General features: G+C 69.3%; 110 protein-coding genes and 5 pseudogenes (2 of these 115 cut by a window edge). 29 read left to right on the forward strand and 86 right to left on the reverse strand.

All coding sequences use genetic code 11. The annotated features are described in order from the left end of the window. Positions 1-179, reverse strand: a pseudogene (locus tag AC0L6Y_RS10340) (glycerophosphodiester phosphodiesterase family protein); it reaches 845 nt to the left of the window's first position. A 1-nt stretch (position 180) separates the two neighbouring features. Here AC0L6Y_RS10340 and AC0L6Y_RS10345 point away from each other — a divergent pair. Continuing rightward, positions 181-801, forward strand: a complete 621-nt coding sequence (locus AC0L6Y_RS10345) for a hypothetical protein (protein WP_473551960.1) — start codon at positions 181-183, stop codon at positions 799-801. Positions 802-863: 62 nt separating this feature from the next. Beyond that, positions 864-1658 (forward strand): Bax inhibitor-1/YccA family protein, encoded by a 795-nt coding sequence (locus AC0L6Y_RS10350; protein WP_473551963.1) that lies wholly within the window; start codon positions 864-866, stop codon positions 1656-1658. 154 nt (positions 1659-1812) lie between these two features. Here AC0L6Y_RS10350 and guaA read toward each other — a convergent pair whose 3' ends face one another. From guaA to guaB, 9 genes are all read right to left on the reverse strand, one after another. After that, positions 1813-3414, reverse strand: coding sequence for a glutamine-hydrolyzing GMP synthase (guaA, locus tag AC0L6Y_RS10355; RefSeq protein WP_473551965.1), 1602 nt, complete (start codon positions 3412-3414; stop codon positions 1813-1815). Next, the gene (locus tag AC0L6Y_RS10360) at positions 3411-3848 is read right to left on the reverse strand and encodes a DUF3817 domain-containing protein (RefSeq protein WP_473551968.1); all 438 of its coding nucleotides are present in this window, start codon (positions 3846-3848) and stop codon (positions 3411-3413) included. The genes guaA and AC0L6Y_RS10360 overlap by 4 nt, the downstream gene beginning before the upstream one ends. A gap of 4 nt (positions 3849-3852) precedes the next feature. Next, positions 3853-4623 (reverse strand): SURF1 family protein, encoded by a 771-nt coding sequence (locus tag AC0L6Y_RS10365; RefSeq protein ID WP_473551970.1) that lies wholly within the window; start codon positions 4621-4623, stop codon positions 3853-3855. Further along, entirely contained in the window at positions 4620-6056 is a 1437-nt protein-coding gene (locus tag AC0L6Y_RS10370; RefSeq protein ID WP_473551973.1) for a cation:proton antiporter, read from the reverse strand. Before AC0L6Y_RS10370 ends, AC0L6Y_RS10365 begins: the two co-directional genes overlap by 4 nt. A gap of 3 nt (positions 6057-6059) precedes the next feature. Next, on the reverse strand, positions 6060-6608 hold the full coding sequence (locus tag AC0L6Y_RS10375; RefSeq protein WP_473551976.1) for a cation:proton antiporter regulatory subunit: 549 nt from the start codon (positions 6606-6608) through the stop codon (positions 6060-6062). 32 nt (positions 6609-6640) lie between these two features. Next, a complete protein-coding gene (locus AC0L6Y_RS10380; RefSeq protein WP_473551980.1) occupies positions 6641-8365 on the reverse strand; it encodes a glycerol-3-phosphate dehydrogenase/oxidase in 1725 nt (574 codons plus the stop codon). 32 nt (positions 8366-8397) lie between these two features. Next, the gene (locus tag AC0L6Y_RS10385) at positions 8398-9519 is read right to left on the reverse strand and encodes a GuaB3 family IMP dehydrogenase-related protein (RefSeq protein ID WP_473551982.1); all 1122 of its coding nucleotides are present in this window, start codon (positions 9517-9519) and stop codon (positions 8398-8400) included. Then, complete coding sequence (locus tag AC0L6Y_RS10390) at positions 9516-10583, reverse strand: hypothetical protein (RefSeq protein WP_473551987.1); 1068 nt, start codon at positions 10581-10583, stop codon at positions 9516-9518. Before AC0L6Y_RS10390 ends, AC0L6Y_RS10385 begins: the two co-directional genes overlap by 4 nt. A gap of 159 nt (positions 10584-10742) precedes the next feature. After that, positions 10743-12245 (reverse strand): IMP dehydrogenase, encoded by a 1503-nt coding sequence (gene guaB, locus AC0L6Y_RS10395; protein ID WP_473551992.1) that lies wholly within the window; start codon positions 12243-12245, stop codon positions 10743-10745. A 250-nt stretch (positions 12246-12495) separates the two neighbouring features. Between guaB and AC0L6Y_RS10400 the strand changes: the two genes are divergently transcribed. Genes AC0L6Y_RS10400 through AC0L6Y_RS10415 form a run of 4 tightly spaced genes read left to right on the forward strand, consistent with a single transcriptional unit; the run spans position 12496 to position 16491 of the window. Beyond that, complete coding sequence (locus tag AC0L6Y_RS10400; protein WP_473558454.1) at positions 12496-13776, forward strand: branched-chain amino acid ABC transporter permease; 1281 nt, start codon at positions 12496-12498, stop codon at positions 13774-13776. A gap of 9 nt (positions 13777-13785) precedes the next feature. Continuing rightward, the gene (locus AC0L6Y_RS10405; protein WP_473551997.1) at positions 13786-14766 is read left to right on the forward strand and encodes a branched-chain amino acid ABC transporter permease; all 981 of its coding nucleotides are present in this window, start codon (positions 13786-13788) and stop codon (positions 14764-14766) included. Then, complete coding sequence (locus tag AC0L6Y_RS10410; RefSeq protein WP_473552004.1) at positions 14756-15739, forward strand: ABC transporter ATP-binding protein; 984 nt, start codon at positions 14756-14758, stop codon at positions 15737-15739. Before AC0L6Y_RS10405 ends, AC0L6Y_RS10410 begins: the two co-directional genes overlap by 11 nt. An 8-nt stretch (positions 15740-15747) precedes the next feature. Continuing rightward, positions 15748-16491: an ABC transporter ATP-binding protein gene (locus AC0L6Y_RS10415; protein ID WP_473552009.1), complete on the forward strand. Its 744-nt coding sequence runs from the start codon at positions 15748-15750 to the stop codon at positions 16489-16491. 538 nt (positions 16492-17029) lie between these two features. On the opposite strand, the gene AC0L6Y_RS10420 is transcribed toward AC0L6Y_RS10415, so the two are convergent. The 5 genes from AC0L6Y_RS10420 to groES form a co-directional block, all read right to left on the reverse strand. Continuing rightward, a complete protein-coding gene (locus AC0L6Y_RS10420; RefSeq protein ID WP_473552013.1) occupies positions 17030-17317 on the reverse strand; it encodes a GIY-YIG nuclease family protein in 288 nt (95 codons plus the stop codon). Between the two features lie 591 nt (positions 17318-17908). Next, a complete protein-coding gene (locus AC0L6Y_RS10425; protein WP_473552019.1) occupies positions 17909-19174 on the reverse strand; it encodes an ABC transporter substrate-binding protein in 1266 nt (421 codons plus the stop codon). Between the two features lie 151 nt (positions 19175-19325). Next, positions 19326-20582, reverse strand: a complete 1257-nt coding sequence (locus tag AC0L6Y_RS10430) for an ABC transporter substrate-binding protein (RefSeq protein ID WP_473552025.1) — start codon at positions 20580-20582, stop codon at positions 19326-19328. A 40-nt stretch (positions 20583-20622) separates the two neighbouring features. Continuing rightward, positions 20623-21558, reverse strand: coding sequence for an EamA family transporter RarD (rarD, locus tag AC0L6Y_RS10435; RefSeq protein ID WP_473552030.1), 936 nt, complete (start codon positions 21556-21558; stop codon positions 20623-20625). 79 nt (positions 21559-21637) lie between these two features. Continuing rightward, entirely contained in the window at positions 21638-21934 is a 297-nt protein-coding gene (gene groES / locus AC0L6Y_RS10440) for a co-chaperone GroES (protein WP_473552034.1), read from the reverse strand. A gap of 129 nt (positions 21935-22063) precedes the next feature. On the opposite strand from groES, the gene AC0L6Y_RS10445 reads away from it, so the two are divergent. Further along, the gene (locus tag AC0L6Y_RS10445) at positions 22064-23239 is read left to right on the forward strand and encodes a THUMP-like domain-containing protein (protein WP_473552039.1); all 1176 of its coding nucleotides are present in this window, start codon (positions 22064-22066) and stop codon (positions 23237-23239) included. A gap of 62 nt (positions 23240-23301) precedes the next feature. Here AC0L6Y_RS10445 and AC0L6Y_RS10450 read toward each other — a convergent pair whose 3' ends face one another. From AC0L6Y_RS10450 to glmS, 8 genes are all read right to left on the reverse strand, one after another. Then, positions 23302-23613 carry a hypothetical protein gene (locus AC0L6Y_RS10450; RefSeq protein ID WP_473552043.1) on the reverse strand — a complete coding sequence of 104 codons (312 nt, stop codon included), beginning with the start codon at positions 23611-23613 and terminating at the stop codon, positions 23302-23304. Positions 23614-23720: 107 nt separating this feature from the next. Then, positions 23721-24773, reverse strand: a complete 1053-nt coding sequence (gene tsaD / locus AC0L6Y_RS10455; RefSeq protein ID WP_473552050.1) for a tRNA (adenosine(37)-N6)-threonylcarbamoyltransferase complex transferase subunit TsaD — start codon at positions 24771-24773, stop codon at positions 23721-23723. Next, positions 24770-25243, reverse strand: a complete 474-nt coding sequence (gene rimI, locus AC0L6Y_RS10460) for a ribosomal protein S18-alanine N-acetyltransferase (RefSeq protein WP_473552055.1) — start codon at positions 25241-25243, stop codon at positions 24770-24772. Before rimI ends, tsaD begins: the two co-directional genes overlap by 4 nt. Then, a complete protein-coding gene (gene tsaB / locus AC0L6Y_RS10465) occupies positions 25240-25884 on the reverse strand; it encodes a tRNA (adenosine(37)-N6)-threonylcarbamoyltransferase complex dimerization subunit type 1 TsaB (RefSeq protein ID WP_473552061.1) in 645 nt (214 codons plus the stop codon). Before tsaB ends, rimI begins: the two co-directional genes overlap by 4 nt. A gap of 9 nt (positions 25885-25893) precedes the next feature. Further along, positions 25894-26412 (reverse strand): tRNA (adenosine(37)-N6)-threonylcarbamoyltransferase complex ATPase subunit type 1 TsaE, encoded by a 519-nt coding sequence (gene tsaE / locus AC0L6Y_RS10470; RefSeq protein WP_473552067.1) that lies wholly within the window; start codon positions 26410-26412, stop codon positions 25894-25896. Continuing rightward, positions 26405-27523: an alanine racemase gene (gene alr, locus AC0L6Y_RS10475; protein ID WP_473552073.1), complete on the reverse strand. Its 1119-nt coding sequence runs from the start codon at positions 27521-27523 to the stop codon at positions 26405-26407. The genes tsaE and alr overlap by 8 nt, the downstream gene beginning before the upstream one ends. Then, positions 27520-27891 carry a holo-ACP synthase gene (locus tag AC0L6Y_RS10480; protein WP_473552078.1) on the reverse strand — a complete coding sequence of 124 codons (372 nt, stop codon included), beginning with the start codon at positions 27889-27891 and terminating at the stop codon, positions 27520-27522. Before AC0L6Y_RS10480 ends, alr begins: the two co-directional genes overlap by 4 nt. A gap of 10 nt (positions 27892-27901) precedes the next feature. After that, positions 27902-29752, reverse strand: a complete 1851-nt coding sequence (gene glmS / locus AC0L6Y_RS10485; protein WP_473552080.1) for a glutamine--fructose-6-phosphate transaminase (isomerizing) — start codon at positions 29750-29752, stop codon at positions 27902-27904. Positions 29753-29795: 43 nt separating this feature from the next. On the opposite strand from glmS, the gene coaA reads away from it, so the two are divergent. Beyond that, entirely contained in the window at positions 29796-30743 is a 948-nt protein-coding gene (gene coaA, locus AC0L6Y_RS10490) for a type I pantothenate kinase (protein WP_473552084.1), read from the forward strand. Positions 30744-30767: 24 nt separating this feature from the next. Here the strand turns inward: coaA and AC0L6Y_RS10495 are convergent, their stop codons facing one another. Further along, positions 30768-31118, reverse strand: coding sequence for a MerR family transcriptional regulator (locus AC0L6Y_RS10495; RefSeq protein WP_473552087.1), 351 nt, complete (start codon positions 31116-31118; stop codon positions 30768-30770). Positions 31119-31178: 60 nt separating this feature from the next. Between AC0L6Y_RS10495 and AC0L6Y_RS10500 the strand changes: the two genes are divergently transcribed. After that, a complete protein-coding gene (locus tag AC0L6Y_RS10500) occupies positions 31179-31739 on the forward strand; it encodes an RBBP9/YdeN family alpha/beta hydrolase (protein WP_473552091.1) in 561 nt (186 codons plus the stop codon). A 45-nt stretch (positions 31740-31784) separates the two neighbouring features. Here the strand turns inward: AC0L6Y_RS10500 and AC0L6Y_RS10505 are convergent, their stop codons facing one another. From AC0L6Y_RS10505 to AC0L6Y_RS10765, 53 genes and pseudogenes are all read right to left on the reverse strand, one after another. Beyond that, positions 31785-32225: a nitroreductase family deazaflavin-dependent oxidoreductase gene (locus AC0L6Y_RS10505; RefSeq protein ID WP_473552092.1), complete on the reverse strand. Its 441-nt coding sequence runs from the start codon at positions 32223-32225 to the stop codon at positions 31785-31787. A 28-nt stretch (positions 32226-32253) separates the two neighbouring features. Next, positions 32254-33627, reverse strand: a complete 1374-nt coding sequence (gene glmM, locus AC0L6Y_RS10510) for a phosphoglucosamine mutase (protein WP_473552095.1) — start codon at positions 33625-33627, stop codon at positions 32254-32256. A 21-nt stretch (positions 33628-33648) separates the two neighbouring features. Beyond that, positions 33649-34137: a 30S ribosomal protein S9 gene (rpsI, locus tag AC0L6Y_RS10515; protein WP_473552096.1), complete on the reverse strand. Its 489-nt coding sequence runs from the start codon at positions 34135-34137 to the stop codon at positions 33649-33651. Positions 34138-34171: 34 nt separating this feature from the next. Then, on the reverse strand, positions 34172-34618 hold the full coding sequence (rplM, locus tag AC0L6Y_RS10520) for a 50S ribosomal protein L13 (RefSeq protein ID WP_473552098.1): 447 nt from the start codon (positions 34616-34618) through the stop codon (positions 34172-34174). 165 nt (positions 34619-34783) lie between these two features. After that, positions 34784-35677, reverse strand: a complete 894-nt coding sequence (gene truA, locus AC0L6Y_RS10525; protein WP_473552101.1) for a tRNA pseudouridine(38-40) synthase TruA — start codon at positions 35675-35677, stop codon at positions 34784-34786. Between the two features lie 52 nt (positions 35678-35729). Further along, positions 35730-36749 carry a GNAT family N-acetyltransferase gene (locus AC0L6Y_RS10530; protein WP_473552105.1) on the reverse strand — a complete coding sequence of 340 codons (1020 nt, stop codon included), beginning with the start codon at positions 36747-36749 and terminating at the stop codon, positions 35730-35732. Positions 36750-36837: 88 nt separating this feature from the next. Further along, the gene (gene rplQ, locus AC0L6Y_RS10535) at positions 36838-37329 is read right to left on the reverse strand and encodes a 50S ribosomal protein L17 (protein WP_473552107.1); all 492 of its coding nucleotides are present in this window, start codon (positions 37327-37329) and stop codon (positions 36838-36840) included. A 48-nt stretch (positions 37330-37377) separates the two neighbouring features. Beyond that, on the reverse strand, positions 37378-38370 hold the full coding sequence (locus tag AC0L6Y_RS10540; RefSeq protein WP_473552109.1) for a DNA-directed RNA polymerase subunit alpha: 993 nt from the start codon (positions 38368-38370) through the stop codon (positions 37378-37380). Positions 38371-38555: 185 nt separating this feature from the next. Then, positions 38556-38955 (reverse strand): annotated as a pseudogene (gene rpsK / locus AC0L6Y_RS10545) (30S ribosomal protein S11). Next, positions 38955-39335 carry a 30S ribosomal protein S13 gene (gene rpsM, locus AC0L6Y_RS10550; RefSeq protein WP_294178336.1) on the reverse strand — a complete coding sequence of 127 codons (381 nt, stop codon included), beginning with the start codon at positions 39333-39335 and terminating at the stop codon, positions 38955-38957. Before rpsM ends, rpsK begins: the two are co-directional and overlap by 1 nt. A 130-nt stretch (positions 39336-39465) precedes the next feature. Beyond that, positions 39466-39582, reverse strand: coding sequence for a 50S ribosomal protein L36 (rpmJ, locus tag AC0L6Y_RS10555; RefSeq protein WP_055821300.1), 117 nt, complete (start codon positions 39580-39582; stop codon positions 39466-39468). 66 nt (positions 39583-39648) lie between these two features. Then, a complete protein-coding gene (gene infA / locus AC0L6Y_RS10560) occupies positions 39649-39870 on the reverse strand; it encodes a translation initiation factor IF-1 (protein WP_066056559.1) in 222 nt (73 codons plus the stop codon). A gap of 155 nt (positions 39871-40025) precedes the next feature. After that, positions 40026-40610, reverse strand: a complete 585-nt coding sequence (locus AC0L6Y_RS10565) for an adenylate kinase (RefSeq protein ID WP_473552112.1) — start codon at positions 40608-40610, stop codon at positions 40026-40028. Further along, positions 40607-41929: a preprotein translocase subunit SecY gene (gene secY, locus AC0L6Y_RS10570; protein WP_473552115.1), complete on the reverse strand. Its 1323-nt coding sequence runs from the start codon at positions 41927-41929 to the stop codon at positions 40607-40609. The genes AC0L6Y_RS10565 and secY overlap by 4 nt, the downstream gene beginning before the upstream one ends. An 86-nt stretch (positions 41930-42015) precedes the next feature. Then, on the reverse strand, positions 42016-42792 hold the full coding sequence (gene rplO / locus AC0L6Y_RS10575; RefSeq protein ID WP_473552118.1) for a 50S ribosomal protein L15: 777 nt from the start codon (positions 42790-42792) through the stop codon (positions 42016-42018). Beyond that, positions 42792-42977 carry a 50S ribosomal protein L30 gene (rpmD, locus tag AC0L6Y_RS10580; protein WP_271119459.1) on the reverse strand — a complete coding sequence of 62 codons (186 nt, stop codon included), beginning with the start codon at positions 42975-42977 and terminating at the stop codon, positions 42792-42794. The genes rplO and rpmD overlap by 1 nt, the downstream gene beginning before the upstream one ends. After that, positions 42977-43660: a 30S ribosomal protein S5 gene (gene rpsE, locus AC0L6Y_RS10585; RefSeq protein ID WP_473558460.1), complete on the reverse strand. Its 684-nt coding sequence runs from the start codon at positions 43658-43660 to the stop codon at positions 42977-42979. Before rpsE ends, rpmD begins: the two co-directional genes overlap by 1 nt. A 32-nt stretch (positions 43661-43692) precedes the next feature. Then, a complete protein-coding gene (gene rplR / locus AC0L6Y_RS10590) occupies positions 43693-44067 on the reverse strand; it encodes a 50S ribosomal protein L18 (RefSeq protein WP_294178426.1) in 375 nt (124 codons plus the stop codon). Between the two features lie 2 nt (positions 44068-44069). Further along, the gene (rplF, locus tag AC0L6Y_RS10595) at positions 44070-44606 is read right to left on the reverse strand and encodes a 50S ribosomal protein L6 (protein ID WP_473552121.1); all 537 of its coding nucleotides are present in this window, start codon (positions 44604-44606) and stop codon (positions 44070-44072) included. 6 nt (positions 44607-44612) lie between these two features. After that, positions 44613-45011: a 30S ribosomal protein S8 gene (gene rpsH, locus AC0L6Y_RS10600; RefSeq protein WP_473552124.1), complete on the reverse strand. Its 399-nt coding sequence runs from the start codon at positions 45009-45011 to the stop codon at positions 44613-44615. A 109-nt stretch (positions 45012-45120) separates the two neighbouring features. Beyond that, entirely contained in the window at positions 45121-45705 is a 585-nt protein-coding gene (gene rplE, locus AC0L6Y_RS10605) for a 50S ribosomal protein L5 (protein ID WP_473552125.1), read from the reverse strand. Continuing rightward, positions 45705-46067, reverse strand: coding sequence for a 50S ribosomal protein L24 (gene rplX, locus AC0L6Y_RS10610; RefSeq protein WP_294178356.1), 363 nt, complete (start codon positions 46065-46067; stop codon positions 45705-45707). Before rplX ends, rplE begins: the two co-directional genes overlap by 1 nt. 2 nt (positions 46068-46069) lie before the next feature. Further along, complete coding sequence (gene rplN, locus AC0L6Y_RS10615; protein WP_473552129.1) at positions 46070-46438, reverse strand: 50S ribosomal protein L14; 369 nt, start codon at positions 46436-46438, stop codon at positions 46070-46072. 3 nt (positions 46439-46441) lie between these two features. After that, the gene (rpsQ, locus tag AC0L6Y_RS10620) at positions 46442-46759 is read right to left on the reverse strand and encodes a 30S ribosomal protein S17 (protein WP_294178360.1); all 318 of its coding nucleotides are present in this window, start codon (positions 46757-46759) and stop codon (positions 46442-46444) included. Next, on the reverse strand, positions 46759-47094 hold the full coding sequence (gene rpmC, locus AC0L6Y_RS10625) for a 50S ribosomal protein L29 (RefSeq protein ID WP_473552132.1): 336 nt from the start codon (positions 47092-47094) through the stop codon (positions 46759-46761). The genes rpsQ and rpmC overlap by 1 nt, the downstream gene beginning before the upstream one ends. After that, entirely contained in the window at positions 47094-47513 is a 420-nt protein-coding gene (rplP, locus tag AC0L6Y_RS10630) for a 50S ribosomal protein L16 (protein ID WP_294178362.1), read from the reverse strand. The genes rpmC and rplP overlap by 1 nt, the downstream gene beginning before the upstream one ends. Positions 47514-47515: 2 nt before the next feature. Beyond that, positions 47516-48277 carry a 30S ribosomal protein S3 gene (gene rpsC / locus AC0L6Y_RS10635; protein WP_294178363.1) on the reverse strand — a complete coding sequence of 254 codons (762 nt, stop codon included), beginning with the start codon at positions 48275-48277 and terminating at the stop codon, positions 47516-47518. Then, positions 48277-48675, reverse strand: a complete 399-nt coding sequence (gene rplV / locus AC0L6Y_RS10640) for a 50S ribosomal protein L22 (RefSeq protein WP_473552135.1) — start codon at positions 48673-48675, stop codon at positions 48277-48279. Before rplV ends, rpsC begins: the two co-directional genes overlap by 1 nt. Beyond that, positions 48675-48956: a 30S ribosomal protein S19 gene (rpsS, locus tag AC0L6Y_RS10645; protein WP_294178366.1), complete on the reverse strand. Its 282-nt coding sequence runs from the start codon at positions 48954-48956 to the stop codon at positions 48675-48677. The genes rplV and rpsS overlap by 1 nt, the downstream gene beginning before the upstream one ends. Positions 48957-48968: 12 nt before the next feature. Beyond that, positions 48969-49808, reverse strand: a complete 840-nt coding sequence (gene rplB / locus AC0L6Y_RS10650; protein WP_473552137.1) for a 50S ribosomal protein L2 — start codon at positions 49806-49808, stop codon at positions 48969-48971. Between the two features lie 17 nt (positions 49809-49825). Then, a complete protein-coding gene (gene rplW, locus AC0L6Y_RS10655; RefSeq protein WP_294178368.1) occupies positions 49826-50125 on the reverse strand; it encodes a 50S ribosomal protein L23 in 300 nt (99 codons plus the stop codon). Next, positions 50122-50775, reverse strand: a complete 654-nt coding sequence (rplD, locus tag AC0L6Y_RS10660) for a 50S ribosomal protein L4 (RefSeq protein ID WP_473552140.1) — start codon at positions 50773-50775, stop codon at positions 50122-50124. The genes rplW and rplD overlap by 4 nt, the downstream gene beginning before the upstream one ends. A gap of 5 nt (positions 50776-50780) precedes the next feature. Further along, complete coding sequence (gene rplC / locus AC0L6Y_RS10665) at positions 50781-51431, reverse strand: 50S ribosomal protein L3 (protein WP_473552143.1); 651 nt, start codon at positions 51429-51431, stop codon at positions 50781-50783. 36 nt (positions 51432-51467) lie between these two features. Next, a complete protein-coding gene (rpsJ, locus tag AC0L6Y_RS10670) occupies positions 51468-51776 on the reverse strand; it encodes a 30S ribosomal protein S10 (RefSeq protein ID WP_294178374.1) in 309 nt (102 codons plus the stop codon). A gap of 694 nt (positions 51777-52470) precedes the next feature. Continuing rightward, on the reverse strand, positions 52471-52686 hold the full coding sequence (locus AC0L6Y_RS10675) for an antitoxin (protein ID WP_473552145.1): 216 nt from the start codon (positions 52684-52686) through the stop codon (positions 52471-52473). A 157-nt stretch (positions 52687-52843) separates the two neighbouring features. Further along, positions 52844-54037, reverse strand: a complete 1194-nt coding sequence (gene tuf, locus AC0L6Y_RS10680; RefSeq protein ID WP_473552148.1) for an elongation factor Tu — start codon at positions 54035-54037, stop codon at positions 52844-52846. Positions 54038-54144: 107 nt separating this feature from the next. Beyond that, the gene (gene fusA, locus AC0L6Y_RS10685) at positions 54145-56259 is read right to left on the reverse strand and encodes an elongation factor G (RefSeq protein ID WP_473552150.1); all 2115 of its coding nucleotides are present in this window, start codon (positions 56257-56259) and stop codon (positions 54145-54147) included. A gap of 114 nt (positions 56260-56373) precedes the next feature. Beyond that, positions 56374-56844, reverse strand: a complete 471-nt coding sequence (gene rpsG / locus AC0L6Y_RS10690; RefSeq protein ID WP_294178381.1) for a 30S ribosomal protein S7 — start codon at positions 56842-56844, stop codon at positions 56374-56376. After that, positions 56844-57218 carry a 30S ribosomal protein S12 gene (rpsL, locus tag AC0L6Y_RS10695; protein ID WP_141145283.1) on the reverse strand — a complete coding sequence of 125 codons (375 nt, stop codon included), beginning with the start codon at positions 57216-57218 and terminating at the stop codon, positions 56844-56846. Before rpsL ends, rpsG begins: the two co-directional genes overlap by 1 nt. A gap of 313 nt (positions 57219-57531) precedes the next feature. Then, a complete protein-coding gene (locus AC0L6Y_RS10700; protein ID WP_473552152.1) occupies positions 57532-58245 on the reverse strand; it encodes a hypothetical protein in 714 nt (237 codons plus the stop codon). After that, positions 58242-58982 carry a hypothetical protein gene (locus tag AC0L6Y_RS10705; RefSeq protein WP_473552154.1) on the reverse strand — a complete coding sequence of 247 codons (741 nt, stop codon included), beginning with the start codon at positions 58980-58982 and terminating at the stop codon, positions 58242-58244. Before AC0L6Y_RS10705 ends, AC0L6Y_RS10700 begins: the two co-directional genes overlap by 4 nt. After that, positions 58979-60022 carry a type IV pilus assembly protein PilM gene (gene pilM, locus AC0L6Y_RS10710; protein WP_473552156.1) on the reverse strand — a complete coding sequence of 348 codons (1044 nt, stop codon included), beginning with the start codon at positions 60020-60022 and terminating at the stop codon, positions 58979-58981. Before pilM ends, AC0L6Y_RS10705 begins: the two co-directional genes overlap by 4 nt. Before the next feature lie 25 nt (positions 60023-60047). Next, complete coding sequence (locus AC0L6Y_RS10715) at positions 60048-60869, reverse strand: prepilin peptidase (RefSeq protein WP_473552157.1); 822 nt, start codon at positions 60867-60869, stop codon at positions 60048-60050. Next, complete coding sequence (locus tag AC0L6Y_RS10720) at positions 60866-62632, reverse strand: bactofilin family protein (protein ID WP_473552158.1); 1767 nt, start codon at positions 62630-62632, stop codon at positions 60866-60868. The genes AC0L6Y_RS10715 and AC0L6Y_RS10720 overlap by 4 nt, the downstream gene beginning before the upstream one ends. Next, positions 62623-63192: a PulJ/GspJ family protein gene (locus AC0L6Y_RS10725; protein ID WP_473552161.1), complete on the reverse strand. Its 570-nt coding sequence runs from the start codon at positions 63190-63192 to the stop codon at positions 62623-62625. Before AC0L6Y_RS10725 ends, AC0L6Y_RS10720 begins: the two co-directional genes overlap by 10 nt. Further along, a complete protein-coding gene (locus tag AC0L6Y_RS10730) occupies positions 63189-63620 on the reverse strand; it encodes a type IV pilus modification PilV family protein (protein ID WP_473552164.1) in 432 nt (143 codons plus the stop codon). The genes AC0L6Y_RS10725 and AC0L6Y_RS10730 overlap by 4 nt, the downstream gene beginning before the upstream one ends. 84 nt (positions 63621-63704) lie before the next feature. Next, positions 63705-64136 (reverse strand): type IV pilin protein, encoded by a 432-nt coding sequence (locus AC0L6Y_RS10735; protein WP_473552165.1) that lies wholly within the window; start codon positions 64134-64136, stop codon positions 63705-63707. Positions 64137-64287: 151 nt separating this feature from the next. Beyond that, on the reverse strand, positions 64288-65520 hold the full coding sequence (locus AC0L6Y_RS10740) for a type II secretion system F family protein (RefSeq protein WP_473552167.1): 1233 nt from the start codon (positions 65518-65520) through the stop codon (positions 64288-64290). A gap of 16 nt (positions 65521-65536) precedes the next feature. Then, positions 65537-67339, reverse strand: coding sequence for a type IV pilus twitching motility protein PilT (locus AC0L6Y_RS10745; RefSeq protein WP_473552169.1), 1803 nt, complete (start codon positions 67337-67339; stop codon positions 65537-65539). Between the two features lie 32 nt (positions 67340-67371). Continuing rightward, a pseudogene (locus AC0L6Y_RS10750) lies at positions 67372-69037 on the reverse strand (GspE/PulE family protein). 131 nt (positions 69038-69168) lie between these two features. Next, the gene (locus tag AC0L6Y_RS10755; RefSeq protein WP_473552172.1) at positions 69169-69582 is read right to left on the reverse strand and encodes a hypothetical protein; all 414 of its coding nucleotides are present in this window, start codon (positions 69580-69582) and stop codon (positions 69169-69171) included. Then, complete coding sequence (locus AC0L6Y_RS10760) at positions 69554-70375, reverse strand: hypothetical protein (RefSeq protein ID WP_473552175.1); 822 nt, start codon at positions 70373-70375, stop codon at positions 69554-69556. Before AC0L6Y_RS10760 ends, AC0L6Y_RS10755 begins: the two co-directional genes overlap by 29 nt. Before the next feature lie 77 nt (positions 70376-70452). Then, on the reverse strand, positions 70453-70803 hold the full coding sequence (locus AC0L6Y_RS10765) for a hypothetical protein (RefSeq protein ID WP_473552178.1): 351 nt from the start codon (positions 70801-70803) through the stop codon (positions 70453-70455). A gap of 214 nt (positions 70804-71017) precedes the next feature. On the opposite strand from AC0L6Y_RS10765, the gene AC0L6Y_RS10770 reads away from it, so the two are divergent. Then, positions 71018-71680: a response regulator transcription factor gene (locus AC0L6Y_RS10770; protein WP_473552181.1), complete on the forward strand. Its 663-nt coding sequence runs from the start codon at positions 71018-71020 to the stop codon at positions 71678-71680. Next, a complete protein-coding gene (locus AC0L6Y_RS10775) occupies positions 71677-73875 on the forward strand; it encodes a sensor histidine kinase (protein WP_473552184.1) in 2199 nt (732 codons plus the stop codon). The genes AC0L6Y_RS10770 and AC0L6Y_RS10775 overlap by 4 nt, the downstream gene beginning before the upstream one ends. A gap of 10 nt (positions 73876-73885) precedes the next feature. On the opposite strand, the pseudogene AC0L6Y_RS10780 reads toward AC0L6Y_RS10775, so the two are convergent. Further along, positions 73886-77759 (reverse strand): annotated as a pseudogene (locus tag AC0L6Y_RS10780) (DNA-directed RNA polymerase subunit beta'). 49 nt (positions 77760-77808) lie between these two features. Then, positions 77809-81303: a DNA-directed RNA polymerase subunit beta gene (gene rpoB / locus AC0L6Y_RS10785; protein WP_473552186.1), complete on the reverse strand. Its 3495-nt coding sequence runs from the start codon at positions 81301-81303 to the stop codon at positions 77809-77811. 280 nt (positions 81304-81583) lie between these two features. Between rpoB and AC0L6Y_RS10790 the strand changes: the two genes are divergently transcribed. The 4 genes from AC0L6Y_RS10790 to AC0L6Y_RS10805 are packed head-to-tail and all read left to right on the forward strand — an operon-like array spanning position 81584 to position 84674. Beyond that, a complete protein-coding gene (locus AC0L6Y_RS10790; RefSeq protein ID WP_473552189.1) occupies positions 81584-82414 on the forward strand; it encodes a spermidine synthase in 831 nt (276 codons plus the stop codon). Positions 82415-82439: 25 nt separating this feature from the next. Continuing rightward, complete coding sequence (locus tag AC0L6Y_RS10795; protein ID WP_473552192.1) at positions 82440-83594, forward strand: PQQ-dependent sugar dehydrogenase; 1155 nt, start codon at positions 82440-82442, stop codon at positions 83592-83594. A 2-nt stretch (positions 83595-83596) separates the two neighbouring features. After that, on the forward strand, positions 83597-84052 hold the full coding sequence (locus AC0L6Y_RS10800; RefSeq protein WP_473552194.1) for a SprT-like domain-containing protein: 456 nt from the start codon (positions 83597-83599) through the stop codon (positions 84050-84052). 34 nt (positions 84053-84086) lie between these two features. Further along, positions 84087-84674, forward strand: coding sequence for a CGNR zinc finger domain-containing protein (locus tag AC0L6Y_RS10805; protein ID WP_473552196.1), 588 nt, complete (start codon positions 84087-84089; stop codon positions 84672-84674). 12 nt (positions 84675-84686) lie between these two features. Here AC0L6Y_RS10805 and AC0L6Y_RS10810 read toward each other — a convergent pair whose 3' ends face one another. Next, positions 84687-84992, reverse strand: coding sequence for a DUF427 domain-containing protein (locus AC0L6Y_RS10810; protein WP_473552197.1), 306 nt, complete (start codon positions 84990-84992; stop codon positions 84687-84689). 85 nt (positions 84993-85077) lie between these two features. Beyond that, complete coding sequence (locus AC0L6Y_RS10815) at positions 85078-85584, reverse strand: 2-phosphosulfolactate phosphatase (protein WP_473552199.1); 507 nt, start codon at positions 85582-85584, stop codon at positions 85078-85080. 55 nt (positions 85585-85639) lie between these two features. Here AC0L6Y_RS10815 and AC0L6Y_RS10820 point away from each other — a divergent pair, with 55 nt between their 5' ends. Then, complete coding sequence (locus AC0L6Y_RS10820) at positions 85640-86104, forward strand: hypothetical protein (RefSeq protein ID WP_473552202.1); 465 nt, start codon at positions 85640-85642, stop codon at positions 86102-86104. Positions 86105-86300: 196 nt separating this feature from the next. Further along, a complete protein-coding gene (locus tag AC0L6Y_RS10825; RefSeq protein ID WP_473558463.1) occupies positions 86301-87821 on the forward strand; it encodes a DEAD/DEAH box helicase in 1521 nt (506 codons plus the stop codon). A gap of 82 nt (positions 87822-87903) precedes the next feature. Here AC0L6Y_RS10825 and AC0L6Y_RS10830 read toward each other — a convergent pair whose 3' ends face one another. Further along, positions 87904-96270, reverse strand: a complete 8367-nt coding sequence (locus AC0L6Y_RS10830; protein WP_473552204.1) for a DUF5979 domain-containing protein — start codon at positions 96268-96270, stop codon at positions 87904-87906. A 170-nt stretch (positions 96271-96440) separates the two neighbouring features. Continuing rightward, entirely contained in the window at positions 96441-97013 is a 573-nt protein-coding gene (locus tag AC0L6Y_RS10835; protein ID WP_473552206.1) for an NUDIX hydrolase family protein, read from the reverse strand. A gap of 23 nt (positions 97014-97036) precedes the next feature. Here AC0L6Y_RS10835 and AC0L6Y_RS10840 point away from each other — a divergent pair, with 23 nt between their 5' ends. The 8 genes and pseudogenes from AC0L6Y_RS10840 to AC0L6Y_RS10875 all read left to right on the forward strand — a co-directional run bounded on the left by AC0L6Y_RS10840 (position 97037) and on the right by AC0L6Y_RS10875 (position 106579). Next, positions 97037-97666, forward strand: coding sequence for an alpha/beta hydrolase (locus AC0L6Y_RS10840; protein ID WP_473552208.1), 630 nt, complete (start codon positions 97037-97039; stop codon positions 97664-97666). 25 nt (positions 97667-97691) lie between these two features. After that, positions 97692-102522 (forward strand): annotated as a pseudogene (locus AC0L6Y_RS10845) (DNA glycosylase AlkZ-like family protein). Positions 102523-102560: 38 nt separating this feature from the next. Continuing rightward, positions 102561-103148 (forward strand): thermonuclease family protein, encoded by a 588-nt coding sequence (locus AC0L6Y_RS10850; RefSeq protein ID WP_473552210.1) that lies wholly within the window; start codon positions 102561-102563, stop codon positions 103146-103148. 67 nt (positions 103149-103215) lie between these two features. After that, positions 103216-103890 carry a hypothetical protein gene (locus tag AC0L6Y_RS10855; RefSeq protein WP_473552211.1) on the forward strand — a complete coding sequence of 225 codons (675 nt, stop codon included), beginning with the start codon at positions 103216-103218 and terminating at the stop codon, positions 103888-103890. 35 nt (positions 103891-103925) lie between these two features. Continuing rightward, positions 103926-104738 (forward strand): DNA-formamidopyrimidine glycosylase family protein, encoded by an 813-nt coding sequence (locus tag AC0L6Y_RS10860; RefSeq protein WP_473552213.1) that lies wholly within the window; start codon positions 103926-103928, stop codon positions 104736-104738. Between the two features lie 230 nt (positions 104739-104968). Next, positions 104969-105214, forward strand: coding sequence for a hypothetical protein (locus tag AC0L6Y_RS10865; protein WP_473552216.1), 246 nt, complete (start codon positions 104969-104971; stop codon positions 105212-105214). A gap of 478 nt (positions 105215-105692) precedes the next feature. Beyond that, positions 105693-105962 (forward strand): hypothetical protein, encoded by a 270-nt coding sequence (locus AC0L6Y_RS10870; RefSeq protein ID WP_473552218.1) that lies wholly within the window; start codon positions 105693-105695, stop codon positions 105960-105962. Between the two features lie 155 nt (positions 105963-106117). After that, positions 106118-106579 (forward strand): nitroreductase/quinone reductase family protein, encoded by a 462-nt coding sequence (locus tag AC0L6Y_RS10875; protein WP_473552219.1) that lies wholly within the window; start codon positions 106118-106120, stop codon positions 106577-106579. On the opposite strand, the gene AC0L6Y_RS10880 is transcribed toward AC0L6Y_RS10875, so the two are convergent. After that, the gene (locus tag AC0L6Y_RS10880) at positions 106580-106999 is read right to left on the reverse strand and encodes a pyridoxamine 5'-phosphate oxidase family protein (protein WP_473552222.1); all 420 of its coding nucleotides are present in this window, start codon (positions 106997-106999) and stop codon (positions 106580-106582) included. 65 nt (positions 107000-107064) lie between these two features. Here AC0L6Y_RS10880 and AC0L6Y_RS10885 point away from each other — a divergent pair, with 65 nt between their 5' ends. Next, positions 107065-107817 carry an SGNH/GDSL hydrolase family protein gene (locus AC0L6Y_RS10885; protein WP_473552223.1) on the forward strand — a complete coding sequence of 251 codons (753 nt, stop codon included), beginning with the start codon at positions 107065-107067 and terminating at the stop codon, positions 107815-107817. 17 nt (positions 107818-107834) lie between these two features. On the opposite strand, the gene AC0L6Y_RS10890 is transcribed toward AC0L6Y_RS10885, so the two are convergent. Further along, on the reverse strand, positions 107835-108413 hold the full coding sequence (locus tag AC0L6Y_RS10890; protein ID WP_473552225.1) for a TetR/AcrR family transcriptional regulator: 579 nt from the start codon (positions 108411-108413) through the stop codon (positions 107835-107837). A gap of 90 nt (positions 108414-108503) precedes the next feature. On the opposite strand from AC0L6Y_RS10890, the gene AC0L6Y_RS10895 reads away from it, so the two are divergent. The 3 genes from AC0L6Y_RS10895 (at position 108504) to AC0L6Y_RS10905 (ending at position 111207) form a co-directional block, all read left to right on the forward strand. Continuing rightward, positions 108504-109304 (forward strand): sugar phosphate isomerase/epimerase family protein, encoded by an 801-nt coding sequence (locus AC0L6Y_RS10895; RefSeq protein WP_473552228.1) that lies wholly within the window; start codon positions 108504-108506, stop codon positions 109302-109304. After that, positions 109304-110440: a Gfo/Idh/MocA family protein gene (locus AC0L6Y_RS10900; RefSeq protein WP_473552230.1), complete on the forward strand. Its 1137-nt coding sequence runs from the start codon at positions 109304-109306 to the stop codon at positions 110438-110440. Before AC0L6Y_RS10895 ends, AC0L6Y_RS10900 begins: the two co-directional genes overlap by 1 nt. A gap of 140 nt (positions 110441-110580) precedes the next feature. Further along, positions 110581-111207 (forward strand): pentapeptide repeat-containing protein, encoded by a 627-nt coding sequence (locus AC0L6Y_RS10905; protein ID WP_473552233.1) that lies wholly within the window; start codon positions 110581-110583, stop codon positions 111205-111207. Between the two features lie 30 nt (positions 111208-111237). Here the strand turns inward: AC0L6Y_RS10905 and AC0L6Y_RS10910 are convergent, their stop codons facing one another. Further along, on the reverse strand, positions 111238-111672 hold the 3' portion of the coding sequence (locus AC0L6Y_RS10910) for an IlvD/Edd family dehydratase (protein ID WP_473552235.1). 1284 nt of this gene lie beyond the right edge of the window; the window shows 435 of its 1719 coding nt (coding positions 1285-1719); its start codon lies beyond the right edge, outside the window — the gene reads right to left on this strand; it ends in the stop codon at positions 111238-111240.

The raw sequence follows: 111672 nt of genomic DNA on the forward strand, positions 1-111672 counted from the left end.
CGGATCACGAGCACGCCGTCGCGGGAGCTCACGATGTCGGGCTCGACCGCATCCGCGCCGAGCGCGATCGCGAGCTCGTAGGCCGCGCGGGAGTGCTCGGGACGGTAGCCGCTCGCGCCGCGGTGCCCGATCACGAGGGGCTCGGTGGAGGTCACGGTGCCACGATAGTGTGGCCGCATCATGGCTCCCCGCGACCGCGCCCCCTCATTGGAACGCCGGTCGCCGTGGCGGGAGCCCGCCTCCCTCATTCCGCTGCGCTGGGGCTGGTATCGCGAGCGCCTCGCGCTCGGAACGGCGCTGATCGTCTCGGGCGGCATCGCCATCGCCGGATCGAACACCTGGTCGCTGTGGCTGCTCGGCCTCGGCACGACCGCCTACCTGGTCGGATGGAGCATTCTGCCGTCCGCGGGCTGGCGGCGCGTCGTCGTGCTGTTCCCGGCGACGCTCGCCGCCTGGCTGCTGCTCACCGGGCCGCGCTTCATCGGCGTGCTCGTCGTGCCCTACCTGGCGTGGCTGCTGGTGCGTCACCGACCGCCGCGCAGCTACGCGACGGTGCTGTTCGTGATCGCCACCTCCGTGATGATCGTGCGCATCGTCACCAGCCGCTCGGTGTTCACCGAGTACGAGTACATGACAGTCGCCCTCGGCTCCGGCCTCGCGGTCATGGCCCTCTCCGCGTGGGCGGCCCGCGCGCTGCACGCGGCGGGCGCCGCCAGACCGCTGCCCGCGAGGGTTCGCGCCGAGCGGGGCGCCGCTCCGCCTGCGGCGAAAAGTCAGCATCGCGAGCGCGAGACTTCCTAGACTAGGAGCGGCGACGCAGCCGCGTCGCTTCGCCCCCGAATTATCGAGGACACACAGACACCATGGCCGAGTTCGCCTACCGCAACATGCCCACCAATCCGCAGGCTGCTGCCGCGTCGGCCGCCGTCATTCCGACCGCGGCCCAGCTGAACCAGCAGTTCACCCAGCCGACCGCCACGCCGGACCAGATGGATCGGATGAGCTACGAGGACACGATCGCCAAGATCGTGGGCGCCTTCGCCGTGCTCCTGGTCGGCGCAGCCGTCGGCTGGTTCGTGCCCGCGCTCTGGATTCCCGCCGCCGTCGTCGGCCTCGTGCTCGGCCTCGTCAACGCCTTCAAGAAGCAGCCCTCCCCCGCGCTGATCCTCATCTACTCGGGAGTTCAGGGCGTCTTCGTCGGAGGCATCTCGGCCTTCTACGCGAGCCTCTGGGACGGCATCATCCCGAGCGCCGTGCTCGGCACCCTCGGCGTCGTCGCCGTCACCCTGGCCCTCTTCGCCAGCGGCAAGGTGCGCGCCTCGAAGCGTGCGACGAAGATCTTCCTCGTCGCGATGGTCGGCTACCTCGCCTTCTCGCTCATCAACGTCGGCCTCATGGTGTTCGGCGTCACCGACTCGATGTTCGGCGCGCGCGACTTCACGATCCTCGGCATCCCGCTCGGCGTGATCCTCGGCATCTTCGTCGTCATCATGGCCGCGTACTCGCTCGTGCTCGACTTCGACTTCATCAAGCGCGGCATCGACTCGGGCGCCCCGCGCGTCTACGGCTGGACCGGCGCCTTCGGCATCATCGCCACGGTCGTCTGGCTCTACCTCGAGATGCTGCGACTGCTCAGCTACTTCATGCCGCGCAACTAGCGCGTCAACGCGAAAGCGGCCCGAGCCTGGAAAGGCTCGGGCCGCTTTTCGTTCACGGCTCAGCGGGACAGCTTCGGGTCACCCTGTGCGCCGAGCCCCGGGACGGGGCTCGGGGAGCAGCCCGCGACGGCCAGAAATGGCCGTCGCCCACGGGCTACTCCCACTCGATGGTTCCCGGCGGCTTCGACGTGACGTCGAGCACGACCCGGTTCACCCCGTCGACCTCGTTGGTGATGCGGTTCGAGACGCGCGCCAGCACGTCGTAGGGCAGACGCGTCCAGTCGGCGGTCATCGCGTCCTCCGAGCTGACCGGGCGCAGCACGATCGGGTGGCCGTAGGTGCGGCCGTCGCCCTGCACGCCGACGCTGCGCACATCGGCGAGCAGCACCACCGGGCACTGCCAGATCTCGGCGTCGAGGCCGGCCGCGGTGAGCTCCTGGCGCACGATCGCGTCCGCCGCGCGCAGCAGTTCGAGCCGGTCGAAGGTGACCTCGCCGACGATGCGGATGCCGAGCCCGGGCCCGGGGAACGGGTGGCGCCCGACGATCGCCTCGGGAAGCCCCAGCTCGCGGCCGATCGCGCGCACCTCGTCCTTGAACAGGGTGCGCAGCGGCTCGACGAGCTCGAACTGCAGGTCCTCGGGAAGCCCGCCCACGTTGTGGTGGCTCTTGATGTTGGCCGTGCCCGTGCCGCCGCCCGACTCGACGACGTCGGGGTAGAGCGTGCCCTGCACGAGGAACTTGATCGGGTCGCCCTCCGCGGCGAACTCGGCGACGAGCTCCGCCTGCGCGGCCTCGAAGGTGCGGATGAACTCGCGCCCGATGATCTTGCGCTTCGTCTCGGGGTCGCTGACGCCCGCCAGCGCGGTGAGGAACTGGTCCGCCGCATCCACCGTGACCAGGCGGATGCCGGTCGCCTCGACGTAGTCCTTCTCCACCTGCTCGCGCTCACCCTGGCGCAGCAGGCCGTGGTCGACGAAGACGCAGACCAGCTGGTCGCCGACCGCCTCGTGCACGAGCGCCGCGGCCACGGCCGAGTCGACGCCGCCGGAGAGCCCGCAGATCACCCGACCCGAGCCGACCTGGGCCTGGATGCGCGCCACCTGCTCGGCGATCACGTTGTCGGCGTTCCACTCGGGGGCGATCCCGGCGGCACGGTGCAGGAAGTTCTCCAGCACCTGCTGGCCGAACGCCGAGTGCTTCACCTCGGGGTGCCACTGCACGCCGTAGAGCTTGCGCTCGTCGCTGCCGAAGGCCGCCACCGGGGTCGAATCGCTGGAGGCGAGCACCTCGAAGCCCTCGGGCGCCTTCACGACCGAGTCGCCGTGGCTCATCCACGCGCTCTGGGTAGGCGGCTGCTCGTTCAGGAACACGCCGCCGTCGCCGGCGAGGCGCACCTCGGTGGAGCCGTACTCGCGCGCGCCGGTCTTGGCGACCTCGCCGCCGAGCTGCTGGGCCATCACCTGGAATCCGTAGCAGATGCCCATCGTCGGAATGCCGAGCTCGAGGATCTCCGGGTCGAGGCTCGGCGAACCGGGCTCGTAGACGCTCGAGGGGCCGCCCGACAGCACGATGCCGACCGGGTTCTTCTCGCGGATCTCGGCCGCCGTGATCGTGTGCGGCACGATCTCGCTGTACACGCTCGCCTCGCGCACGCGGCGCGCGATCAGCTGCGCGTACTGGGCGCCGAAGTCGACGACCAGAACCGGGCGCGATTCGGCGTGCTCGGCGGCAGCGGCATCCGGGTTGTGCGTCACGCGGTCACCTCGACCGGGCTCGCGGCGTCCTCGACCTTGGCGATTTCAGCTTTCACGAACTTCGGCACCTCGTATTCGAACCAGAACGACAGGAAGGGGATGATTCCGCCCAGCGCGATCCACAGGAACCGGAGGAAGCTGAACCGCAGCATCCGCCAGAGCATGAAGTCGAGCGCGAGGTAGAGCACGTAGAGCCAGCCGTGCACCGACAGCAGCACGACCGAGAGGTTGATCGCGGTGAGCTGGCCCACCTGGGTGAGCGCCAGGAAGCCGAAGGGGCCGCCCAGTTCGATGTCGAGGTGGAATCCGTAGCGGAACACCATCATCAGGACGAGTCCGAGCAGGAAGAACCCGGTGATCATGGCCGAGACGCGGTACACCGCGAGGACCGTGCGGATGCGGGGAACGTCAGAGAGACTCGGTCCGGCAGGCATGGCTCTAGTCTACGGTCGCCGCCTCGACCTCTTTCTCGACCTCGTCCATCACGAGTCGGTACCAGAGGTAGAAGGCGAAGCCGGCGAAGATCAGCCACTCGAGCGCGTAGAACAGGTTCAGCAGGTTCACCGAGGCCTCGGGAAGCGGCGCGGGCGCGTCGATCAGGGCGAGCCCGTCGGGCGCGGTGTCGGAGATCAGATAACCGCCGTAGACGGTTCCGCGGTAGTCCGACCAGGCGTTGACGAAGTCGGCGATCGACACCGCCGAGCGCTCCCCCGTCTCCAGATCCTCGGTGCGCGGCGCCTCGCTCGGCAGGTAGCGCCCCTGCAGGTCGACGATCGCGTCATCGGCGGGAGCGGCGGCGCGCGCCTCCGCCTCGGTCGCCGACCAGCCGAGCGCGACCGCGAGCGAGACCGGCTCGGCGGCGTCCGGCGCCTCCACCAGCAGCCGCGCGACCGTCCAGTATCCGGTGTCGCCGTCGTGCAGGCGCGACGCGAGCACCAGGGTGTCCTCCGGCGCGAACCGGCCGCTGACGGAGACGAGCCTGCCGAGCTGCTCTCCGGTCACCGACACCGCCGGCGTCGCGAGCTCAGTCAGCGGGACCACCGTCTCGGTGTCGACCTCGTTGACGACGCTCGCCGCGAGGCTGCGCTCCAGCTGCCACCGGCCGAGGCCCGCGAACGCCGCCGCGACCGCGAGCACGAGCACGAGAGCCGCGATCCACTTCGCCTGCCGGGCGAGGCGCCAGAAGCGCGTCGAGGTGCTGTCGTTCAATATTCCGGATCCCTCTCCCGCGTCGGCACGATACCGTCGCTCTGCTCCGCGGCCCGGGCGGCGCGCGCCGCCGCCTCCTCGACCTCGTCATGCTCCTCGCGGCGCAGCCGCGCGCGGCGATCGCTCGCCGGGCTCTCGGCGACGCGGCGCTCCTCGGCCGCCGCCTCGGACACCTGCTCCGCCTCGGCGGGCTCAGCGGACTCGGCCGCCATGATCTCTTCGGCGAACGCGATGAGCGGGTCGACCGGCGCCGCGACGCCCGCGCGCGCGGCACGCCGCCGCCGGAGCACCGCCCCGAACTTCTCCGAGTTCACCGCCAGCACGGGGCCGATCACGGCCATCGAGAGCACGTAGAGCCCCGCGAACGGCGTCAGGCGCTCGTCGAGTCCCGCCGCGGCGGCGAGCGTCGCCAGGATCAGCGCGAACTCGCCGCGAGTCTGCAGCATCGCGCTGACGTTGAGCCCCTGGGCGGCCGTGAGCCCGTTGAGGCGCGCGATCAGCTGCCCCCCGGCGGTGTTGATGATGAGCGTCACGACGATCGCCGCCACCACCGGCCAGACGACCTCGCCGAAGGTCGAGGGGTCCAGCGCGAGGCCGAAGGCGAGGAAGAAGAAGGCGGCGAACACGTCGCGCAGCGGCCGCGTGAACTGCTCGATGCGCGCCCGCAGATGCGTCGAGCCGAGCACCAGCCCGATCAGGAACGCGCCGATCGCGTCCGACACCCCGAGCAGCTCGCCGATGCCGCCGAACGCGACGGCGAGGCCGAAGAACAGGATCGTGAACAGCTCGTCATCGCGCGTCTGCACGAGCCTCGCCACCAGGCGGCCGCCGAACCGGGCGAGCGAGAACATCGCCACCAGGAACGCGAACGAGATCGCCAGCTCCACGACGATCGGCCAGAGCTCCGTCTCGCCGCCGATCACGACGCCGACGATCGCCAGATAGATCGCGATGAACACGTCCTCCACGACGGCGATGCCGAGGATCACCGGCGTCTCGCGGTTCGCCAGCCGGTGCAGCTCGATCAGGAGCTTCGTGATGATCGCGCTCGACGAGACGCCGGTCATCCCGGCCACGATGAGCGCCTCGCGGGACCCCCAGCCGAGGAACAGGCCGAAGGCGAAGCCGACGCCGAAGTTGATCGCGATGCGCGTGCCGCCCGAGATCAGCAGCGCCTTCGCGTTGCCGAAGAACTCGTCGAGATCGAACTCGAGGCCGAGGCTGAACAGCAGGAAGATCAGCCCGAAGATGGCGACCAGTTCGACGTCGTCGGCGCTGAAGTCCAGCGGGAACAGCGCGAAGTTGGGGCTCGCCAGCAGCCCCACCAGCATGTAGATCGGGATCGCCGGCAGACCGATGAACTTGCCGAGCCGTCCCAGCACGTAGGCGATGAGGAACAGGACGCCGAGGACGAGGAGTTCTTCGCCGTGCATGCGCTACTCCCCGGGCGGGGAGTCCTGCACGGGGATCGCCGTCGTCGGCGTCTTCACCTTGACCTCGCCCGTGCGGTAGAACTGGAACGCCTTCGCCACCTTCTCGGGGCTTCCCGCCACCACGAGGGTGTCGCCGGGGAAGACCTTGAAGTCCTCCGCCGGCGCCGGGTTCGCCGCATCCGAGCGCACGATCGCGACCACCGTCACCCCGGGCAGTCCGCGGCTCGCCATGTTGCCCAGGGGCTGACCCGCGATGTGGTCCTCGTAGTCGACGTGGAACCAGTCGATCGACAGCCCCGGGATCTCGTCGATGCCCGAGATCGCCTCGGTGATCCGCGTGCCGCCGAGGAGCTCCGCGAGGGTGTGCGCCTCGTCCTCGTCCAGCCGCAGCGAGACCTTGTTGCCGTCATCCACCTCGTCCGCGTCCGCGAAGGCGATCAGGTCGCTGTGACCCGAGCGGTGCGTGATGACGCCGACCTTTCCGCCGTCACCGGAGATGAAGGTGTGAAGCACGCCGACACCGGGCAGTTTGACTCGACGAACGTCGACCATTCACGGCTCCTCTCGGCGCGAGTGAGGTCAGTCTAGTTGGGGCTGAATTCCGGCGCCTGACGGCGGATGCGGTCGGCCGACTCGTCGTCGGGCTGACGCTGGCTCTCCAGCTCCGCCTCGACGCGCGCGCGGTACAGCGCGACCTCGCGCTCGATGCGCGCCGCGTCCCAGCCGAGCTCCTCGCCCATCAGCCGTGCGGCGACCGGCGCCGCCGCGATTCCGCGATCCCACGACTCGATCGAGATGCGCGTGCGGCGCGCGAGCACATCGTCGAGGTGCAGCGCGCCCTCGTGGCTGGCCGCGTAGACCACCTCGGCGCCGATGTAGTCGTCGGCGCCCGGCAGCGGATCCAGCAGCTCCGGCCGCGCCCGGATCAGGTCGAGCAGCTCGTCGGTCAGCACCCCGTAGCGGTCGAGCAGATGCTCGACCCGGAACTTGTGGATGCCGAAGGCGCGCGCGATCTTGCCCCGCTTGTTCCAGGCCGCCTGGTAGCCCTCGGCCCCCAGCAGTCCGATGTTCTCGGTCACCGAGTCGGCGGTGCGGCCGTCGAGGGCCGCGACGGCCTCGTCGATCGCATCCTTCGCCATCACGCGATAGGTCGTCCACTTGCCGCCCGCGACCACGACCAGCCCTGGCACGGCGTGCGCCACGACGTGCTCGCGGCTGAGCTTGCTCGTCTCATCGCTCTCGCCCGCAAGCAGCGGGCGCAGCCCGGCGAACACGCCCTCGACGTCGTCGCGCGTGAGCGGCACCGACAGAACCTCGTTGACGTGATCCAAGATGTAGTCGATGTCGGCGGCGGTCGCCGCGGGATGCGCCTTGTCGAGCGTCCACTGGGTGTCGGTCGTGCCGATCAGCCAGTGCCGACCCCACGGGATCACGAACAGCACGCTCTTCTCGGTGCGCAGCAGCAGACCCAGCTTCGAGTGGAAGCGGTCGCGCGGCACCACCAGGTGCACGCCCTTCGACGCGCGCACCTTGAACTGTCCGCGCTCCCCGACCATCGCCTGGGTTTCGTCGGTCCACACGCCGGTCGCGTTCACGACCTGCTTGGCCATGATCTCGAAGTCCTCGCCGGTCTCCACGTCGTGCGCCTTCACGCCGACGACCCGCTGCCCGACCTTCACGAAGCCGACGACCTTCACCCGGTTGGCGACGTGCGCCCCGTAGAAGCTCGCTGTGCGCGCGAGCGTCGCCACGTAGCGCGCGTCGTCGACCTGGGCGTCGTAGTAGCTCAGCCCGCCGACGAACGCGTCATGGCGCAGGCTCGGCGCCGCCCGCAGCACCTGCCGCCGGCTGAGGTGGCGGTGATGCGGCACCCCCGGCGGGCGGAGTCCGGTGTAGCTGAAGATGTCGTACAGCAGCATCCCCGCGCCGACGTAGGCGCGCTCCAGCAGCGGCTGGGTCAGCGGGTAGAGGAACCGCACCGGCTTGACCAGATGCGGAGCGATCCGCTGCAGCAGCAGTCCGCGCTCGATGAGGGCCTCCCGCACGAGCGGGAAGTCGAGCTGCTCCAGGTAGCGGATGCCGCCGTGCACCAGCTTCGAGCTGCGGCTCGAGGTGCCCGAGGCCCAGTCGCGCGCCTCCAGCATGCCGGTGCGAAGGCCGCGCGTCACCGCGTCGAGCGCCGCCCCGGCGCCGACGATGCCGCCGCCGATCACGAGCACATCGAGCTCTTTGGCGCGCATGTTCGCGAGGGCGGCCGCCCGCTCCTCCGGTCCCAGCTTGTTCGACCGGGTGACAGAAGCAGGGCTCATGCGAACGCTCCTCGCGGTTCAGCTCCGACGGTTCAGCTCTGGCGGTACGGCGCGATGACGACCTCGACGCGCTGGAACTCCTTGAGATCCGAGTAGCCGGTCGTGGCCATGGCGCGGCGCAGCGCGCCCATCAGGTTGACGCGGCCATCCGCGGTGTCCGACGGCCCGAACAGCATCTGCTCGAGCGGGGCGACCGTGCCGACCTCGACGCGGTGACCGCGGGGCAACTCGGCGTGGTGCGCCTCGGCTCCCCAGTGCCAGCCGCCGCCCGGCGCCTCCTCGGCGCGGGCCAGGGCGGAGCCGAGCATGACGGCGTCGGCTCCCACCGAGACCGCCTTGACGATGTCGCCGCTCGAGCCGAGGCCGCCGTCGGCGATGACGTGCACGTAGCGGCCGCCCGACTCGTCGAGGTAGTCGCGGCGAGCGCCCGCCACATCGGCGACCGCGGTCGCCATCGGGGCGTGGATGCCGAGGCTCGAACGAGTGGTCGAGGCGGCGCCGCCGCCGAAGCCGACGAGCACGCCCGCGGCCCCGGTGCGCATCAGGTGGAGGGCGGCCGTGTAGGTGGCGGCGCCTCCGACGATCACCGGAACGTCGAGCTCGTAGATGAACTCCTTCAGGTTGAGCGGCTCGACCGTCTTGGAGACGTGCTCGGCGCTCACCGTGGTGCCGCGGATGACGAAGAGGTCGACGCCCGCATCCACGACGGTCTTGTAGTGCTCCTGGGTGCGCTGCGGGCTGAGCGCGCCGGCGACCGGCACGCCCGCGGTGCGGATCTCGGCCAGGCGGGCCTTGATGAGCTCGGGCTTGATCGGCTCGGCGTAGAGGCGCTGCATGGCGGCGGTCGCCTCGTGCGGAGCGAGCTTGCGGATCTGCGCGAGCACCGGCTCGGGGTCGTCGTAGCGCGTCCACAGGCCCTCGAGGTCGAGCACGCCGAGGCCGCCCAGCTTCCCGATCGCGATCGCGGTCGCGGGGCTCACCACGGAGTCCATCGGCGCCGCGAGGACGGGGATGGTGAACGTGAAGGCGTCGATCGTCCAGCTGACGCTGACGTCCTTCGGGTCACGCGTGCGGCGGCTGGGCACAATCGCGATGTCGTCAAAGGCATACGCGCGGCGGGCTCGCTTGGCCCGTCCAATCTCGATGTCGCTCACCCCCCAACCCTACCCACCCCCGTCTCGTGTGGCGGGGATGCATCCCGGGCGTGGGAGCGTGCCGCGTGCGGCACGCGGTTGGGGCGCGAGTCACGCGGTTGCGGGCTGAGGCCGGTGCGTCGGGGCACGCCGCCCGCGTCGAGCGCGCGAACGAGCCGCTCCCGGCTCATCACATCCGCCCAGACCAGCCGCACCATCGCATCGGCCTGCCGCCGCAGCCGGTCCTCGCGCAGCTTCTCCCGCCACAGCACCGCCTGCGGATCCTCGCCGCCGTTGCCCTCGCGCTGGTACTTCTGCTTGCCGTCGAACTCGCCCAGGATGCGCCGGTTCGCCCAGGCGAAGTCGGCGCGCATCACCCCCTCGGCGTCGGCGAACTCGACCTGCAGCTCGGGCGTCTCGAACCCGGCCAGGAAGATCGCGGCCCGCGCCGCCGACTCCCCGGGGCTCTCCGAGGCCCCGTCGGCGAAGTCGATCGCCCGCGCGGCGGCGCGCGTCGCCAGTCTCGGCCCGGCGGCGTCGAACTCGCGCCACAGCTCGGCGCGGGGTGCGCCGGAGCGGAGCACCGCATCCGCCGCCATCACGCCGGCGACGAAATCGCCGCGCGCGGCGAGCTGAAGCGCGGTGCGGGCGCGGGTCGTCGCGCGGACGCCGCCGACGTCTACGATCTCGGCCGTCTCGAACCCGGTGGTCACCCGCCGCACGCCGGGGTCACTGCGGCCTCCGCCGCGATACGGGCCGAGCAGCGTCACCGCCAGCGGCCAGCTGCCGAGGATCGGGAGATCCCAGACGGCCGCCGCCGAGAGCCCGGCGGCACAGAACTCGGGGCCGACCTGGGAGAGGGCCGCGCGCACGCGGGCGACGTGCTGCTCGCGCGGCGAAAGCGAGCGCCAGAGTGCGCTGTCACAGTAGATGCCGAGCCGCACACGCGTGAGAACACCCGCCGCGCAGGCGACGCGCAGCGCGCGCGGGTCACCGCCGAGTTCGCGGTAGCGGGCAACCGAAAGCAGCCCGTGCTCGTCGGCGGCGAGCGCCAGCTCGAGGGAGAGGTCGGGTGGGATTCGCATCCCACCACGCTGGCGCCGGCACCCGGGCCGCGGCGGCGACCTCGACACCTCTGGGGACGCGCGCGCCACCACTCAGCCTGCGAACGAGTTGCTCGCACCCCAACCGCGTGCCGCGCGCGGCACTCGCCGGCGTCAGGGATGCATCCCCGCCGCCAAGAGTCAGCGGGTGTAGTTGGGGGCCTCGACGGTCATCTGGATGTCGTGGGGGTGGGACTCCTTGAGCCCCGCGGGGGTGATGCGCACGAACTTGCCGAGCGACTTCAGCTCGGCGATGTTGCGCGCACCGACGTAGAACATCGACTGCCGCAGGCCGCCCACCAGCTGGTACACGGTCGCGCCGAGCGCACCGCGATACGGCACCCGCCCCTCGATGCCCTCGGGGATCAGCTGCGCATCCGACGGCACATCGGCCTGGAAGTAGCGGTCGCGCGAGTACGAGGTCTTCTTGCCGCGATCGGAGAGCGCGCCGAGCGAGCCCATGCCGCGGTAGTTCTTGAACTGCTTGCCGTTCTGGTAGACGAGGTCGCCCGGGCTCTCGTCGGTGCCCGCGAGCAGCGAGCCGAGCATCACCGTGTCGGCGCCGGCGACGAGCGCCTTCGCGATGTCGCCCGAGTACTGCAGGCCGCCGTCGGCGATCAGCGGCACGCCCGCGGCGCGCGCGGCGAGGGATGCCTCATAGACCGCCGTCACCTGCGGCACCCCGACACCCGCCACCACGCGCGTCGTGCAGATCGACCCCGGACCCACGCCCACCTTGATGGCGTCAGCGCCCGCATCCACGAGCGCCTGCGCGCCCGAACGGGTGGCGACGTTGCCGCCGATGACGTTGACCGCGGCGAACGCCGGGTCCGCCTTCAGGCGGGCGATGATCTCGAGCACGCCCTTCGAGTCGCCGTTCGCGGTGTCGACGACGATCACGTCGACTCCCGCGTCGCGCAGCGCCCCGGCGCGCTCCCACGCGTCGCCGAAGAACCCGATCGCCGCACCGACCCGCAGGCGACCCTCCTCGTCCTTCGTCGCGTTCGGGTACTTCTCGCTCTTGTCGAAGTCCTTCACCGTGATGAGGCCGCGCAGCCGCCCCGCGCCGTCGACCAGCGGGAGCTTCTCGATCTTGTGCTGGGCGAAGATCGCGATCGCGTCATCCGGGTCGATGCCCTCGGGCGCGGTGATCAGCGGCGCCGTCGTCATGACGTCGCGCACGAGCGTGTTCTTCGCCTCGAACTCGGAGACGAAGCGCATGTCGCGGTTGGTGATGATGCCGACGAGCGTTCCGTCGCCCTCGACGACGGGGAGACCGGAGACCCGGAACTGCCCGCAGAGCGCGTCCACCTCGGCGACGGTCGCATCCGGCGTCGTCGTCACCGGGTTCGTGATCATCCCGGACTCGCTGCGCTTCACCTTGTCGACGTGACGCGCCTGCTCCTCGATCGAGAGGTTGCGGTGCAGCACTCCGAGGCCGCCCTGGCGCGCCATCGCGATCGCCATGCGCGACTCGGTCACGGTGTCCATCGCGCTGGACACCAGCGGCGCGGTCACGCTGATCCGCTTGGTGAGGCGCGAGGAGGTGTCCGCCTCGCTCGGGATCACATCCGTGTGCCCGGGCAGAAGCATGACGTCGTCGTAGGTGAGTCCGACGAAGGCGAAGGGGTCGTGCTGGTCCATGTCGCTCCTGCAAGGCGTGGTTGTGGTCGCCGACTACAACACTGGAGACGGGTACATGAAGCTTAACGGCTCACCGCGCGGAGATTTCCGACACAAGTTGAGTTCGCATGGAAACACCACCGCAACATAGGCTCAGTAGCGTCAACGACGACGTTCGTGTGTGTCTGCGCTCGTCGCGCCTGCTTTTCACCCGAGAACTGGAGGTCCTGTGGCTCTCGCCGCCGACCGACCCACGCGCCATCGCGTGCGCATCGTGACAGGAGTGCTCGCGACCGCCATCGCGGCCATGGCGCTCTTCGCCGCTTCCCCGGCCTACGCCGACGAAGTCGACACCGACACCTACGACTATCGGGTGAGCGGCAACGTTCAGCTCGACGGCAATCCGCTCGAGGATGTCGAACTCACCGTCTCCGGCAACGGAATCAACACGGTGGTCGAGACGGATGCCCAGGGCCAGTGGGCCGTCGGCGTCCCCGAGCGCAACGTGACCTACACCGTCACGCTCAACGAGGACACCCTCCCCGAGGGCATCGCCGTCGTCGATGAGACCTCCGAGACCCCGAACGTGCGCGAAGCCGCCGTCGGGGCGGGCGGTCGCGTCACCGTGAACTTCTTCATCGGCGAGGGCGAGCGCAACGTCACGAGCTTCTTCGACCAACTCGTGCAGCGCCTCGTCAACGGCCTGAACTTCGGCCTGATGCTCGGCCTTGCCGCGATCGGCCTGTCGCTGGTCTTCGGCACGACCGGCATCTCGAACTTCGCGCACGCTGAGATGGTGACCTTCGGCGCCGTGATGACGCTGATGTTCTCGACGCTGTTCAACTTCCCGATCTGGCTCGCGATCCCGCTCGCCGTGGTGATGGGCGCCGCGGCCGGCTGGGGCCTCGATGCGGGTCTGTGGAGACCGCTGCGCAAGAAGGGCGTCGGCATCGTCCAGCTGATGATCGTCAGCATCGGCCTCTCGCTGACCGCCCGCTACGTGTTCCAGTTCTTCATCGGCGGCGGCACGATCCAGCTGCCCGGCGCCGACGCCGCCAAGATCCCGCTGTTCGGCGTCGTCTCGCTCAGCGTGATCGACATGGCGAGCATGGGGCTGTCGATCGTGGTCATCCTGATCTTCGCCTGGTGGCTGCTGTTCACGAAGCTCGGCAAGGCGACCCGCGCGGTGTCCGACAACCCGTCGCTGGCGGCGGCATCCGGCATCGACGTGGATCGCGTGGTCCGCGTGGTCTGGGTCGTCGCGGCAACGCTCGCCTCGCTGTCCGGCGTGCTGTGGGCGTACTTCCGCCCCGGCATCAAGTGGGACATGGGTGCGCAGATCCTGCTGCTCGTGTTCGCCGCGGTCACGCTCGGCGGTCTCGGCACGGCGTTCGGCGCCCTGATCGGCTCGATCATCGTCGGCATGCTCGTCGAGGTGTCGAGCCTGTGGATCCCGGCCGACCTGAAGTATGTCGGCGCGCTCGGCGTGCTCATCATCGTTCTGCTGTTCCGACCTCAGGGCATCCTGGGTCGCCGAGAGAGAATAGGTTAGGCGCCCGCCATGGATTGGCTGCAAATCCTCTCGAACACCGGCTCCTCGATTCTGAGTCCGGCCACCCTCGCCTACGCCCTCGCGGCGCTCGGCCTCGCGGTGCACTTCGGCTACGCGGGACTGCTCAACATGGGCATCGCGGGCTTCATGGCGATCGGCGCCTACGGCTACGCGATCTCCATCCTGACCTTCGGCTTCCCGTGGTGGGGCGGCGTGCTCGTCGGCCTGGTCGGCGCGGTGATCTTCGCGCTGATCCTCGGAATCCCGACGCTCCGTCTGCGCGGCGACTACCTCGCGATCGTGACCATCGCCGCGGCCGAGGTGCTGCGGCTGCTGTTCCTCACGACCGCGTTCGACGACGTCACCGGCTCGGCGGACGGCCTCAGCGGCTACCACTCGAGCTTCCGCGAGTCGAACCCGATCCCGCAGGGCACCTACGGCTTCGGTCCGTGGGAGTACAACGAGACCCAGTGGTGGGTGCGCATCATGGGCATCATCACGCTCGCGCTGGCGATCCTGTTGGTCTGGTCGCTCATGCGCAGCCCGTGGGGCCGCGTGATCAAGGGAATCCGTGAAGACGAGGATGCGGTGCGCGCCCTCGGCAAGAACGTCTTCTCGTACAAGATGCAGGCGCTCATCATCGGCGGCGTGATCGCGGCGGCGGGCGGCATCGTCTACGCGCTCCCCTCGGCGATCAGCCCCGGCGTGTACGTCACCTCGCTGACCTTCTTCGTGTGGACGGCGCTGCTGCTCGGCGGTGCGGCCACGGTCTTCGGTCCGGTGATCGGCGCGGTCATCTTCTGGGTCATCCAGACCCTGCTGAGCAACGTGCTGCCGGCCATGGTGCAGGCTGGCGTGCTGCCGTTCATGTCGTCGATCCAGGCTCAGACGCTCCGCTTCGTGCTGGTGGGTGTGGCCCTGATGCTCATCGTCATCTTCCGGCCCCAGGGGATCCTCGGGAACAAGAAGGAGCTGACCTTTGTCAAGTAGCGATCAGACGCCTCCCGTCGCGCGCGAGAAGACGACGGGCCTGCACACGGGCGAGATCAAGCCCGGCGTGGCCAAGGTCGACCCGGTCATCGTGATGGATGGCATCCAGCGGCGCTTCGGCGGTCTCACCGCGGTCGACGTCGACCACCTGGAGATCCCGCGCAACGCGATCACCGCCCTCATCGGGCCGAACGGTGCCGGCAAGACGACGCTGTTCAACCTGCTGACCGGCTTCGACAAGCCCGACCAGGGCGAGTGGTCGTTCGACGGCCGCTCGATCTCGGGCGTGCCCGCGTTCAAGGTCGCCCAGCGCGGCCAGGTGCGCACCTTCCAGCTGACCAAGGCGCTCGGACTGCTCACCGTGCTCGAGAACATGAAGCTCGGCGCGAAGGGCCAGAAGGGCGAGCGGTTCCTCCCGAGCCTGTTCCCGTTCCTGTGGCGCGGACAGGACGAGCAGATCGAGAAGAAGGCGGAGGTGCTGCTCAAGAAGTTCAAGCTCGACGCCAAGAGCGACGACTTCGCCGCGAGCCTCTCCGGTGGACAGCGCAAGCTGCTCGAGATGGCCCGTGCCCTGATGTCCGACCCGACGCTGGTCATGCTCGACGAGCCGATGGCCGGTGTGAACCCGGCGCTCACGCAGTCGCTGCTGGATCACATCCTCGACCTGAAGGAAGAGGGCATGACGGTGCTGTTCGTCGAGCACGACATGCACATGGTGCGTCACATCGCCGACTGGGTCGTCGTCATGGCCGAGGGCAAGGTCGTCGCCGAGGGCCCGCCGGACGCGGTGATGAAGGATCCCGCCGTGATCGACGCCTACCTGGGCGCCCACCAGGACGTCGACCTGGGCATCGTCACCGGACGCATCCCCGACCCCGAGGGCGCAGGCAAGAAGGCCGCCGAGCAGATCGAGGCCGAGTATGAGGCCGAGCTCGACGCCGAAGCCCCCGCCTCCAAGCGCAAGAAGAAGTGAGCGAGACCATGGCCACTCCTGCATCCGCAACGAAGACCGCGGTCGTCGACGTCAAGGATCTCGTCGCCGGGTACCTTCCGGGCGTCAACATCCTGAACGGCACCAACCTGGTCGCCCACCAGGGCGAGCTGATCGGCATCATCGGCCCCAACGGCGCCGGCAAGTCGACGCTGCTGAAGGCGATCTTCGGCCAGGTGAAGATCCGCAGCGGCAGCATCTCGCTCGAGGGCGACGAGATCACCGGGTTGAAGGCGAACAAGCTGGTCGCCCGCGGCGTCGGCTTCGTCCCGCAGAACAACAACGTCTTCCCGACGCTGTCGATCGAAGAGAACCTGCAGATGGGGATCTACCAGCGGCCGAAGGCGTACAACGAGCGTCTCGAGTTCGTGACGAGCATCTTCGCGGAACTCGGGTCGCGGCTCAAGCAGCGCGCCGGCTCGCTCTCCGGCGGTGAGCGCCAGATGGTGGCGATGTCGCGTGCGCTGATGATGGACCCGAAGGTGCTGCTGCTCGACGAGCCCTCCGCGGGCCTGTCGCCGGTGCGCCAGGACGAGGCGTTCATCCGCGTCTCGGAGATCAACAAGGCCGGCGTGACGACCATCATGGTCGAGCAGAACGCCCGTCGCTGCCTGCAGATCTGCGACCGCGGATACGTGCTCGACCAGGGCCGGGATGCCTACACCGGCACCGGGCGCGAGCTGCTGAACGACCCCAAGGTCATCGGCCTCTACCTCGGCACCCTCGGCACCTGACCCTCTGCGGGCTGAGTAGCGCCGCGGGCGCGTATCGAAACCCCGCGCCCCTGCGGGTTGAGTAGGCGCCATTGGCGCCGTATCGAAACCGCAAGGCGCTGCGGGTTGAGTAGCGCCCTACGGGCGCGTATCGAAACCCCTACACGCCCCACAGGTCTCGATACGTCGCTCCGCGCCTACTCGACCGCCAAGCTCGAGCGCGTTGAGTAGCGCCCCGCGGGCGCGTATCGAAACCGCAAGGCCCTGCGGGTTGAGTAGCGCCCCGCGGGCGCGTATCGAAACCCCACCCGTCTGCGGGTTGAGTAGCGCCCCGCGGGCGCGTGTCGAAACCCCAACCCCCTGCGGGTTGAGTAGCGCCCTGCGGGCGCGTATCGAAACCCAGACCGCCCCACAGGTCTCGATACGCCGCTCCGCGCCTACTCGACCGCCAAGCTCGAGCGGGTCGAGTAGCACCCTCCGGGCGCGTATCGAAACCGCAAGGCGCTGCGGGTTGAGTAGCGCCCCGCGGGCGCGTATCGAAACCCCAGCTCCCCACCCCCTACCCCCGCCCGAACACCTTCCGACTGAACCCCGGAAGATCGTCCCAGCGCGACTCGATCAGCGCCTCCCGCTTGCGTCGAGACCAGCCCTGGAGCTGCTTCTCCCGCGCGTACGCCTCGTCGATTCGGTCGAACTCCTGGACGAACACCAGCTCGACCGGCTGGCGTTTGGCGGTGTAGTCGCCCCCAGCGCCCGTCGAGTGCTGCCAGAGCCGGTGCTCGATGTTGCGCGAGCTGCCGACGTAGTAGCTGCCGTCGCCGCACCGAAGCATGTAGACGCCCATCATGAGTCGATGGTGCGGGTGGGCTGGCCGTCGGAGGCGCGGGGTGTCGCGGGGTGTGGGGAAGTCGGGTTTCGATACGTCGCTGAGCGACTACTCAACCCGCTGAGCCTTGCGGTTTCGACACGTCGCGGAGCGACTAGTCAACCCGCAGAGCCTTGCGGTTTCGACACGGCGCTGAGCGACTACTCAACCCGCAGACGGGTGGGGTTTCGATACGCGCCCAGAGGGCGCTACTCAACCCGCTGAGCCTTGCGGTTTCGATACGCGCCCAGAGGGCGCTACTCAACGCGCTGAGCCTTGCGGTTTCGATACGCGCCCTGAGGGCGCTACTCAACCCGCTCGTTCCGCTCGAGCTTGGCGGTCGAGTAGGCGCGCAGCGGCGTATCGAGACCTGTTGGGCGGTCTGGGTTTCGATACGGCGCCGGAGGCGCCTACTCAACCCGCCGGGCCTTGCGGTTTCGATACGGCGCCGGAGGCGCCTACTCAACCCGCAGGGCCTTGCGGTTTCGATACGCGCCCGGAGGGCGCTACTCAACCCGCTCGGGGGGACGGGAAAGGGCCCCGGTCCGAAGACCGGGGCCCCTCCGTTACCGCTTAGTACGCGGTGTAGGTGTTGTCGTCACCGTAGATGTAGATGCCGATCGACGCCTCGGTCGGGTCGCCGACCTCGTCGAAGGTGATCGGACCGGAGATGCCGTCGTAGTCGGCAACTCCGCCATCGAGGATGATGTCGGCGCACGCCGCGAAGGTCGTGCACTTCTCACCGTCACCCGAGCCACCGGAGACTTCCTGCAGCTTCGCCGCGATGTCGGCACCCTCGGTCGAGCCGGCCGCGAGAGCGGCGAGCGAGAGGAGGATGACGGCGTCGTACGACTCAGCCGCGTAGCTGTACTCGTCGAGCGCAGCCGAGCCCTCGGCCTCGAGGTAGGCGTCGAGTGCCGAGGTGAAGTCACCCAGGGTGTCGACGCTGAGGCCGGGCAGGGTGCCCTTGGCGCCCGCGAGGGTGCCCGCGGCGAACTCGTCACCGAAGTTGGCGAGGTTGCCGTCAACGAAGTAGAGCTTCTCCGCGGGGAAGTCGCTCACGATGTTCGGGATGATCGTGGAGACCTCGGCGAACGTGATCAGGGCGATCGCGTCGGGGTCCGCCGCGAGCACCTCCGAGATCTGCGCGTCGAAGGTCGTGTCACCCGTGTTGTAGGTCGGAGCCGCGACGACGGTACCGCCGGCGGCCTCGAAGGCCTCCGTCACGTACTTCGCGAGTCCGGTGCCGTACGAGTCGTTCAGCACGATCATGCCGAGCGTCTGGTTGCCGTCCTCGGCGATGAGGTTTCCGAGAACCTCACCCTGGAGAACGTCCGACGGAGCCGTACGGAAGTACAGGCCGTTGTCGTCGTAGGTCGAGAACGCGTCCGACGTGTTGGCCGGCGAGAACTGGATGACTCCGGCGCCCGTGACCTGGTCGATGAACTGGAGCGAGACGCCCGAGGACGCCGCACCGAGGATCGCCGAGACGTCCTCGCCGAGGAGACGCGGGATCTCGGTCTCGTAGGCCTTGTTGTCGGTGTCGCCCGAGTCGCCGTAGACGATCTCGAGGCTGAGTCCGGTGGTCTCGGCGTAGGCCTCGACCTCGGAAGCCGCGTAGGCGACGCCGGCCTCTTCGGGCGGGCCGAGGAACGCGAGGTTGCCGGTCTGCGGAAGCGCAGTACCGATCTTGAGCGTCAGGTCGCCTGCGGGGGTGGTTCCCTCGTCGGTCGTGGCGCAGCCGCTGAGCACGAGAGCGGTCGTCGCCAGAATCGCGACACCGCCGATCGACGCCTTCAGCGACCGGGAACGAATGGCGTGAGCCTTCGTGCTGGTCATGTTGCTCCTCATCGTGTACAGGACAGGGCGGTGCCGCAGGAGCAGCACTGCTGGGTTTCACGCTACGGGTCGGAGCAACAACGAACAATTCATCACTGTTACAAGCGTGTAACGCGGTCCGAATCGTTATATTCGACGATTTCCGTCGCGATCAGCCGATCTCGGTGCTCTTTCGCGTGACCGTGTTCTTCGATCCGTACTCGTAGATGCCGTACGAGCCGCGCGTCGGGTCGCCGTTCTCGTCGAGGTTGAGCACCCCGCTGAGGCCGTCGTAGTCGGCGTCCGGCTCGGTGCGAAGCACGGAGGCGCACTCCCCGAAGCTCGTGCACTTGATTCCGCCGACGCTCGCATCGATGAGCGCCCCGCGCACGGCGAGGGAGTCGTCGCTGCCCGCGGTGAGGGCGGCGAGCGCCGCGAGCACCGTGGCGTCGAACGCTTCAACCGAGTAGCGGTACTCGCTCACCTTGGGGTCTTCGCGCTTGATGAGCGCGCTGAACGCCTTGTCGCCGGGCGCGCCCTCGAGGATCGCGTTGGCGCCCTTCAGCACCCCGGAGTCGAGCGACTGCGAGTAGTCGGCCATGTTGAGGCTGGTCAGCCAGAGCTTCGAGCCGCCGAGCTTCGCCTTGGTGAGCGCCGTGATGTAGCTGCGGGTGACCTTCCCGTTGTCGGTCGTCGCCAGCACGACGGCATCCGGCTCGGCCTCCGCGACGGCTTCGACGACGTCGGCGACCTTCGAGTCGCTCGTGATGCGGATGCTGGCGACCAGTTCGCCGCCCGACTCCTCCAGCGAGGCGCCCAGCGGCGACACCAACGACTGCCCGTAGGGGCCGTTGACGTAGATGAGGGCGACCCGCTCCTGCTCGCGCTCCGGGAGCACGCGGCCGAGCACGACGCCCTGGTGGTCGTAGCTCGCGATGGTGCGGAACACCCAGTTGGCCGTGTCGTATGTCGTCAGCTGGGGCGAGGTCGCAGCGGGGGTGATGATCGGGATCCCCGCCTCCTCGGCGAGTTCGAGCAGGCGCAGCGTCAGCACGGAGGTCGACGGGCCGATGATGACATCGACATCCTTGTCGACGAGTTCGGCGAAGCTCTTCTCGAGCTTCTTCTCGCCGGCGTCGGAGGAGTCGCGGTGGATGACCTCCACCTTGGCCCCGAGCACGCCGCCCTCGTCGTTGATCTGGCGCACGGCGGCGTTGACGCCGGCGACCTGACCGTCGCCGAGGTATTCGAGGTCGCCGGAGGTCGGGAAGAGCGTGCCGATCCGCAGCACGCCGTCGCCCGACGCCGTGGCGCTCGGGGTCGGGGTGGGCGTCGGCATGGCGACGGGCTCCTCGGCGCAGGCGGAGAGCAGGCTGCCAGCGAGGACGAGCGCCGTCACGGCACCGAGTCGGGCGAGACCGCGCGGCATCCAGGCTCCTTTCGGCGATTGAAGCGACTGTACCGCGGGCTCAGAGCGGCGGCGCGGAGGCGCGGCGGCTCGCGCGCCCTGCGCGCACCATGTCGACCGAGAGGATCAGCAGCGCCACCCAGACGAGCGCGAACCCGATCCAGCGCTCCAGCGGCATCGGCTCGCCGAGGATCGCCACGCCGATCACGAACTGCAGGACGGGCGTCAGATACTGCGCCAGCCCGACCGCGACGAGCGGGAGCCGCCTTGTTCCGGCGGCGAACATGAGCAGCGGCACCGCGGTCACGATGCCCGCCGAGAGCATGGCGAGCGCCTGCCCGACGCCGTGCTGTCCGAAGGCGAGCCCGGCCGTCGAGCCGAGCACGATCAGCTGCGCGACGGCGAAGGGGGCGAGTGCGGTGGTCTCGATCGTGAGTCCGCTGAGCGCATTGACCTGCGCGCCGACGCGGCTCTTCACGTACCCGTACATGCCGAAGGAGGCGGCGAGCACGAGGGAGATCACCGGGAAGGTCCCGTAGCCGATGGCGATCACGAGCACCGCGATCGCCGACACCCCGACGGCCACCCACTGCGCGGGGCGCAGCGACTCGCGCAGCACGAACACACCCAGCAGCACCGTGACGAGCGGGTTGATGAAGTAGCCGAGGGATGCCTCGACCACCTGGTCGTTCAGCACGGCGAAGACGTAGACGAGCCAGTTGACGTAGATGAAGACCCCGGCGAGCGCCATGGCGCCGACCACACGCGGCTGCCGGACGAGTCCGAGGATGGCGCGCCAGCGCCGGAAGACGGTGATCAGCAGCAGGCAGAAGACGAACGACAGCACGATCCGGAAGCCGACGACTTCGAGCGCGCTCGCGGGAGCGAACAGCAGGAAGTACAGCGGGAAGGTGCCCCACAGCGCGTACGCGGAGATGACGTAGGCGAGCCCTGTCCCCCGGCGCCGCGCGTTCTCGGGGGCGAGGGAGGGGGGCACGAGTACCAGCGTAGGTGTCCCGGAAACGCGAAAGGCCCCGATGGCAGAGCCACGGGGCCTTTCGGCGGAAATTCGTCGCTTAGGAGACGACGACCGCGAGCACGTCGCGAGCCGACAGCACGAGGTAGTCCTCGCCGCCGTACTTCACCTCGGTGCCACCGTACTTCGAGTAGATGACCTTGTCGCCGACGGCGACGTCGAGCGGAACGCGGTTGCCGTTGTCGTCGATGCGACCCGGTCCGACTGCCACGACCTCGCCCTCCTGGGGCTTCTCCTTCGCGGTGTCGGGGATGACGAGACCCGACGCGGTGACCTGCTCGGCTTCGACCTGCTTGATGACGATGCGATCCTCGAGCGGCTTGATGGAGACCGACACGTGTGACCTCTTTCTGAAACTCATGGTTGGCACACTCCCACTGAGAGTGCCAGACCCACTATAGGGCCTGATTAGCAGTCGATCAACGCGAGTGCCAGCGGCGGGACCGTGCCCGGTAGCGTGGGACGCATGGATGCGGCCGAACTGCGCGAGGTGCTCACCCCCGAGGGGCTGCGCCTGCTGGACGAGGTCGGCCCGATCGACTCGCGGACCGACATCGTGAGCACCGTCGCTCGACTGCGCAAGGCGGGCCACCCGCCCGGCCGGGTCGCCGCCGTGCTCAGCCAGGCCAGGCTGCGCGCCAAGGCGCGCGCCAAGTTCGGCGATTTCGCAAGCCGGATGCTGTTCACCCCGGAGGGCCTCGAGCAGGCGACACGGCTGCGGGTCGCCTCGGTTCACGCGGGCCGTTTCGCGGGGGCCGGAATCGATGTCGTCGCCGACCTCGGCTGCGGCATCGGCGCCGACAGTCTCGCCCTGGCGGCCCTCGATCTGGGCGTCGTCGCGGTCGAGCGCGACGAGGTGGCCGCCGCCCTCGCCGCCTACAACCTGGCCCCGTTCGGCTCCGCGCGCGTGGAGCACGCAGACGCCACCGAGGCCGACCTTGCCGGCGTCGGCGGGCTCTGGATCGATCCGGCGCGGCGCTCCGGCAGCATCCGCCACAGCGACCCGGACGACTGGTCGCCCTCGCTCGACTGGGCGTTCGCGCGAGCCCGGGAGCTGCCGACCGGGATCAAACTCGCCCCGGGCCTGGACCGCGATCTGATTCCGGAGGAGGTCGAGGCGCAGTGGATCTCGGCCGACCACGAGGTCGTCGAGCTGGTGCTGTGGTCGGGTTCGCTCGCGCGCGCGGGCGTCCGACGCGCCGCCCTCGTGCTCGGTGCGCACGGCGCGGCCGAGCTGGTCGCGGCCGCCGACAGCGCCGACGCCGAGGTGCGGGCGCTCGGCGAGTTCCTCGTCGAACCGGACGGCGCGGTGATCCGGGCGCGGCTGATCGGCGATCTGGCCCGCGCGATCGACGGCGGCATGATCGACGAGACGATCGCCTGGATCACCACCGACACCGCGCTCGAGACGCCGTTCGGTCAGGTGTTCCGGGTGCGCGAGCGCTTCCCGCTCGACGTGAAGACGCTCAAGCGCGAGCTCGCGGCGCGCGGGATCGGCACGCTCGAGATCAAGAAGCGCGGCGTCGACATCGACCCCGCCGCGTTCCGGGTGAAGCTCGCGCTCAAGGGTGCCGAGAGCGCGACGCTGATCATCACCCGCGTCGCGGGTGAGCGCGTCGCGATCCTCGCCGACCGGGTCTGAGCCGGCGCCCGAACACGACAACGGCGGGGGCGACTGCCGCCTCCCCCGCCGTCGAGTGGTGCTTAGTAGCCGTAGGTCGCCACGAAGATGAGCGGCAGGATGATCGACACGATGACGAAGATGATGTTGATCGCAATCGCCACGAAACCGGCGATGATGCCGACGAGCCACATCCACTTCGGAGCGGCGAGCTCCTTCTTCTTGCCCATGAATCCGAGGATCACCGCGGCGAGACCGCCGAGGAACCCGAGGACGGGAACGAGCGCGAAGAGGAAGCTCGCGAGGCCGACGATGAACGAGATCAGGCTCAGAGTCTGAACCGGTCCGGGCGCCGGCGCGGGAGCGGCTGCCGGGGGCGGGGTGCTGTCAGTCATGGAGGTCTCCTTAGTTAGGCACTGGTGTCCCAGCAGGGCAATGCTTCCAGCGCTCTCAGGGGCTGTCAACGGATAAGACGGCGCGCCGCCCACCCGCTGAGCGAAGGTCAGGACTGGATCGTCGTGACGGGAAGCGTCGAATCGGCCCCGATCTCCAGGCTCGAGGGGGCGTGCCCGGCGGCGATCAGCTGCGCTCCGAGCGCCGCGATCATCGCACCGTTGTCGGTGCACAGCGACAGCGGCGGGATGCGCAGTGCGACCCCCGCCTCCGCGCAGCGCGCGGTCGCGACGTCGCGCAGGCGGGCGTTGGCCACGACGCCGCCGCCAAGCAGCAGGCGCGGGATGCCGTGCTCGGCGCACGCGTCCAGCGCCTTGCTGATCAGCACGTCGACGACCGCTTCGCGGAAGCTCGCTGCGACGTCGGCGATCGCGGGTTCTTCGCCGCGGTCGCGTGCCGCCTCGACGTGCCGCGCGACCGAGGTCTTGAGGCCCGAGAAGGAGAAGTCGTAGCGGTGCCGCGCCTGGTCCTTCGGCGCGGTGAGCCCTCGCGGGAAGCGGATTGCGGTCGGGTCGCCGCTCGCGGCGGCGCGATCGATCTGCGGCCCTCCCGGGTAGGGCAGCCCGAGCAGCCGCGCCACCTTGTCGAAGGCTTCGCCCGCCGCGTCGTTGATCGTCTCGCCGAGAAGCTCGACGTCGCTCACAAGGTCGCGCACGAGCAGCAGCGAGGTGTGACCGCCGGAGACGAGCAGAGCGATCGTCGGCAGCTCGAGGGGCTCGTCGCCGGTGCCGCCGAGCACGTCCGCGCCGACGTGGCCGACGAGGTGGTTGACCGCATAGAGCGGCCGGTCGAGGGCGATGGCGAGCGCCTTCGCGGCGCCGACGCCGACCATGAGCGCACCGGCGAGCCCCGGGCCGTTCGTGACGGCGACCGCGTCGAGGTCGGCAAGGCCGACGCCCGCCTCGGCGAGTGCCGCTCGAATGGTGGGCTCGAGCGCCTCGAGGTGGGCGCGGGCGGCGATCTCGGGCACCACCCCGCCGAAGCGCGCGTGCTCGTCCATCGACGAGGCGATTACGTTGGCCAGCAGCGTCTGGCCGCGCACGATTCCAATGCCGGTCTCGTCGCAGCTGGTCTCGATTCCGAGAACGAGCGGTTCGCTCATGCGGGCACCACCTCGGGGTCGCCGAAGACGAGCCGCATCACGACCGCGTCCACGTCGTCGGGCTGGTAGTAGCGGGGGCGCACCGCGATCTCCTCGAAGCCGTGCTCGCGGTACAGCGCCTGCGCCGCCGGGTTGTCGTCGCGGACCTCGAGGAACACCTCGCGCATCCCCCGGTCGCGCGCTTCGGCGAGCAGCACGCCGAGCAGCGTGCGGCCCAGACCCTGACGGCGGGCGGACGGCGCGACGCCGATCGTCTGGATGTCGCCCTGCTCGGTGCCGCGCGGGGCGCGGAGGCCGGCATAACCATCCAGGCCGGTGTCGGTCTCGGCGACGACGTAGTACCCGTGCGGGGAGGAGATCTCGTCGGCCATCTGCCCTCGCGACCAGGCGTCGCCGGGGAACAGCACCGTCTCGAGCTCCATGATCGCGTCGAGGTCGTCGGCTCGCGCGCGCCGCACCTGCCGCGTCATCCGGTCACCCGCTTCGGCGTCGAAAGCGTCACGTCGGGCGCCCGAAGGTAGAGCGGCTCGACCGTGTCGGCGATCTCGCCGCGCGCGCGGCGGGCGGCGGCCAGCAGCCCGAGGGCACCGGCGGGGATCTCGCTGGCGTCGATCCGGTCGAAGTCGCCCTCGAGTCCGGCATCCGGCGGGCCGGCCTCCCCCAGTTCGGCGGCGAGGATCAGGGCGGGCCCGGCGAGACGCACCGGCAGGCCGTCCGTATCCGGCAGGCCGTAGCTCGACCAGGCCAGTTCTCGGCGGCGCGCGTCGGTGACCACGAGGATCGGGCGCGTCTGCCCCGCCTGCGCCGCGGCGAAGGCCACGGCGTCGTGCGATGCGAGCGGCAGCACGGGGCGGTCGATCCCCAGCGCGAAGGCGCGCGCGGCGGCGATCCCGACCCGCAGGCCGGTGAAGGGCCCGGGGCCCATGCCCGCCACGACTCCGCTCACCTCGCGCGGGCCGACGCCGGTCTCGGCGAGCACCCGCTCGATGAGAGCGCCGATCACCTCGGCGTGGCGGCGTGTGTCGGCGACGGTGTGCTCGGCGAGCACGCCGCGCTCCGGGTCCACGAGCGCGACGCTCGTGCCGGTGGAGGTGTCGATCGCGAGAAGCACAGAGAGAGCCTAGTTCGACGGGTCGGCGTCGAGGGCGGCGTAGAGCGCCGCCTCGAGTTCGCGTCCGCGGGCGCCCATCCCGGTGACCCGCACCGCCCGCGGCTCGTCGGCGAGGTCGGGGTCGGCATCGGCGTCGAGCGCGGCGCCCCCGCCGTGCGGTCGCTCGATCTCGATGCCGAGCCACGACTCGAGGTCGTCCAGCTTGCCCGCGCCCCATTCGACGACCACGATCGAGCCGTCCAGGTCGAGGTCGAGGTCGTTGACGTCGCGGCCCGTGCTCAGCCGGTAGGCGTCGACGTGCACCAGCGGCACGCCGCTTGTCGTCGGGTGCTCGCGCGCGAGCACGAAGGTGGGACTCGTGATGGCGCCGCGCGCTCCGAGTGCCGCCCCGAGTCCGCGGGTGAAGGTCGTCTTGCCCGCGCCGAGCTCGCCGTCGAGGCGCACCAGGTCGCCCGCGCGGAGCATCGGCGCCAGCCGTGCTCCGAACGACTCCATCGCCTCGGCATCCGGAATGATCAGGTCAAACATCGGGCTCACCGTCCACCGGCGTGCGGGTGACGCGGGGTCCGACGCGCGTCACGATCTCGTAGTTGATGGTGCCCGCCCACTCGGCCCACTCGTCGGCGCTCGGCACCCCGGCGGCCGGGTCGCCCCAGAGCACCGCGCGATCTCCCACCCGCACCGGCGCGTCGCCGACGTCGACCAGGAACTGGTCCATGGCGATGCGTCCGACGATCGGATGCCGCACCCCCGAGATCGCCACCTCGGCACCGCGATTGGAGGCGCTGCGGGGCACGCCGTCGGCGTAGCCGAGCGGCACGAGGGCGAGCGTCGTCGGGGCGGGGGTGCGGTAGGTGTAGCCGTACGACACCCCGGCTCCCGCGGGCACGCGGCGCACGGCAGCCACGCGGCCGGCGAGCTCCATCGCGGGGCGCAGCCCCAGGGCCGCGGCGTCGATGCTCGGATCCGCGGCGAGGCCGTAGATCGAGATGCCCAGCCGCACCAGGTCGAAGCGCGCCTCGGGCGTCGTGATGGCGGCCTGGCTCGCGGCGAGGTGCCGCAGCTCGGGGCGGAGCCCGGCGGCCTTCGCCATGTCGACGGAGGCTGTGAAGCGGGCGCGCTCGGACGCATCCTCGGCCTGGTCGGTGTTGGAGAGGTGCGAGAAGATGCCGCGCACCTCGAGTCGACCCGCGGCCTCCAGGTCGGCGGCGCGCGAGACGAGCGCGATCCAGTCCTCGGGCGCGCAGCCGTTGCGGCTGAGTCCGGTGTCGATCTTCAGGTGCACCCGACCGCGGCCGTGCTCGGCGACCTGCTCGAGCTGGGTGAGCGAGCTCACCCCGAGGTCGATCTCGGCGGAGAGCGCCGCGCTCAGGTCGATCTCGGGCCCGTGCAGCCAGGCGAGCAGCGGCGCCTCGATCCCCGCGGCCCGCAGCGCGAGCGCCTCGTCGATGTCGGCGACGCCGAGCCAGTCGGCCCCCGCCTCGAGCGCCGCGCGCACCACGAGCTCGGCGCCGTGACCGTAGCCCTCCGCCTTGACGACGGCGAGCACCCGCGCGGGCGCGACGAGTTCGCGCAGCACGCGGATGTTGTCGCGCACGGCGGCCAGGTCGATGCGCGCCTCGCGCACGGGCGCGGTCACGGTGCCGCCTCCGCGATCACCTGCGCGATGGCGATGCCCGCGTCGTGCGACATCGTGAGGTGCAGGGCGCCGATGCCGCGGCGTTCGACGATCTCGGCGACGGCCCCGCGGACGCGGAACGAGGGGTTGCCCTCGGCGTCGCGCACCACCTCCATGTCGTGCCAGGCGACGCCGTCGGTCTCGCCGAGCGCCTTCATGAGCGCCTCTTTCGCGGCGAAGCGGCCCGCGAGCGAGCGCAGGGGCAGCTCGCGCCCCTCGTGCACGAGTTCGCTCTCAGCGAACAGGCGGGCGCGCAGGAGCGGGGTGCGGCTCACCGCCCGCTCGAAACGAGCGAGATCGACGATGTCGATGCCGATCCCCGCGATCATCGCCGACCGCCTACTCGACCGTGACCGACTTGGCCAGGTTGCGCGGCTGGTCGACGTCGAGCCCCTTGGCGCTCGCCAGCTCCATGCCGAAGATGTGCAGCGGCGCGACCGCGAGCAGCGGCTCGAACATCGGCGCGGCGAGCGGGATGCGGATCACCTCGTCGGCATGCGCGACGACCTCGACATCGCCGAGCTCGGCGATCGCGATCACCCGAGCGCCGCGAGCGCGGATCTCCTGGATGTTCGAGACGACCTTCTTGTGCAGCGAGCCCGGGTCGCGCGGGCTCGGCACGATCACGAAGACGATCTGGCCGGGCTCGATGAGCGCGATCGGCCCGTGCTTGAGCTCCCCCGCGGCGAAGCCCTCGGCGTGGATGTAGGCGAGCTCCTTCAGCTTGAGGGCACCCTCCAGCGCGATCGGATATCCGACGTGGCGACCGAGGAACAGCACCGACTGGGTGTCCCCCATCCAGCGCGCGAAGTCGGCGATCCGCTCCGAGCCGGAGGCGACGACCTCGGCGAGCTTCTCCGGAATCGCCTGCAGCTCGGTGACGTTCTCGGCGATGCGCTCGGCCGTGAGCGTGCCTCGACGGGTCGCCAGGTCGAGGCCGAGCAGGTACAGCGCCGTCACCTGCGCGACGAACGCCTTGGTCGAGGCCACCGCCACCTCGGGGCCGGCGTGCGTGTACAGCACCGCGTCGGACTCGCGCGGAATCGTCGCGCCCTGGGTGTTGCAGATCGACAGGGTGCGCGCCCCGCGCTCGCGCGCGTACTTGACCGCCATGAGGGTGTCCATCGTCTCGCCCGACTGGCTGACCGACACGACGAGCGTGCGCTCGTCGAGCACCGGGTCGCGGTAGCGGAACTCGTGGCTGAGCTCGACGTTGACCGGAACCCGGGCCCAGCCCTCGATCGCGTACTTGCCGACCATGCCCGCGTAGGCGGCGGTGCCGCAGGCGATCACGATGACCCGGTTGATGTCGGAGAGCACACCGGCGAGCGGCTCGAGCTCGGGCAGCGTGACCGCGCCGTCGTGCACGCGACCGAGCAGCGTCTTCTCGACCGCCTCGGGCTCCTCGCTGATCTCCTTCTTCATGAAGCTCGACCAGCCACCCTTTTCGGCCGCCGACGCGTCCCACGAGATCTCGAACTCCTTGGCCTCGACGGGCGCGCCGGTGAAGTCGGTGACGACCACGGAGTCGGGGCGGATCGTCACGATCTCGTCCTGCCCGATCTCCATCGCGCGGCGGGTGTGCTCGACGAAGGCGGCCACGTCCGAGCCGAGGAAGTTCTCGCCCTCGCCCAGGCCGATCACCAGCGGCGAGTTGCGGCGAGCGCCGACCACCACGCCCGGCTCGTCCTGGTGCACGACCAGCAGCGTGAAGGCGCCCTCGAGGCGCACGGCGACCGCCCGCAGCGCCGCGGTCAGATCGCCGGTCTCGCGGTAGGCGCGCCCGACGAGCAGAGCGGCGACCTCGGAGTCGGTCTCGCTCGTGAAGGTGTCTCCGGCATCCAGCAGCTCCTGCTTCAGCTCGGAGAAGTTCTCGATGATCCCGTTGTGGATGAGCGCGAGCTTGCCGTCGTCGCCCAGGTGCGGGTGCGCGTTGCCGTCGGTCGGGCCGCCGTGCGTCGCCCAGCGAGTGTGCCCGATGCCGGTGTGCCCGTCGCTCAGCCCGTCCGCCTCCAGGTTGTCGACCAGGATGCCGAGCTTGCCGGCGCGCTTGCGGGTGCTGAGCACCCCGGCGTCGTCGAGCACCGCAACTCCGGCGGAGTCGTATCCGCGATATTCGAGCCGCTTCAGGCCGCCCAGCAGCACTTTGACACTGCTACCCGGCCCGACGTACCCCACGATGCCACACATGCTGTCGATTCTAGGTGGGCGAAGCGGCACTATCCTGAGGGGGATGTCCGACGCCCATTCCACCGGCAATGGGGCGACACCGTTCCTGGAGCTCGACCGCGGGGACTGGGCCGCTCTCGCCCCGCGCACCTCGCAGCCGTTCCGGCCCGACGAGCTCGCGCAGATCGCCGGCATCGGCGAGCGTCTCGACGTCGCGGAGGTCGCCGAGGTCTACGCCCCGCTGAGCGGCCTGCTGAACCTGTACGCCACGAGCTCGCGCTCGCTGCGCACCGACGTCGCCGGGTTCCTTCGCCAGACACCGCAGCACACCCCGTTCGTGATAGGCGTCGCCGGATCGGTCGCCGTCGGCAAGTCGACGACCGCGCGTCTGCTGCGGGAGCTGCTCGCCGGGTGGGTGGGCACCCCGCGGGTCGAACTGGTGACCACCGACGGATTCCTCTACCCGAACGCCGAGCTCGAGCGCCGCGGTCTGCTGCGCCGCAAGGGCTTCCCCGAGAGCTATGACCGTCGCGCGCTGCTGCGCTTCGTCTCGCAGGTCAAGAGCGGGGTGGCCGAGGTGCACGCGCCCGTCTACTCGCACCTCGTCTACGACATCGTGCCGGACGAGCACATCAGCGTGCGCCGACCCGACGTGCTGATCGTCGAGGGCCTGAACGTGCTGCAGCCGCCCGCCGGCGGCGCGCACCTCGCGGTGAGCGACCTGTTCGACTTCTCGGTCTACGTGGATGCCCGCACGAGCGACATCGAGCGCTGGTACGTGGAGCGGTTCCTGCGCCTCCAGCGCGGCGCGTTCGCCAACCCGGAGTCGTACTTCCACCGCTACGCCGACCTCGCCGAGGACGAGGCCGTGGCGATGGCGCGCTCCATCTGGGCCGAGATCAACGGCCCGAACCTCGAGCACAACGTGCTGCCGACGCGGGCCCGCGCCGACCTCGTGCTCCGCAAGGCCGCCGACCACACCGTGTCGAGCGTCCTCCTGCGCAAGATCTAGGCGTCGTCGACGACGCTCACGCGGTCAGCTCGCGGACGTGAGTGCGCAGAGCCGCCGCTTCGTCCCGTCGAGCAGGGCGCGCTGCCGATCGATCCGCTCGGCGACCGCGTCGATTTCCGCGCGAAGGTCCGGGCACATCTCGAGCTCGACCCCGTGCTCTCCCGTTCGCCCGCAGTCGAGGTAGCGGCGGATGACCTGCGTCGTCAGGCCGGCGTCGATCATCGCCGTGATCTGCCGCAGCCGCGGAATGTCCGACTCGGAATACACGCGATACCCGTTGGCATCGCGCTCCGCGATCAGCAGCCCGCGATCCTCGTAGTGCCGCAGCGCTCGGGCCGAGACCCCGGTGCGCGCGGCAAGTTGACTGATCAGCATCCGCTCTCCCCTCCTCGGACTTGACCTTCACGCTAGCGAGAAGGTCTAGCGTGCCGTCGTATGCGATCGACAACCCGGAAGCGGGCCGTGATCTTCCACGGCTACCGCGCAGCACCCCACGACCACTGGTTCGGCTGGCTCGCCGAGCAGCTCGAATCCGACGGGATCCCCACGCAGGTGCCGGCGCTGCCCGACTCCGCGAACCCCGACCCGGATCGCTGGGCGGCCACCGTGATGACCGCTCTGGGCGTGCCGGACGACGAGACGATCGTGATCGCCCACAGCCTCGGCTGCCTGACCGTGCTGCGGCACCTGTCGGCGCTTCCGGGCCCGTGGCGGCTGGGGACGCTCGTGCTGGTCGCCGGGTTCATCGACAAGCTCCCCGCGCTGCCCGAACTCGACGGTTTCATCGGGGACGGCGTCCCGCTCGACGGAATCCGCGAGCACGTCGCGTCGCTCACGGTCCTGCGCTCCGACGCCGACGCGTACGTGCCGGTCGCGCACACCGACCGCCTCGCGCGCCAGTTGTCGACATCAGCTCGCATCGTCCCGGGTGCGGGCCACTTCCTCGCGTCCGACGGCGTCACGGCGCTGCCTGCGGCCCACGACGCCCTCAGCTGATGCGGCAGATCCCCGAGTGGGTGCCGACGACGCCGGCGCGTCCCGCTAGGCGTCGAACGGCTCCAGCACGAAAACCGGGATCACGCGCTCGGTCTTCTTCTCGTACTCGTCGTAGTCGGGCCAGGTGGCGACGGCGCGCTCCCACCAGGCGGCGCGCTCCTCGCCCGTCACCTCGCGCGCACGGTAGTCCTTCTTCACCGGGCCGTCCTGCAGCTCCACGTGCGGATGCGCGACGATGTTCCAGTACCAGACCGGATGCTTCGGGGCCCCACCCAGAGAGGCGATGACCGCGTAGTCGCCATCGTGCTCGATCCGCATGAGCGGCGTCTTGCGCAGCTTGCCGGTCTTCGCGCCCACGGTCGTCAGGATCACGACGGGGCGGCCGTGACGCTCGATGGCCTCGGTTCCGCCGGAGCTCTCGTAGCGCTCGGCCTGCTCGCGAGCGAACTCGACCGTGCTGGGGGCATACTCGCCGGTCAGTGGCATGGGTCTCCTCGTCGGGGCGACGCGCCGGTCAGCCGGCGGCGCCCAGTCTGGTGCGGACGACCTCGGCGAGGTCCTCCGCGATGCGCTGTGCGATGGCCTGTTCGGCCGCCTCCACCATGACACGAACCAAGGGCTCGGTGCCGGACGGACGCAGCAGCACTCGCCCGGTCTCGCCGAGCTCGGCCTCCGCGGCGGCGACGGCGGCGGCGATCTCCGCGTCGCCGGCGAGCCCGCGGCGGTCGACGCCGCGCACGTTGATGAGCACCTGCGGGAACACCGTCATGACGCTCGCCAGCTCGGCCAGGCTCTTGCCGCTGCGCGCCATCTCGGCGACCAGCTGCAGACCGGTCAGGATGCCGTCCCCGGTGGTGGCGTGCTGACGGAAGATGACGTGCCCGGACTGCTCGCCGCCGAGCGAGAGCCCGCGGGCGCTGAGCTCCTCGAGCACGTAGCGGTCGCCGACGGCCGTCTCGATCATCGAGATGCCGTGCTCGCGCATCGCGATGCGCAGCCCGAGGTTGCTCATCACCGTCGCGACGAGGGTGTCGTCGGCGAGCTCCCCGCGCGCGTGCATGGCCGTCGCGAGGATCGCCATGATCTGGTCGCCGTCGACGACGTTGCCCTCGGCATCCACGGCGAGGCAGCGGTCCGCATCCCCGTCGTGCGCGATGCCGACGTCGGCCCCGTGCTCGCGCACGGCGGCCGCCACGGTGTCGAGGTACGTCGAGCCGACGCCGTCGTTGATGTTGAGCCCGTCCGGATCGCTGCCGATCACGGTGACCTGCGCGCCGGCATCTGCGAACACCCGCGGCGAGATTCCCGCGGCCGCCCCGTTGGCGCAGTCGATGACGACGTGCACGCCGTCGAGTCGGGTCTTGCCGAGCGTGCCGAGCAGATGCACGACGTAGCGGTCCTCGGCGTCGGAGAAGCGGCGGATGCGCCCCACACCGCCGCCGGTCGGCGTCAGCTTGGGCAGCTCGAGCGCGCGCTCGATGCGGTCTTCGACCTCGTCCGGGAGCTTGACGCCGCCGAGCGCGAAGAACTTGATGCCGTTGTCGGCGGCAGGGTTGTGCGAGGCCGAGACCATGACGCCGAAGTCGGCGCCGACATCCGCGACCAGAAAGGCGCAGGCCGGAGTCGGGATCACACCGGCGTCGAGCACGTCGATGCCGGAGCTGGCGAGCCCGGCCGCGACCGCGGCCCCGATGAACTCGCCGGAGACGCGCGGATCGCGCGCCAGAACGGCCTTCGAGCGCAGACCCTGCGCCTTGAGCTCGTCCGCGTGCCGTCCCTGAGTCAGGACGACCGCGGCGGCCTGCGCGAGGCCGAGGGCGAGCCCGGCGGTGATGACCTCACCGTTGGCAAGCCCTCGGACCCCGTCAGTGCCGAAGAGACGCGACATCGCGTACCTCCCGAGGTGGGATTAGCGCTTCGAGAACTGCGACGCCTTGCGGGCCTTCTTGAGACCGGCCTTCTTGCGCTCGATGACGCGCGCGTCGCGGGTCAGGAAGCCCGCCTTCTTGAGCGTCGGGCGGTTGTTCTCGCGGTCGATCTCGTTGAGCGCACGGGCGATCGCGAGACGGAGCGCACCGGCCTGGCCCGAGGGGCCGCCGCCGGTGATCTTCGCGATCACGTCGTAGCTGCCGAGCAGCTCGAGGACCTTGAACGGGTCGTTGATGAGCTGCTGGTGGAGCTTGTTCGGGAAGTACTCCTCGAACGTGCGTCCGTTGACCGTGAACGAGCCGCCGCCGGGGACGAGGCGCACGCGCGCGATCGCCTCCTTGCGGCGACCGACGGCCGCGCCGGGAACGTTGAGGGGTGCGCGCACGGGGGCCGCAGCCGCCTCGGCAGGGGTCTCGGTGCTGTAGCTCTGGGCGAGCTCCGGGGCCAGGGAATCTTCGATCTTCGCCATGGTGTCGTGAATCCTTGAAATCGTCCGGCCGGCGCTACTGCGCGACCTGGGTCAGGGTGTAGGTCTTGGGCTGCTGCGCGGCGTGCGGGTGCTCGGCACCGGCGTAGACCTTCAGCTTCTTGATCTGGGCGCGGCCCAGCGAGTTCTTCGGAAGCATTCCGCGGATGGCCTTCTCGACGGCGCGCGTGGGGTGCTTCTCGAGCATCTCCACGTAGGTCGTCGCGGTCAGGCCGCCCGGGTACCCCGAGTGGCGGTAGGCGAGCTTCTTCTCGAGCTTCTGACCGGTGAGGGCCACCTTCTCGGCGTTGATGATGATCACGAAGTCACCCATGTCCATGTGCGGAGCAAAGGTGGGCTTGTGCTTGCCACGAAGGATCGCGGCGGCGTGGCTGGCAAGACGACCGAGCACGATGTCGGTCGCGTCGATGACGACCCACTCACGCTTGATGTCCGCCGGCGTGGGGCTGAACGTACGCGTCACGGAATGACTGCTTTCTGTCGAGGTGTTCGTGAATCCCGCTCCGGTGTGCGTTCCTCGTGGATCACGGGGAACCCAGCGGTGGAGGGCTCAGTCGCGCCCGCGGATGCGGACACAACTTCGCAAGCGTAGTCGATCTCGATGGGTGCGGTCAAACCACCGTGCGGGTCACTCTTCGAGCGCCCGCCGCGCCCGGGTCTGCTCGGCGCGCGCGGCGAGCTCCTCGGTGTTCGGGTAGCCCACCTCGACCAGGGTGAGCCCGTGCGCCGGCAGCACCTTGAAGGCGGAGGTGCGGGTGGCGGCGTCCCGGAGCTCGGCCACCTCACGCGACTCCAGCTTGCGCGTTCCGGCGGCAACGGCGGCCCCCACGAGCGCCCGCACCATGCTGTGGCAGAACGCGTCGGCGCGAACCTCGGCCACCACGACGCCGGCCTCGTCGCGGCGCCACGCGAAGTGCTCCAGCGTGCGGATCGTGGTCGCGCCCGCGCGCGGCTTGCAGAAGCTGGCGAAGTCGTGGAGCCCGAGGAGCACGGTCGCCGCCTCGTTCATCCGGTCGACGTCCAGCTCCTCCGGGGTCCACACCGTCGAGCGCCGGAGCCGCGGGTCCTTCACGGCGACCGCGTCGGCGATCCGGTACTCGTAGCGCCGCCAGCTCGCCGAGAAGCGCGCGTCGAAGCCGGGGTCCGCCGGCGTCGCCTGCGAGACGTAGAGGTCCCCCGCGGCACCCGCGATCCCGTTGAGGCGTCGGGTGAGCGAGCCGATCGCCACTGCCGGGTCGTCGGTGGAGCGGACCCCGCGACGCGCGATGCGAAGCCGCGCGAGCTGCGGAGGCGTCAGGTCGAGGTGCGACACCTGACCGGTCGCGTGCACGCCCACATCGGTGCGTCCGGCGACGACGAGGGTCGGCGCGGGGAGGTGCCGCGAGAACAGCGTCGCGAGGGCGCTCTCGAGCTCACCCTGCACGGTGCGGAGCCCGGGCTGCTTGGCCCAGCCGTGGAAGTCGGTGCCGTCGTAGGCGAGGTCGAGGCGCACGCGCGTGGCCGACGAGTCTCCGAATTTCACCCTGAGAGTCTAGGCGGCGCCTGCTCCGCCGCGGCGAGGCACCGCCTCACGCCTACAGCTCTTCGACGTGCGCGACCGAGCGCGAGGTCGCCACGAAGCCCATGCCGGTGTAGAGCCCGAGCGCGCCCGTCGGATTCTCGCTGTCGACGTCGAGCGCGATCCGCTCGTGCCCGGCCGCGCGCGCCGCGCGCATCACCTCGGCCAGCAGTGCCGGGGCGACACCGCGCCGTCGCCAGTCGCGCACCACTCCGACGAGCGCGACGTAGCCGCCGACATAGCCCTGGCGCTCGAAGTCGTCCGGGTTCACCTGAGTCTCGACGAAGCCGACGACACGATCGCCGTCCCAGGCCACGAGCGACAGGTCGACCGCGCGGGTGGGCAGGCTCCAACCCGAGAGCCACTGCTCCGCCGAGGTGGGCTGGCTGCCCCAGTGATCGCGGAAGGCGTCGTTCTTGGCGACGCGCACCGCCTCACGGTCCGCATCTCGAGGGAGCTCGAAGCGCAGCCCGTCCGGCACCGCGATCTCGGGGATCGGATCGCTGAGATCGCGCTCGAGCTTCGAGAACCAGCGCACCAGCGGCAGTCCGGCCCGCTCGAACAGGTGCCGGGCATCCGCCGTCCGCTCCTCGGCGTAGACCATGACCCAGCCCGGCATCGGCTGGTCGATGGCTGCGAGCTGCTCGCGGGCGCGCTGGCGCTGCCAGGCGAGCAGCTGGCGTCCCAGGCCGCGGCCGCGGTGCTCCGGGTGCACGCCGCCGAACAGGATCGAGCGGGCGATCGTCTCGGGGTCGGGTGGCGCCATCACATGCCCGAACGCGACGAATCCGTCGGCGGTCTCCCCGATCAGGGTGTCGCGGGCGAGGTCCACCCAGGGATGCCGGAACTCCTCGTCGATCTCGTCGAGCGTCTCGACCCACTCCGGGTGATCGGCGGAGGCGAGGGCGCCGTAGAAGGCGAGCACCGCGGGGACGTCGTCGATCGTGGCGGCCCGCCAGGAGATCTCGGCCGTGTCGGCCGGCGGACGCGGCGCCTCCACCGCGCCCAGCCGTTCGCGCAGCGAACTCATCGTCATGCGGTGAATCTACTCGGTCGTCGCCTTCGCGGCGAGACAACAAAGGGGGCCCCTCAGGGCCCCCTTCGCGTGTCGAATCTCTCGACGACTACTTCTCGTCGCTCTCCGCGACCTCGGCGGGGGCGTCCTCGACGGGCGCCTCCTCGACCGGGGTTTCCTCGGCGACGGGCTCGGCCTTGGCGGGAGCCGCCGCGGCCTTCGCCGGCTTGGCCTTCTTCGTGACGGGCTCGAGAACGAGCTCGATCACGGCCATCGGCGCGTTGTCACCCTTGCGGTAACCGGTCTTCGTGATGCGGGTGTAGCCGCCCTCACGCTCGGCAACGAGCGGCGCGATCTCGGTGAAGAGCTCGTGCACGACGCCCTTGTCCGAGATGATCGACAGCACGCGACGGCGCGCGTGCAGGTCGCCGCGCTTGGCGAACGTGATGAGGCGCTCCGCGAGCGGACGCAGGCGCTTGGCCTTCGTCTCGGTCGTCTGGATGCTCTTGTGAGTGAAGAGCGCCGCCGCGAGGTTCGCGAGGAGCAGACGCTCGTGGGCGGGTCCGCCTCCGAGGCGGGGTCCCTTCGTAGGCTTAGGCATGTCGTTTTTCCTTGGTTTCCTAGCTCAGAAGCGGCGGGGCGGCCGGCTCTAGAGGTTCTCTTCCTCGTCGTATCCGCCGTAGAAGTGTGCGCCGTCAAAGCCGGGCACGCTGTCCTTGAGCGAAAGGCCCATCTCGACGAGCTTGTCCTTCACCTCATCGACCGACTTCTGGCCGAAGTTGCGGATGTTCATCAGCTGCGTCTCGGAGAGCGCCACGAGCTCGCTCACCGTGTTGATGCCCTCGCGCTTGAGGCAGTTGTAGCTGCGCACAGACAGGTCGAGGTCTTCGATCGGCATGCTGAGCTCGGTCGACAGAACGGCTTCGGCCGGGGCCGGGCCGATCTCGATGCCCTCGGCCGCGGTGTTCAGCTCGCGAGCGAGACCGAACAGCTCGGTGAGGGTGCGACCGGCGGACGCGATCGCGTCGCGCGGGCTGATCGCCGGCTTCGTCTCGACGTTGACGACCAGGCGGTCGAAGTCGGTGCGCTCACCGGCACGCGTGGCCTCCACGCGGTAGGTGACCTTGAGAACGGGCGAGTAGATCGAGTCGATCGGGATCTGACCCGCTTCGCTGAACTCGCTGCGGTTCTGCGTCGCCGAGACGTAGCCGCGGCCGCGCTCGATGGTGAGCTCGAGGTCGAACGTCGCCTTGTCGTTGAGCGTCGCGATGACCAGCTCGGGGTTGTGGATCTCGACCCCGGCCGGCGCCGAGATGTCGGCGGCCGTGACCTGGCCGGCACCCTTCTTGCGCAGGTACGCCGTGATCGGCTCGTCGTGCTCGCTCGAGACGACGAGGTTCTTGATGTTCAAGACGATCTCGACGACGTCTTCCTTCACACCCGGAACGGTCGAGAACTCGTGCTGGATGCCGTCGAGGCGGATGCTCGTGACCGCAGCACCGGGGATCGACGAGAGGAGCGTGCGACGCAGCGAGTTCCCGAGCGTGTAGCCGAAGCCGGGCTCGAGGGGCTCGATGATGAAGCGCGAACGGAACTCCGAGATGTTCTCCTCGGAAAGAGTGGGACGCTGTGCAATCAGCACGTTGGTGTTTCCTTTCGGCGAGAGCGTCCGCCATATGACGCTCACGGGAAGACGGCGGGTGGCTGGGCCGCCGGGTTATTGAATTGTCAGAACTGCGCCGCGATTCCGCGGGTGGGCCGGGTGCGCAGCGCGCGCGAAGCGCACCCGACCACGCCACGTGAACCAGTCAGCGCGGCGTCTGAGACTTAGACGCGGCGACGCTTCGGCGGACGAACACCGTTGTGAGCCTGAGGCGTCACATCGTTGATCGTGCCGACCTCGAGGCCCGCCGACTGCAGCGAACGGATCGCCGTCTCGCGACCCGAACCCGGGCCCTTCACGAAGACGTCGACCTTCTTCATGCCGTTCTCCTGCGCCTTGCGCGCGGCCGCCTCGGCGGCCATGCCGGCCGCGTACGGGGTCGACTTGCGCGAGCCCTTGAAGCCGACGTCGCCGCCGGAGGCCCAGGCGATGACCGCACCCGAGGGGTCGGTGATCGAGACGATGGTGTTGTTGAACGTTCGACTTGATGTGGGCCTGGCCCACGGCGATGTTCTTCTTTTCCTTGCGGCGGGGCTTGCGCGCGGCCGACTTCGGGGTAGCCATTACTTCTTGCCTGCCTTCTTCTTACCGGCGACGGTGCGCTTCGGGCCCTTGCGGGTGCGGGCGTTGGTCTTGGTGCGCTGTCCGCGCACGGGAAGGCCGCGACGGTGGCGGATGCCCTCGTACGAGCCGATCTCGACCTTGCGACGGATGTCGGCCTGAACCTCACGGCGCAGGTCACCCTCGACCTTGTAGGTGCCCTCGATGTAGTCGCGAAGGGCGACGAGCTGGTCGTCGGTCAGATCCTTCACGCGGATGTCACCGGAGATTCCGGTTTCCTTGAGGGTGGCGAGGGCGCGAGTGCGCCCCACACCGTAGATGTACGTCAGTGCGACCTCCACGCGCTTTTCGCGCGGGATGTCGACGCCGGCGAGACGTGCCATGGTGGCTTCTCCTGGGAGTCATTCGGAGGTGTGACACACCGTCGGTGCCCGGGCCTCCGACCCGGGGTGTCCCCTCTCGCGAGGTTCTGACGGTGCTGATTCAGCTATTCAGTTGTGGAGCTTGTGCGTGTCAGCCCTGGCGCTGCTTGTGGCGCGGGTTGGACTTGCAGATGACCATGACGCGACCGTTGCGGCGAATGACCTTGCAGTGGTCGCAGATGGGCTTGACGCTGGGGTTGACCTTCATTGTTCTCTCTCGCTGTCATCGTGCGCGGACACCGTCAGGTGCCCGGCCGTTACTTTCCAGCAGTCCTTACTTGTAGCGGTAGACGATACGGCCGCGAGTCAGGTCGTAGGGGCTCAGCTCTACGATCACCCGGTCCTCAGGAAGGATCCGGATGTAGTGCTGACGCATCTTGCCCGAAATGTGGGCGAGAACCTTGTGTCCGTTGCTCAGCTCAACGCGAAACATCGCGTTGGGAAGAGCTTCGACCACCGATCCCTCGATCTCGATGACTCCGTCTTTCTTGGCCATAACCTCTCAAGCGCTCACGTGTGTACTGCTGGTCGTGCGGTGGGTGGGTGATGCAGGCACGCCCGAAGGCACACGGCACCAAAGATCGAGCCTAGCCCATCGGGGGCGTTTTCGCCACACGCCGACACGGATGCCGGGTGGAGCAGGGTTGTGCGCTACGCGGCGCCCAGATCGCGCGCGTCGAGCGCGGCGAAGATCCGTGCGGTGACCTCGTCGATCGGGCCGAGGCCGTCGACCTCGATCAGCAGCCCGCGCTCGTCGAACATCTCGAGCAGCGGCGCCGTCTCGCGCTGGTAGACCTCCTGGCGATGCCGGATGGCCTCCTCGGAGTCGTCGACGCGGCCCTGCTCGATGGAGCGCTGGCGCAGACGCCGAACGACCTCCTCCTGGTCGGCGGCGAGCCGCACGACACCGTCGAGCGCGTGGCCGTGCGAGGCGAGGAGCTCGTCCAGGTAGCGCACCTGGTCGGGCGTGCGGGGGTAGCCGTCGAGCAGGAACCCGCCCTGGGCATCCGCCTCGTTGAGACGATCCGTGACGAGCGCGTTGGTCAGCGAGTCGGGGACGTAGTCGCCGGAGTCGACGATCGCCTTCACCTGCTTGCCCAGCTCGGTCTCATTCGCGATGTTGAAGCGGAAGATGTCACCCGTCGAGATCGTCGGGATCCGGTACTTCTCCGCGATCCGCGCCGCCTGGGTGCCCTTGCCGGCACCCGGCGGGCCGACGATCAGCAATCGGGTCACTTCAGCAGCCCCTCGTAGTGGCGCTGCTGCAGCTGCGAGTCGATCTGCTTGACCGTCTCGAGGCCGACGCCGACCATGATCAGGATGCTCGTGCCGCCGAACGGGAAGTTCTGGTTGGCACCGACGAGCACGAGCGCGATGAGCGGAATCAGCGCGACGAGACCCAGGTAGATCGAGCCCGGCAGGGTGACGCGCGTCAGGACGTAGTCGAGGTACTCGGCCGTCGGACGCCCGGCGCGGATGCCCGGGATGAAGCCGCCGTACTTCTTCATGTTGTCGGCCACCTCGTCCGGGTTGAACGTGATCGCGACGTAGAAGTACGTGAAGCCGACGATGAGCAGGAAGTACGTGAGCATGTACAGCGGGTGGTCCCCGGCCGTCAGCGTGTCCGAGATCCAGCTCACCCAGGCCGCGGGCGCTTCGCCGGCGGCAGGCTGGTTGAACTGCGCGATGAGCGCCGGCAGGTACAGCAGCGACGAGGCGAAGATGACCGGCACGACGCCCGCCATGTTGACCTTGATCGGGATGTACGTGTTGTTGCCGCCGTAGGTGCGGCGACCGACCATGCGCTTGGCGTACTGCACCGGAACGCGGCGCTGCGACTGCTCGACGAAGATGACGGCGACCATGATCAGCACGCCGATCGCGAGCACGAGGATGAAGATCTCGATGCCGCGCGTGGTGGCGATGGTGCCGAGCGAGGTCGGGAACGTCGCGGCGATCGAGGTGAAGATCAGCAGCGACATGCCGTTGCCGATGCCGCGCTCGGTGACGAGCTCACCCATCCACATGATGACGCCGGTGCCGGCCGTCATGGTGATGACCATGAGCAGGATCGCGTACCAGGCGTCGTTGGCGATGAGGTCGGAGCACTCCGCGACCGAGCCGGTCGGGAACAGCGCACCGGAGCGCGCGACCGTGATGAGCGTGGTCGACTGCAGAACGCCGAGCGCGATCGTCAGGTAGCGCGTGTACTGCGTGAGCTTCGCCTGACCCGACTGCCCCTCCTTGTAGAGGGTGTCGAAGTGAGGGATGACCACGCGCAGCAGCTGCACGATGATCGACGCCGTGATGTACGGCATGATTCCGAGCGCAAAGATCGACAGCTGCAGGAGAGCCCCGCCGCTGAAGAGGTTGACCAGGTCGTACAGGCTCCCCGCAGTGGAGTTCCCGGCAAGACAGGCCTGCACGTTCTCGAACTGCACAAACGGCGCTGGGATGAACGACCCCAGGCGGAAGAGCGCGACGATGCCGAGCGTGAACCCGATTTTGCGACGCAGGTCGGGCGTGCGGAAGATCCGCGCGACGGCACTGAACACGACGCCTCCAGAAGTTTTTGGGACAGTGCGACCTTACCCGGTCGCAGAGACGGCGGCTCCCCACTTCGGGGAGCCGCCGTCAGAAACTACTTGACCGAACCGCCGGCGGCGACGATCTTCTGCTCCGCGGAGCTCGAGACCTTGTCGACCGTGACGTTCAGCTTGACGGCGATGTCGCCGCCACCGAGAACCTTGACCTTCTCGTTCTTGCGAACGGCGCCCTTGGCCACGAGGTCGCCGACGGTGACGTCGCCGCCCTTCGGGTAGAGCTCGGCGAGCTTCTCGAGGTTCACGACCTGGTACTCGACGCGGAACGGGTTCTTGAACCCGCGCAGCTTCGGCGCACGCATGATCGAGTTGAGGTTTCCGCCCTCGAGCCCGGCCGCCACCTGGTAGCGCGCCTTGGTGCCCTTGGTTCCGCGGCCCGCGGTCTTGCCCTTCGAGCCCTCACCGCGACCCACGCGGGTCTTGGCCTTCTTCGCGCCCGCAGCGGGACGCAGGTGGTGGGCCTTCAGGATCTGCGGGCGAGCCTCGGCGGGCTCGGCAGCCTTCTTGGCAGCGGGCTTCGCCGCGGCCTTGGCCGGAGCCTTCTCAGCAGCGGCCTTCTCGGCCGGAGCCTTGTCGGCAGCAGCCTTGGCCGGAGCCTTCTTCGCAGGCGCCTTCTCGGCGGCCGGCTTGTCGGCGGCAGCCTTGGCCGGAGCCTTGGCGGCGGTCGACTTGGCGGCCGTCGTCTTGGCCGGAGCCTTCTTCGCGGGCGCCTTCTCAGCGGCCGGCTTGTCGGCAGCGGCCTTGGCCGGAGCCTTCTTCGCCGGAGCCTTCTTCGGAGCCGCCGCAGCGGTCTCCTTCTTGTCTTCCTCAGCCATTAGTCAATCTCCTCGACCTTCACGAGGTGGGCGACCGTGCGGACGTAGCCGCGGTTGGCCTGGGTGTCCTCACGCACGACGACGTCGCCGATGCGCTTGAGGCCCAAGCTCCGCAGCGTGTCGCGCTGGTTCTGCTTCTCGCTGATAACGGACTTGATCTGGGTCACCTTGAGGCGCGCAGCCATCATGAACCTGCCTTTGCACTTGCCGCGGCACGAGCGTCGGCCTCGGCGCGCACGAGGCGCTCCGGAGCGACGGCTTCGAAGTCGAGGCCACGACGTGCGGCCACCGCGCGCGGCTCTTCGAGCTGCTGCAGCGCCTCCACGGTCGCGTGAACGATGTTGATCGTGTTCGACGAGCCGAGCGACTTGCTCAGGACGTCGTGGATGCCGGCGCACTCGAGCACCGCGCGGACCGGACCACCGGCGATAACACCGGTACCGGGGCCGGCGGGACGCAGCAGGACGACACCGGCAGCGGCCTCACCCTGCACGGGGTGCGGGATGGTCGCGCCGGAGCGCGGGACGCGGAAGAAGTTCTTCTTCGCCTCCTCGACGCCCTTGCTGATCGCGAGCGGCACTTCACGCGCCTTGCCGTAGCCGACGCCGACCATGCCGTTGCCATCGCCCACGACGACGAGCGCCGTGAAGCTGAAGCGACGGCCGCCCTTGACGACCTTCGACACGCGGTTGATCGTGACGACGCGCTCGAGGAACTGGCTCTCCTCGCGGCCGCCACGCGCACCGCGATCGTTGCGCGGTCCACGCTCACGGCTGCCACGACGAGCCTCGCGAGGCTCGGTCGACGGCGCCGTCCCGGCCGCCGTCTCCACGACCTTGCCGGCCGCGACGGTGGTCTCGTCGGTCACGTTGTTCTGCTCCTGGTTTTCAGTGGCCTCGGTCACAGCTCCAGCCCTCCCTCGCGAGCGCCCTCGGCGATCGCGGCCACGCGTCCTGCGTAGCGGTTGCCACCGCGGTCGAACACGACTGCGGCGATGCCGGCCTTCTTGGCACGTTCGGCGACGAGTTCGCCGACCTTGCGGGCCTTTGCGGTCTTGTCGCCGTCGAAGGCGCGAAGATCCGCCTCGAGGGTCGACGCGGAGGCCACGGTGTGGCCCTTGCTGTCATCAACGACCTGCACGAAGACGTGACGGGCCGAGCGGGTGACGACGAGGCGCGGACGCTCTTCCGTGCCCACGATGCGCTTGCGCACACGGGTGTGGCGACGGGCGCGCTGCGCGGACTTCGAATCCGAACGCTTGACGATTCCAGCCATGATCACTTACCACTCTTTCCGGCCTTGCGACGAACAACCTCGCCGGCGTAACGCACACCCTTGCCCTTGTAGGGCTCGGGCTTGCGCAGCTTGCGAATGTTCGCCGCGACCTCGCCAACGGCCTGCTTGTCGATGCCCTTGACGGTCAGCTTGTTGTTGCCCTCGACCTCGAACGAGATGCCGGCGGGCGGGTCCACGGTGATCGAGTGCGAGTAGCCGAGAGCGAACTCGACCGAGCTGCCCTTCGACGCGACGCGGTAACCGGTGCCGACGACCTCGAGGCTCTTGGAGTAGCCCTCGGTCACGCCGACGATCTGGTTGGCGATCAGCGTGCGGGTGAGCCCGTGCAGCGAACGCGACTCGCGCTCGTCGTCCGGACGGGACACGACGACCTGGCCCTCTTCGAGCTTGACCTCGATGGGGCTCTTGACGGTGAGCGACAGCTCGCCCTTCGGACCCTTGACGGCGACGGCCTGGCCGTCGATCGTCACGGTCACGCCGGCGGGCACGTCGATGGGAAGACGTCCAATACGCGACATGTCAGATCACCACACGTAGGCGAGGACTTCCCCACCCACGCCCTTCTTGGTCGCCTCGCGGTCCGTGAGGAGCCCCGAGGAGGTGGACAGGATGGCCACGCCGAGTCCGCCGAGGACGTGAGGGATCTCCGTCGACTTGGCGTACACGCGAAGGCCGGGCTTCGACACGCGCTTGATGCCCGCGATCGACCGCTCACGGTTGGGGCCGTACTTGAGGTCGATCGTGAGCGTCGAGCCCACGCGCGCCTCTTCGACCTTCCACCCGGAGATGTAGCCCTCCTTCTGGAGGATCTCGGCGATGTGGGTCTTGAGCTTGCTGTTCGGCAGCGAAACCGTGTCGTGGTAGGCGCGGTTCGCGTTGCGCAGACGGGTCAGCATGTCCGCGACCGGGTCTGTCATCGTCATTGTGTGTGTTTCCTTCGTTCAGCCGGTTTCGACATCCGCTAGCTCCTCAAGAGCACCGACCGGATGCCGACCTGGTTGATGGTCGACGGGGCGGTTGCCCCGTCGGGTGCTACTGGGCGTTCTCCGCCGACTTGAACGGGAAGCCGAGCGCGCGCAGCAGGGCGCGACCCTCGTCATCCGTCTTCGCGGTGGTGACGACCGTGATGTCGAATCCGCGGACGCGGTCGATCTTGTCCTGATCGATCTCGTGGAACATGCTCTGCTCCGAGAGACCGAAGGTGTAGTTGCCGTTGCCGTCGAACTGCTTGGCGCTCAGGCCGCGGAAGTCGCGGATGCGCGGAAGCGCGAGCGACAGCAGGCGGTCGAGGAACTCCCAGGCACGGTCGCCGCGCAGCGTCACGTGGGCGCCGATCGGCATGCCCTCACGCAGCTTGAACTGCGCGATCGACTTGCGGGCGAGCGTCACCTGCGGCTTCTGACCCGTGATGAGCGTGAGGTCCTTGATGGCCCCCTCGATCACCTTCGAGTCGCGCGCGGCTTCACCGACACCGGTGTTGACGACGATCTTGACAAGACCAGGAACCTGGTGCGGGTTGGTGTACCCGAACTCTTCGCTGAGAGTCTTGACGATCTCCGTGCGGTACTTCGACTTGAGTCGGGGCTGGATTGTGCCAGCCTCAGTCGTCGCGGCCATCAGATCACTTCTCCGGACTTCTTCGCGTAGCGCACGCGAACGGTCTTCTTGACGCCGTCCTTCTCGACGGTCTCCTCACGGAAACCGACGCGGGTCGGCGTCTTGGTCTTGGGGTCGACGAGTGCCACATTCGAGATGTGGATCGGCGCCTCGTGCGTCTCGATGCCGCCGGTCTTGGTGCCGCGCTGCGACTGCCCGACCTTGACGTGCTTCGTGACGTAGTTGACGCCCTCGACGATGACGCGGTTCTTCTCGGAGAGAACCTCGATCACGCGACCCTGCTTGCCCCGGTCACCGCCGCGGTCCTGCGAGGGACCGCTGATGATCTGGACGAGGTCGCCCTTCTTGATGTTGCGGCCCATAGTTAGAGCACCTCCGGCGCGAGCGAGATGATCTTCATGAACTTCTTGTCGCGCAGTTCGCGGCCGACCGGTCCGAAGATGCGGGTTCCACGGGGGTCCCCATCAGCCTTCAGGATGACGGCGGCGTTCTCGTCAAACTTGATGTAGGAGCCATCGGGACGACGCGTCTGCTTGACGGTGCGCACGATGACGGCCTTGACGACGTCGCCCTTCTTGACGTTGCCGCCCGGGATCGCGTCCTTGACGGTCGCGACGATGACATCGCCGAGACCGGCGTAGCGACGGCCGGAACCACCGAGCACGCGAATCGTCAGGAGCTCCTTGGCGCCGGTGTTGTCGGCGACCTTGACTCGAGATTCTTGCTGCAGCATGGCTTACTTCGCCTTCTCGTTGATCTCGACCAGACGCCAGCGCTTGGTCGCGCTCAGCGGGCGAGTCTCCGTGATCGTGACGAGGTCGCCGATGCCGGCAGTGTTGTTCTCGTCGTGAGCCTTGATCTTCGAGGTGCGGCGGATGACCTTGCCGTAAAGCGGGTGCTTCACGCGGTCCTCGACCTCAACCACGATGGTCTTGTTCATCTTGTCGCTCGTCACGTAGCCGCGGCGCACCTTGCGGTAGCCGCGCGCGCTCTCGTCGCGAACGTCGTGGGCGGCGGACTCGTGTCCGGCCTCGGCCTTCTTGACCTGTGCCATTACTTGCTCGCCTCCTCGGCGGTGTCAGCAGCCTCGACCTCGGGAGCCTCAGCGGCCTCCGACTTCTTGGCGGACTTCTTGGGCGCCTTCGCGGGAGCCTCGATCGGCGCGGGCGTGGCCCGGATGCCGAGCTCGCGCTCACGGATGACGGTGTAGATGCGAGCGATGTCGCGCTTCACGGCACGCAGGCGTCCGTGGCTTTCGAGCTGACCGGTGGCCGACTGGAAGCGCAGGTTGAACAGCTCTTCCTTGGCCTTCTTCAGCTCTTCGACGAGTCGCTCGTCTTCATAGGTGTCGAGCTCGATCGGGGCGAGCTCCTTGGATCCGACGGCCATTACGCGTCGCCCTCCTCGCGCTTGATGATGCGTGCCTTGAGGGGCAGCTTGTGAATTGCACGGAGCAGCGCCTCACGGGCGAGCTCCTCGTCAACGCCGGCGACCTCGAAGAGGACGCGACCCGGCTTGACGTTGGCGACCCACCACTCCGGCGAACCCTTACCGGAACCCATGCGGGTTTCGGCCGGCTTCTTCGTCAGCGGACGGTCGGGGTAGATGTTGATCCACACCTTTCCACCACGCTTGATGTGACGGGTCATAGCGATACGAGCGGACTCGATCTGACGGTTGGTGACGTACGCGGGAGTCAGCGCCTGGATCCCGTAGTCACCGAACGACACCTTGGTGCCACCGGTGGCCTGGCCGTCACGGCCGGGGTGGTGCTGCTTGCGGTACTTGACCTTGCGGGGAATAAGCATGATTACGCCTCGGCTCCTGCGGTGGCGGGCGCGGCTTCGGCACGGGGGCCACGGCCGCGCGGGCCGCCGTCACGACGCTCGGGGCGCGACGACTTCTGAGCCGCCTGCTCGCGAGCAAGTTCCTTGTTGGTGATGTCGCCCTTGTAGATCCACACCTTGACGCCGATGCGACCAAAGGTGGTACGGGCCTCGTAGAAGCCGTAGTCGATGTTCGCGCGCAGCGTGTGCAGCGGCACACGACCCTCGCGGTAGAACTCCGAGCGGCTCATTTCGGCGCCACCCAGACGACCCGACACCTGGATGCGAACACCCTTGGCGCCGGCGCGCTGAGCGCCCTGCAGACCCTTGCGCATCGCGCGACGGAAGGCGACACGAGCAGAAAGCTGCTCGGCGATTCCCTGCGCGACCAGCTGAGCCTCGGCCTCGGGGTTCTTCACCTCGAGGATGTTGAGCTGGATCTGCTTCTTGGTGAGCTTCTCGAGGTCGGCGCGGATGCGCTCGGCCTCGGCGCCGCGGCGACCGATCACGATGCCGGGACGCGCGGTGTGGATGTCCACACGCACGCGGTCACGGGTGCGCTCGATCTCGATGCGAGCAACACCAGCGCGGTCCAGGCTCGTCTTGAGCAGGTTGCGGATCTTGATGTCCTCGGCCACGAAGTCGGCGTAGCGCTGACCGGGCTTGGTCGAGTCGGCGAACCAGCGCGACACGTGGTCGGTGGTGATGCCGAGACGGAAACCGTACGGGTTGACCTTCTGGCCCATTACTTCTTCCCTGCCTTCTGCTTCGGCGCTGCGTTCGAGACGAGCTCGTCCGGCGTCGCCAGCACGACGGTGATGTGGCTCGTGCGCTTCAGGATCTTGAAGGCGCGGCCCTGGGCACGCGGGCGGAAGCGCTTGAGCGTGGTTCCCTCGTCGACGTAGGCCTTGGCGATGACCAGGTCCTGCTCGTCGAGGAAGGTGTTCGAGGCATCCGCCTTCACACGTGCGTTAGCCATGGCCGAGGCCACGAGCTTGTAGATCGGCTCGCTGGCGCTCTGCGGGGCGAACTTCAGGATGGCGAGAGCCTCCTGAGCCTGCTTGCCGCGGATGATGTCCACGATGCGACGAGCCTTCATGGGCGTGACGCGAATGTGCTTCACGCGGGCGATCGACTCAACCATCAGCGACGCCGTCCCTTCTTGTCGTCCTTCTCGTGCCCACGGAAAGTGCGGGTGGGCGCGAACTCGCCGAGCTTGTGCCCGACCATGGTCTCGGTCACGAAGACCGGGATGTGCTTGCGACCGTCGTGCACGGCGATGGTGTGTCCCAGCATGGCGGGGACGATCATCGAACGGCGCGACCAGGTCTTGATCACGTTCTTGGAGCCTGCATCGTTCTGGACCTGGACCTTGCGGAACAGGTGGTCGTCGACGAAGGGACCCTTCTTGAGACTGCGCGGCATCTTCTTCTACCTCTACTTGCGCTTCTTGCCGACGGTACGACGACGGACGATGAGCTTGTCGCTTTCCTTGTTCGGATGGCGCGTACGGCCTTCCTTCTGACCCCACGGGCTGACCGGGTGGCGTCCACCGGAGGTCTTGCCCTCACCACCACCGTGCGGGTGGTCGATCGGGTTCATGGCGACACCACGGACGGTCGGGCGGACGCCCTTCCAGCGCAGACGGCCGGCCTTGCCCCAGTTGATGTTCGACTGCTCGGCGTTGCCGACCTCGCCGATCGTCGCGCGGCAGCGCAGGTCGACGTTGCGGATCTCGCCCGAGGGCAGACGCAGCTGGGCGTAGGGGCCGTCCTTGGCGACGAGACGGACCGAGGCACCAGCCGAACGGGCCATCTTCGCTCCGCCACCGGGGCGCAGCTCGATCGCGTGGATGACGGTACCGACCGGGATGTTCTTCAGCGGCAGGTTGTTGCCGGGCTTGATGTCAGCCGAGGGACCCGACTCGACGATGTCGCCCTGCGACAGCTTGTTCGGCGCGAGGATGTAGCGCTTGGTGCCGTCCACGAAGTGCAGGAGCGCGATGCGCGCCGTGCGGTTCGGGTCGTACTCGATGTGCGCGACCTTCGCGTCGACGCCGTCCTTGTCATTGCGACGGAAGTCGATGAGTCGGTACTGACGCTTGTGACCGCCACCGATGTGACGCGTGGTGATGCGTCCGGTGTTGTTGCGGCCACCCGTCTTGGGCAGCGGGCGAACGAGCGACTTCTCGGGCGTCGAGCGCGTGATCTCCGCGAAATCGGCGACCGACGAGCCACGACGACCGGGGGTCGTCGGCTTGTACTTGCGAATTGCCATGATGGTCTCCTGAGGTCCTAGCCGACAGCCGTGAAGATGTCGATCGAACCGGACTTGAGGGTGACGATCGCGCGCTTGGTGTCCTTGCGCTTACCGGCACCGAAACGCGTACGACGGGTCTTGCCGTTGCGGTTGAGGGTGTTCACCGAGGCGACCTTCACGTTGAAGATCTTTTCGATGGCGAGCTTGATCTCGGTCTTGTTCGAGCGGGGGTCCACCTCGAAGGTGTACTTCCCGTCATCGATCAGGCTGTAGCTCTTCTCGCTCACGACGGGCGCGAGGATGATGTCGCGCGGGTCCTTGTTGTAGCCGCTCATGCGCTGGCCTCTTCCTTGTTCGACTTCGAGGCGACGAACGACTCGAAGGCACCCTTGGTGAAGACGATGTCGTCGCTGACGACCACGTCGTAGGCGTTGAGCTGGTCCGCGAACAGCACGTGCACGTTGTTTAGGTTCCGCACGCTCTTCGCGCTGACCTCGTCGCTGCGCTCGAGCACGACGAGCACGTTCTTGCTCGTCGCGACCTGCGTGAGCAGCGAGATGGCGGTCTTGGTGCTGGGCAGCTCGGCGAGGCCGAAGCTCTCGACGACGTGCAGACGCTCGCCGCGCGCACGGTCCGAGATGACGCCGAGCAGAGCCGCGGCGATCATCTTCTTGGGGGTGCGCTGCGAGTAGTCACGCGGGACCGGTCCGTGGACGATGCCACCGCCGCGGTGCTGCGGCATGCGGATCGAGCCCTGACGAGCACGGCCGGTGCCCTTCTGCTTGAAGGGCTTGGTGCCGGAACCCGACACCTCGCCGCGACCCTTGACCTTGTGCGTTCCCTGGCGGGCGGCCGCGAGCTGCGCGGTCACCACCTGGTGGATCAGCGGAACGTTGGTCTGGACGTCGAAGATCGAAGCGGGCAGCTCAACCGAGCCGGACTTCTTTCCCTTCGCGTCGATGACGTCGACAGTGGTGTTAGCCATGACGATCACGCACCCTTCACGGCGTTGCGGACGAACACGATGCGGCCACGCGCGCCGGGAACGGCGCCCTTGACCAGCAGGAGGCCCTTCTCGGCGTCCACGGCGTGGACCTTGAGGCCCTGAACCGTGACGCGCTCGCCACCCATGCGGCCGGCCATGCGCATGCCCTTGAAGACGCGGCTGGGCGTCGAGGAGGCACCGATCGAGCCGGGCTTGCGGTGGTTGCGGTGCGCACCGTGCGAAGCGGAGACACCCTTGAAGTTGTGGCGCTTCATGACACCGGCGAAGCCCTTGCCCTTGCTCGTGCCGACGACGTCGACGAACTGGCCGGCTTCGAAGATGTCCACGGCGAGCTCCTGGCCCGCGGTGTACTCGGCAGCGTCAGCCGTCCGAACCTCGGTGAGGTGGCGGCGCGGCGTGACGCCGGCCTTCTCGAAGTGGCCAGCGGCGGGCTTGTTGACCTTGCGGGGGTCGATCTGCCCGTAGGCGATCTGAACCGCGGCGTAGCCGTCCTTCTCCACCGAGCGGACCTGGGTCACGACATTCGGGGAGATCTGGACGACGGTCACCGGAACGAGCTTGTTGTTCTCGTCCCAGACCTGGGTCATGCCGAGCTTGGTGCCGAGCAGACCCTTGGTCGTCTTGACTGCAGACATTGGAATTCCTTGATTTCTGAGCGCCAGTCGCGGGGACTAGAGCTTGATCTCGATGTTGACGTCGGCGGGGAGGTCGAGGCGCATGAGCGAGTCGACCGCCTTGGGAGTGGGGTCGATGATGTCGATCAGACGCTTGTGGGTGCGCTTCTCGAAGTGCTCGCGGCTGTCCTTGTACTTGTGGGGAGAACGGATCACGGTGACCACGTTCTTCTCCGTCGGAAGCGGAACCGGACCGACCACGGTGGCACCCGCACGGGTGACCGTGTCAACGATCTTGCGCGCCGAGGCGTCGAGGCCAGCGTGGTCGTATGACTTCAGCCGGATGCGGATCTTCTGTCCCGCCATGTGCATCTCTCTTCTCTGTCTCACACCTCGCGTTGCGAGGCATCGCGCAACAACGTCCGGTTCTTCACGAACCTTTCGTGCTGACGCACCACTGTTCTTCTGTCAATCCACCCCACTCGCCGGCACGCGCGCGCAAACGCACGAAATCCCGACGAGGATTGGATTCGATTGAAGCTTTTTGTTCTGCTCCCCGCGGCCTAGCCTGCGTCAGAACCGTAGTTCCGGCGGCTATGCACTGCCTGGCAGTGATCCGCGCATCGAAGCGCGGAATGTCGAACTAGAAGAGTTTGCCACACCCCGGCATTTGCTGCAACCCGGGCGTGTCGTGCCTTCTGGCGACGCCGCCGCTCCTGCGGCGTCGCGCGCTCCGCGCACCGAGCGCGGTCGCTGCGCTTCGCGATCTCCGCTCGAGTCGACGTCCGCAAGAACCCCCGCCGCTGCTGCGGCGTCGCGCGCTCCGCGCACCGAGCGCGGTCGCTGCGCTTCGCGATTTCCGCTCGAGTTGACGTCCGCAGAACCCGCCGCCGCTCCTGCGGCGTCGCGCGCTCCGCGCACCGAGCGCGGTCGCTGCGCTTCGCGATTTCGCCGATGCACAGCGCTGGCGTGCGGCAGCGTCGGAGCCCGCCTGTGGGGCGCCACGGGCGCGAAAAGGCCCGGTGCAGCGCGCGCACCGGGCCTTCGAGTCCTGCGACGACTAGTCGGTGCCGACGGCTCCGTCGGCGGCGTCGCGCGCGTCGGAGATCTGCTCGGTGAACTTGCCGCCGGTCGCACCGTCCACGGCGTCCTCGAGCTTGTCGAGCACGTTGTCGCTGATGTCCTCGGCCTGCTCGCTCTTGAGCGCGTCCTGGACCTGGTCGCTTTCGAGCATCTCCTTGGCCTTGTCGCCGAGGTCGCCGATGTCGAATCCCATGACTGCTCCTTCCGCGGCGGAGCAGCTCCCCGCACGCGCCTCCATTCTTCGGACTTCGGCGAACCGGGGCAACCCGCGTCGCCCCAACACCTGCCGAACACGACGAAACGGGGCCGAGCCTTGCGGCTCGACCCCGTTCGCGGAAGTACGAAGGTACTTACTTGTTGATCTTCGTGACCTTGCCGGCGCCCACGGTGCGGCCACCCTCACGGATGGCGAAGCCGAGGCCCTCCTCCATGGCGATGGGCTGGATCAGCTCAACCGTCATGTCGGTGGTGTCGCCGGGCATGACCATCTCGGTGCCCTCGGGCAGCGTGATGACGCCGGTGACGTCGGTGGTGCGGAAGTAGAACTGCGGGCGGTAGTTCCCGTAGAACGGGTTGTGACGGCCACCCTCGTCCTTGGACAGGATGTACGCCGTGCCCTCGAAGTTGGTGTGCGGCGTGACCGAACCCGGCTTGACGACGACCTGGCCGCGCTCGACATCCTCGCGCTTGGTGCCGCGAAGGAGCAGACCACAGTTCTCGCCGGCCCAGGCCTCGTCGAGCTGCTTGTGGAACATCTCGATACCCGTGACCGTGGTCTTCTGCGTCGGGCGGATGCCGACGATCTCGACCTCGGAGTTGATCGCGAGGGTGCCGCGCTCGGCGCGACCCGTCACGACGGTTCCACGACCGGTGATCGTGAAGACGTCCTCGATCGGCATCAGGAACGGCTTGTCCTTGTCGCGCACCGGGTCGGGCACGTTGTTGTCAACGGCCTCCATGAGCTCGAGGATCTTCTCGCTCCACTCGGCGTCGCCCTCGAGAGCCTTGAGGCCCGAGACGCGCACGACCGGCGCGTTGTCGCCGTCGAAGTCCTGGCTCGAGAGGAGCTCGCGCACCTCCAGCTCGACGAGCTCGAGGATCTCCTCGTCGTCGACCATGTCGGACTTGTTGAGCGCGACCAGCAGGTACGGCACGCCGACCTGCTTGGCGAGCAGCACGTGCTCACGGGTCTGCGCCATCGGGCCGTCGGTCGCCGCAACCACGAGGATCGCGCCGTCCATCTGGGCCGCACCGGTGATCATGTTCTTGATGTAGTCAGCGTGACCGGGGGCGTCGACGTGCGCGTAGTGGCGCTTCGGGGTCTCGTACTCGACGTGCGAGATGTTGATCGTGATACCACGCTGGCGCTCTTCCGGCGCCGAGTCGATCGAGGCGAAGTCGCGCAGCACGTTGACATCCGAGGGGTACTTCTCTGCGAGAACCTTCGAGATGGCAGCGGTGAGGGTCGTCTTGCCGTGGTCGACGTGACCGATCGTTCCGATGTTGACGTGCGGCTTGGTCCGCTCGAACTTGGCCTTAGCCACTTGGGTCCTCCTCAGGACTCGGCGCGGAACCCGGATGGTTTCCGGATGATCCGCTGTTTGGGTACTTGGTTACTTTAGTGGGGTTCGCAGACGAGAGACCTGAAAGGTCACTCGCCCTTGCTCTTCTGGACGATCTCGTCGGCCACGGCCTTGGGGACCTCGGCGTAGGAGTCGAACGACATCGAGTACACCGCGCGGCCCGAGGTCTTCGAGCGCAGGTCGCCGACGTATCCGAACATCTCGGACAGCGGGACCTTTGCCGACACGACCTTCACGCCGGTGGCGTCCTCCATGGACTGGATCTGACCGCGCCGCGAGTTGAGGTCGCCGATGACGTCGCCCATGTACTCCTCGGGCGTACGCACCTCGACCGCCATCAGCGGCTCGAGCAGAACGGGGCTCGCCTTGCGCGCGGCCTCCTTGTAGGCCATCGATCCGGCGATCTTGAACGCCATCTCCGAGGAGTCGACGTCGTGCGAGGCACCGTCGAGGAGCGTCGCCTTGACGCCCACCGTCGGGAAGCCGGCGAGCACGCCGACCTGCATCGCGTCCTGAATTCCGTGATCCACCGAGGGGATGTACTCGCGCGGAACGCGACCACCCGTCACAGCGTTCACGAACTCGTAGGTCGTCTCCGGAGTGACCTCCAGCGGCTCGAGCTTGATCTGGATCTTCGCGAACTGACCCGATCCACCCGTCTGCTTCTTGTGGGTGAAGTCGAACTTCTCGATCGTCTTGCGAATGGTCTCGCGGTAGGCGACCTGCGGCTTGCCGACGTTCGCCTCGACGTTGAACTCGCGCTTCATGCGGTCGACCAGGATGTCGAGGTGCAGCTCGCCCATTCCCTTGATGACGGTCTGACCCGTCTCCTGGTTCTGCTCGGTGCGGAACGTCGGGTCCTCTTCGGCGAGCTTCTGGATCGCCGTTCCCAGCTTCTCCTGGTCCGCCTTGGTCTTGGGCTCGATCGCGACCTCGATGACCGGTTCGGGGAAGGTCATCGACTCGAGGACGACCTGCTCCTGCATGTCCGAGAGGGTGTCACCGGTGGTGGTGTCCTTCAGACCGATCACGGCGTAGATGTGACCGGCGCTGACGCTGTCGACCGGGTTCTCCTTGTTGGCGTGCATCTGGAAGATCTTCCCGATGCGCTCCTTCTTGCCCTTGGTCGAGTTGGCGACCTGCGAGCCCGACTCGATGGTGCCCGAGTAGACGCGGATGTAGGTGAGGCGACCGAAGAACGGGTGCACCGCGACCTTGAACGCGAGCGCCGAGAAGGGCTCGGTCGAGGAGGGCTTGCGGATGATCTCCTTCTCCTCGTCACGCGGGTCGTGCGCGACCATGTCGGGCACGTCCAGCGGGCTGGGGAGGTAGTCGACGACCGCGTCGAGCATCGGCTGCACGCCGCGGTTCTTGAACGCGGAACCGCAGAGCACCGGGTAGAGCTCGCTCGCGATCGTCATCTTGCGGATCGCGCCCTTGATCTCGGCGACCGTGAGCTCTTCGCCCGCGAAGAACTTCTCGAGCAGTGCGTCGTCGCTCTCGGCGACGGTCTCGAGAAGCAGCTGGCGGTACTCGTTGGCCTTGTCGACCAGGTCGGCCGGGATCTCTTCGATCTCGTACTTGGCGCCCATCTGGACGTCACCCTTGGAGTCGCCGCGCCAGGTCAGCGCACGCATCTCGACCAGGTCGACGACACCCTCGAAGGTGCTCTCGAATCCGATCGGAAGCTGCAGGACCAGCGGCTTGGCGCCGAGGCGCTTGACGATGGTGTCGACCGTGAAGTAGAAGTCGGCGCCGAGCTTGTCCATCTTGTTGACGAAGCAGATGCGCGGGACGTCGTACTTGTCGGCCTGGCGCCAGACGGTCTCGGACTGGGGCTCAACGCCCTCCTTGCCGTCGAACACGGCAACCGCGCCGTCGAGCACGCGGAGCGAGCGCTCCACCTCGACGGTGAAGTCGACGTGGCCGGGCGTGTCGATGATGTTGATCTGGTGCTTGTCCCAGAAGCAGGTCGTCGCGGCCGACGTGATCGTGATGCCGCGCTCCTGCTCCTGCGCCATCCAGTCCATCGTGGCAGCGCCATCGTGGACTTCACCGATCTTGTGGGTGATGCCCGTGTAGAACAGGATGCGCTCGGTGGTCGTGGTCTTTCCCGCATCGATGTGAGCCATGATGCCGATGTTGCGGACCTTGGTCAGGTCAGTGAGCACGTCCTGTGCCACGGGCAGTTCCTAACGTTAGAAGTTGATGTTGGGGCGCCGGTCGAGCAGGCGCGAAGCGGCGTCTCGAAACCTGGGTCTCGGTCCGCGCTCGCGCGCTGCTCGGCCAGCTGCTGGCTACCAGCGGTAGTGAGCGAAGGCCTTGTTGGCTTCGGCCATCTTGTGCGTGTCCTCGCGGCGCTTGACCGCTGCGCCGAGACCGTTCGACGCGTCGAGGATCTCGTTGGTCAGGCGCTCGGTCATCGTCTTCTCACGACGCGACTTGGCGTAGCTGGTCAGCCAGCGCAGCGCGAGAGTGTTCGCACGGTGCGGCTTGACCTCGACGGGAACCTGGTACGTCGATCCGCCGACGCGACGGCTCTTGACCTCGAGGGTCGGGCGCACGTTGTCGAGCGCCTTCTTGAGAACCTGGACGGCATCCTGTCCGGACTTCTGAGCGACTCCGTCGAGCGCACCGTAGACGATGCGCTGAGCGAGGTCCTTCTTTCCGTCGAGGAGGATCTTGTTGACGAGCTGGCTGACGACCTGCGCGCCGTACACCGGATCGGCGACGACGGGACGCTTCGGGGCGGGACCCTTACGAGGCATTACTTCTTGTCCTTCTTCGCGCCGTAGCGGCTGCGGGCCTGCTGACGGTTCTTGACGGCCTGGGTGTCGAGCGCGCCGCGCACGATCTTGTAGCGCACGCCGGGGAGGTCCTTCACACGACCGCCGCGGACGAGCACCATCGAGTGCTCCTGCAGGTTGTGGCCCTCGCCGGGGATGTAGGCGGTGACCTCGGTGCCGTTGGAGAGCTTGACGCGCGCGACCTTGCGAAGGGCCGAGTTCGGCTTCTTCGGGGTGGTCGTGTAGACGCGGGTGCAAACTCCGCGCTGCTGGGGATTGGCCTTCAGCGCCGGCGCCTTGGTCTTAACGACCTTCGGCGTCCGGCCCTTGCGGACCAACTGCTGAATGGTGGGCAAAAGTGCTCCTCAATAATCGCTGCACGGTGACAGCGGCTGATGGGTGGTAAATCGTCCATCGGGATCCATCCGCGAGCCGGAACCGACTCGCGTGTGTGTGATGGATATGCCGTGGGGGCCACCCGCACCGAATCGCTTCGACGGGCGTGACCCTCTGGATGCGCTCAACTCACTCCGACCCCTGACACACGCGACCGAGGTCGTGGGAGCACAGGGAATCGTGTGCAAAGAGCACACACGCAGTCGATGATAGTCCGGCGCGTAACCGGGCGCAATGTCGCGGCGTGCGATTCGGCCCGGATCCGGCCCCAGACTACGGGGTCGGGGTGGGTGTCGGGGTCGCGGTGTCGGTCGGCTCGGCGGTCGGCTCGGCCGTGGGTTCGGCCTCGTCAGGCGCGGGCGCGTCCGGGTCGTACGTCGAGTCGTGCATCACGAAGATGTACGCCGTGATCGTGGCGCTCGGATCGTCCGAACTGCCTCCCACGAACGTGACGTTGGTCACCAGCGTGAGTCGCGAGTCGCGCTGCAGCAGCTCGACGAAATCGAACACCTCGCCGGGCCTGCTGCTGACCGTCAGCGTCACCGGGATGGCGTACAGCGCCTCCGCCACCAGACCTGTGGGCGCAGGGGCCGCCAAGCTGGCGCCGTCCGCGACAACGACCGCGGTCCCATCGGCGTTCGTTCCGTACCGGAGCGGCGAACCGGTGACGGCCCCGGAGATCGTGACGTCGGCGTCATCAGCGAGCCGCGAAAGCTGGGCGTAGATCTCCTCGATCTGCGAACTTGCGGGCAGGCTGTCGCGGAGATCAGCGAGTTCAAGACGGTAGTCGTCGAGATTGTCGAACTTGGCGCGCAGGTCGACGAGGACCGCCTCCTGCGCAAGGTTGGCCGCCTCAGCCTGTTCGCGCTGCGCGTCGGCATCGCTCGCGGCGGTCAACAGCGGAGACACGCCGAGGAGCCAGCCCAGCCCCAGCACGGCGATGATGACGAGCGCCGTCACGACGCCCCAGATCCGTTGCGCGGTCACGGCGCCACCTCCTCGCTCGACTCGGTCGACGACTCATCGGGACTGTCGGCCTCGTCCGTCGCCCCGGCTTCGGCGGATTCGTCAGCCGACGTCGATGCGAATCGTTGCGTCAGTGCATCAGTGTCGAGCGTGACGACGATGCTCGTCTTGTAGATCCCGTTCTCAAGCCGCGTTTCGTTGATCCACGATGACGCATAACCCGTCATCGTGTGCAGCCGCTCGGCAATCTCGGCGGCCGTGATGATCTTCTTCGACTCGATGACCACTGACAGAGAGATCAGCCCGTCGACCGTGTCGACGCCCGTGATCGACGGTGTGATCCCGTCCCAGGGCGCGGGCGCATTGAAGACCCCGGAGTCGATGCTCGTCGAGGAAGCCAAGCGGCGTGACATCTCCGCGTAGACCGATGCCCAGTCCGCCTCGGTCGCCGTCACCAGCGCCTGCGCTGACTTCGTCGCCTCGACCAGGCCAGCGGTGGTGGCCGCTTCGGCATACGTGAGCTGTTCGGCGACAAGCGCATCCGTGCGAGCCTGGGCTTCGGCGAGCGCGACCCCAGCCGCCACCGACCGGCTGAATGCGTACGCGACGCCGCCCGCCACGACAACCAGTGCGAGGACCATGAGCAGGATCATCATGCGACGCGCCGCCCGCGCTTTCGCGCGTTCCTGCACCACCGGCGGCAGGAGCTGAACGCGGGGCTCGCCGGCGAGCACCAGCTTCTTCGTTGCGGCGCTCATTCGTGGCTCCCCAGCGCAAGGCCGAAGGCCGTGACGTACGAATCCATTTCGGCGACGGACGATCGCTGGTGCGACTTCGTAGTGACGGCCGCGAACGGCTCAGCGAGCGCCACCGGCAGGCCGGTGAGGTCGGCGAGCGCGTTCGGCACCCCCGACATCTGGCCTCCGCCGCCCGCCAGCAGAATGCGCGCGACCGGCTCGTTCGGCTTCGCGGTGGCGTAGTAGCTCAAGGTGTTTCGAACGCTCGAGAGCAGTTCGCCGACGACTTCGTAGATGATCTCGATCGGCGGTCGGTCTTCGGGTCGCAGCATCGCGCCTCCCATCCCCAGCGAGCGCTTGACCTGCTCGGCGCGATCCGGAGCCCACTGCAGACGCGTGGCGATCGCGCGCGTGATGTCGTCGGCGCCGTTCGGGATGATGCGAACGAACAGGGGCACTCCGTCCTCCACGACGACGACGTTCGTCGTGTTGGCCCCCAGCGACACGAGAACCTCGCGGCCCTGAGCGGAGCGCCGCGGCGTCATCGCCCGGACCAGCGCGAACGGAATCAGGTCCACCTGGATCGGATTCAGCCCGGCGGCCATCGCGGCCGACACGTTGGTCGTGACGGCTTCTTTCACGGCGGCCACGAGCAGACCCGAGACCTGCGGCCCCGTCTCGCTCTCGTGCTCGGCGATCGGGTAGTAGTCGAGCACCGCCTCGGTGACCGGCACCGGCAGCAGATCCTGGACGTGGAAGGGCAGTGACTCACGGATCTGCCCGAGCGGCGCCCGCGGGACCGACAGGTCGCGGGCGAAGACGCGCGTGCCGCCGATGCCGAGCACGACGTTCTTCGATCCGAAGCGCCCGGTCGACCACAGCCGGCGGAGCGCGGTCGCGACCGTCCCGGCCTCGACGACCTCGCCGCGGCGCACCGCGGTGTCGGGCACGGGCACCTCGTGCGTGCGCACGACGACCGGTTTCGCGGAGTCGAACCCCCGCACCTCGACGGCGCGAATCGACGCGCTGCCGATGTCGACGCCGACCACTGTGCCACTCATCGCTGTCTCCCTGTAATCCGTTGCGCTAGAGCGCGAGTCCAAACAACCCGAGGTAGCCGTGCAAGATCGCCGGCCCCCCGAGGATTCCCACCCAGGCGCCGAGGAGCATCCACGGCCCGAACGCTATCGCAGCCTTGCGCCCGCGCCCGGCAAGCATCAGCGCAATGCCGAAGATGCCCCCGGCGAGGAAGCCCGCAATGAGGCCCACGATGAGGGTCGGCCAGCCGAGGAAGCCGAGGAAGAGCCCCAGAGCGCCCGCGAGCTTGACGTCACCGAACCCCATTCCTCCGGTCCAGACGGCCGCGAGCACGAAGTACAGCCCGCCCCAGATGAGCAGACCGAGGCCAGCGGTCAGCAGCGCCGCTCCGTCGCCGGTCAGCGCGGCAGCCGCCGTCAGCAGCACGGCTCCCACGGCGTAGGCCGGAAGCACGATCACGTTGGGCAGGCGGCGCGTGTCGAGGTCGATGAGCGCGAGCGCGATGCTGATCGCGGCAAGGTACAGATAGGCGACGAGCTGGATGATGGCCGCGGCGAGCTCCAAGGTCAATGTCGCGGCGAACGCGGCGGGCAGGAACACCCAGGCGACGATCGCGAAAACCACGGCAGTCGCCAACTCGACGAGCGGATAACGCGGAGAGATCCGCGCCCGACAGTCGCGGCACTTGCCCCGCAGCACCAGCCACGAGATGACCGGGATGTTGTCGTAGGCCCGAATCGCGTGACCGCAGGCACCGCAGGCACTCGGCGGCGAGACGATCGACCGCCGCGCCGGAACGCGGTAGACGACGACGTTCAGGAACGACCCGATGAGGGCCCCGAACGCGCCGACAGCGAGCGAGATCGTCAATTGCCCGCGCTCACGTTTCGCGACGACGTCACGGTGCGGTCGGCCTCGGTCATGACGACCGTCGTCTCCTCCTGGCCGGTGCTCAGGTTGACGCCGGGCAGGCCGATCACGACGTAGCCGAGGCTCGACGAGCCGGCCATGCTCGCTTCACCCGTGTACAGCTGTCCCTGGAACGTCGTGCTCGAGGTCAGCTTGACCGCGCACGGCGTGTACATCATCACGTCGAGGTTGGTGTGGAAGGAGAAGCCGCCGGAGACCGCGTAGGAGTTGTTGCCCGTGGTGCAGGTCGGGGCATCGTTGTCGGTGTCGTCCGGGGCGATCAGCCAGAGCTGACGCTCCGCGCTCGAGGTGAATCCACCGCCGCCGCTGAGACTGAACTGCGAGGCGAAGATCGCGGTGTCGGCCGAGAGCGTGACGACGTCGCTTCCGCTGATCGAGATCCCGCCCGAGCAGCCGAGCGCGTTGACGACGACCTTGGCGCCTGCGGCGCTGTTGATCGCGTTGACGACCTGCGAGTACGAGCAGGTGCTGCCCGTGATCGTCTTGATCGTGAAGCCCGACCAGTCGGCGGGGTCGTAGTCGAAGTCGACCCAGTTCGGCACCAGCGGCATCGCCGGCGCGGTCGCGATATTGGCGTAGGGGCTCGAGTTCGCGGCGCTCGCCGCCACCGTTGTCGTGCCGCCGACCAACCCGCTGGCCTTGTTCGGCTGACTCAGGCTCGCCGTCCGCAGATTCTGATCGATTCGCGCGCCGTTGGTGAGCGTGGTCAGCCCGTACACCCACGCGTTGCCCTTGACCGTTCCGCCGTTCTTGAACTCCAGCGAACCCGCGGTGGCGTTGCCGCCGATCGTCGCGCTGCCTCGCAGGTACGCCAGATTGGTGACCTTGACGCTGCCGCCGATGGTTCCGTTCGTGAAGCTGAGGCTGCCCGCCGACAGGGTTCCCCCCACCGACGTCGACAGGGCAACGTCGTTGGTCGCCCACACGCTGCCCCCGACGGGATCACCCGCGAGAGACATCGAGCTGGCGATCGCGTCGCCGTCGATCTGCGCACCGCCCGAGGCGGTGATGCTGCCGCTGGCCCAGGCGCTGCCCGTGATCCAGCACCCGCCGGAGGCCTTGATGTTGCCGGCCGCGACAACGAGATCGGTCTCGCCGTCGGCGCCGCCGGTGCAGCTCACGTCGCCGGTCTTGATCAGCACCGACGGCGTGGATCCGTCGACGGAGAAGATCGAGCCCCCGCCAGAGAAGCCGTTGCCGCTGTAGGAGTAGATCGCGGGACCGCTCGCGTTGAGCTCCACCTGGCTCTGCGCGCTGCTGAGGACGACTTCGATGTGCGCTTCATCGTGCGCCGAGTTCCCGGCGACGCCTTCCGCCGACGCGTAGCCGGTCGAGAGGATGCGCAGCTCCGTCGAGAGGTCGCTAGGGCAGCCGCGCGCCCACGCGGTGCCGATCGGCACCCACACGGTCGCGATGTAGCGCGGCGTCGTGCCGCTCGCGCTCTCGTACTTGTTGCCGTTGGCCGCGCACGTCCCCGCGGCGAGTCCCGCGCGTGCCGCGGCGACGCCAGCCTCCGCGGCCGCCTGGGACTGCACGTTGGCACGTGCGCTCGAGGTCACCCCCGTCGCGGTGACGACCGAGCTGACCACGAGGGTCGAGAGCAGGAGCGAGACCGCCATCAGCCCGATCACCGCGGCCATTGCTGCGCCCCGATCGTCGTCTTTGAAGCCGGTCAGGCGAGGGTGCAAACGTGTCAGAAGCATGATGTGTCCTCCGTTACTCCCAGCAACGACGATGTGGTGAAATCCATCTGGAGCGGCGACGTTCCCGAGACAGCGACGAGGAATCCGACCTCAACCTGCGAGCCGTTGTGCGTGAACACGGTCGAGCCATCGCTCGGGGAGACGCCGTCGGCGAGCAGGGTCCAGGTCGACAGCTGCGCCGACGTCGGGGTCGTGATCTGGGTGCCGGTCGCCGTCTGCGTGGTCCACAGGGTGCCGGTGCCCGCAGCTGAGTAGTACCAGCCCTGGCAGCGCCAGGTGAGCGTCGTTCCCGAGCCCGCGACCTTGGCGACCAGCAGCTGGTCGTCGCCGGTGGTCGTGAGATCCACCGCTGCGGCGTTGCGGATTCCCGCGTCGATGCTGTCGACGGCGGTCTGGGCGGTGTTGGCGGCCGACGTCGACGTCGAAACCGTCTGCTGCGCATTGGTCACACTGATCATCACGCCGCCGAGCGTCAGGGAGATGAGCGCGAAGATCGCCGCCGAGGCGATCATCTCGGTCAGTGTGAGGCCGTCGTCGCGGCGCAGCGCGCGAAAAGTCATGTCGTCACGTAGACCAGAGTCGAGGCGGAGACCAGGACGGCGCCGGTGTCCGTCCGTGTGGCGGTGACGGTCGCCTTCACCGTGCCGGTCGCCGAGGTCGGGCAGGCTTCGATGACAGTGGTGACGCGGATCGTCACATCGCGCGGGTCGTCGGTATCAGCCTCGCCGGCGAGCACCTGCACGGCGTCGCAGTAGGGGCCGGCGCTCTGTGCGAGCGACAGGCGCTCGTTGACCAGCTGCGTCGCCGTCGCGAACGTCGTGTTCTCCGCGGAGATCTTGAGACCCTGCACGAGCAGGGGGATGAAGGCGAGCGAGAGCGCCGCCAGGATGAACATCGAGACGACGATCTCGATCAGGCCGAAGCCGCGGTCGTCGTCCGCTGCGGTGCGAACCCCGAGGCGGGCCTCGGTGCGATTCTTGTCAAACATGCGATCGAGCCCCCCTCTCGGATCGTGATGCGGAAGTGTGTGTGGGGCGCCGGAGTGACTCCGGCGCCCCACTGCAGCGAGACGTTAGCTGCAGGCGCCCGACGCGACCGCGCCCGACGAGGTGATGCTGAAGATGTTTCCGGTACCCGACGTGGCCTGGAGGCAGAAGCTCGAGCCGCCCGTGACGACCGAGACGGCGGCGGTGAGGCCACTCGAGGCGACGTAGCCGTAGGTGCCGAGAGCCGTCGCGGTCGCGGCCGCGTCGCTCGCGGCCAGGTAGGTGCCGTTGTTCGCGGTGGCGTACGAGATCATCGCGACCTTCGCGTTGCCGAGGTCCGACTTCGCGGCGGCGTCCTTGGCCTGGTCCTGCTGACCGAGGAAGACCGGGATCGCGATCGCGGTCAGAATTCCGATGATGAGGACGACGACGAGGAGCTCGATGAGCGTGAAGCCCTGCTCGTCGTTCTTGATCGCGTCGCGCTTCGCGGCGATCGACTTGTGAATTGCAGACATCATTTCTTTGCCATCCTGTTCGAGTTATCGAGATTTGGATGGGCGGCCCCCCATGGTGCTTGACCCCCCACATCAATATTCAGTTGTGCGCCCCCATCCCGGAATCCCGCGAATGGGGGGAGAAGCAGCCGTTGGCGCCCCCAGTTGGAGGGGGCTAGCCGCCGATCTGGTCGTAGAGCGAGAACATCGGCATGTAGAGCGCGACGATGATGCCTCCGACGATGAGGCCGATGAACGCGATCATGAGCGGCTCGATGAGCGCGGTCAGCTGCTCGGTCATCGACTGCACCTCGTCTTCGTAGAAGTCCGCGATCTTGCCGAGCATCTGCTCCATCGACCCCGAGTCCTCGCCCACCGCGACCATCTGAACCACCATCGGCGGGAACACAGCCTCGGCGGCCATCGGCCCGGAGACGGACTTGCCGGAGCGCACCGAGTCCTGGATCTTGCGCAGCGCTTCCTCGATCACCCAGTTGCCGGAGGTCTCCCCCACGATCGCGAGCGACTGCAGGATCGGCACGCCGGAGCGCGTCATGGTGGCGAAGTTCCGAGCAAACCGGGCAATCGCGACCTTGCGGAACAGCTCCCCGAAGACCGGGACCTTCAGCCGCCACGGGTCCACCGTCGAGCGCACGTTGTCGTCGTACTTGTGCTTGCTCCACCACCACGCACCGGCGCCGCCGGCGACCAGGAGGATCGGCAGGAGCCAGAACATGTTCTCGGAGAGAACGACGAGAACCTGGGTCGCCATCGGCAGCTCGCCGCCCAGGTCCGCGAACATGTTCTTGAACACCGGGACGATGAACAGCAGCATGCCGATGACGGCGACGATCGCCATCACGAGCACGACGACCGGATAGGTCATGGCCGACTTGATCGTCTGCCGCAGCTGCACGTCCTTCTCGAAGGTGTGCGCCGTCGACTCGAGCGATTGATCGAGGAAGCCGCCGGCCTCACCGGCCCGCACGAGATGGATCATGAGCGGCGGGAACACCCGACCCTGACGCGCGAGCGCATCGGAGAACGAGCTTCCGGTCTCGACCAGCTGGCGAACATTGCCGAGCGAGCGCGCCAGCGCCCTGTTCTCGGTCTGCTCCGACAGGATCGTGAGCGCCTTCAGCAGCGAGAGTCCGGCCGCGATCATCGTGGCGAGCTGCCGCGACATCACCGCGAGGTCCTTGAGCTTGACCTTCTTCTCGCGGTTGCCGAGGCTCAGCTCCATCTGGAGTCCGGTCGCAGCAGCGGACTGGTTGATCTCGATCGGCGAGATCGACATCGTGCGCAGTCGGGTGACCACCGCCGCTTCGCTCGGGGCCTCAACGCGGCCCTTCACGAGCTTGCCGGCGGAGTCGCGGCCCTTGTAGGCGTAGGTCAGCGTGGTCGACATGTCGGCTCCTTCGGGATCACATCTGGCTCGAGAACGTCGGTGCGCCGGCGTCGGCCTCGCCGGACCGGTTGACCAGCCGCTTGAAGTCCTCGAGGTCCTGCGCCTTCTCGACCGCGGCGCCGAAGGCGACCTGGCCGGTGTTGACGAGCTCGGCGAGATGCTGATCCATCGTGTGCATTCCGAGACCGCGCCCCGCCTGCAGGGCCGAGCGCACCTGGTAGGTCTTGCCCTCGCGAATCAGGTTCGCGATCGCCGAGGTGGTGACGAGCAGCTCGGTCGCGACGGCGCGCCCCGAGCCGCTGGCGCGCTTCACGAGCGTCTGGCAGACGACGCCCTGGAGCGTGCTCGCGAGCTGCGCTCGCACCTGCGCCTGCTGATGCGGCGGGAAGACGTCGATCACGCGGTCGATCGTCTGCGCCGCATCCTGCGTGTGCAGCGTCGCGAAGACGAGGTGGCCCGTCTCGGCGGCGGTCAGCGCGACGGAGATCGTCTCGAGGTCGCGGAGCTCGCCGATCAGGATCACGTCGGGGTCCTGACGCAGCACGTGCTTGAGCGCGCTGCCGAAGTCGTGCGTGTCGTGGCCGACCTCGCGCTGATTCACGAGCGAGCGCTGGTTGCGGTGCAGGAACTCGATCGGATCCTCGACCGTCACGATGTGGTCGGTGCGCGTGCGGTTGACAAGGTCGATGAGCGCCGCGAGCGTCGTGGACTTGCCGGAGCCGGTCGGCCCGGTGACGAGCACCAGTCCACGCGGCAGCTTCGCGAAGTCCCCGACCTTGTCGGGCACGCCGAGCTGGCTCAGCTGCTTGATCTCGGTCGGAATGAGTCGGAACGCGGCACCGATCGCACCGCGCTGCTGGTAGAAGTTGACGCGGAATCGCGCGTTGGCCGACAGCGTGAACGCGAAGTCGAGTTCGAGCGCGCGCTCGAATCGCTCGGACTGCGCCTCGGTCAGCAGCGAACGCAGCGCATCCGAGACGCGGGCGCGGTCCCAGACCTCCGCGTTCTCGACGGGCCGCAGCGACCCGTCGATGCGGAGCATCGGCGGGCTGCCGGCCGAGACGTGGAGATCGGATGCGCCGAGCATGAGCACCTGCTGCATCGCCGCGATCAGGTCGGCATCGACCGTCTCCCGGGCCGCGGCAGTGAACTCGTCGTCAATGAAGGACGGGGCATCGGGCGGCAGGACCGAGGCCAGGCTCGGAGCGTCTTCGAACTCGGGGACCGGCAGTGCCGCGGCCTGCGGCGCCGGGGTGAAACCGGGCGTCGCGCCCGGCGCCGGGGTGAAGCCGGGGGCCGCCTCCGGTGCCAGCGTGAAACTGGGCGCCGATTCCGGTGCCGGCGTGAAGCCGGGTGCGGCGGGCGCGCTCGGCGCGCTCGGCGCGGCAGCGGCCGGGGCGACCGCGGGCGGCGCGTCCGGGGCGGGCGTGAACCCGGGAATCGGCGGGGCGAAGCCCGACGCACCGGGCTCCATGGGCCCGGTGGGGCCGCCGACGCTCGCCGTGCCCGGCTGCGGCACCGCGGTGCCGTGGGGCGCGCTGCCGTTGGGCGCACTGCCGCTGGGCGCGGCTGCGGGCGGCGCGGTCGCGGCCGCGGTCGCCGCCGCGGGCGGCGCTGTGGTCGGCGCCGGGGCCGAGAGGTACGACGCGACAGACGGATCCGCGGGGGGCGGGAGCTGCGTGTAGTCGACCGTCGTCGGCCCCGACATCTGGTTCGGCGCTGCGCCGTGTCGGGGCTGCGTCGCCCCGCCGGCTCCGGGCGCGCCGAATGGCGGCATCCCCTCGTCAGTCACCGGAAGTTCGTAAATGGGCTTGTCCATGGCCCCTCCTTTTCGCACACGAGCTCGTCGCCTCAGGCGACGACTCGCAGGATCTCTTCGATGGAAGTCAGGCCGAGCTGCACCTTGGCCCAGCCGTCCTGGCGGAGCGTGATCATGCCCTGCTGCTGGGCCACGCGACCGATCTCGGCGGCCGAGGCTCGCGTCACCGCGAGGCGCTCGATCTCCTCGGTCACGGGCATCACCTCGTGCAGGCCGATGCGGCCGCGGTAGCCCGTCTTGGAGCACGCCGGGCAGCCCACCGCGCGATACAGCGTCGGAGCGCCCGCCATCGGGTTGAACCCGAAGCGCATGTGCTCGAGCTCGGCGGCATCGTGCTGGTACGGCTCCTTGCAGCGGTCGCAGAGGCGACGCGCGAGTCGCTGCGCGACGATGCAGTCGAGCGCGGAGCCGACCAGGAACGGCTCGATCTCCATCTCGATGAGTCGCGTGACGGCGCTCGGGGCGTCGTTCGTGTGAAGCGTCGACAGCACCAGGTGACCGGTGAGCGAGGCTTCGATCGCAATCTGCGCCGTCTCGTGGTCGCGGATCTCACCGATCAGGACCACGTCCGGGTCCGATCGCAGGATCGAGCGCAGCGCGCTGGCGAACGTCAGGCCGGCCTTCGGGTTGACCTGCACCTGGTTGATTCCGGCGAGCCGGTACTCGACCGGGTCCTCGACCGTGATCACGTTGATCTCGGGTCGCGACACCTCGTTGAGGGTCGTGTAGAGCGTCGTCGACTTGCCGGAGCCGGTCGGCCCGGTGACCAGGATCATGCCGTAGGGCTTGGTGTACGACTTCTTGTACACCTCGGCGTTCCGGCCCAGCGGCCGCAGCTGCTCCATGCCGAGTCCCGTCGAACGAGTTGTCGAGGATACGCATGACGACCTTCTCGCCGTACACCGTCGGCAGGGTCGCGACGCGCAGGTCGATCCGGCGCCCGGAGTGCATGACGGACATCCGTCCGTCCTGCGGCTTGCGGCGCTCGGCGATGTCGATATCCGACATGATCTTCAGTCGCGAGATCACGCCATTCTGGATGTTCTTGGGCGCCCGGTTCATCTCGTGCAGCACGCCGTCGATGCGGTAGCGCACGTTGAGGTCGTTCTCGGCGGGCTCGATGTGGATGTCGGAGGCGTGGTCCTGGATCGCCTGGCTGATCAGCAGGTTGACGAACCGCACGATCGGCGCGTCATCTTCGGCGGGCTCGTTGACCGCGACGTCGGTCGAGTCGCTCGACTCCTCGACGATGGCGGTGCTGAGCTCGTCGAGCTCGCCATCGGAGCGGACGAAGCGGTCGAGCGCGGCGGCCAGGTCGGAGCGCTCGGCCATCACCGGACGCACCTGCATGCGCACGGCGGCGCGCACATCGTCGATCGCCAGCACGTTGCTCGGGTCGGACATCGCCAGCAGCAGGCGGTCCCCGTCGCGCCCGATCGGCAGGACGTTGTAGCGCCGCAGCACCGGAACCGGTACCAGCGCGACCGCGGCGCGGTCGACCGGGTACTCGGTCAGGTCGACGAACGGGAGTCCGAGCTGCGCGGCCCGCGCTGAGGCGACCTGGCTCTCGGTCACGACGCCGGTCTCGATCAGCTCGCGGACGTGCTGGTCGTCCTGGGCGGGGTCGCCCGTCACCTGGTCCAGGCTCTGGATCGGCATCAGCCCACGGATGATGAGAATCTCGGAAAGGGAGGCCATGTCACCCCCTACGGGCTCACTGCTCTGACCGTTCCCCCCGAATCGGCCAGTGCCAGAGCGGATGCGGCACCGGTGAATCCCGGTCTCGTCCCTCTGTGGTCGTCAGGCTATCCCGGCCCGTGTCGCGGCGACTAGTCCCGCGTCCGGGGGGGCCGAACCGTGGCGAGCCACCACGCCAGCGCGGTCGTCGGCGCGGCAAGAAACGCGGCCGCGATGACGAAGACGCTCGTCGCCTGCTCGACGAGGAGCCCGAAGTCGACGACGAAGGCGGTGAGCACGATCGACAGATACACGCCGGCGGCGGCCGCGACCATCGCCACCCACGGGCGCTCCGCACGCACCGCGAACCCCGTCAGCAGCCACAGGAAGACGCCCGCGACCAGCAGAGCGAGAAAGGCGTAGGCCGGGCCGACAGGGCGCGCGACCGGCTCACGGTCGAGCGCCCAGGCGAGCATCCCCATCGCGGCGAAGGCGCTCGCTGCCCAGAGGGCGGTCGTCAGGAGCGCCAGGAAGAACTCAGGTCGAGCTGGCCGCGGCCCGCTCACGTTCCGCCTTCTTCTCGGCGAGTTCGCGCTCGAACTCCGCGCGGCGCTCCAGGTTGCGCGCCTTCACGCGGCGACCGCGCGCGGCGACCGCCAGACCGATCCAGATCGAGACCTCTCGTGCTGCGAGCGCCGCGATGATGACGCGCGGATCCAGCGCGAGCGCCACGAACGCGTCGCTCGCCTCACTGGGCGACATCAGCACGACATTGTCGACCAGCAGCAGCAGGCCGATCGAGCCGAAGTAGGTGGCCGCGCCGACGACGAGGCTCACCACGATGTGCACCCACCAGCCGGCGCGATTCAGCATGAGAACGGCCAGGAGGAAGCTCAGCGCGAAGAAGAGGACCGGGATCCAGAGTGCCGCACCGCTCAGGAAGGCCGAGAAGGCCGCGGCGACGAACTCGGAGGGCTCGGTGGCGAAGATGAGCACGAACACGGCCAGCGCGTAGACGAGCGCGAACACCACGGCCCCGAGGAGGGCGAGGGCGGCACCAGCCACGCGGTTGCCTCGGTTGCGCGGCGGTGCGGGCGTCTCGACGAAGACGACTCGGGCGGGAGCGTCGGCCGCCGCCGGCTCCTCGATCGAGGTCTGCTCGGTCGTGACCTGCTCGGTCGCGACCACGACGTCCGCGTCGGCGGCGCTCTCGGGGATCACCTCGGCGTCGGCCGCGACGACCTCGTCGTCGACGACCAGAGCGTCGCGATCGAGGTCAGCGGTGTCGGACATGGTCTTCTCGGCGCCGTCCGCCGGGTCCGGCGTGGAACGCTTCTGTCCTTCGGAGTCGTCAGCCATGGAGGTCTCCTTCACGTCTCGGGGCCACTCTAGCAAGTGGACCCCCAGGCGCGACGGGCGGGTTTCCTCCGCTCGGCCTAGACCGGGACGGCGCCGAGAAAGTTTCCTCGCAGCAGCGCCCGGTCGACGACCATGCGGGCACTGGAGCGGAGTTCATCGCGGTAGACGTCGACGAGATGCAGCGTCGACTCGCGGTCCGGCGCCGTGGCGATGTAGTTCTCGACGGCGCAGTTCAGGACCTCTTCGATCGGCGTCACCAGGCGGTGGAGCGCGGCGTGCGGCCACACCGCCGCGCTGAGCTCGGAGACCAGATCGGAGGTGGCGCATCCGCTGCACATGACCCCGCCCTCCGCGGCGTCGAATGCGCCGCCGGCGGACTCGCTCCACTCGTCGGCGATCGTCGAGATCAGGTGGCGGTGCGCGATCATGTCTGCTCCCATGCGCGGATGAATTAGTCAAGGTGCGTGATAAACAGTGTGCTCGACACAGACCGTTCGCCCCAGTCGTCGCTTTCCTGACACCCGTTTGGGGGACAAGATGCGCCAGGCGTACCCCAACAGGAGGACGAGGGAACGTCAACGCGAGTAGGCTCGACCCCACCGCGAGCGCCACCGAAACGGGACAGCAGAGGGAGAGACGAGGATGGACGCCCCCCTCAGCACCGTGCGCCTGGCGCACGTCGATGACCACGAGGCCATGCGCCGCGGCCTCGCCGCGATTCTCGAAGATCACCCCGAGTTCCGCCTTGTCGTCTCCGCCGCGACCATCGGCCCGGTGCTCGACGCCGCCTCCGAGATCGATCTCGTCGTGCTCGACATCCGCCTCGCCGACGGCTCCGGCGTGACCGGCAACCTGCATCGGCTGCAGGCGGCGGGCCTCGCCGCGCTGTGCTTCACCGGCGCCGAGGACGCCGACGGCGTGCGCGACGCGGCCGCCGCCGGGGCGCTCGGGATCGTGCGCAAGACCGACAGCTCCGACGTGCTCATCGCCGCGCTGCGTGCCGCCGCGAGCGGCGACGCCGTCGCCACCATCGAATGGGCCGCGGCGATCGATGCCGACCCCCGCCTCAGCGACGCGCGGCTGAGCCCCAAGGAACGCGAGGTCCTCGCCCTCTACGCCTCCGGCGAGAAGTCGGTCAGCGTGGCGCACGCCGCCGGGCTGTCCGAGAAGACCGTCGCGGAGTACGTCCGCCGGATCCGGATGAAGTACGCCGCCGTCGGCCGCCCCGCCGTCTCCCGGGTCGACCTCTACAAGCGCGCGGTGGAGGACGGCTACGTCGCGGGACCGGGTTCGAGGCGCGAGTGACGTCGAGCAGCGCCGAGCTGCGACTCATCCGCAGCATGGCGGTCGTGGTGGCGATCGGCGCGGCGCTCTTCGCACTGCTGTCGATCCGGTCGATCGAGGTGCAGCAGGATTTCGCCCCCGCCTGGTGGACGGTGGCGGCGGTGCTCGCCGTCTTCGCCCTGCCGGTGCTCACCTCGCTCGCGATGCCCATCGCCTCGCTCTCCGCGGCGCGCATCCTGCTGGGTGTCACCGGCGTCGGATATCTGACCGCGGCGTTCAGTTCGCTGTTCATGGTGGCTCCGCTGCCGCTGGCCGAGACCGAGTGGGTGCTCAACAACACCGCCGCGGCCACCTCGGCGGTCGCGCTGGCGGCGCCGCGCAGTCTCGCCTGGACCTACAACTCGGTCGTCGCCGTCATCGTGATCGCGTCGCGGACGCGCGGGCCGGACATGAGCGGCTTCGTCGCCGGCCTCCAGGACGGGCTGTACTCGTTCATGTTCTGCGCCGTCTTCATCGCACTGGCGCAGTTCACCATCGACCGGGCTCGCCGAGTCAACGAGGAGAGCCGCGCGGTCACCCGCCATGCCGCGGTCGTCGCGGCGGCGCACGCACGGGCGCGGGAACGACGGCGCATCAACGCGGTGCTCCACGACACCGTCCTGGCGGTCCTGATGCTCGGCTCGCGCGCCGGCGTCCGCAGCACGCAAGCCCTGCGCGACCAGGCGAGCAGCGCCGTCGCCGCGCTCGCGACCGGCGTTCGCGAGTCCGACGCGGCGGAAGGCACGCTCGTCGACCTGCGCCAGGCGCTGCGCGCGCGACTGGACCGGGTGTCTCCGCGCATCCCGCTGCTGTTCCCCGCCGAACTCCCGGGCGTGCCGCCCGCCGTCGCCGATGCGCTGGCCGATGCCGCGGCGGAGGCGGCACGCAACTCGCTCCGGCACGCCCGCCTCGGACACAAGCTCCCCCAGGTGCGCGTGAGTCTCCATGGCGACCGCCTGTTCGTCAGAATCGTCGACGACGGTGTCGGGTTCGATCCCGAGCTGGTTCCTGCCGGACGCCTCGGCCTGCGGGCGAGCATCGTGGGACGCCTCGAGTCGCTCCCGGGCGCCGCGGCCCGCGTTCGATCGGCTCCGGGTCGCGGAACCCAGGTCGAGCTGGAGTGGGCGGTGGCGTCGGTGAAGCTGCTCCCCATCCGCGTCCTCGACCTGCCGCGCGGGCCCACGCGCGCGGTGAGCCTGATCGTGGTCGTCGTGACGGCGGTGCTCGCCCTCACCTCGCTCCCGTCCACCGAGACCCCGGGCCCGGCCCTCGTCGGCGTCGGCCTGTTCGCCGGCGTCCTGCTCTCGACCACCTCGACCCGCGGGGTGGTGCTGCCGATCCGGCACACCGTTATCGCGGCGGCCACGCCGCCCGTGCTCGTGCTGCTCGTGTCGTGGCCGATCGTGCGCACCGGGCACTCGATGTGGCACCTCGGCGCCTCCGCGTTCCTGCTGCTGGCGCTCGCGCTGCGCGGTCGCCTCGGCGCGGCCTGGCTCGGAATGCTCGGAATGCTGCTCGCCGCACTGCTCTGGGGGGCGCTCTCGCATTTCGGCGCCCCAATGATCGCCGGGATCATGCTGCGCCAGGTCGCGATCCTCGTCATCGGCACGATCTTCATCGTCGCCGTCGGCCGAGTGCGCGACGAGCTGGATGCGCTCGCGGCCTCGAACAGCCGGCTCGCCGCGGCCGCCGCCGCCACCAACGCCGCCGAGCACGAGCGACGCGCCCGCGTGCGCTGGGCCTACGGCATCGCGGCACCATCGCTGCGCGCCATCGCGGCCGAGGACGAGCTCACCGACGAGGTGCGTGCCGAGGCGGCGTTCGCCGAAGCCGAGCTGCGTGACGGGCTCCGGGCGCGAACCCTCGCCGGCGAGCCGGTCAGCTCGGCCGCCCGCAGCGCCCGTCGGCGCGGGGTCGAGGTGGTCATGCTGGATGACCGCGCCACCGAGCTGCCGCGTGCCATCGCGGGCGCCCTCCGCGCGCGCATCGCCGCCGAACTCGACGCCGCCGAGGCGGGCCGCGTCGTGGTCCGCCTGCCTCCCGAATCCGGAACCGCCCTGGCCACGGTGCTCGTCGACAGCGCGAGCCCGCGCCGACTCACCCTGACCCTCGACGACCTCGAAACGACGACGACCCCGCCGCACCGAAGTGCGAGCGGGGCCGTCGATCTCGACTGACGAACGAGACCTAGTTGTAGGTTCCGGGCGTGAAGTCGTCGGAGCTGAACGAGTCGAAGTCGACGAAGCTCAGGTCCGCCTCGTTGAACGACGCGTCGTCGGTGAAGATGCGGTTCGGGTAGCGCTCCGCCTTCGCCTCCTCGGTCGCCTCCACCGTCACGTTGCGGTAGCGGTTGAGACCGGTACCCGCCGGGATCAGCTGACCGATGATGACGTTCTCCTTGAGACCCATCAGCGGGTCGGACTTGCCCTCCATGGCGGCCTGCGTCAGAACGCGGGTCGTCTCCTGGAAGGACGCGGCCGACAGCCACGACTCGGTGGCCAGCGAGGCCTTGGTGATGCCCATGACCTCCTGACGCGCCGACGCGGTCTTCTTGCCCTCGGTGAGCGACGCGCGGTTGATCGCGTTGTAGCGCGACCGGTCAACGAGCTCGCCCGGGAGCAGGTCGGTGTCGCCGTGCTCGACCACCGTGACCTTGCGCAGCATCTGCCGCACGATGACCTCGATGTGCTTGTCGTGAATCGGAACACCCTGCGAGCGGTACACGCCCTGGACGCCATCCACGAGGTGCTTCTGCACGGCGCGAACACCCTGCACGCGGAGCACCTCCTTCGGGTCCAGGTTTCCGACCACGAACTGCTGGCCGAGCTCAACGTCGCTGCCCGTCCTCGACGAGGAGGGTCGCGCGCTTGAGCACCGGGTACACCTGCGGCTCGTCGCCGTTGTCGGGCGTGAGCACGATCCGGCGCTGCTTGTCGGTGTCCTCGATCACGATGCGACCGGCGGTCTCCGCGATCGGGCTCGCACCCTTCGGGGTGCGCGCCTCGAAGAGCTCGGTGACACGCGGCAGACCCTGCGTGATGTCGTCCGCACCGGCACTGCCGCCCTGGTGGAAGGTACGCATCGTGAGCTGCGTTCCGGGCTCACCGATCGACTGGGCCGCGATGATGCCGACGGCCTCGCCGATGTCGACGAGCTTTCCGGTCGCGAGCGAACGGCCATAGCAGGCCGCGCAGACGCCGACCGCGGACTCGCAGGTCAGGACCGAGCGGACCTTGATCGACTCGACACCGGCCGCGATGAGCGTGTCGATGAGGACATCGCCGACGTCGGAGCCAGCCGCCGCGACGACCGTGCCCTTCGCGTCGACCGCGTCCTCAGCGAGGCTTCGCGCGTAGACCGCGTTCTCGACGTTCTCGTCACGGGTGAGGACGCCGTCCACCACCGTCGCGATCGGGAGCTCGAGGCCCTTGCTCGTGCCGCAGTCGTCCTCGCGGATGATGACATCCTGCGAGACGTCAACGAGACGACGCGTCAGGTATCCCGAGTCGGCCGTACGGAGCGCCGTGTCGGCGAGGCCCTTGCGAGCACCGTGCGTCGCGATGAAGTACTCGGCGACCGAGAGGCCTTCACGGTACGACGAGATGATCGGACGCGGGATGGTCTCACCCTTCGGGTTCGCCACCAGACCACGGATACCGGCGATGTTGCGGACCTGCAGCCAGTTACCACGAGCACCCGAGGACACCATCCGGAAGATGTTGTTGTCCTTGGGGAACCCGGCCTGCATCGCGTCGGCAACCTCCTTGGTCGCCTCCGTCCAGATCTTGATCAGGTCGGCACGACGGTCGGCGTCTTCGATCTTTCCGAGGTCGAAGTCGTTCTGGACCTTGGCGGCCTGCTTCTCGTGCTTGGCGATGATCGCCGGCTTCTCGGCAGGCGTCAGGATGTCCGACAGCGCGACCGTGACGCCGGAGCGGGTCGCCCAGTGGAAGCCCGCGTCCTTGATCCGGTCGAGCGCCGCAGCGACCTCCACCTTGGGGTAGCGCTCGGCGAGGTCGTTGACGATCGCCGAGATCTTGCCCTTGTCGGCGACGGCCTCGACGTACGGGTAGTCCGCCGGGAGCGTCTCGTTGAAAAGCGCGCGACCGAGGGTCGTGTCGACGAGCTTCGTCGAGCCCTGGACGAAGTCCTCCGGGGCGTCGGCGAGGTGCACGTTCTCGAGACGGATCCGCGCGGGCGCGTTCAGGTCGAGCGAGCCCTGGTCCATCGCGAGGATCGCCTCGGCGACCGACGAGAAGGCACGACCGGCGCCCTCCGCGTCCTCCTTGAGCGTCGTCAGGTGGTGCAGACCGATGATCATGTCCTGGCTGGGCAGGGTCACCGGGCGGCCGTCCGACGGCTTCAGGATGTTGTTCGAGGCGAGCATCAGGATGCGGGCCTCGGCCTGCGCCTCGACCGAGAGCGGCAGGTGAACCGCCATCTGGTCACCGTCGAAGTCCGCGTTGAACGCGGTGCAGACGAGCGGGTGCAGCTGGATCGCCTTGCCCTCGACGAGCTGAGGCTCGAAGGCCTGGATGCCGAGACGGTGCAGCGTGGGCGCACGGTTCAGCAGCACGGGGCGCTCGCGGATGATCTCCTCGAGCACGTCCCACACCTGCGGGCGCGAACGCTCGACCATGCGCTTGGCGCTCTTGATGTTCTGCGCGTGGCTCAGGTCGATCAGGCGCTTGATGACGAACGGCTTGAACAGCTCGAGCGCCATCTGCTTCGGCAGACCGCACTGGTGCAGCTTGAGCTGCGGTCCGACGATGATGACCGAACGGCCCGAGTAGTCGACGCGCTTGCCGAGCAGGTTCTGGCGGAAGCGACCCTGCTTTCCCTTGAGCATGTCACTCAGGGACTTCAGGGCGCGGTTGCCGGTTCCGGTGACGGGGCGACCGCGGCGGCCGTTGTCGAACAGCGCGTCGACGGCCTCCTGCAGCATCCGCTTCTCGTTGTTGACGATGATCTCGGGCGCACCGAGGTCGAGCAGACGACGCAGACGGTTGTTGCGGTTGATCACACGACGGTAGAGGTCGTTGAGGTCGGAGGTCGCGAAGCGGCCACCGTCGAGCTGCACCATCGGGCGCAGCTCCGGCGGGATCACCGGGACGACGTCGAGCACCATGGCGGCCGGCGAGTTGCCGGTCTGCAGGAACGAGTTGACGACGCGCAGACGCTTGATCGCACGGATCTTCTTCTGGCCCTTGCCGTTGGCGATCTCCTCGTGGAGGGTCTCGCTCTCGGCGGCCAGGTCGAAGGATTCGAGGCGCTTCTTGATCGACTCGGCGCCCATGAACGCCTCGAAGTAGAGACCGAAGCGGTCCTGGAGCTCGTGGAAGACGCTGTCTTCCGGCTTCAGGTCGCCGACCTTGAGGGTGCGGAACTGCTCCCACACCTCTTCGAGCTGCTTGATCTGCTCGTCGAAGGCCTTGCGGGTCTGCGACATCTCCTTCTCGGCGGCGTCCTTGAGCTTGCGCTTCGGCTCGGCCTTGGCGCCTTCCTCCTCGAGGGCGGCGAGTTCGGTCTCGAGCGTCGACAGACGCGCGGCGATCCGCGAGTCGCGCTGCGACTCGAGCTGCTTGATCTCGAGGCGGAGCTCGTTCTCGAGGCCGGGCATGTCGGCGTGACGTGCCTCCTCGTCGACCGAGATCACCATGTAGGCGGCGAAGTAGATGACCTTCTCGAGGTCCTTCGGCGCCATGTCGAGCAGGTAGCCCAGACGGCTCGGCACACCCTTGAAGTACCAGATGTGCGTCACCGGGGCGGCGAGCTCGATGTGGCCCATGCGCTCACGGCGGACGGAGGACTTGGTGACCTCCACGCCGCAGCGCTCGCAGACGATGCCCTTGAAGCGGACTCGCTTGTACTTGCCGCAGGAGCACTCCCAGTCCCGCGAGGGTCCGAAGATCTGCTCACCGAACAGACCGTCCTTCTCGGGCTTCAGGGTGCGGTAGTTGATCGTCTCCGGCTTCTTGACCTCGCCGTACGACCATGCGCGGATGTCAGCGCTGGTCGCGAGCCCGATGCGGAGCTGATCGAAAGTAGTTGCGTCGATCACGTGTGTGTCTCTCTCGCTAGTTCTCTATAAACCTGTGTACGGGCCCGGATCAGATCTCGTCGACAGACGAAGACTCGAAGCGGGTGGAGATGTTGATGCCCAGCTCTTCAGCGGCGCGGAAGACCTCGTCATCCGTGTCCTTCAGGCTGATGACGGAACCGTCAGCCGCGAGCACCTCGACGTTCAGGCACAGCGACTGCATCTCCTTCATGAGGACCTTGAAGCTCTCGGGGATGCCGGGCTCCTGGATGTTCTCGCCCTTGACGATCGCCTCGTAGACCTTCACGCGGCCGAGGATGTCGTCGGACTTGATCGTCAGGAGCTCCTGCAGCGCGTACGCGGCGCCGTAGGCCTCGAGGGCCCACACCTCCATCTCACCGAAGCGCTGGCCGCCGAACTGCGCCTTACCACCCAGCGGCTGCTGCGTGATCATCGAGTACGGGCCGGTGCTGCGGGCGTGGATCTTGTCGTCCACCAGGTGGTGCAGCTTCAGGATGTACATGTAGCCGACCGAGATCGGAGCCGGGTACGGCTCGCCCGAACGACCGTCGAACAGGCGGGTCTTGCCGCTCGAGTCGATCAGGCGCTCACCGTCGCGGTTCGGCAGGGTGCTGTCGAGCAGCCCCTCGATCTCGGACTCGAAGGCGCCGTCGAACACCGGCGTCGCCACCTTGGTGCCCGGCTCGGCCTCGCGGGCCTCGGCGGGAAGGGTCTCGGCCCACTTCGGCGAGCCGTCGACCTTCCAGCCCTGCTTGGCGACCCACCCGAGGTGGGTCTCCAGCACCTGGCCGAAGTTCATTCGACCGGGGATGCCGAGCGGGTTGAGCACGACGTCGACCGGAGTTCCGTCGGCGAGGAACGGCATGTCCTCGACCGGCAGGATCTTGGCGATGACGCCCTTGTTGCCGTGACGGCCGGCGAGCTTGTCGCCCTCGGTGATCTTGCGCTTCTGGGCGATGTAGACGACCACGCGCTGGTTGACGCCCGAGCCGAGCTCGTCGTCGCCGTCCTGCGCGTCGAACACCTTGACGCCGATGATCGTGCCCTGCTCACCGTGAGGAACCTTGAGCGAGGTGTCGCGCACCTCGCGGCTCTTCTCGTTGAAGATCGCACGGAGCAGGCGCTCCTCGGCGGAGAGCTCGGTCTCGCCCTTCGGCGTGACCTTGCCGACGAGGACGTCGCCGGGGCGGACCTCGGCGCCGACGCGGATGATGCCGCGCTCGTCGAGGTCGGCGAGCAGGTCGAGGCTGACGTTGGGGAGGTCACGGGTGATCTCCTCCTTGCCGAGCTTCGTGTCGCGAGCGTCGACCTCGTACTCCTCGATGTGGATCGAGCTGAGCACGTCGTCCTTGACCAGGTTCTGGCTCAGGATGATCGCGTCCTCGAAGTTGTGACCCTCCCACGGCATGAACGCCACGAGGAGGTTCTTGCCGAGCGCGAGCTCACCGTTCTCGGTCGCGGGGCCATCGGCGATGACCTGGCCGACCTCGACGCGCTCGCCCTCATCGACGATCACGCGGTGGTTGTAGCTGGTGCCCTGGTTCGAGCGGTCGAACTTGCGCAGGTAGTACTCCTGCGTGCCGCCCTCGTCGAGCTGGATCGTGACGACCTCGGCGCTGACCTCGGCGACGACACCGGCCTTGTGGGCGGTGACGACGTCGCCGGCGTCGATCGCGGCGTAGTTCTCCATACCGGTTCCGACGTACGGCGAGTCCGAACGCAGGAGCGGCACGGCCTGGCGCTGCATGTTCGCACCCATGAGGGCGCGGTTCGCGTCGTCGTGCTCGAGGAAGGGGATGAGCGAGGTCGCGACCGACACCATCTGGCGCGGCGAGACATCCATGTAGTCGACCTCTTCGGCGTCGACGAGCTCGACCTCGCCGCCCTTCTTCCGCACGAGCACCTTGGGCTCGGCGAAGCGGAAGTCGGCGGTGAGCGGCGCGTTGGCCTGGGCGACGACGAACTCGTCCTCCTCACTCGCGGTGAGGTAGTCGATCGTGGTCGAGACCTTGCCCTTGGTGACGCGGCGGTACGGGGTCTCGATGAACCCGAACGAGTTGATCCGCGCGAACGAGGCGAGCGAGCCGATCAGGCCGATGTTCGGGCCTTCCGGGGTCTCGATCGGGCACATGCGGCCGTAGTGGCTGGGGTGGACGTCGCGAACCTCGACGCCGGCGCGCTCACGCGACAGACCACCCGGGCCGAGGGCCGAGAGACGCCGCTTGTGCGTCAGGCCCGCGAGCGGGTTGTTCTGGTCCATGAACTGCGACAGCTGGCTGGTTCCGAAGAACTCCTTGATCGCGGCGACGACGGGGCGCACGTTGATCAGGGTCTGCGGCGTGATCGCCTCGATGTCCTGCGTGGTCATGCGCTCGCGCACGACGCGCTCCATGCGGCTCAGGCCCGTGCGGACCTGGTTCTGGATGAGCTCGCCGACCGCGCGGATGCGGCGGTTGCCGAAGTGGTCGATGTCGTCCACGTCGAGGCGGATGTCGACCTTCTTGCCGTCGCGGACACCCGGGAGGGTCTTCTGCTCGGCGTGCAGCGCGACGAGGTACTTGATCGTCGCGATGATGTCGTCGACCGAGAGCACCGAGTCGCGGAGGTCCGCGTCGATCCCGAGCTTGCGGTTGATCTTGTAGCGACCCACCTTCGCCAGGTCGTAGCGCTTCGGGTTGAAGTAGAAGTTGTCGAGCAGCGCACGCGCGGCCTCGGCGGCAACCTGCTCGCCCGGACGGAGCTTGCGGTAGATGTCCTTGAGCGCCTCCTCCTTGGTGAGGATGGCGTCCTTCTCCAGCGTCGCGGCGATCGACTCGTAGCCGGCGAAGTGCTCGAGGATCTCTTCGCTGGTGAGGCCGAGGGCCTTGAGGAAGACGGTGACCGACTGCTTGCGCTTGCGGTCGATGCGAACGCCGACCTGGTCGCGCTTGTCGATCTCGAACTCGAGCCACGCACCGCGGCTCGGGATGACGCGAGCGGAGTAGATGTCCTTGTCGGAGGTCTTCTCCATCTGGCGCTCGAAGTAGACGCCCGGGCTGCGGACGAGCTGCGAGACGACGACACGCTCGGTGCCGTTGATGATGAAGGTGCCGCGCTGGGTCATGAGCGGGAAGTCGCCCATGAAGACGGTCTGGGTCTTGATCTCGCCCGTCATGTGGTTCATGAACTCGGCGTTGACGTAGAGCGGCGCGGCGAAGGTCTTGCCGCGCTCCTTGCACTCGTCGATCGTGTACTTCGGCTCTTCGAGCTCGGGCTGAGAGAACGACAGCTGCATCGTCTCGCCGAGGTCCTCGATCGGACTGATCTCTTCGAAGATCTCGTCGAGGCCCGTCGTCTCGGGCACCGAGTCGTTGCCGGCTGCCTTCGCCTCGGCCGAGCGGGCCTTCCAGGCGTCGTTGCCGACAAGCCAGTCAAAGCTCTCGGTCTGCAGCGCGAGAAGGTCGGGGACCGTCAGCGTGTCAGTGATCTTGGCGAAGGACAGCCGCGATGCGGTGCGGCCGTTCTTGAGGGACTTCTTACTGGATGCGGAGCGCGCAGCAACCAAGGAAAACAACCTCCGTGAGACGAAAGAGTCTCATTCTGTGTCGGTAGTGGAGAGAACGCCCCATGCCCATGAATCAATAACCCCGCCGCTATACTCGGGGTCTCTCTCCGGGCGCGCCAGCCGACCGCAATATGACGGCGTGAGAGTGTGGGAGCGCAAAGGTCAACTATATGTCCCAACTCCGCGACATGTCCAGTAATTCCTTGACTTGACCTGTGAATGGGTCTATAAGCGCGGGGAAAGGCAGTCAGAAACGGTGGATTCCGAGTCCTCTCGCCCCTTGCGCAGCGGCCTTCACGCGGAGGTCCGCGCCGACCGTCACGTGCCCGGCTCGTTCGAGCTGGTCGTCGACGGAACGCCGCAGTCGCACGTCGATCTGGGCGATCCGACGCACCTCTTCTATGAGTACGTGCGCCGCATGGGCCACGTGATCGACCAGCTTCCGGCGGGACCGCTCACCGCCGTGCATCTCGGCGCGGGGGCGCTGACCCTGCCGCGCTACATCGAGGCCACCCGGCCGGGTTCGCGGCAGCAGGTGGTCGAGCTCGAGCCCGACCTCATCGAACTGGTGCGCGAGGCGCTGCCCTTTCCCCGCGGCGCCTCGATCCGGATGCGCTACGGCGACGCGCGGGAGGTGCTCGGCAAGCTCCCGGCGGGACTGCGCGGCTCCGTCGACCTGCTCGTCGTCGACGTCTTCGGCGGGGCGCGCATTCCGGCGCACGTCACAAGCCTGGAGTTCTACACCGAGTGCGCCGAGCTGCTCGCCCCCGACGGCGTGCTGCTGGTGAATGCGGCGGACGGCGCCGGCGGCGCCTTCGCGCGGGGCCAGGCGGCGACCCTCGGGGTCGCGTACTCGGATGTCGCCGTGCTCGCCGAGTCGGCGGTGCTGCGCGGGCGGCGCTTCGGCAACTTCGTCTTGGTGGCGTCGAAGGGCGAGCTGCCGCTGGACTGGATGCCGCGGCTGCTGGCGGGCGGACCGCATCCGGCCGCGCTCGTCCACGGGCGCGCGCTGCGCGACTGGATCGCCGGCGCCGCGATCGTCACCGACCAGACCGCCATTCCCTCCCCCACACCCAATAAGAGCGTCTTCGAACAGCGCGGCGGCGCGTGACGGGGCCCCGGCGTAGCCTCAGAGCATGCTTCGAGCATCGACGACGGCGGGCCGCACGGCGGTCGGTGTGACCGCGCTCGCACTGGCCGTCGCACTGAGCGGGTGCGTCGCCGACGGGCCCTCCGCCCCGACGACCGCGCCGAGCACGCCGAGCGACCCGAGCCCGGCCGCCGCCTCGGGCGTCGAGCCGACCGGGGAGGTGCGCGATCTCGCGACCGGCCTCGCCGCCCCGTGGTCGATCGCGCGGTTCGACGACGGCACCGTGGTGCTCAGCGAACGCGACTCCGCCCGAATCGTGCGCCTCGATGACTCCGGCGCCACCACGACGCTGGCCACGATCAATGCCGCGGCACCCGCGGGCGAGGGCGGCCTGCTCGGGCTCGCGCCGTTCGAAACCGCAGACGAGCGCTGGCTGTACGCCTACCTGACGGCGGCGAACGACAACCGCATCGTGCGCCTGCCGGTGGCCGGCAGCGGCGAGGGACTGCGGCTGGGCGAGCCGGAGCCGGTCTTCGCGGGAATCCCGAAGTCCGGCAACCACAACGGGGGCCGCATCGCCATCGGGCCCGACGGCATGCTCTACGCGACCGCGGGCGATGCCGGCGACCGCGACGCCGCTCAGGATCCGGCGAGCCTCGCGGGCAAGATCCTGCGGATGACGCCCGAGGGCACGGCGCCGGGCGACAACCCGTTCCCCGGCTCGGTCGTCTACTCGCTCGGGCACCGGAATCCGCAGGGCATCGCCTGGGACGCCGAGGGACGGCTCTGGGCCGCCGAGTTCGGCCAGAACACCTGGGACGAGCTGAACCTGATCACGCCCGGCGCCAACTACGGCTGGCCGATCGTGGAGGGCGCGGGCGGGCGCGAGGGATTCGTCGACCCGGTCGCGCAGTGGTCCACCTCGGAGGCGAGCCCGAGCGGTCTGGCCTACATCGACGGCACCCTGTTCCTCGCGGCGCTGCGCGGCGAGCGGGTCTGGGGCATCACCCCCGGCCCCGAGGGGGCGGCGGTCGAGACCGCGGCGTACTTCGTCGGCGAGTTCGGCCGCGTGCGGGACGTCGCGCCGGGACCGGACGGCACCCTGTGGATTCTGACGAACAACACCGACGGGCGCGGGAACCCGCGCGCGGGCGACGATCGCCTGATGGAGGCGGACCTGCGTCCGCTCGGGGAGGACTGAGGGTGGCGGAGCTCGACCGCGTCCGGACCTGGGCCGAGGCCCTCATCCGGCTGCACCTGGACCCCGCCGTCTGGACGTTCGCCTTCGATCACGCGCGAACCCGCGCCGGCGCCTGCGACTACACGAAGCACCGGATCACGGTGTCGCGGCTCATCGCCGAGCGCTCCGACGACGACGAGGTGCATCAGACGCTCCTGCACGAGGTCGCGCACGCCCTCGCCGGCCCCGCGGCCGGGCATGGCCCCGAGTGGAAGGCGATCGCGGCCGACCTCGGCTACGTCGGCGGACGCGTGCATCACGGTCCGGTCGCCACCGAGCTCGCCCCGTGGGTCGGCGTCTGCCCGGCCGGGCACCAGCACTACCGCTACCGGCGGCCGAAGCGGGTGACCTCCTGCGCGCAGTGCTCGCGCCGGTTCGACCGTCGCCACCGCATCGCCTGGACGCAGCGCTCCACGTGATCGGCACGGTCTCGCAACCGGCGATACTGGTTACATGTCAACCGGCCAGCTCGTGACCACCCCCGACGGCACCACCTGGCGATTCGAGGCCGGCGCGGAGTCGCTCGACTTCGCCTATGCGCTCGGCGGCATCCCCGGCGCGCGTGCGGCGACCCCGGTGGACTCGGCCGCGCACCTCGGCGCCTGGCTCGCCGAGCGCGTGCCGCGGCTCGCCGCCGAGGATGCGACCGCTCGCGACCTGCTCGACGCGCGCACCCTGGCCCGCGCGATCGCCCGCCTCGCCGAGGCGCGGCACACCGCGGCCGCCGCCGACCCCGACGACATCGACGTCGTCAACCTCGTCGCGGCCATGCCCGACCTGCCCCCGCGCCTCGCCGGCGGCGGCCGGCAGGCCGGGGCCTCGCGCATCCGCGTCAGTCAGGCTCTGTCGTCGCTCGCGCGTGAGGCGATCGCCATGCTCGAGGGCGACCCGGCGGCGCTTCGCCGCTGCGGCGCCGCCGACTGCGACCTGCTGTTCCGCGACGAGTCGCGCACGCAGTCCCGCCGCTGGTGCTCGATGCAGCGCTGCGGCAACCGCGCCAAGGTGCGCGCCCACCGGGAGCGGGCGCGCGCGGCGCGCTAGCCGCCGAAGCGACTACTCGACGACCTGGACTTCCTTCCAGAACGTCACGTAGTTCGAGAAGTCGGCGCCCACGCGGTCGAACGCGCTCGCGTGCGGCGTCGGGTAGCTGAATGCGCGATCCTGCAGCAGCTGGTCGCCGTCCTTGACGGAGAAGTACTGGCAGTCGCCCTTCCACGCGCAGGTGTACGGCGTCGGGCTCTTCTCGAGGAACTCGCTCTTCACGCTCGACGGCGGGAAGTAGATGTTGCCTTCGATGTGCAGCACCTCGGACGCGTCGGCTTCGGCAATGACAGTCCCGTTGAGTACGGCCTTCGGCATGATCTCTCCCGTGGTTCGTGGTCCGCACCGCGCTCCGGCTCGGGGCCGTCGCGGTGTCTTGACTCCAACCGCGAACCGCCGCAGATCATTCCCTCGCGACGACGACCTCCGAGCCGAGCGCCGTCGGGGCCTGCCCCTCGCGCGCACTCGCCGAGGCGCTCAGCAGGTGCCGCGTCGCCCGGCGAAGGCCCGTGTAGGCGGCGGCCGCCGCCGCCGCGTCGGGCGAGTTGTGGTCGATGCCCACCTCGGCGAGCGCGTCAATCACGGCCCCGGCCGCGAGAAGGTCCTCCACCGCGAAGCGCTCGCTGCCATCGTCACGCGTCGCTCCGGCCGCCACGACCGCGATGCGGAAGCGGCCGCCGAGCGACTCCTGACGAGCGAGCGCCCAGGCGGCAAGCGAGGCGGCCGAGTCGAGCGTCGCGGCGACCACTGCCGGCCCGGGCGCGAACTCGGGGATCGGCGCCGCACCCAGCTCATCGACCCAGACGATCGCCTCGACGTCGCGCCCGATCGCGTCCGCCCCGGAACGACCCCAGTCGAAGCGCACCTGATAGGAGGACTGGGCGTGCGGATCGGAGGACGGGGAGTTCATGACAGCGAGAGTAGCGGCCCTCGCCATTCGGCCCCGCAAGGCGGAGACTGGAACCATGCGCGTCCAACTCCGCCTCGAAGTCGACTGCCCCACCGACGCCGCGTGGAACGCGCTGCGCTCCCCCGCGAGCTTCGCCGAGATCTATGCGCCGATCATCGAGATGGTGCCCGTCGAGCCCGCGATCTTCCCCGAGCACTGGCCCGAGGGCGAGGCGCGCGTCGCCCTCAGCACCCTGATGGGCATCATCGCCGTCGGGGAGCAGAAGATCGTCATCTCGTACGCCGAGCGCGACGGCGTTCACATCATCGAGGACTCGGGGCGCCCGCTCACCGGTCCCCTGTCGGTCATCTCGCGCTGGCGGCACCGGATGGCCGTCTCGGCTCTGCCCGGCGGCGGCACGCTCTACCGCGACCGGCTCGACATCAGCGCGGGGATCGCAACTCCGTTCATCTGGGCGGCGATGTGGATCATGTGGCAGTGGCGCGCCACGCGGCTGCGACGCCTGTTCGCACGGCTCTGAACCGCCGTCTGCTAGCCTGAGACCACTTGCAGCGCGATCCCGCGCTTCTTGCGTCGAAGAACGCATCCCTCGCCGCTCGGATATCCGAGGCCCGGCTGACATCTTCTTACGGCGATTCGACGTGGCCACCGTCACGCTCGCCCTCCGCTGGTCTCGATACGCCGCGCTGACGCGCGACTACTCGACCGGCACTGCCATGAAAGGGACCACTGTGTCCACCAACTTCAGCACGCTCGGCGTGCCGTACCCGCTTGTCGAGGCTCTCGCCGCGGCCGGCAAGACCGAAGCCTTCCCCATCCAGGTCGACACCCTGCCGGACACGCTCGCGGGACGCGACGTGCTCGGCCGCGGGAAGACCGGCTCGGGCAAGACCCTCGCCTTCTCGATCCCGATGGTCGCGCGTCTCGGCACGCGCCTCGCCGGAGGCGCGCGCCGCCCCGGCCGCCCGCTCGGCCTCGTGCTCGCCCCGACCCGCGAGCTCGCCACCCAGATCAACGCCACCCTCGAGCCGCTCGCGAAGGCCTACGGCCTGACGACGACCACGATCTTCGGCGGCGTCTCGCAGAACCGCCAGGTGCAGGCCCTCAACTCGGGCGTCGACATCGTCGTGGCCTGCCCCGGTCGCCTCGAAGACCTCATGAAGCAGGGCTTCGCCAAGCTCGACGCGATCGAGATCACCGTGCTCGACGAGGCCGACCACATGGCCGACCTCGGCTTCCTGCCCGGCGTGACCCGCATCCTGAACGCCACCCCGAGCGACGGCCAGCGTCTGCTGTTCAGCGCCACGCTCGACAACGGCGTGGACAAGCTCGTCGCGAAGTTCCTGAGCTCGCCCGTCATGCACTCCGTCAATGAGGCCAACTCCCCCGTCGCCGACATGACGCACCACATCTTCGCCACCGCCGATGTCGAGTCGAAGAAGCAGCTCGTCAAGACGCTCGCCTCGGGCACCGGCCGCCGGATCCTCTTCATGCGCACCAAGCACCACGCGAAGAAGCTCGCCCTGCAGCTCACCGCCGAGGGCATCCCCGCGGTCGACCTGCACGGCAACCTGAGCCAGCCCGCGCGCGACCGCAACCTGGCGGCCTTCGCCGACGGCAGCGCTCGCGTGCTCGTCGCGACCGACGTCGCGGCGCGCGGCGTTCACGTCGACGATGTCGAGCTGGTCGTGCACGTCGACCCGCCGATGGAGCACAAGGCGTACCTGCACCGCAGCGGCCGCACGGCGCGTGCCGGCTCGTCGGGCGACGTCGTCACCGTCGTGCTGCCCGCGCAGGAGAAGGACCTCGCCCAGCTGATGCGCAAGGCGCAGATCTCGGCGGCAACGCAGCGCGTGACCTCCGACTCGGCCCCCGTGCGGGAGCTCGTCGGCGAGGTCGCCGAGTACGTGACGCCGGTTCCCCGTGCGGCGCAGCCCGCCCGTGGCGGCGGACGCTCGCAGGGCGCCAACGCGCAGCGCAAGCGCGCGGCGCGCGAGGGCCAGGGCCAGTCGAGCCGCGGCTCGGGCCAGGGACGTCGCTCGCAGGGCTCCGGCCGCGGGGCCGCAGCCACGGCCGGCGCCGCGAGCTCGGGCCGCGGAGGCGCCGCCCGCACCGGCGGCAGCGCGGGCACCCGCGGTGGGGCCCGCTCGGTCTACTCCACGAACTCGAACGGCACGTCGACCGGCGGCGGCAACCCGCGTCGCGGCGGCCGTCGCAGCTCGCGCCCGATCGGCTAGACCCGGCCCGCTGCGTCGCAGCGGAACCCGACAGCATCAGCCTCTCCCGAGGCGGGACCCGTTCCCGCCTCGGGAGAGTGGCTTAATGGGCGCGGCGGCGGCGGGCTCCGGATGCCGCGAACAGCAGCACACCGAGTCCCATCAGCAGCAGCGCGACCAGGACGACCTGGCGCGACTCGTTGCCCGTGAGGGCGAGCGTGCCGGTCGACCAGATCGAGGCGTCGTCCTCAAGGGCGAACGTCTCGAGCTCGCGGAGCCGTCCGTCGTTGGCTTCGATCGCCGATACGCGGGCCACATTGAGGACGGTGCCCGGCGCAGCCGTGGGGCTCAGCGTCACCGTGAGGATCACGTCCGGCGTCCGCTGCTGATAGCCCAGCGCGCGGTCCAGGTCGCACACCACCGTGCCGCCGTAGCCGTTCGGGAGCCGGTCGGTGACCTCGCACCCGATCCACTGCGGGCCGTCGACCGCGCGCTGCGGCGTCACCGACACGATCTTGAGCACGTCGGGCACGTCATCGACCAGCTGCACGTCGGTGACGGCACCCAGCCCCGCGTTGCCGATGCTCATCGTGTAGTCGAAGCTCTGCTCCCGGTCGACCCGGGTCGCATCCGTCGACTTGGTGAGCCACAGGTCGGACGTGCGGTCGGTCGGAGTCTCACCACACGCCAGCGTCGCCGGCGGATACTCGACCGCGAGCGTCGTCTCGGGGTTGATCGTGATGCGCACCTGGGCGCCGGAGCGCAGCGCGTACTCGGGCAGCGTCTCGTCGAGCACGAGGTTCTCCCAGTCGGGAGTCTCGCCGGCGATGGCCTCGCGCCAGCCGGGCCAGCCCGTGCCGCGCTCGTCCGCATCGATCGTCGCGCCCGGCCACAGCAGGCGACCGCTCACGACACCGTCCTCCGTCAGCGCGATCGACACCGTCGAGATGACGTTGTCATCGGCGTCGAGCCACTCGACGACCATGGTGCGTCCGCCGACCGCGAGGTTGTGCGCGTCCACCGTGTAGTTCAGCCACGGGGCGTCACTGACGCACTCCGGCGTCGCGGTGGCGTCGAGCCAGGCCACGTCGACCGTGACCGTGTCATCGTCGCCATCGACCACGCGGGTGCTCGACGTGACGAACGCCTCGTTGGCGAGCGTGTCCTGGCGGATCTCCGGGTCGACGCTCACGCCGACCGTGATCGTCGGCGCGATGCCGCCGATCGCCAGCACGGTGTCGAGGACGCAGGTGAGGGTGCCGCCGAAGCCGTCCCGGTCCGCGCCGGTCACGGCGCAGTCGGTCCAGCCGGGTGCCTCGATCTCCCGCACCTTCAGAAGCGCGTCGATCTCATCGACCACGGTCACGTCGGCCGCGTCCACGTCTCCGATGTTGCGCACGTCGATCGTGTAGTCGAACTCCTGACCGCCCTGGATCAGCTCCTCGCTCGCCTCCTTCTCGACGTCGAGCGTTCCGATGCGGAACGTGTTCGTCACGGTCACCTTCGCCGGCGCCCGCGCGTCGGTGATGGTGACGACGCCGTCGGCCGGGGTGAGGGAGCTCTCGATGGCGAGTCCCGCATCCGTCTCCTCGACGGTGCACTCGGCGTCCAGCAGCAGACCGGTGAGCGTCACCGAGTAGTCGTTCTCGTCGCTGAGCTCCTGCGTCGCGTCGCTGCCGAGGTCGATGTCGCGCCAGGCGCCGTTCGCGAGGTAGCGGCACTCGACCGAGACCTCGAAGGGGCCGTCGCCGAAGCGCTCGGCTCCGTCGCCCGTGCGCACCTTGTCGATCGTGAGCGATCCGGTGTCGAACGTGTTCGTGATGGTCACCGCGCTGGAGCCGTCGGCCGGGATCATCGCGGGCGAGAGCTCGCCGATGGTCGACTCCGTCGCCCCGCCGGTGCCGGTCTCGGTCACCGAGCAGTCGGCTCCCGCAATCAGGCCGGTGACCTCGGCCTCGTAGCCGTTGGCGCTGGAGAGCGTCACGGCGCCGCCCTCGGGCAGCGGAATCGTGAGGGTCTCGCCCGACTTCTCCCAGGTGCAGGTGACCTGAGCGGTGAACGGGCCGACGCCGTAGGCGGTCGCGCCGGAGCCGTCGCGCACCTTGGCGATGTCGAGGCTGCCGACCGCGAAGTCGTTGGTGAGGCCCGCCGTGATCGCGCCGACGACCTGTTCGCCGGTCGGGCCGGGAACGGTGACCGCCGCGTCGTCGGCCGCGGTCGTCGCGCCGCCCGCATCGGTCTCGACGACCGTGCAGACGGTGCCCTGCGGGAAGATCGGGTCGAGGGCGACGGCCTCATCGGCCTCGAGCTCGAGCTCGGTCTCCAGCAGCGTCTGGCCATCGAAGAGGCACGTCACCTCGACCGTGAACGGGCCGTCGCCGTAGGCCTCAGCTCCGTCGCCGGAGAGCGACTTGAGCACCGAGACAGTGCCGCCGGCGAAGTGGTTCTCCACGACGGCCGCGTACTCGGCGTCGGTGCCGAGCGCGATCGTGGCCGGGCCGTTCTCGGCAACCGTCACCGGGTCGGCCTCGCCGACGGTGACCTGGATGCGGTTGGCGCCGTCGGCGTCGACCTCGCGTAGGTCGCAGTCGGCCGTCACCGGCAGACCGGCGACGAGCTTCGCCTCGCCGTCGGCGAGCGTGAAGGCCGCGTCGCCCTCGGCCAGGGGCACGTCCATCGTCTCGGCGCCCGTGTCGACGGTGCACTCGAGCGTGAAGTCGTACGGCCCGAACGTGCCGACCGTGCTGGTCGTCGTGACGTCCTTCGTGATGCGCAGCTGCGTCGTGTCGTAGGTGTTGGTGATCGTCGCGCGCTGCGCGCTCGGCACCGCCTCGATGGACGTGGCGGCGGTCGCGACCGTCAGCACGGCGGAATCCCCGGCGATGCTGGCGGGGCTGTAGGCCACCGAGCTCGCCCCGCTGTCGGATTCGACGATCTCGCACTCGGTGCCGACCGGAATGCCGTCCATGCGCGCGACGTACGGGGTCGCGTTGTCCTTCGAGAGCGTGACCTCGCCCGAGCTGGGGAGGATCACCTCGGCGCCCTCGACCTCACAGGCGAGCACGGCGGTCACCGAGTTCGGGGCGTACGCCGCCGCGGCGCCGGCCATCACCTTGGTGATCTGCAGCGGGCCGGTGGCGAGCTGCACACCCGCACGCACCGGCTCGACCCGACGGTCGCTGAAGCCCGGGAACGTCGCGAACACTCCGAAGCTGTTCCAGGCGCGCGACTGCTCGACCGGCACGGTCACCGGGGCGCGGTCGTCGTCGTCGCTGGTCGACGGAACGTTCACCGACTCGTAGGTGACCTTGAGCGAGGCGGCCGGCGGCAGAGTGTTGTCGGCCCCCTCGATGCCGGTGAAGTCGAAGTGCACGCGCAGCGCGGTGACGCTCGCGTAGTCAGCGCTCGGGAACGATGCCCCGTCGACCCACGTCGCCGTGGTGCAGAGCGCGTTCGACTCGAAGTCGGTGCACGGGTCGGCCGTCGTGGTGACCTCCCACGTCATGACCGTTCCCTCGGACAGGTCGTCCGTCTCCAGCTGGACCGCACCGGCGAAGACCGGACGGTAGTCGGTCTCGCGCGAGGCGCCCGAGCGCAGGTACGCGTCGCCGAGGTTCGGCAGCACGTCGATGATGGTCGTCGAGCTCGCGGGCACGTTGCCGCCGTTCGTGAACTGCAGCTTCCAGAGATCGGTGCCGCCGATCACGGTGTTCGCGGCGCACGGCTGGCGGTAGAAGCCCTCGGAGTCGGACACGCACTCGGTCGCGGAGTCCTTGACGTTCTCCGCACCGCTCGTCGAGACGCCCGCCTCATCCACGTCGCCCTTGACCCCCTTGAAGGAGGTGATCGCCGAGGCCGAGAAAGTGCTCACGCTGTGCTCGGTGCGGCAGGTCGCACCGGAGTGGACCACCGGCTTGCCGTTGCCCGACGTGTTCGCGCAGCTGCTGAGCGTGCGGTCGCTGGAGAACTCCATCTGGTTGGTGGCGACGTACGAGGCCTCGAGCCCGGGGGCCACGAGCAGCGGGATGACGATCGTGTACACCTCATCGGGCGCGAGACGGGAGCCGTCGGGCCAGCTCAGCGTGATGGTGCGCGCCGAGTCGTCGTAGTCGATCTCGACCCCGGAGGTCGGCAGCACGCCGCCGGTGCTGGTCGTGAACGTGAGCTCGCTGGTCGGGTCGAAGACCAGCGGTCCGCCGGTGCGCAGCGACGCGTCGATCGGAAGCTGGTCGACCACGACGGGGTTGTCGAGGAAGCCGGTGCCGGTGTTCTCCATCACGAGGGTGAAGTCGACCGTCTCACCCGCCGGGGTGGTCGTCACGGCCGGCGTCTTCGAGATGTCGACGACGAAGCTTCCCGTCGCCAACGCCAGGGTGTCCGTCGCGGATGCCGTGTCGTAGGCGAGCGACGGGTGGCGCACCGTGGCCACGGCCGTGTCCGAGATCGTGCTCGGGAAGGCCGAGCTCGGCACGCTGGCGCGCAGCGCCACCACGAAGTTGATCGTCGTGCTCCACGCGGCGGCCGGAGCCGTCGTCGAGAAGATCGTGCCGTCCGCCTTGGTGTAAACCACGCGGATGCCGGTCACCTCCGACCGGGTGATCCCGCTCGGCAGGCTCGGGCTGGAGGCGACCGTGGTCCCCTGAACCCAGTCGTCGGTGCCGTTCAGCTGCACGTCGACGCGCACGCGGTTGGCGCCGGCCGGGAGCGTCGCGCCGGTGAAGGAGCGCAGCTCGAACGCCTCCCAGAAGTCGGCGTCGGTGTCCTCGACGACGACCTCGCTCGGCGAGGCGGTCCCGGAGCCCTGGTTCGCCGTCAGACGGATGATCAGCTCGGAGGCGCGATCCTTCTCGAGCAGGGAGCTGATGTTCGTGCCCGCGGAGTTGCGGATCGTCTTCGTCGCGGCGACGTCGAGGCCGGCGTCCTGCAGCGTCAGCACGGCCGACGACGAGCCGTAGGCGAGGTCGTCGACGAGCACCTCGTCCCAGAGCTGCGCGAAGGCCGAGTTGGTGACGGTGCCGGGGCCGACGAGCGTCGTCGGCTCGCTGCGCAGGAACTTGCGGAGCTTGGTGTCGAGGTGGAGCGAGACCGAGGCACCCGGCTTGATCGTGCCGCCGTCGCTCGTCGACGAGCCCGCGAACAGGGCGCTCACGCCCACGACGTCGGCGAGGAAGCTCGCGTTCAAGAGCTGGCTCGAGTTGAGCGGGACGGTCTGGGTGGTGCCGTCGGCGCGCAGCACCGTCACGGTCGAGTCGCTCGCGCTGATGCCGGTGCCGCTGAGGCTCGAGTAGCTCACCTTGGTGATGGTGAACTTCTCGAACGGGTTCGTTGCGGGGTCGTAGCTGTGGCCCTCGTACGGGTTGACGAGCGCACCGGAGCCGGACTCGTCCGACAGGTGCGCGCAGTCGCTCAGGACGGTGCACGGCTGCTGGTCGGTGACCCGGATGTACCAGGCGTGCGAGGCAGCGGTGTTCGTTGCCGCCAGGGTGAACCGGCTGTTCGGGTATCCCGACTCGGCGACGTCGCCGGGGAACGGGATCGCGATCGGCGTCGAGACGCCCGCGCTCGCCGACTTGGCGAAGCTGAGACTCGGAACACCGTCGAGCACGACCAGCGAATCGGAGTCCGAGCCGGTGTACTCGCCCGCGTCACCGCTGGCGGCGATGGCGGCCGTGTTGGTGAACGCGCCCGGCTCCCCGCCGCCGACCACCGTGTCCTCGGTGATCCACTGATCCGCTTCGGCGACGCCCGTCGTGTCACGCAGCGTGTTGCGCAGTTCGAACACCAGGTCGATCGTGCGGTCCTCCGGGCCCCCGGCGACACCGGAGCCGACCGGCGGCGCCTCGGCGTCGGTCGTGCGACCCGCCTCGTACTCGCCGAACGTGATGCGCACGCCGACCGTCGACTCCTGCTGCGTCGCGTTCAGGGTGATCGCGGGCATCGAGCCCTCGCACGGCGAGCTGGGCGTGCAGGTGCCGATGCTGGTCCACGTGGTGCCGTCGAAGATCTCGACGCTCTCGACCTGGTCGTACTTGATGTACGGGTCGTTCGACGAGTTGATCGCCTTGATCTGGGTGAGGTTGAACGTCTGGAAGATCGTCTCGGCCACCGGGGTGCCGGGGTCTGCCGGATCGCTGATCACCACGGTGTCGTAGCCGAGCACCTGGTTCTTCCACTCGAGTCGCGCGGTGCGCTTCTCGCGGGACTGGGCGGAGACATCGGTCGCGCCGGAGACCTCCTGCCACGACTTGTCGAGCTCGAGAGCCCCGCTGCCCGCCGGAACGGTCTTGATCGTTCCGATGTCGCTGGCGGCCGCGGAGTCCTCCACGGTGCCGCCTTCCGGAAGTTCCACATCGCCGGTCGCGACCACCGTGGCGGTGTTCTGGTAGTCCACCTCGTCGTCGCCGATCGCCGTCGGGGTGCTCGTGCCGCGGAGCACGTCGCGTGCCTGGAACGCGAGGTTCGCGCGGGCGGTCGAGCCCTGCGAGAAGCCGGACGAGTTCGTGAAGGTGAACCGGATGCCGACGATGTCGGGATCCGAGACGTCGGCGCGGTACAGGATCGCGCCGCCCGAGGCGTTGACCGTCGCGAACGTCGTCCAGTCGGTCCGGTTCGTCGTCGTCTCGACGGTGAGAACCGCCCCCGCCGGAACCTGGGTCGGCGCGATGCCGATCAGGTCGAAAGCGGACCAGTAGTCGTCGCTGAGCCCCGAATCGACGTCGGTGATGACGATCTCGTTCGGCGAGACGTAGCCCGAGTCGCTCACCGTGACGGCCGTGAGCTTCACGGTCGACAGACCGCCCGCGGGGACCGCCTTGCTCGGGACGACCTCCTTGGAGAGTCCCACATTGATCTGCGGGTAGAGCACCTGCAGGGTCGCGCTCGGCGTGGCGCGAGTCGCCGCCCCGGCGTCGTTGTACCCGTCGATCCAGGCCTGGTTGCCGATGTCGCGCACCCCGGGGTCGGCCGCGACCGCGTCCTCAGCGACGTCGAGGCGGAACGGGATGGCGGTGGTCGCGCCGCTCTCGATGGCGCCCGCGAACTCGACCTCGAAGCCGACGATCTTCTGACCGCCGCTGAGCGTGGGAGTCGCCGGGAGGGCGTCGCCGTACTCGAGCACGGCGTCCGCCGGCGCACTGCCGCCGTCGACGGTCCAGCGCACGGTGGCGCCGGTGGCGCCCGTCGGCCAGGAGAAGCCGAGCGAGCGGAACCCGCCGAACGTCACGGAGGCGTCGGAGAGGATCCCCGTCGCCGGCTGCGTCACGGTGAAGGTCTGCAGGATGCCGTTCGAGTCGTTGCGCCCGGTCGTCGTCGCGGTGGTGCTCGTGCCGGCCGGAATCCGCGCGCTGTCGAAGCTCGTCGAGCCCGAGACGACCGAGGTGAGCGGTCCGATCTCGTAGCTCGCGCTGGTGGTGGCGGAGTCGGTGCCCTGGCCGGGAACCGACACGGTGCCGGTGACGCGGGCGGTGACGGTCGAGCCGACGACGAGCGAACTTCCCGAGGACCGGAACGCGGAGCGCTGGGCGAGCTGAACGACGACCGAGCCGGCGGTGCCATCGGCGGTCAGCGTCGTGCCGGTCGACGAGGTGAACACGATGCGCAGGCCGGTCACCTCCGCGGCGGCGACGCCCGTCGGCAGCGCGGCGGTCTCGGCGGGCGCGCCGAGCACCCATTCGCCGTCGACCCAGGCATCCACCTGAATGCGGTCGGCGCCCTGCGGGAAGGTCACGTCACCGAAACCGGTGAGGTCGACGACGTCGAAGAAGTTGGTGGAGAGGGTCGGGTCGGTCGGCACGCTCAGGGTGAGGCTCTCGGCGAGCGCGTTCGAGGTGTTGCGCGTGGTGAGCGTCAGCTCGGAGGCCTCGCCGACACGGAATCGCGTGCTCGACGGCGACCAGGTGGCGCTGGCGGTGGTGTCGATCACGTACGGGATGACGACCGTGGTGGTCGCCGCGTCGGACTTCGGCTCGGCGTTGGAGGCCGTCGCTTCAGCGGAGTTCTCGACCGGAACGCCGTTGTAGGCCCAGTCCGGGGAGATCCCGAGCGGCACGGTGAGCGTGACCTGGATCGAGGGTCCGTCACCGGAGTCGAGACCGACCCCGCCGTCGACGGTGCGCGTGAAGTCCACGGTGAGCGTGCGGTTGTTCTCGCCCGACCAGGCGTAGCTCGACGGGGCGCCGGTCACGATCACCGAGGAGTTGAGCGTCAGCGCGTCGAACTCGGACGGCAGCACGTCGACGACCTGTGCGTCGAGACACACCGCGCTCGAGCAGTCCACGGCGATCGTGTAGGTGAACGACTGGCCCGGCTCAACGCTCGTGCGGCTGACGCTCTTCGTGATGTCGAGCACGGCCGGGTACTCGGCGGCGGTCGCCGGCGTGGCGACGATGAACGAGCCGAGAAGACCGGCGAGCGCCGCGGTGAGCAGGGTGGACGAGAGTGCGCGACTGCGTCGGCGCGACAGACTGAACAAGCGGGGGCCCCCAAGCGAGACGGTGCTCAGGCGGCAGGTCGGCGGCCCGAGACGGGATCACCGTCGCTTCGACGCTAACGAGCAGGCAGGGCGAGGTGTCAGTCCCAGGACAGGGGAGACCCGTTTGGGGGTGAACCGGTCGTGCGCGCGCGGAATGGTCCGATCGAGGCTCAGCCGAGGACGCCGACCGAGGCCAGCGCCGCCCGCAGCAGGGTGCCGCGGCCGCCCTCCATCTCCGCGTGAACGGCGGCGCTCGACGCCTCCGCCGGGGTCATCCAGGTGAGCTCCAGCGCATCCTGACGCGGGTCGCAGGTGCCCGTTACCGGAACGACGTAGGCGAGCGAGACCGCGTGCTGTCGCTCGTCGAGGTAGGCCGAGAGGCCCGGAATCGGGAAGTACTCGGCGACGTGGAAGGGAACGGGGCTCGCCGGCAGCTGCGGGAAGGCCATCGGACCGAGGTCCTTCTCCAGGTGGCGGTACAGCGCGTTGCGCAGCGTCTCGCCGTACATGACGCGACCGCTGACGAGGGTGCGCGAGATCGCGCCGTGCGGGTTGGCGCGCAGCAGGACGCCGACCTCGGTCACGATGCCCATCCCGTCCAGCCGCACCGGCACCGCCTCCACATAGAGAAGGGGCATGCGGCGGCGCACCTCGGCGAGCTCCTGGTCGCTCAGCCACGCCGAGTTCGGCTCGGGGTCGCGATCGCGGTCGGGAGTCGGGTCCGGGGTTCCAACGGAGGCCATGATCCATTGTCTACCGTGGAGACATGCAACTCGACTCCGACGCGGTCATCTGGTCTCGCCCCGAAGCAGAGCGGGCAGGCCGGCCGCTGCTCGTGCTGCTGCACGGCCTCGGCAGCCACGAGGGCGACCTGTTCGCGCTCTCGCCGTACCTGCCGACCGAGTTCACGATCGCGGCGGTGCGCGCTCCCCTGCCGGAGCCCGCCGGATTCGCCTGGTTTCCGCGGCACGAGTCGCTGCCGCTCGAGGAGCGGGTGGAGAGCGCCGCGCAGGGCGCCGACGCCTTCGCGGCGTGGCTCGCCAACGCCGCCGCGGGGGCCTCGAGCGTGGGGGTGCTGGGCTTCTCGCAGGGCGCGATGGTGTCGCTGCTGACGATGCGGCGGCATCCCGGTCTCGTCGACTTCGCGGTCGCCCTCTCCGGCGGCGCCTTCCCGCGCCCGGAGCCGGCGGATGCCGCCCTCGCCGCGCAGCGCCCGCCGGTCTTCTTCGGCTACGGCCTCGACGACATGATCGTGCCCCAGCGGATGTTCGAATACACCGCCGGCTGGCTCGACGAGAACACCGACGCGACGGTGCGCTCCTACCGCGGTCTCGCACACTCGATCTCGGATGACGAGCTCGGCGACATCGTCGCCTTCCTGCGCGCGCGACTCTGACGGCGGCTCCGACGACAATAGGGGGATGCACGCCGCGCTCGAGCGTTTCTCTCCCGCCACGCGGGAGTGGTTCTCCGGCGCGTTCCCCGAGCCGACGGCGGCGCAGGTCGGGGCCTGGGAGGCGATCAGCGCGGGCGGCCACGCCCTCGTCGTGGCGCCCACCGGATCCGGCAAGACCCTGTCGGCGTTCCTCTGGAGCCTCGACCGCCTGGCCACCACGCCGCCGCCCGAGCAGCGCCGCGCCCGCACGCGCGTGCTGTACATCTCGCCGCTGAAGGCGCTCGGCGTCGACGTGGAGCGCAACCTCCGCTCGCCGCTGGTCGGCATCACCCAGACCGCGCGCCGGCTCGGCGTCGAGGCGCCGCCGATCGAGGTCGGCGTGCGCTCCGGTGACACCTCGAGCGCCGACCGGCGGCTGCTGCGAGCGCGAGCCGCCCGACATCCTCATCACGACCCCCGAATCGCTGTTCCTGATGCTCACCAGCTCGGCGCGCGAGAGTCTCGCCAACGTGGAGACGGTCATCATCGACGAGATCCACGCGGTCGCCGCGACCAAGCGCGGCGCCCACCTGGCGGTGTCGCTGGAGCGACTGGATGCGCTGCTGGAGCGTCCGGCGCAGCGCATCGGCCTCTCGGCGACGGTCCGCCCGCTCGACGAGGTGGCGCGCTTCCTCGGCGGTCGCGCGCCGGTGACGATCGTCAACCCGCCCGCGCAGAAGACCTTCGAGCTGCGCGTCGTCGTGCCCGTCGAGGACATGCGCGAGCTGGGGGTGCGCCGCACCGAGCCGGCCGCCGAGGGCGAGACCGGGCTGCAGAGCGCCGGTTCGATCTGGCCGCACGTCGACGAGTCGATCGTCGACGAGGTGTTGAAGCACCGCTCCACCATCGTGTTCGCCAACTCGCGTCGGCTTGCCGAGCGGCTCACCGCGCGCCTCAACGAGGTCTACGCCGAGCGCGAGAGCGGGTTGAGCGCCGAAGGCGGGTCGAGTGCCGCCGAAGGCGGTGTATCGAGACCGCTCGCCGTGAGCGGGTTGAGTAGCGATCCGCAGGATCGCGTATCGAAACCCAGCCCCGCGGGCCTCGATACGGCGACCCTGTCGCCTACTCGACCGGCTCACGACCCCGTCCTCGCCCGCGCCCACCACGGCAGCGTCAGCAAGGAACAGCGCGCGATCATCGAGGACGACCTCAAGTCGGGCCGCCTGCGCTGCGTGGTCGCGACCAGTTCGCTCGAGCTCGGCATCGACATGGGCGCCGTCGACCTCGTCATCCAGGTCGAGGCGCCGCCGAGCGTCGCGAGCGCCCTGCAGCGCGTCGGCCGCGCCGGACACCAGGTGGGCGAGATCTCGAAGGGCGTGCTCTACCCGAAGCACCGCGCCGACCTGCTGCACACCACCGTCGCGAGCGAGCGGATGCGCACCGGCCTCATCGAGGCGCTGAAGGTGCCCGCGAACCCCCTCGACATCCTCGCCCAGCAGACGGTCGCCGCCGTCGCGCTCGAGAACCCCGGCGGCCCGCTCACCGTGGACGATTGGTTCGACACGGTGCGCCGCAGCGCGCCGTTCTCGACCCTCCCTCGCTCCGCGTTCGAAGCCACCCTCGACCTGCTCTCGGGGCGCTACCCGAGCGACGAGTTCGCCGAGCTGCGCCCGCGCATCGTCTGGGATCGCGTCGCGGGCACCCTCACCGGGCGCCCAGGGGCGCAGCGGCTGGCGGTGACGAGCGGGGGGACGATTCCCGACCGCGGGCTGTTCGGGGTGTTCATCGTGGGGTCGGAGGTTTCGACAGGCTCAACCACCTCAGGCGGCGCAGCTACTTCAGGCGGCTCGACCGGCTCGGGCGGGTCAACCAGCTCGGGCGGCGCAGGCGCCTCAGGCGGCTCGACCGGCTCAGGCGGCTCGGGCGGGTCAGGCGGCGGGCGACGGGTCGGGGAGCTCGACGAGGAGATGGTGTACGAGTCGCGGGTGGGCGACATCTTCGCCCTCGGCGCCACCAGCTGGCGCATCGAGGAGATCACCTCCGATCGCGTGCTGGTCAGTCCCGCCTTCGGGCAGCCGGGCCGCGTGCCGTTCTGGAAGGGCGACGGGCTGGGCCGCCCCGCCGAGCTCGGCGAGGCGATCGGCGCGTTCACGAACGAGCTCGCCAACGCGCGCGGCGAGAAGTCCGCCATCCGAGGCCGCCTCGAGCAGGCGGGCCTCGACCCCTGGGCGGTCGACAACCTGCTCGGATTCGTGGCCGACCAGAAGCAGGCCACCGGCACCGTGCCGAGCGACACCACGCTGCTCGTCGAGCGCTTCCGCGACGAGCTCGGCGACTGGCGCCTCGTCTTGCATTCCCCGTACGGCATGCCCGTGCACGCGCCGTGGGCGCTCGCGGTCAACGCGCGCATTCGCGAACGCCACGGCGTCGAATCGGCCGCGATGGCGGGCGATGACGGCATCGTCGTCCGGCTGCCCGAGACCGACGCCGAGCCTCCCGGCGCCGAGCTGTTCCAGTTCGAGCCCGAGGAGCTCGACGCGCTCGTCACCGAGGAGGTCGGCTCCTCCGCGCTGTTCGCCTCGCGCTTCCGCGAGTGCGCCGCCCGCGCCCTGCTGCTGCCGCGCCGCAACCCGGGTCGACGCTCCCCGCTCTGGCAGCAGCGGCAGCGCAGCGCCCAGCTGCTCGAGGTGGCCCGCAAGTACCCGAGCTTCCCGATCATCCTCGAGACGGTGCGCGAGGTACTGCAGGACGTCTACGACCTGCCGGCCCTGACCGCCCTCACCCAGCGCATCCAGCAGCGCCGGGTGCGCCTGGTCGAGGTGGAGACGGACGTCCCGTCCCCTTTCGCGAGCACCCTCCTCTTCGGATATGTCGCTGCGTTCATGTACGAGGGCGACTCCCCGCTCGCCGAACGCCGTGCGGCGGCGCTCTCCCTCGACCCGGGGCTGCTCGCCGAGCTGCTCGGCCGCGCCGAGCTGCGCGAACTGCTCGACCCCGGGGTGATCGCGCAGACCGAGCGCGAGCTGCAGCGCCTCGACCCGGACCGGCACGCGAAGGATGCCGAGGGCCTGGTCGACCTGCTGCGCCTGCTTGGGCCGCTCTCGGTCGCCGAACTCGGCGAGCGCGCCGAATCCGGCGTCAACGTCGCCGGCAGCGTCGAGGCACTCGCGCGCGCGAACCGCGTCATTCGGGCGAGCGTCGCGGGCGAGCCCCGCTGGGCGACAGTCGAGGACGCGAGCCGTCTGCGCGACGCGCTCGGGGTGCCGCTGCCGATCGGCGTGCCAACCGTGTTCCTCGACCCGGTCGAGGATCCGGTCGGCGACCTCATCAGCCGCTTCGTGCGCACCCACGGCCCGTTCACCGCCGGCGATGTCGCCGCCCGGTTCGGGCTCGGCGTCGCCGTGGTCACCGACGTACTGAAGCGGCTGGCCGCCGACCGGCGCGCGGTCGAGGGCGAGTTCCGACCCGGGGCGAGCGGCGGCGAGTGGGTCGACACCGAGGTGCTGCGGCGCCTGCGCAGCCGCTCGCTCGCGGCGCTGCGTCACGAGGTCGAGCCGGTGCCGCAGCGCGCCCTCGCTCGCTTCCTGCCCGAGTGGCAGCAGGTCGCCGCCCCCGGCCGCGGCGGGCTGCGCGGCATCGACGGGGTGCTCGCCGCGATCGAGCAGCTTGCCGGGGTGGCCCTTCCCGCCTCCTCGTGGGAGAGCCTCGTGCTGCCCGCGCGCGTGCGCGACTTCAGCCCCGCCATGCTCGACGAGCTGACGACGAGCGGGGAGGTGCTCTGGGCCGGCGGCGGGGAGCTGAGCGGCGGGGACGGCTGGCTCTCGCTGCACCTCGCCGACCTCGCCCCGCTCACGCTCGTGGAGTCGCCCGCGGCGGCCGCGATCCGCGCCGAGCCGAACGACGTGCAGGCCCGCATCCTCGCCGCCCTCGCCGGCGGAGGCGCCTTCTTCTTCCGGCAGCTGCAGAGCGCGACCACCCCGCCGGACGGCACGCCGATCCCGGACAAGGAACTCGCCGAGGCGCTGTGGGAGCTGGCCTGGGCGGGCATCGTCGGCAACGACACCCTGGCGCCCGTGCGCGCCCGACTCGGCGCCACGACGACGCGCACGCGCGCCACCCCGCGCGGCCGCCCCGCCCGCTCGCGGGCCCGCGTCGCCTCGTCGCTCGCGATGTCGAGCCCGCCGACGCTCGCCGGACGCTGGAGCCTGCTGCCCGAGCCCTCCGCCGATGCCACGCGCCGCGCGAGCGCCCTCGCCGAGAACCTGCTGGAACGGCACGGCGTCGTCACCCGCGGCGCCGTGCAGTCGGAGGGCGTCGTGGGCGGCTTCGCCCTCGCCTACCGCGTGCTCAGCAAGCTGGAGGAGACCGGGCGCACCCGGCGCGGCTACTTCATCGACGGGCTCGGCGCCGCGCAGTTCGCCACCCCCGCGACCGTGGATCGGCTGCGCGCGCACGCCGACGACCGTGCGCGCTCCGGCGCCGCAGCCGACCCGACCGCGCTCACCCTCGCCGCGACCGACCCGGCGAACGCCTACGGAGCCGCCCTGCCGTGGCCGGAGACCGCCGGGCACCGACCGGGCCGCAAGGCCGGCGCCCTCGTTGTGCTGGTCGACGGCGCGCTCGCCCTCTACGTCGAACGCGGCGGCAAGACCGTCCTGACTTTCGCCGATCCGAGCGCCGAGGCGGACGACGCGGAGTCGCGGAGCGCCTTCCTGGGCGCCGCCGCCCGCTCGCTCGCCGAGACGATCCGCGCCACCGGCGGACGCCTCCGCGTCGAGAAGGTCGACGGCGTGTTCAGCGTCGGAACCGAGTTCGGCCGACTGCTGGAGCAGGCGGGCTTCGCCGCGACTCCGCAGGGGATGCGCCTGCGCGGCTGACCGACCGGCCGCCGCCTCGCACCGCCTAGCCTGGAGGCGTGAAGCGCATCATCGCCGTTGTCATCGCTGTCGGCCTGGCGGCACTGCTGTTCGTCGCGGTGAGCGAGGTCGACCTCGACTGGCCGGATGCCGCACAGCCCACCGCGCCCGCCGCGAGCGACACCGACCCGGCGGAGATCATCCCCGTCCCCGCCGACGCCATCCCGATGCGCGTCGAGTCGATCACCGACGGCGACACCCTGAAGCTCTCCACCGACCAGCCCGGCGACCTGGTCACCACGACCAGCCCGATCGCCGTGCGCCTGATCGGCATCGACACCCCCGAGGTGTACCCGCAGCTCGAGTGCTACGGCGCCGAGGCCGAAGACGAGCTCGCACGCCTCGCGCCGCTCGGTTCGACGCTCTGGGTGGCCCCCGATGAGGACAGCTGGGATGACTACGACCGACGCCTGTTCTACCTCTGGACCGACGACGGCGAGTTCATCAACCTGAGCCTCGTCGAGGGCGGCTTCGCCGAGGCGATCCGTGTCGCCCCGAACGACCTGCACTACGAGACGCTGCTCGCCGCGGAGCGCGACGCCGCCCTCGCGGGGCTCGGCATGTGGGGCGCCTGCCCGACGCGCTGATCCCGCGATCGGGGGTTCCGGTCGGCGCCGGATGCAATTACCCTTCCTTCGAAACGGAGGGAATCTCATGCATCTGCGCCCGATCACCATCGTTCTTGCCGCCGCCACCGCGCTCGCGCTCACCGCGTGCGATCCCGGCACCCCCGTCGTCACGCCGACGGCCGCCGCGCCGGCGGCCACCGAGGCTGCGACGCCGACGCCGACCGCCGAGCCCACCGTCGCCACGTCGGTCTACTTCGATGCCAGCGTCGTCGAAATCCGCGCAGGAGACCACGTCACGTCGTTCGACTACTACGCCGACCCCGACGAGCTCGTCAACGCCCTGACTCTCGCCTTCGGCTTCGCCCCCTCCGCGACGTCCTACTCCGGCGGCGCGCACGTGCCTCCGGGCGTCAGATGGGAGTGGTCCGGTTTCGAGATCATCGACCCGGACGGGTTCATTCCCGACGACGAGACGACCCCGACCTTCCAGCTCGCCACCTCGACGGCGATGGTGGGCGACGTCGCGATCGAGAGCTTCGGAGACCTCACGATCGGGTCGACGCAGGCCGAGTTCGAGGCCCTCGCACTCGAGACCTGGGAGATCACCACCGGCGAGCGCGGCATCATCCACCTGCGCGAGCTGAGCGTCGGGGCCGAGGCCAACCTCGGAAATCCCGACCCCGGCCTCTACGTTCAGGCCGACACGAGCGACGGGCTCGTGACCTCGATCATCGGGCCGCTCCCGAACTTCGGCGCGTAGAGGCGGCTCGACGGCCGGTGGCGTAGCCTTCCGCCATGCCCGAAGGCGACACCGTTCACCGCACCGCGCGCGGTCAGCACGCCGCGCTCGCGGGCTCGGTGCTCACGGGAACCGACTTCCGCGTGCCGCGATTCGCCACGCTCGACCTCACCGGCGAGACGGTCAACGAGGTCGTCGCGATCGGCAAGCACCTGTTCCACCGCGTGGGCGAGTACAGCATCCACTCGCATCTCAAGATGGAGGGCTCCTGGCAGCTGTATCCGCGTTGGGCCGACGCGGATGCCCACTGGGACCGCCCCGCGCACCTCGCGCGCGCCGTGCTGCGCACCGAGTCCCTGGAGTCGGTCGGATTCGAATTGGGAACCCTTGACGTGATGCTGCGCACCGAGGAGGACACCGTGCGGGAGCGACTCGGTCCCGACCTGCTCGACCCCGCCTGGGGACAGGGCCACACCGTCGAGGCTGCCGCGCGCCTCGCCGCGCGCCCCGAGGTTCCGGTGTTCGTCGCGGTGCTCGACCAGTCCAACCTGGCCGGCATCGGCAACGTGTATGCCACAGAGCTGTGCTTCCTGCGCGGCGTGCTGCCGACCCGCCCGATGGGCGACACCGACGCGGCCGCGATCGTCGATCTCGCGCGACGGCTCCTGGTGGCGAACCGCGATCGCACGACTCGCACCACGACCGGCGACCTGCGTCGGGGGCAGACGACGTGGGTGTACCGACGCGCTGGGCAGTCGTGCCGACGCTGCGGCACGACGATCCACGGCGGCCGGCTCGGACCCGAGGTGTCGCCAGCCCATGCGGAGCAGGACCGCTCGGTCACCTGGTGCCCGCACTGCCAGCGCTGACGCGGTCACAGCAAGCATCCAGCCTGCTCATCGAGCGGGCATAGCGCCCCGCTCGACACTCGTGCCATGACCACTTCACCGAAGTCTGAGACTCCTCCGGAGCCGGAGGAGGCTGCCCCGCTGCCGAGACCGCGGCCCCCGCCGCGCCGCCAGCACCCGCCGCTGACGCGACCCCTGACGCGTCGCCGGCCGCCGCTCCCGCGGCACCTGCCCGAGCCAAGCCCACCGTCTTGGCGACCTCCCTCATCGCCGCCGCGGCGCTCGTCGTCGGCGTCGTCGCCGGTGGCGCCGGCGGATTCTTCATCGGCACTTCCGCCGCCGACCAGCGTCCGACCGTGACGGCCGGCGTCAACGCCGGCGAGCGCCCCGCGCTTCCGGACGGGGCCGGATCGGGCGAGCGGCCCGGCGAGATGAACGGAGGCCAAGGCGGCCCGGGATCCGCGCCCGACGGCGGCACCGAATCCGACGACAGCTGAGTCGTCACCCCCTCACCCCCCTGGCACAAGGCCGGGGCGGCCATCGCCTCATCGGATGACGCCCCGGCCTTGCTGTGTCGGGGGACCGTCCGCCGAAGATTGCGGAACGGTCACGACACAGAAGTCGTCGTTGCGCTTTTCTCACATCGCGCGTTATATTTCGTTGCTGCCGAAATCTGAAAGGAGTCAGCTGATGATGATCACCATCACGGGAATCACCCGTCCTCGCGCCGCTGGCTTCGTCGGCGTCCTCTCGCGCGGCTGACGCGACGCTTCACTCGTCGCCGGTCTCGCGGTGACGACGCTCTCGAAGCCCCCGATCGGGCGACCCTTCGCGGCGCCTCGGTCTCTCGTCCCGTCCACGACCCGTCAACGCGCCCCGCGCTCCGATGCGGTCGCTCCCACCCGCCGCCGCGAGCGGCACCCCGTCGACTGCGCTGCCACGGCGGCAGCGCGACCGATTCTGCGAGGAACACACATGTCCATCACCACCTCGGCCCCGGCCGAACCCACCCATCAGCACCCGCCTCACGCGGCCGCCGCCCCGGCGCGCCCGCACCGGCCCGTCCGTCGCGTCGGCCTGCTCGATCGCGCGGCGCTGCGCCTCGGCATCCTGCTCATCACCTGGAGCCGTCGCCAGCACCGAAGCCGCGAGGAGCAGCGAGCGCGCATCGAACAGGCGCGGGCGACGGAGTCGCGCGAACTCGCGGCTCAGCGTCGGATGCTGCTGTCACTGCCTCCGCGATGAGGCACCATGCACCGCGGGCTCTCGCACCTCGAGCGGGAGCCCGCGGCGTCCGTGGCGGCGGCACCCGAGCCATCCGTCGGTCTCAAAACCGGCAGAGGTACTCTCGACACCACGCCGGGAGCTTCCCGACCGCACCCGCCCGAAGGAGACGCGGCATGAACAGCGCAGCCCGGACGCCGCCCCCCGTTCCGCCGCGCTGGTTTCTGCGAGCGGCGTGGGCCGTGCATCGCGCCATCGTGAGAGTCTCGCGCGGCCGACGCGGTCTGTGGCTTCCGACTCCGAAGAAGTGGGGAGCTCTGCGGCTCACTGCGATCGGTCGCACCTCCGGCTCGATGCGCAGCGTCATCCTGGGGTACATCGAGGACGGTCCGAACCTCGTCACCCTGGCGATGAACGGCTGGGCCGAAGGCGATCCCGCCTGGTGGCTCAACCTGAAGGCCAACCCGGAGGCGACGGTCGAGACGGCCGAAGACACGCGCGCCGTGCGCGCCTCGGAGGCCACCGGGGCCGAACGAGACCGGCTCTGGACGCGTCTGCAGGATGTCTACGACGAGGCCGACATCTACGCGCCACAGCGCGCGACTCGCACCGCGGTCGTCATCCTCGAACCGCGCTGATCAGCGCTGCGTGGGAAAGCGCCGCCCCGACACCCGGGTCGGCACGACGCGCACGAAGTTGTGCTTCGGAGCCGGGTTCGCCGGCACCAGCGCCAGCACGCCGCTCGCCGCGATCTCGTCGTCACGGTCGAGTCGGCGGGCGACCCCGCGCACGACGACGCTCCACCGCATCGCACCCGTCACCCCGTCGGCCTCGAGGGCGACGCGCGGCTCGGCGGTGAGCTCCCGCAGCTTCTGACCCGGCGCCGTGCGGAAGACGAGCGTCTCCCCGTCGACGACGTAGTTCACCGGAAAGATGTCGGCGCCCTCCGGCGTCACCACGGCAAGCCTCGCCAGGTCGGCACCGCGCAGCAGCTCCCAGCAGTCGGGGCCGGTGAGCACCGTCGTGCCCGGTGAGACGTCTCGGATCGAAGTGTTCATGGTCCCAGTTGACCGCGCGGCGGCGGATGCGGGCAGTGCCGAACGTCCTGTGGTGAACTCGGAGCATGACGCATCCGTTCTCCAGCCTGGTGTCGATCGGCGACAGCTTCACCGAAGGGGTCGGCGACGAGCTGCCCGACGGCCGCGTGCGCGGCTGGGCGGACCTGGTCGCCCTCGGGCTCGCGCAGGCCAGCACCGAGCCGTTCGGCTACGCCAACCTGGCGATCCGCGGCCGCCTGCTGGAGCCCATCGTCACCGAGCAGCTGGATGCGGCGATCGCCCTCGCGCCGAGCCTGATCAGCATCAACGGCGGCGGCAACGACATGCTGCGCCCGCAGTTCACGATCGCCTCGGTGGCCGAGCGCCTGCTCGCCGCCGTCGACCGAGCGCGCGAGGCGGGCATCCACGTGCTGCTGCTGAGCGGCGGCAATCCGAGCCGTCACTTGCCGCTCGGTCGCGGCATCGAGAGACGCGGCAACGAGTACGCCGATGCGGTGCTCGCGCACCTGCCGCGCGAGGGCGTCACCTTCGTCGACAACTGGCGCGACGAAGAGCTCACCCGGCTCGAGTACTGGTCGGTCGACAAGCTGCACCTCAACCCGGTCGGCCACGCGCGGGTCGCGAGCAACGTGCTGGGTGCCCTCGGCGTCGCCGTGCCGGACTTCGGCCTCGACGGCGGCGCGCCCGACCAGCGCCCCGGCACCGCGGCGTACTGGCGCGAGTACGTGCTGCCGTGGATCGGCCGGCGGCTGCGCGGCACGTCCTCGGGGGACTCGCGCGAGCCGAAGAGCGCGACGCTGCAGCCGGTCACCCTCTGACCCACGGCCCCGATCGGCTACGGCTCGAGTATCCGCTCCAGGAGCCTCAGGCTGTCGGCGATGTCGACCGTGTCGTCCAGGAGCCACTGCGTCTGGAGGCCATCGGACGCCGCGATGACCAGCGCGGCCATCGCCAGCGGGTCGACGCCGGCTCGGATCGTGCCCGCCGCCTGCCCGTCGCGGATCAGCCCCGCCAACCGCGCGCGCAGGGCCGCGAATCGGGTGGAGAAGAACTCGCGCGAGTGCGTCTTGTCGGCTTCGAGCGACCCGGCCAGCAGCATCGTGTAGAGCGCGACGTACCCCGGAACCACGACGTTGCGTTCGGCAGCGCTCACCATTGACCCGACGACCTCACGGTCGGCGACCGGGTCGGCGCGACGAACCATCGCTTCGTTGAGCACCGCGACCAGGAGCTCTTCTCGCGAGCCGAAGTAGTGCAGCAGGGCCGCATGCGACACGCCGATCTTCTCGGCAATGGCGCGCAACGACGTTCCTTCGGCCCCCTTGTCGACGAACACCTCGATGGCGCGATCGAGGATCTCCTGCCGCCGAGCGACGCCCTTCGCATAGGAGCGCTGCACGCCTTTTTCCGCCACGCCCCCACCCTAGCGATCAAAAACCTCCACCTGGCGGTTTTCTGCTACCGTCATCCCACGAACCCGAAATCCCACCGAAGGCAGCAGCACATGCAGACACCCACCATTTCGGCGCAGCTCTGGAGCGTGCGCGACGAGATCACCGCCGATCTCGATGGAGCTCTCGCCCGGCTCCGCGCCATCGGCTTCGCGAACGTCGAGGCCTTCGACTTCGTCTCGCGCGCCGAATCGCTCGCCGACGCGTTCGCGCGTCACGACATCGCGTGCCCGACCGGTCACGCCTCGCTCGCCTCGGCGACCGAGAACCCCTTCGACGATTCGATCACCGCGCCGACCGCCGACGAGGTGTTCGCCGCGGCGGCGGCACTCGGCATCACCACCGTGTTCGATCCCTTCGTCGCGCCGGAGCGCTGGACCACGCACGCAGAGATCGCGGCCACCGCCGCAGCCCTGAACGCGGCCGCCGAGGTCGGCGCCGCGCACGGCATCGCCGTCGGCTACCACAACCACAACCAGGAGTTCGAGGCCGAGATCAACGGGCGGTTCGCTCTCGAGGTGTTCGCCGACCTGCTCGATCCCGCCGTGCAGCTCGAACTCGACCTCTACTGGGCGACGGCCGGCGGCGCCGACCTCGTCGAGCTTCTGACCACGCTCGGTGACCGCGTCACGGCGCTCCACATCAAAGACGGAACGCTTGACCCGCTGCCCAGTCTCGGCTCCCCGCCGACGGACCAGGTCCCGGCCGGCGAAGGCACGGTGGCACTCGGCGCCGCCCTCGACGCCGCGCCCGCGGCGAAGTACGCGATCGTCGAGTTCGATGCCTACCGGGGCGACATCTGGCATGGCATGAAGACCGGCTTCGAGTTCCTGGCGTCGCGAGGGCTCGCCTGATGGCCGCGACGAGCTCCGCCCGCACCGGAACGGTGGCCGTCGGCCTCATCGGGGCGGGCAACATCAGCGACACCTACCTCGAGAACCTGAACAGCTTCCCCGACATCGAGGTGCTCATCGTCGGGGATCTGCTCCCCGAGCGGGCTCGCGAGCAGGCCGAGAAGCACGGAGTCCCCGCGTTCGGCACGGCCGACGATGTGTTGGCGCATCCGGGTGTCGAACTCGTCGTGAACCTGACGCTTCCGGCGTCGCACGCGGCCGTCTCGTCGGCCGCACTCGCCGCCGGCAAGCACGTCTGGAGCGAGAAGCCGATCGGCATCGACCGCGAGAGCGCCTCGGCCCTGCTCGCCCAAGCGGATGCCGCCGGACTGCGCGTCGGGATCGCCCCCGACACGGTGCTCGGCCCCGGCATCCAGAGCGCCAAACGAGCGATCGATCGCGGCGACATCGGCACGCCGCTGTTCGCGCAGACCGGCATGCAGTACGCCGGCCCGGAGTCGTTCCACCCCAACCCCGGCTTCCTCTTCGCCCACGGCGCGGGCCCGCTCTTCGACATGGGGCCGTACTATTTCACGACCCTCGTGAGCATCCTGGGCCCGGTCGCCGCCGTCGCTGCGCTCGGCATGAAGGCGCGCGCGGAGCGCGAGATTCTCGTCGGCTCGCTCGCGGGATCGACGTTCCCCGTTGAGGTGCCGTCCACCATCTCGGTGCTCGCGGCCTTCGAACGAGGCGCGACATCGCAATCGCTCCTCAGCTTCGACTCCCCGCTCACCCGCCACGGCGTCGTCGAGATCTCCGGCACGGAGGGCACGATCGTCCTGCCCGACCCGAACACCTTCAGCGGCACCACCACGATCATCCGACCGCGCGAACGGGGAAGCTCCGAGCAGATCAGCGTCGACGTGATCGAGGAAGGGACGGTCGTCGGTCGCGGACTCGGTGTGCTCGACATGGCGCGCGCGATCCGTGAAGGCCGGCCGCACCGTGCGACCGGCGAGCTCGGCTATCACGTGCTCGACATCCTCATGTCAACGTCGGAAGCCGCCGAGTCGGGGCGGTTCGTGCCGGTGCAGAGCACCGTCGAATCGCCCGACGCGATGCCGGTCGACTTCGGCCCGCTCGAGCGGACGCTCTGAACGAGAGCTTCGCAACTACGCTCGAGTGAGACCCAGGGTTCGTGTCGCCGCGTCCGACAGGCCCGCGTGCGCGCACCTGACGGCGCCGACCGGATCCGGTCGCGAATCCCACGACACTGCCCGCCGATCAAGGAGCTGCCATGGCCGATCTCGCCGACGACCCCGCTTCCTCCCCCGACGAACGATCGATGGTCGCCGAACGCGCACCGCGCGTCGGAGGCGCACGGGCGTTCTTCGCCCGCAACTCGGATGCCCTCGTCTTGGAGCTGATCGGCAGCGTCGTGCTCGCACTCGTGGTCTCGCTCCTGGTCTTCGGCCTCGATCAGGCAGCCACCGAGCAGCGGGATTCGAAAGCGGAGTCGCTGAGCAACTCGATCTTCGTGCGGCAGTCGGTCATGGGCGGCAACGACGTGCTCCCGTTCTCGGGCCTCAACCTGCGTGACGCGCAGCTCAGCGGCCTTCCGCTCACCGGTGCCGACTTCTCCGACGCCGACCTCGCCGGCGCGGAACTGAAGGACGCCGATCTGTCTCACGCACTGCTCGCGGAGGCCGACCTCTCGGGAGCCGACCTGAGCGACAGCGTCCTCGCCGGAGCCGACCTCTCCGAAGCAGTGCTGGACGACACCAACCTGAGCAACGCCGACTTCACCGGAACACAGGTCACCGACGTGGACTTCAGCACGGCGTTCTACCTGGAGGGTGCTCCCCCGATCGGGCTCGACGCCATCGATGACCTGCAGGTGCGACCCGACCCCGACGACGACTAGCCGCCGGGGACGACGAGCCCCTGGCCCGACTCAGTGCGATTCGCGGCTGACGACCGACCCGCTCGAGCCGATCAGAAAGTCGAGGTCGGCGCCGGTATCGGCCTGCATCACGTGGTCGACGTACAGCCGCTCCCAGCCGCGTGACGGCGCGGCGTACGCGGCCTCGCTCGCCGCGCTCTGGCCGCGCGCGTGAAGCTCCTCATCGCTGACGTCGACGCTCAGTTCGCGGGCCGCCACGTCGATCCGCACCAGGTCGCCGGTGCGGATCAGGGCGAGCGGTCCGCCCGCGGCGGCCTCGGGGGCGACGTGCAGAATGACGGTGCCGTAGGCGGTGCCGCTCATGCGCGCGTCGCTGATGCGCACCATGTCGCGCACCCCCTGCTCGAGCAGCTTGCGCGGCAGCGGCATGTTGCCGACCTCGGGCATGCCCGGGTAGCCGCGCGGCCCGCAGCCGCGCAGCACCAG

The organism is Pseudolysinimonas sp. 10J20-29, assembly GCF_055809595.1.

What these genes read in the sequence shown, in the direction of transcription:
- AC0L6Y_RS10345 (WP_473551960.1), top strand. Translation starts at nt 181, where the DNA reads ATGGCTCCCCGCGACCGCGCCCCCTCATTGGAACGCCGGTCGCCGTGG.
- AC0L6Y_RS10350 (WP_473551963.1), top strand. Translation starts at nt 864, where the DNA reads ATGGCCGAGTTCGCCTACCGCAACATGCCCACCAATCCGCAGGCTGCT.
- AC0L6Y_RS10360 (WP_473551968.1), bottom strand. Translation starts at nt 3,848, where the DNA reads ATGCCTGCCGGACCGAGTCTCTCTGACGTTCCCCGCATCCGCACGGTC.
- AC0L6Y_RS10370 (WP_473551973.1), bottom strand. Translation starts at nt 6,056, where the DNA reads ATGCACGGCGAAGAACTCCTCGTCCTCGGCGTCCTGTTCCTCATCGCC.
- AC0L6Y_RS10375 (WP_473551976.1), bottom strand. Translation starts at nt 6,608, where the DNA reads ATGGTCGACGTTCGTCGAGTCAAACTGCCCGGTGTCGGCGTGCTTCAC.
- AC0L6Y_RS10380 (WP_473551980.1), bottom strand. Translation starts at nt 8,365, where the DNA reads ATGAGCCCTGCTTCTGTCACCCGGTCGAACAAGCTGGGACCGGAGGAG.
- AC0L6Y_RS10390 (WP_473551987.1), bottom strand. Translation starts at nt 10,583, where the DNA reads ATGCGAATCCCACCCGACCTCTCCCTCGAGCTGGCGCTCGCCGCCGAC.
- guaB (WP_473551992.1), bottom strand. Translation starts at nt 12,245, where the DNA reads ATGGACCAGCACGACCCCTTCGCCTTCGTCGGACTCACCTACGACGAC.
- AC0L6Y_RS10405 (WP_473551997.1), top strand. Translation starts at nt 13,786, where the DNA reads ATGGATTGGCTGCAAATCCTCTCGAACACCGGCTCCTCGATTCTGAGT.
- AC0L6Y_RS10415 (WP_473552009.1), top strand. Translation starts at nt 15,748, where the DNA reads ATGGCCACTCCTGCATCCGCAACGAAGACCGCGGTCGTCGACGTCAAG.
- AC0L6Y_RS10420 (WP_473552013.1), bottom strand. Translation starts at nt 17,317, where the DNA reads ATGATGGGCGTCTACATGCTTCGGTGCGGCGACGGCAGCTACTACGTC.
- AC0L6Y_RS10425 (WP_473552019.1), bottom strand. Translation starts at nt 19,174, where the DNA reads ATGACCAGCACGAAGGCTCACGCCATTCGTTCCCGGTCGCTGAAGGCG.
- AC0L6Y_RS10430 (WP_473552025.1), bottom strand. Translation starts at nt 20,582, where the DNA reads ATGCCGCGCGGTCTCGCCCGACTCGGTGCCGTGACGGCGCTCGTCCTC.
- AC0L6Y_RS10445 (WP_473552039.1), top strand. Translation starts at nt 22,064, where the DNA reads ATGGATGCGGCCGAACTGCGCGAGGTGCTCACCCCCGAGGGGCTGCGC.
- AC0L6Y_RS10450 (WP_473552043.1), bottom strand. Translation starts at nt 23,613, where the DNA reads ATGACTGACAGCACCCCGCCCCCGGCAGCCGCTCCCGCGCCGGCGCCC.
- tsaD (WP_473552050.1), bottom strand. Translation starts at nt 24,773, where the DNA reads ATGAGCGAACCGCTCGTTCTCGGAATCGAGACCAGCTGCGACGAGACC.
- rimI (WP_473552055.1), bottom strand. Translation starts at nt 25,243, where the DNA reads ATGACGCGGCAGGTGCGGCGCGCGCGAGCCGACGACCTCGACGCGATC.
- tsaE (WP_473552067.1), bottom strand. Translation starts at nt 26,412, where the DNA reads ATGTTTGACCTGATCATTCCGGATGCCGAGGCGATGGAGTCGTTCGGA.
- AC0L6Y_RS10480 (WP_473552078.1), bottom strand. Translation starts at nt 27,891, where the DNA reads ATGATCGCGGGGATCGGCATCGACATCGTCGATCTCGCTCGTTTCGAG.
- glmS (WP_473552080.1), bottom strand. Translation starts at nt 29,752, where the DNA reads ATGTGTGGCATCGTGGGGTACGTCGGGCCGGGTAGCAGTGTCAAAGTG.
- coaA (WP_473552084.1), top strand. Translation starts at nt 29,796, where the DNA reads ATGTCCGACGCCCATTCCACCGGCAATGGGGCGACACCGTTCCTGGAG.
- AC0L6Y_RS10495 (WP_473552087.1), bottom strand. Translation starts at nt 31,118, where the DNA reads ATGCTGATCAGTCAACTTGCCGCGCGCACCGGGGTCTCGGCCCGAGCG.
- AC0L6Y_RS10500 (WP_473552091.1), top strand. Translation starts at nt 31,179, where the DNA reads ATGCGATCGACAACCCGGAAGCGGGCCGTGATCTTCCACGGCTACCGC.
- AC0L6Y_RS10505 (WP_473552092.1), bottom strand. Translation starts at nt 32,225, where the DNA reads ATGCCACTGACCGGCGAGTATGCCCCCAGCACGGTCGAGTTCGCTCGC.
- glmM (WP_473552095.1), bottom strand. Translation starts at nt 33,627, where the DNA reads ATGTCGCGTCTCTTCGGCACTGACGGGGTCCGAGGGCTTGCCAACGGT.
- rpsI (WP_473552096.1), bottom strand. Translation starts at nt 34,137, where the DNA reads ATGGCGAAGATCGAAGATTCCCTGGCCCCGGAGCTCGCCCAGAGCTAC.
- AC0L6Y_RS10530 (WP_473552105.1), bottom strand. Translation starts at nt 36,749, where the DNA reads ATGACGATGAGTTCGCTGCGCGAACGGCTGGGCGCGGTGGAGGCGCCG.
- rplQ (WP_473552107.1), bottom strand. Translation starts at nt 37,329, where the DNA reads ATGCCTAAGCCTACGAAGGGACCCCGCCTCGGAGGCGGACCCGCCCAC.
- rpsM (WP_294178336.1), bottom strand. Translation starts at nt 39,335, where the DNA reads ATGGCACGTCTCGCCGGCGTCGACATCCCGCGCGAAAAGCGCGTGGAG.
- rpmJ (WP_055821300.1), bottom strand. Translation starts at nt 39,582, where the DNA reads ATGAAGGTCAACCCCAGCGTCAAGCCCATCTGCGACCACTGCAAGGTC.
- infA (WP_066056559.1), bottom strand. Translation starts at nt 39,870, where the DNA reads ATGGCCAAGAAAGACGGAGTCATCGAGATCGAGGGATCGGTGGTCGAA.
- rplO (WP_473552118.1), bottom strand. Translation starts at nt 42,792, where the DNA reads ATGGCTGAGGAAGACAAGAAGGAGACCGCTGCGGCGGCTCCGAAGAAG.
- rpmD (WP_271119459.1), bottom strand. Translation starts at nt 42,977, where the DNA reads ATGGCTGCGCGCCTCAAGGTGACCCAGATCAAGTCCGTTATCAGCGAG.
- rplR (WP_294178426.1), bottom strand. Translation starts at nt 44,067, where the DNA reads ATGGCTGGAATCGTCAAGCGTTCGGATTCGAAGTCCGCGCAGCGCGCC.
- rplF (WP_473552121.1), bottom strand. Translation starts at nt 44,606, where the DNA reads ATGTCGCGTATTGGACGTCTTCCCATCGACGTGCCCGCCGGCGTGACC.
- rpsH (WP_473552124.1), bottom strand. Translation starts at nt 45,011, where the DNA reads ATGACGATGACAGACCCGGTCGCGGACATGCTGACCCGTCTGCGCAAC.
- rplE (WP_473552125.1), bottom strand. Translation starts at nt 45,705, where the DNA reads ATGGCCGCGACGACTGAGGCTGGCACAATCCAGCCCCGACTCAAGTCG.
- rplX (WP_294178356.1), bottom strand. Translation starts at nt 46,067, where the DNA reads ATGGGCCGCAACATCAAGAAGGGCGACCTCGTCCAGATCATCAGCGGT.
- rplN (WP_473552129.1), bottom strand. Translation starts at nt 46,438, where the DNA reads ATGCTGCAGCAAGAATCTCGAGTCAAGGTCGCCGACAACACCGGCGCC.
- rpsQ (WP_294178360.1), bottom strand. Translation starts at nt 46,759, where the DNA reads ATGGCACAGGTCAAGAAGGCCGAGGCCGGACACGAGTCCGCCGCCCAC.
- rpmC (WP_473552132.1), bottom strand. Translation starts at nt 47,094, where the DNA reads ATGGCCGTCGGATCCAAGGAGCTCGCCCCGATCGAGCTCGACACCTAT.
- rplP (WP_294178362.1), bottom strand. Translation starts at nt 47,513, where the DNA reads ATGCTTATTCCCCGCAAGGTCAAGTACCGCAAGCAGCACCACCCCGGC.
- rpsC (WP_294178363.1), bottom strand. Translation starts at nt 48,277, where the DNA reads ATGGGCCAGAAGGTCAACCCGTACGGTTTCCGTCTCGGCATCACCACC.
- rplV (WP_473552135.1), bottom strand. Translation starts at nt 48,675, where the DNA reads ATGGTTGAGTCGATCGCCCGCGTGAAGCACATTCGCGTCACGCCCATG.
- rpsS (WP_294178366.1), bottom strand. Translation starts at nt 48,956, where the DNA reads ATGCCGCGCAGTCTCAAGAAGGGTCCCTTCGTCGACGACCACCTGTTC.
- rplB (WP_473552137.1), bottom strand. Translation starts at nt 49,808, where the DNA reads ATGGCAATTCGCAAGTACAAGCCGACGACCCCCGGTCGTCGTGGCTCG.
- rplW (WP_294178368.1), bottom strand. Translation starts at nt 50,125, where the DNA reads ATGAGCGGCTACAACAAGGACCCGCGCGACATCATCCTCGCGCCCGTC.
- rplD (WP_473552140.1), bottom strand. Translation starts at nt 50,775, where the DNA reads ATGGCTAACACCACTGTCGACGTCATCGACGCGAAGGGAAAGAAGTCC.
- rplC (WP_473552143.1), bottom strand. Translation starts at nt 51,431, where the DNA reads ATGTCTGCAGTCAAGACGACCAAGGGTCTGCTCGGCACCAAGCTCGGC.
- rpsJ (WP_294178374.1), bottom strand. Translation starts at nt 51,776, where the DNA reads ATGGCGGGACAGAAGATCCGCATCCGGCTGAAGTCATACGACCACGCT.
- AC0L6Y_RS10675 (WP_473552145.1), bottom strand. Translation starts at nt 52,686, where the DNA reads ATGGGATTCGACATCGGCGACCTCGGCGACAAGGCCAAGGAGATGCTC.
- rpsG (WP_294178381.1), bottom strand. Translation starts at nt 56,844, where the DNA reads ATGCCTCGTAAGGGTCCCGCCCCGAAGCGTCCCGTCGTCGCCGATCCG.
- AC0L6Y_RS10705 (WP_473552154.1), bottom strand. Translation starts at nt 58,982, where the DNA reads ATGAGCGCCGCAACGAAGAAGCTGGTGCTCGCCGGCGAGCCCCGCGTT.
- pilM (WP_473552156.1), bottom strand. Translation starts at nt 60,022, where the DNA reads ATGAGTGGCACAGTGGTCGGCGTCGACATCGGCAGCGCGTCGATTCGC.
- AC0L6Y_RS10720 (WP_473552158.1), bottom strand. Translation starts at nt 62,632, where the DNA reads ATGCTTCTGACACGTTTGCACCCTCGCCTGACCGGCTTCAAAGACGAC.
- AC0L6Y_RS10725 (WP_473552161.1), bottom strand. Translation starts at nt 63,192, where the DNA reads ATGACTTTTCGCGCGCTGCGCCGCGACGACGGCCTCACACTGACCGAG.
- AC0L6Y_RS10730 (WP_473552164.1), bottom strand. Translation starts at nt 63,620, where the DNA reads ATGTTTGACAAGAATCGCACCGAGGCCCGCCTCGGGGTTCGCACCGCA.
- AC0L6Y_RS10735 (WP_473552165.1), bottom strand. Translation starts at nt 64,136, where the DNA reads ATGATGTCTGCAATTCACAAGTCGATCGCCGCGAAGCGCGACGCGATC.
- AC0L6Y_RS10740 (WP_473552167.1), bottom strand. Translation starts at nt 65,520, where the DNA reads ATGTCGACCACGCTGACCTACGCCTACAAGGGCCGCGACTCCGCCGGC.
- AC0L6Y_RS10745 (WP_473552169.1), bottom strand. Translation starts at nt 67,339, where the DNA reads ATGGACAAGCCCATTTACGAACTTCCGGTGACTGACGAGGGGATGCCG.
- AC0L6Y_RS10760 (WP_473552175.1), bottom strand. Translation starts at nt 70,375, where the DNA reads ATGGCTGACGACTCCGAAGGACAGAAGCGTTCCACGCCGGACCCGGCG.
- AC0L6Y_RS10765 (WP_473552178.1), bottom strand. Translation starts at nt 70,803, where the DNA reads ATGATCGCGCACCGCCACCTGATCTCGACGATCGCCGACGAGTGGAGC.
- AC0L6Y_RS10770 (WP_473552181.1), top strand. Translation starts at nt 71,018, where the DNA reads ATGGACGCCCCCCTCAGCACCGTGCGCCTGGCGCACGTCGATGACCAC.
- AC0L6Y_RS10795 (WP_473552192.1), top strand. Translation starts at nt 82,440, where the DNA reads ATGCTTCGAGCATCGACGACGGCGGGCCGCACGGCGGTCGGTGTGACC.
- AC0L6Y_RS10805 (WP_473552196.1), top strand. Translation starts at nt 84,087, where the DNA reads ATGTCAACCGGCCAGCTCGTGACCACCCCCGACGGCACCACCTGGCGA.
- AC0L6Y_RS10810 (WP_473552197.1), bottom strand. Translation starts at nt 84,992, where the DNA reads ATGCCGAAGGCCGTACTCAACGGGACTGTCATTGCCGAAGCCGACGCG.
- AC0L6Y_RS10815 (WP_473552199.1), bottom strand. Translation starts at nt 85,584, where the DNA reads ATGAACTCCCCGTCCTCCGATCCGCACGCCCAGTCCTCCTATCAGGTG.
- AC0L6Y_RS10820 (WP_473552202.1), top strand. Translation starts at nt 85,640, where the DNA reads ATGCGCGTCCAACTCCGCCTCGAAGTCGACTGCCCCACCGACGCCGCG.
- AC0L6Y_RS10825 (WP_473558463.1), top strand. Translation starts at nt 86,301, where the DNA reads ATGAAAGGGACCACTGTGTCCACCAACTTCAGCACGCTCGGCGTGCCG.
- AC0L6Y_RS10835 (WP_473552206.1), bottom strand. Translation starts at nt 97,013, where the DNA reads ATGGCCTCCGTTGGAACCCCGGACCCGACTCCCGACCGCGATCGCGAC.
- AC0L6Y_RS10840 (WP_473552208.1), top strand. Translation starts at nt 97,037, where the DNA reads ATGCAACTCGACTCCGACGCGGTCATCTGGTCTCGCCCCGAAGCAGAG.
- AC0L6Y_RS10855 (WP_473552211.1), top strand. Translation starts at nt 103,216, where the DNA reads ATGCATCTGCGCCCGATCACCATCGTTCTTGCCGCCGCCACCGCGCTC.
- AC0L6Y_RS10860 (WP_473552213.1), top strand. Translation starts at nt 103,926, where the DNA reads ATGCCCGAAGGCGACACCGTTCACCGCACCGCGCGCGGTCAGCACGCC.
- AC0L6Y_RS10870 (WP_473552218.1), top strand. Translation starts at nt 105,693, where the DNA reads ATGTCCATCACCACCTCGGCCCCGGCCGAACCCACCCATCAGCACCCG.
- AC0L6Y_RS10875 (WP_473552219.1), top strand. Translation starts at nt 106,118, where the DNA reads ATGAACAGCGCAGCCCGGACGCCGCCCCCCGTTCCGCCGCGCTGGTTT.
- AC0L6Y_RS10880 (WP_473552222.1), bottom strand. Translation starts at nt 106,999, where the DNA reads ATGAACACTTCGATCCGAGACGTCTCACCGGGCACGACGGTGCTCACC.
- AC0L6Y_RS10885 (WP_473552223.1), top strand. Translation starts at nt 107,065, where the DNA reads ATGACGCATCCGTTCTCCAGCCTGGTGTCGATCGGCGACAGCTTCACC.
- AC0L6Y_RS10895 (WP_473552228.1), top strand. Translation starts at nt 108,504, where the DNA reads ATGCAGACACCCACCATTTCGGCGCAGCTCTGGAGCGTGCGCGACGAG.
- AC0L6Y_RS10900 (WP_473552230.1), top strand. Translation starts at nt 109,304, where the DNA reads ATGGCCGCGACGAGCTCCGCCCGCACCGGAACGGTGGCCGTCGGCCTC.
- AC0L6Y_RS10905 (WP_473552233.1), top strand. Translation starts at nt 110,581, where the DNA reads ATGGCCGATCTCGCCGACGACCCCGCTTCCTCCCCCGACGAACGATCG.